This window comes from Streptomyces sp. NPDC048254 (assembly GCF_043201895.1).
Lineage (GTDB): Bacteria > Actinomycetota > Actinomycetes > Streptomycetales > Streptomycetaceae > Streptomyces.
The window spans coordinates 54,426-145,563 of sequence record NZ_JBICZJ010000008.1; the positions used below are offsets into that span (position 1 = coordinate 54,426).

Genomic DNA, 91,138 nt, shown 5'->3' on the forward strand with positions numbered 1-91,138 from the left:
CGTGAGGTCGAGGTGCTCCGGCTGGTCGCGGAGGGCCAGTCGAACAAGGCGATCGGCGTCTCGATGGGCCTGTCCGCCCTCACCGTCAAGAGCCACCTCGCCCGCATCGCCCGCAAGCTCGGCACGGGCGACCGCGCCGGCATGGTCGCCGTCGCCCTGCGCACCGGCATCATCCACTGACCGGTCGCGAGTTCACCGACGTGAACCGGATCGGCCGCTGGTCCGCTGCCGCGTCGTCCCCCTGTCGTCCCCCGCTCGTGGACCTGATCTTTCACCGACCTGACTGGTTTACGACCCTCAGGTGCCCGTCGACGGAACGTTCCGTCGACGGGTGCCGTCCACACACAGATACCCTTGACATGTGACCGACGCCCAAGACACCGCAGCAGACAGTTCACTGCGCACCACCGGGGGCACTCCTCCGGACGACGCCGGATCTTCTGTGACGGGGGCGCCGACTCCCCTGCTGGAGCCGCGTGAGGGCATTCCGCCCGTGGTCGCGGACGAGGACGCGCTCGCCCGGGTGATCGCCGCGTTCGCCGCCGGCTCCGGTCCCGTCGCCGTCGACGCCGAGCGCGCGTCCGGCTACCGCTACGGGCAGCGCGCCTACCTCGTCCAGCTGCGCCGCGAGGGCGCCGGGACCGCGCTGATCGACCCCGTCGCCTGCCCCGATCTCTCCGGCCTCGGCGAGGCGCTGGCCGGCGTCGAGTGGGTGCTGCACGCGGCCACCCAGGATCTGCCCTGTCTGCGCGAGATAGGCATGATGCCCGGCAGCCTGTTCGACACCGAGCTGGCCGGGCGGCTGGCCGGCTTCCCGCGGGTCGGACTCGGCGCGATGGTCGAGAGCGTCCTCGGCTTCGTCCTCGAAAAGGGCCACTCCGCCGTCGACTGGTCGACCCGGCCGCTGCCCGAGCCATGGCTGCGGTACGCGGCGCTCGACGTCGAGCTGCTGGTGGATCTGCGGGACGCCCTGGAGAAGGAGCTGGACCGGCAGGGCAAGCTGGAGTGGGCACGGCAGGAGTTCGACGCGATCGCGTCCGCGCCGCCGGCCGAGCCGCGAAAGGATCCCTGGCGCCGGACGTCGGGGATGCACAAGGTGCGTCGACGCCGGCAGCTGGGCGTGGTGCGGGAGCTGTGGCAGACGCGGGACCGGATCGCACAGAAGCGGGATGTGTCGCCCGGCAAGGTGCTCAGTGACGCGGCGATCGTGGAGGTCGCGCTCGCGCTGCCGGCGAACGTGCACGCCCTCTCGGGGCTGAACGGCTTCGGACACCGGATGGGGCGGCGGCAGCTGGAGCAGTGGCAGGCGGCGGTGGACCGGGCCAAGGCGCTGCCGGACGCCGGGCTGCCGCTGCCGGGGCAGCCGGTGACGGGGCCGCCCCCGCCGCGGGCGTGGGCCGACAAGGATCCCGAGGCGGCGGCCCGGCTGTCCGCGGCGCGGGCCGCGGTGTCGGCGCTGGCCGAGCAGCTCAACATGCCGCAGGAGAACCTGATCGCGCCGGACTCGGTGCGCAGGCTCTGCTGGGAGCCGCCGAAGGTCATGGACGCCGAGACGGTGGGAGCGACTCTGGCGGGGTACGGCGCGCGGCCGTGGCAGGTGGAGCAGGTGACGACGGCACTCGTGACGGCGCTGTCCGCCTAGGCCGGTCCCCCGGGCCGTTCCCTCGCCGGCTCGCCGGGTACCGGCGCGGGAGCTCCGGACTCGGCCCTCCAGCGTGCATCAAGGCACTGCTGAAGAGCCGATGTCCGCGGTGGTCCCGCTTCTAGTCCAGGAGTTCGCCGGCGTGCTCCGAGGGCTCTTCGAGTTCTTCGGGTGCCTCGTCCTGATCCGGTAGTTCGTCCGCCGGTTCGCCCGGCGGCAGGTCCGGGTCGGATGCGCCTTCGAGGAACGCGGCGTACAGGTTCTTGCCCCGGTCCACCGAGAAGTCGATCTCCGGCAGGAGTTCCGGAACCGCGATCGCGGTCACCAGATTGCGGTACATGCGCGAGACCCGCGCCTCGACGTTCCCCATGTGCCGATCGAGGGTGTTCGAGATCAGCACCAATCCGGCCCAGGCCCCCGCGACCTGGTGTGCCTGTTCCTCCAGATCGACGAAGGGTTTCAGCTCCCCTCGTCGCCGGGCCTCGGTCAACTGCCCTGTGTTGAACACGATCCAGTCCGGCCAGGGCGTTCCGTAGGTTTCTGGTGCAGTGCCGTGGAACGACAGCATCAAGGCGGCCTGGAGAGCGCTCTCCCTGGAGATGCGATGGGCCAGGATCATGCCTATGTCGACCAGTTCCTGGAGCATGATTCGCTGCTTCTGCAGCCCGTCCATGCTCAGTGTGTCCTCCATGATGGCCGACGCCACTTCGAGCTTTCCGCCGGGGAAGTGCCGGTAGAAGGCCCCCTTGCTCGTCCGCGCGGCGGTAATCAGGTCGCTTACCGAAGTCCCTTCGTAACTGTCCGCCACGAAGAGCGCGCCGGCGCTGTCGAGGATTCGCTGCCTCGTGTCAATGGCGCGTTGCTGCCGTCGTCGCGGCCTACGCAGGTTGCTCATTCGATCTCGCCTTCGAGTCCCGTTCGCCGGTTGCCCGCCCCCGCGAGTTTTCTCGAAGCCCTGAAAAACCGCACCACATTCTCGGGCCAAGGAATTCCAGGACTTCACGACAAGCCGGAAAATACCGCGTACGCGTAAATCAGCCTCCCGATACTACCCCGAGGGGTCAGAGCCGGTGCGTGGCGCCGGAAGGGTTGGTCCGCGCCCACGGAGGACCGCCGTACGGCATCAGACGTACGTAAGGGCTCCTACCGCCTTTCGGCCATGACCTCCCCCGTTAAGCGGAATGCGGGCTCCCGCCCGCATTCGACGCCCTGGCGGCACTGCGACCGACGTTTGCTTGACGTCACAGCGTCCGAGTTCCAGACTTGGCGCCGGCACAACAGACCAGGCAGTCCCTTCTGTCACTGGCCACATCCCGGGAGCCGTCCAGACCGTCCTGCACTCCGAGGACGCGAACCGGCCTCTCCCTGCGGAGGAAGACGGTCACAGCAGAAGAGACCGACTGGTCCCAACAAGACCGGGTGGCGTCGTACGACGGGTCGAGCGGTCCAGCGGACCCGCCGTCCCGTCACACCCATCCGCACGGGGGGCACATGCATTCCGATCGCGTTCGGACGAAGTCCGCCGAGCCATCGGCGTCGCTGTACGGCCCGGCTTCGTCCGCGACGCGATCCGCATTCGGTTACAGCCCCTGTGGTCGGCATCCGTGGAGTAAAGGCGCGGATACCCGACGCAATTGCCTCGTCCTCGTCCGTCACGTGCGCGTGAGTAACCCCGGCGGCCGGTTGCCCGCCCGCACCCGCTGACCCGCTTCGGCCTCACACCCGTCCGCTTGGGAGCTCGCACCGATGACCACCCCCGCCATCCCCGCCGCCCTCGCCGCGACCGTCGTAGGGACCGACCCCGCCGCCGGCACCGCGGCGGTGATCGCCCCCTACGACGGCGGGGTCCCGTATCCACGGGCGTTCGCCCGGCACGGCTGGCGGACGGTGGCCGTCGTCCCGGAGCGCCGCCTGCGGCCACCGGCATACCAGAGCTCGCCGGTACCCGTCGGATACACCGGCACGGTCGTGCACCGCGGCGTCCGGCAGACGGTCAAGGCGCTGCGGGCGCTGGGGGTGTCGGCCGTCGTCGCGGGCAGCAGCGGGGGCATCGAGCTGGCCGAGCGGATCGCCTGGCAGCTCGGCCTTCCCGGCGCCGATCCGGCGTGCTCACCGCTGAGGTACGACCGCGGGGCGCAGGCGGACCGCCTGGCACGGGCCGGGATCCCCGCTCTGCGGGGCATCCGCACGACGAGTCCGGCCGACGCCGTGGCCTGGGCGCGGACCCGCCCCGGGCCCGGCTACCTGCTCGCCCCGGCGGCCACCGGAACCCCGGTCGACCCGGTGGAGTGCGGAGACGAGCGCCAGATCAACACTGCCTGGCCGGCCATGCGGCACGCGGCCGTGCAGCACTCCGGCAGCGCGCACCTGGTGCTGAGCGAGCGGCCCTCCCGGCTGCAGTACACGGTCAACACCGCCACCCGTCCGGGCCCGGACGGCCGCCCCGAACACGTCGTCACCGACCTGTGGGCGGACGTCCACACCGGTGACGGCCGACCGGACCGTACCGATCTGCTCCCTCCGGGCAGCCCGCCGGCACAGACCCTCGCGCTGCGCACCATCCGGGCGCTCGACGCGCTCGGCGTGGTGTGCGGCCCGGTCACCACCCGGCTCGCGTACGGCGCCGATGAGGAGTTGCTGGTGATGTGCGCGCTGGCGGCGCCCGTCGTGACGCCGGCCGACGAAGCGCTGCGGGCGGCGACCGGCCGCAACCGCGCCGCCGACGCGCTGGGCGCCTGGATACCGCCGGCCGCCGGCGCCCGGTGCACGCCCGCTCCGAGCGGACAGCACATCGTGCGGGTGCACCTGCGTCCGGCCGCCGGGATCGCCCCGTGGCTGGGAGCCGTCCTGCGCGCGCTGCCCACCGTGGTCGCGGCGAGCGAGATCCGCACGCCGGGTGCCCCCGTGTCCGCCGAGGCCGTGCTCAGCAGCAGCGAGCCGCGGGCCATCGAACGGGACTACCGCGTCATCCGCGCGCTGGAGCACCACGGATGACGCTCTCCGGGCCGTCCGTGATCCCACGGCCCTCCTCCTGCGCACACCACCACCCGAGAGGAACCCTCGTGCTCACATCCCCCCGGCCCCGGGCCGCCGCCCGCCCCGCCCACGCCCCGGACGACCGCCCCGTCCGCGCATCAGGCCCGCACGGCCCACGCCTGATGGCGCGGAACGCCCGCATCCTGGAGCTGGCCGTACGGCACTCCGACCCGCACCCGACCACGGCGCTGCGGGGCGCTCACCGCGTCGCTCGCCGCATGAAGCCGTTGTAGGTGAAGCACTGCAGGCACAGGAAGACGACCAGCGTCGGCAGGATCACCAGGATCGCTCCCGCCGAGATGATCTCCCAGTGGGCTCCGTAGGGGCCGCGGAAGCGGAACAGGGACGTCGAGATCACGCCAAGATTCTGGGACGGCATGTAGAGGAAGGGGATGTAGAAGTCGTTGCAGACGGCTATGCCCTTCACGATGACGACGGTCGCCGTCGCCGGTTACAGCAGGGGCAGGATGATCCGGCGGTAGATGGTGAACGCGTTCGCGCGGTCCAGCCGGGCCGACTCGTCCAGGGAGATCGGGATCGAGCGGACGAACTGCAGGAAGATGTAGATCGAGACGATGTCCGTGCCCATGGAGAGGGCGACCGGCGCCCAGCGGGTGTCCAAGAGGCCGAAGCTGTTGACGATCTGGAAGGTGGCCACCTGGGTGGTCACCCCGGGGACCAGCGCGGAGGCGACACGGGACCGGATCTTCGCGGCGGCCCGGAAGCTGGGCCGGGTGCCGAACACTACGGCGCGATCGCCGGCCGGAGCGCGGGTGGACGTAGTAGGGCTCGCGATCTGCCGGCCCGCGCCGATACCGGGCTACCGGGCTCGACCCCTTCTACACGGGGTTCATCTCGGGCGTGGAGAATGTGCTGACCGAGCGCTCCTGCTCGCTGCTGCTGCGGCCGGCAGGTCGCGCCCACGCGGCGGAGCCGCATATCGATACAGCCCCGCACCCCTGAAGGGGCGCTGCAGCACATGTGACCTTCGCCGCTCCGACCGTCAGGGGTGGGCAGTCACGTTACTCATAAGTAGCATGGGCCCTGAGCGCGCGCTCAGCGCATGCAGCAGTGCCATCCCGCACCCTGGAGGAGAGCCAATCGTGCCTCGTACCGTCAGGGATGTCGTCTTCGTCGACGGCGTCCGTACCCCGTTCGGCAAGGCGGGCCCGAAGGGCATCTACCACGAGACCCGTGCCGACGACCTCGTCGTGAAGGCGATCCGGGAGCTGCTGCGCCGCAACCCCGGGCTGGACACCAAGAAGATCGACGAGGTCGCCATCGCCGCGACCACCCAGATCGGTGACCAGGGTCTGACCATCGGCCGTACCGCGGGCATTCTCGCGGGCCTGCCGACCTCCGTGCCCGGCTACTCCATCGACCGGATGTGCGCCGGCGCGCTGACCGCCGTCACCACGGTCGCCGGTTCCGTCGCCTTCGGCGCGTACGACATCGCCATCGCCGGCGGTGTCGAGCACATGGGCCGCCACCCGATGGGCGAGGGCGTCGACCCGAACCCGCGGTTCGTCAGCGAGAAGCTGGTCGACGAGTCGGCGCTGTTCATGGGCATGACCGCCGAGAACCTGCACGACCGCTACCCGGGGATCACCAAGCTGCGTGCCGACGAATACGCGGTGCGTTCGCAGGAGAAGGCCGCCAAGGCGTACGCCAACGGCAAGATCCAGGCCGACCTGGTCCCGATCTCGGTGCGCCGGACCAGCCCCGAGGGCGGCGAGACCGGCTGGGGTCTGGTCACCGCCGACGAGCCGATGCGGCCGGGGACCACCCTGGAGAACCTGTCGGGTCTGAAGACGCCGTTCCGTGTGCACGGCCGGGTCACCGCCGGTAACGCGGCCGGTCTGAACGACGGCGCCACCGCCTCGCTGATCGCCGGCGAGGACTTCGCCCGCGAGAACAACCTGCCGGTCAAGATGCGGCTCGTGTCGTACTCCTTCGCCGGTGTCGAGCCCGAGGTCATGGGCTACGGCCCGATCCCGGCCACCGAGAAGGCGCTCGCCCAGGCCGGGCTGAGCATCTCCGACATCGGTCTGTTCGAGATCAACGAGGCCTTCGCCGTGCAGGTGCTGGCCTTCCTCGACCACTACGGCATCGCGGACGACGACGAGCGCGTCAACCAGTACGGCGGCGCCATCGCCTTCGGTCACCCGCTGGCCTCCTCCGGCGTGCGTCTGATGACGCAGCTGGCCCGCCAGTTCGAGGAGCACCCGAACGTCCGCTACGGCCTGAACACCATGTGCGTCGGCTTCGGCATGGGCGCGACGGTCATCTGGGAGAACCCGCACTTCGAGGGGGACAAGTGAGCACCACCGCCGAGCTTCTGAAGCAGGCCTCGGACCTGTTCCCCGACGAGGTCGTGACGTCGGCGCACGTACGCCACTTCGACCTGCCGTCCACAGCATCTGATAGCGGCTCCGCCACGGGCGGCCGCTTCGCGCTGATCACCCTGGACAACGGCCTGGACCACACCAAGCCGACCACCTTCGGCCCGGCCTCGCTGGCGAACCTGAACACCGCCATCGACCAGGTCGAGAAGGAGGCGGCCGACGGCGCGATCGTCGGTGTCGGTATCACCGGCAAGCCGTTCATCTTCGCCGTCGGCGCGGACCTGAAGGGCGTCGAGCTCCTCAAGGAGCACGAGCACGCGCTCGCCATCGGCAAGGGCGGCCACGAGGTCTTCAAGCGGCTGTCGGGCCTCGCGGTGCCGACCTTCGCGTACTACAACGGTGCCGCCATGGGCGGTGGCGTCGAGGTCGGTCTGCACTGCAAGTACCGGACCGTCTCCAAGGCCATCCCGGCGTTCTCGCTGCCCGAGGTGTTCCTCGGTCTGGTCCCGGGCTGGGGCGGCTGCGCGCTGCTGCCGAACCTGATCGGTGCCGACAAGGCCGTCTCGGTCATCATCGAGAACAGCCTCAACCAGAACAAGCAGCTCAAGGGCCAGCAGGTCTTCGACCTCGGGATCGCCGACGCGATCTTCGAGGGCGCCGACTTCCTGGAGCAGTCGCTGATCTGGACCGCCCAGGTACTGAAGGGCGACATCGAGGTCGAGCGCCCGGTGATCGACCGTGGTGAGGCCTGGGACCAGGCCGTCGCCAAGGGCCGCTTCATCGCGGACTCCAAGGTGCACGGCGCCGCCCCGGCCGCCTACCGCGCCCTGGACATCATCGCCGCCGCCAAGAACGGCGACCTCCAGCAGGGGTACGACGCCGAGGACCTGGCGCTCGCCGACCTGATCATGGGCGGTGAACTGCGCGCCGGCATCTACGCGTTCAACCTGGTGCAGAAGCGCGGCAAGCGGCCCGCCGGTGCGCCGGACAAGAACCTGGCGCGTCCGGTCACCAAGGTCGGTGTCGTCGGCGCCGGTCTGATGGCCTCGCAGCTCGCCCTGCTCTTCCTGCGCCGCCTGGAGGTGCCGGTCGTGCTGACCGACATCGACCAGGAGCGCGTCGACAAGGGTGTGGGCTACGTCCACGCCGAGATCGAGAAGCTGCTCGGCAAGGGCCGGATCAACCAGGACAAGGCCAACCGCCTCAAGGCCCTGGTCACCGGTGTGCTGGACAAGGCCGAGGGCTTCGCGGACGCGGACTTCATCATCGAGGCCGTGTTCGAGGAGATCGGCGTCAAGCAGCAGGTGTTCGCGGAGGTCGAGGCGGTCGCCCCGGCGCACGCGATCCTCGCCACCAACACCTCCTCGCTGTCGGTGACGGAGATGGCGTCGAAGCTCAAGAACCCCGAGCGGGTCGTGGGCTTCCACTTCTTCAACCCGGTCGCGATCCTCCCGCTCCTGGAGATCGTGCGCGGCGAGCAGACCGACGACGCGTCGCTGGCCACCGCGTTCGCCGTCGCCAAGAAGCTGAAGAAGACCGCGGTGCTGGTGAAGGACGCCCCGGCGTTCGTCGTCAACCGCATCCTCACCCGCTTCATGGGCGAGATCCAGAACGTCATCGACGAGGGCACCCCGGTCGAGGTCGCGGAGAAGGCGGTCGAGCCGCTCGGTCTGCCGATGTCCCCGCTGGTGCTCCTGGAGCTGGTCGGTCCCGCCATCGGCCTGCACGTCTCGGAGACCCTCAACCGGGCCTTCCCGGACCGCTTCACGGTCTCCCCGAACCTCGCGGCCGTCGTCAAGGCGGGCAAGCGCGGCTTCTACGTGTACGACAGCGGGAAGCCGGAGCTGGACCCCGAGGTCGCCGCGCTGCTCAAGCAGGGCGATGTGGTCCTCACCGAGGAGCAGGTCCGTGACCGCGTCCTGGACGCCGTCGCCCAGGAGATCGGGCTGATGCTCGACGAGGGTGTCGTCGCCGAGGCGCAGGACATCGACCTCTGCCTGATCACGGGCGCCGGCTGGCCCTTCCACCTGGGCGGCATCACGCCGTACCTGGACCGCGAGGGTGTCTCCGAGCGCGTGAACGGCAAGAAGTTCCTGGCGCCGGGTGTGGCGTCGGTCCCGGCGTAACGGCCGGCGGCAGAAGGGGGCCTCCGCGATCCGCGGAGGCCCCCTTTCGCATGCCGTGGAACGGGTCAGGCCGCGTCGATCCACTCGGCGAGGGTGGGCAGCGGGGCCGGGAGGGCGCCGACCGGGCGTCCGGGGGCCAGTGCGGCGGCGGAGTCGGTGCCCAGGGCGTCGATGGCGTCGAAGACGCGTTCGCAGTTGCCGCCGCCGCGGTGCACGAAGAACTCCTCGACCCGGGCCCGGTGTTCGGGCTGGACGGTGAAGTCGCGGGCGATGGCGGCGATGATCTCGTCGACGGCCTGGTCGACGGTCCGGCAGACCGGGCCGAAGCCGTCCTCGGCGAGGTTGAAGTAGCCGCGCTTGTAGTGCCGGCCGTAGAAGTCCTCCTCGTCGAAGGGGACGTAGACCAGCGGGATGCCCATGTAGGCCACGTCGAAGAACACCGACGAGTAGTCGGTGACCATCAGCGAGCACTCCTTCATCGCCTGCTGCACGTTGCGGGTGTGCGGGTCGGCGACCTGGATGGACGGCGAGGAGAACTGGAAGGTGTGCAGGTAGGGGCGGATCTCGTAGTGCGGGAAGAATTCGAGGTCCACGCCGAAGTGGTCCAGGGCCCGGCCGAGGCGGGGGTCGGAGAGCAGCGTCTTGTAGAAGCGGTAGTACTCGGACTGGGTGAAGCTGGTCCTCGCCGGTCCGGTGGACTTCTTGTAGGACGCGGTGACGATCCACTGCCGCCAGGTGGGCATCAGCAGGATGCGCGGCTTGTCGCGGCGTTCGCGCTGGAGGGCGTCGAAGCGCGGGAAGCCGACCGGCTGGGCGCGGTCGCCGTAACCGGCCTCCTGGGCCATGAAGTCGCGCTCCTGGCGGCCGGCGGTGACCAGTAGGTCGTAGCTCGCGATGCGCTGGTCGGCGCCCGAGGTCACGTCGTTGTAGGTGACGCCGTGCTGGAGGAACACCCGCTGGTATCTGACCAGTTCGCCGAAGCGGTGCAGGAAGAGCGCCTTCTTGTAGCCCTCGGGGACGAGGTAGGACTCGGAGTCGTAGGAGCCGATGAGCTTGGTCGCATGGAGCAGGTACATGCGGTGCTTGAAGGAGCCCAGCTTCAGGACGTTCCCGTACGGGGCGACCTTGGCGTGGTCGGCCGAGGCCGCGTCGATGACGTAGTACACGTTGCGGCGCTTGCGGTGGATCCGGGCCCACTTGAAGAAGTGGTACGAGTTGTCCTGCGCGGTGTCGGAGCGCTCGCCGACCAGCCAGATCTCCTTGCCGTTGAGGAAGGGATAGGTCAGCCAGTAGGCGAGGCGCATCCGCCAGCCGGGGTTGCGGGTGCGCAGGATGCGCAGTTCGCGGCCGGCCCGCCACATCGCGTGCCTGAGGCGGGCGGTGCGGCCGGGGGCGACCAGCCGCAGATGCAGGGCGTCCTGGGCGCCGATGGTCAGCATGTAGGGGTACCGGCCGACCTTGCCCGGGCCCTTGAGGCGGTGCAGGGCGAGGCGGGCCTTCATGACGACGTTGCGGTGCCGGGTGCCGTCCGGGCGGTGCACCCGCAGCCGGAAGTCGCCGACCCCGAAGCCGGTCTCGGCGAGCCGGGCGGCGGGGAGCTCCGCGTACCAGCCGGCGTACAGGTCCCGGCCGCCCCGCGCGTTGCTCAGGTCGCGGCGGTAGACCTGGGTCAGCGGGACGGTGACCTTGGTGTCGCGGACCTGGTGGACGAGTTCGAGGCGGTTGCCCATCGGGCCGCCGAGGTCCAGGCCCGGGAAGGCCATGCAGCCCTCCAGGACCAGCACGTCACCCCGGGTGCGGACGCTCTCCACCACCACGTTGGGGTCCTTGACCCGGGCCGCGCCGCTGTGCAGCCGGCCACCGGGGAAGGTGCGGTAGAAGCCGTCGTCGTCGATCTCCACGACCGGCGGGGCCGCGGCGAGGGCCGGTTCGGGGTCGGCGAACAGCTCGAAGTTGCCGGTGCGGGCCGCGTAGTGGTCGAGCTGCTGGGCGGGGCTGGTGACGAACTCGGTGATGACGTCGTCGGGGATCTGCGCGTAGTGCCGGTGGAGGTCCGGGAACATCTCGGCGAGCTGCGAACGGCCCATCACGTTCCGGGCGTTGCACAGGAAGCCCTTGTAGGTGCGGGTGGCGTAGCGCTGGAACATCCGGCGGATCTCCGGGCCTTCCTCGGCGCTGTAGTGCAGCAGGAAGTGGTTGAGCCGCAGGTGGTCGCGGTAGTTGGCGGGCTTGCTCCACAGCGAGTCCATGATGGACGAGCCGTCGGGGCGGCCCCGGTACCAGTAGACGGGCCGGTCCACGATGCTCAGCGAGCCGGCGCGGAGCATGGCGGGCAGGGTCAGCCAGGCGTCCTCGAAGTGCACGCCCTCGCCGAAGCGCAGGCCGAGCCGGCGCAGCAGGGCGGTACCGAAGAGCTTGTTGCAGGCCGAGCCGCTGAAGATCATGTCGGGGATCTCGGCGAAGTCGGTGACCAGCCGGTCGCCCTGCCCGAAGTAGTCCTTCCAGGGGCCGTAGGGCCGGTCGGGGAAGTTGACGAGGTCGCCCATGACGACCTCGGAGCCGTCGCGGTGGGCGGCTTCGAGCAGCGCGGCGAGGGCGTCCTCGCCGAGGATGTCGTCGGAGTCGAGGAAGGTGACGTACGGCGCGACGACCCGGTCCAGGCCGGTGTTGCGGGCGTTGCCAAGGCCGCCGTTGGGCTGGTGGACGACGGTGACGTTGGCGTAGTGGGCGGCGAACCGCTCCAGCATCCGGGGCGTCTCGTCGGTGGCGCCGTCGTCGACCAGGATCACCTGGGTCTCGGCGAAGCCGCGCTGGGCGGCGAGGGAGCCGAGGCAGTCGTCGAGGTACTTGGCCACGTTGTAGCAGGGGACGACGACGGCGAGCTGGAAGGGGCCGGTGAGCTGCCCGATCGGCGGGTGGACGCGGTCGCGCCACCACATCCAGGGGGCGTTCGGGTCGTTCTGCTCGGTCTCGAAGGTGTGCCGGCCCGCGGTGGCGGAGCGCAGGGCGAGGTTGCCGCTGACGGTGCGGTAGCCCTCGTACTCCTCGCCGTCCCGGTCGAAGGAGAGGCCGTCCAGGGTGATGTCGCGGACGTTGAGCGCGGAGCGGGAGCGGCTGCGCTTCCACTCGACGATCACCGAGACGTTCCACACCGTGCTGTCGGCGAGGTCGTCGCCGAGCAGCTTCACCAGGTCGGCGCTGCCCTCGAAGGTCAGCAGGCGCTCGCCGACCGCGACCTTGCCGACCGGGACGACCACGTCCTTCTTGGTGTGCCGGTTGCGGACCGCCAGGGAGAGGGAGACCGGGTCGCCGGGGGCGATCCGGCCGAAGCGGTTGACCAGTTCACCGGTGTACGACAGCTCGGTGCGCGCCACCCGCCAGCCGGTGAGCTGGGCGAACAGCGGGAGCTGGGTGACCGGGGCGGCGGCCAGGCCCAGTTCGGTGACGTCCAGCATGCGGCGGGCGTCGGGCAGGTGCAGATGGTCGGCGGACCAGTAGACCCGGCCGTCCTCCTCGACGAGGTGGGAGGAGAAGACGCTCTTGCGCTGGGTGTAGTCCAGCGTGGTGAGGGCGGCCTCGATCTCCTCGTACATCAGGAAGTAGGCGCGCACCCGGTCGACCGGGCCGCACAGCCCGAAGGCCTCCTCGCTGAGCGAGAACAGGTAGGAGCTGACGATGTCGGCGAAGCGCTGCTGGAACCCGGCGTCGCCCTCGGCGAGGGCGCGCATGTACAGGCGCAGGTCGTGGGTGAGGAACTTGGCGTCCTTGCGCACCTTCAGCTGCCACAGCCCGCGCTCCAGCAGGAACCGGTCGGTGGCCCGGTGCACCGCGATCCGGTCGGTGATGCTGCGCAGTTCGCCGGTGCGGCCGGTGATGGAGGTGCCGTCCGGCTCCCACATCCAGCGGTAGACGGGCTCGGTGATCACCGTGATGCCCCGGGCGAGGCAGCCGGCGACGGTGGAGAAGTAGGTGTCCTCGTAGAACACGCCCTCGGGGAACCAGACGCCGCAGGAGCGCAGGAACTCCACGCTGTAGAGCTTGGCGGCGGCGATCGGGTCGGAGAGCAGGAGCGGGAACTCCTCCAGACCGGAGACGGTACGGCCCATCGCGTAGACCTCGGGCGCCCAGGGCTCGGTGTCGCCGGTGGCCCGGTTGACCCGGACGGCCTGGCCGGCGGTGATGTCACTGCCGGTCTCCAGGGCGCTCGCGACCAGCCGTTCGCAGGCGCGGGGCGGGAGTTCGTCGTCCGCGTCCAGGAACGTCACCCAGCGGCCCTCGGCCTGGGCGATGCCCCAGTTGCGCGGGGCGCCGACGCCGCCGCTGTTCTCCTTGCGGCGCAGCACCCGGACCCGGGGGTCGGTGCCCGCGAAGCTCGCGACGACCTCGATGGTGCCGTCGGTGGAGGCGTCGTCGACGACGATCACCTCGACCGGCTCGTAGGTCTGGTTCAGGGCCGACTGGAGCGCCTTGCCGATCGTGGTGGCCGCGTTGTGGGCGGGGATGACGACGGTGACCCGGAAGTTGCCGCCGTCGTACTCGGCATGGGTGGTCTCTGCTCCGGGTCTCATCGGTACTCCTCCCGGCCCGCCGGGATCCTGCGGGCCGCACCCCTTCCGATCTGGGTGAGGGGCATGGTGTCGCCGTGCGGTGCGGGGATGTGCGGGAGCCCGTCGAGCACGGTGTTGGGCTTCGGGTACGGCTGGAAGAAGGGGTCGTCCTCCGGCGCCGGGGCCCGGTAACGCTCGTCGGCGAGCAGGGCGTCGGCCGCGGCGCGGCGGTGGCGGCCCCGGTGCAGCTGCGGGGCGATGGTGCCGGTGGCGCCGGAGGCGGGGCTGAGCTCCTCCATGACCTTGGTGAAGTCACGGGTGGAGAGCCAGAACTTGTACATGATGACGAGTTCGAAGAGCAGCAGCAGGGCGGCCGAGACGGCGGTGGTCCACAGGATCTGGCCGATCAGCGGGCCGATGATGAAGACGAACATCTGGAACTCGATGCCGCTGATGAGGTGCGGGCGGATCCGGGTGCGCAGCATGGCCCGGCGGATCCGGGTGTACCAGGGGAACTGGCCGCGGAACTGCTCGTGCAGGTCGACGACGTTGCCGGTGCCGGCCTCGGCGCGGAGGGTCTCGGCGGGGGTGTGGGGGTTGTCGCGGAGCAGGTCCTCCATGAAGACGACCGGTGGGCCGCCGGGGGTCTCCCGCTCATTGGCGGAACGTTTCTGCACAGCCTCGGCCTCAGCGACGGCCTCAGCTTCGGCAACGGCCTCGGCCTCGGCGCGGGTCCTGGTGACCTTCTCGATCCTGGTCCGCATCGACATGCGCATCTTGTAGATCTGGAGCGCGTCGACGTAGCGGAGCATGTCGAGGAAGACCACGACGAGGGCGGCCACCAGGTAGCGCTCGTCGTCGTGCGGCAGGAACTGGCCGCCCATCAGGGCGAGAGCGCAGAACAGCACCCGGATGCGGTCGAAGACGTAGTCGAGCCAGCCGCCGAAGACGGTGCCGTTGCCCTTGAGGCGGGCCAGCTTGCCGTCGATGCAGTCGAGGATGAAGCTCAGGTGGTAGAGCAGCGCCCCGATGATCAGGGACTGCCGGTCGCCCTCCAGGAAGAAGCCGCCCGCGGCCAGGCCGATGAACAGCGCCGCCCAGGTGACCCGGTTCGGGGTGATGAACCGGAAGCGGGCGACGACGAGCAGCAGTCGGGTGGCGACGGGGTCGACGAGGAAGACCGTCCACCAGGCGTCTCGTTTCTTGCAGGTCAGTTTTTGGACAGCCCGCAGCGAAAGCCTGGCCATAACCCCCCAGTCACCCCTTAAACAGGACACATCGGCCTGCTGATTTCACAGGCCAATCACATAAGCGACCCGAACTTTAACAATCCTTCACTTACGTGTCGACGCGCATTGACCTGCCATTGACCGCGACGTTGATCACAGGCAACCCGTACAACTATTTGCGATCTTCACATCGGGGAACCGTGGGCCGCTCTTGGGACAGACTTGGCCCAGAGCTTGCGAACGGTTCGGGCAGGGGTCGGAAAAGGTGGGAATCCAGCCATCCGGTTGGCAGTTCGACAGGCCGGGCTCAGTCCCCCACCGGGCGCCAGCCGTCCAGTACCAGCCCGTCCCGGCTCTCGTCCCGGCGGGCCACCAGCAGCCGCCCGCCGGGCATCCGGGTCGCCACGGCGAGCTGTCCGGCACGGCTGACGGCCGCGGCCGGAGCGCCGTACGAGGGTGCGCCGGCGTCCTGCCACCACACCCCCGTGTCCGGCCGGCCCGCGGGATGCGCGCCGAGCGAGCAGGTCCCGTCGGCACCCCGGCCGACCAGCACGGAGTAGCCCCAGCCCGCGAGTTCGGCGCCCCGGGCCGCGGACGGCGCGCCGGAGCCGCTCCCCGGGTCGTCGAGCGGGTAGGGGCCGGGGGCGCCCGGCCGCCAGAAGCAGGTGCGGCCGGTGGCGGCGTCGCGGAAGAGGACCGCGCCCGGCTCGGCCGCCGGGGCCAGGCTGCCCGGCCGTGCGGCGAACGGCAGGGTGCGGTCCTCGCTCCAGGTGCCGTCCGCCGCCGGGCACCAGCGGAGCACGGCCGAGGTGTCCCGGGCCCGGGCGAACAGCTCGACCCCGCCGTGCTCGGCGGTCACCGCGACCAGGTCGTCGGCGACGCGCAGCCCGCTCAGGTGCCGCCACGGCGTCCACTCGCCGTCGGCCGACCGGCGACGGTGACTGACGCTGTGCCCGAAGTTGCGCACGAAGACCAGGAGGTCCCCGGCGGCGTCGAACGCGGCCGCGGGAAAGCCGACTTCGCGTCCCTTGCGCCAGGCGGCGGCGTTCGGCCCGCCGAGCGAGTGCCAGGGGGTGAGCGGTCGCCCGGTGCGGTACTGGGCGGCGTGCACCACCTCGACGTCCACCCCGCCGTCGCCGCGCGCGGTCCTGCGCAGCCCGAGCAGATGGGGCAGCCCGTGCGGATCGCGGACCACCAGCAGACCGGGCAGCAGCTCCGGTCCCTCCAGCAGCTCCGGGCCGCGCCACCGGCCGCCGGGCAGCTCCTCGTACCAGCGCACCACGCCGGCGGCCGTCGGCCAGAAGGCGGTGAGCCGGCCGTCGAAGCCGGCCGAGAGCCAGTTCACCGGCGCCGGGTGGCGCGGGGCGCCGTCACCGCCCGGGCCCTGCTCGGCGCGCAGGCAGTCGACGTACAACGGCCGTCCCGTCCCGGCCTGGTGGGCCCGGGCCGCGGCGAGCGCGACGGCCGCGGTCTCGGCGTGCGCGTCCGGCACCCCGTGGGAGGGCATCCCGCTCGCCTCGTCCAGGCCGGTGTGCACGGGGTCGGGGTCGAGGGTGTGCAGCCGTTCCGGATCGAGTGCGCGCAGTTCCTCCCGCAGGGCCGGCAGCGCCTGCCGGGGGTCGGTGTCCAGCACCCGGGGGCCGCCGCGCACCCGGCAGCCCCGGCTCTCGGCGGCGGCGAGCGCCCGGTCCAGGGCCGCCCGGCCGTCCTTGCCGCCGGCCCGCAGGCAGACCACGGCGATCTCGCTGCCGGGCGCCTCCCGTTCGACCACGGCCACCGCGTCCCGGGGTTCCGGTACGACGACGGCGACCAGGTGCCCGCGGCCGTCCGGGGTATGGCCCGCGGGTCCGGGCCCGGTCCGGCCGGACCTGCGCGTCATGCCTTCACGTCCTTCTCGTGTCCGTCGCCGCGCGCGCTCACAGCAGGCTCCAGTCGCCCAGGCTCAGCCCCGGGCCGTCGTCCTGGCGGGCCAGCGCGAGCCCGCCGTCCTCGGTCAGCGCCAGCAGCACGACCCGTCCGAGGCCGTCGCGGGCCAGTACGGGATCGCCCTGGCAGACGGTGCCGGTGTCGGTCCACCAGACGCCGTGGTGCTCCTCCTCGGCACCGCACGCGCCCAGCACGAGCCGGCCCTCGGTGTCGCGGTGGGCCAGCACCGTGCAGGGGTGGCCGTCGAGGGTGGTGGCGAGCGCGGCGTGCCGTCCGTCGCCCGGGTTCCCGCCGAGCGGCACCGGCCAGGAGCCGGGGCGTACGGCGACGGCACCGCCGCCCACCGCGTCGGTGAGGTAGTAGGTGATCCGGCCCGGCGAGGTCTCCAGACCGCAGGCCGACCCGGGCAGCGGTACGACGGCGAGGTCGGCGCCCCGCTCCGGTACGGCGCCCGGCCCGGGCTGACACCAGGTCAGGGCACCGGTGCGGGTCGGGGCGAGGACATGCACCTGCCCGGTGGCGGTGGCCACCGCGGCCGGGGTGTCGAGGACGGCCGCGACCCTGAGGTCCAGCCAGGGCTCCCAGCGGCCCCGGGCGTCCTCGCGCCGCAGGGCCAGCCGCCCCTCCGCCGTGGCCACGAGGATGTGCAGGGCGCCCGAGGTGTCGACGACGGCGGCGGGGGTGCCCATCTGGGCGGTGCGTTCCCGCTTGGCGTGCGGGTTGCCGGCGGACCGCCACTCGCTCAGCGGGCGGCCCGCCTGGTACTGGATCGCGTAGACCAGGTCCACGGCCGGCGGCGCGTCCCCGGTGGAGCGGGCCCGGCGGCCGACGAGGTGGGCGTAGCGGTTGCGGCCCTGGGCGACGGTGAGTTCGGTCACGCTCTTGACCGGCAGCACGTCCGGGCCCAGCCAGTCGGGGCCGCCCGGGCGGGACTCCGTCCAGCGCAGCACGGCGCCGTCGACCTGCGCGTAGGCGATGAGCCTGCCGTCGTGCCCGGTGAGCAGCCAGGGTCCCGACCGCACCGTGCGGGCCGCCGGGGTTCCGCCGGCCGCCCGCACCCCGGCGACCCGGTCGCGCACGGAACCGGCCATCAGCGGCGGGCCTCCGGATGGCGCCGGCACCAGCCGGCCCAGGCCGAGGCGACCATGGTGCGGGCGTCGTGGCGGGCCGTCCAGCCCAGTTCGGCGCGGATGCGGTCGGCCGAGGCGACGACCCGCGCCGGGTCCCCGGCGCGGCGCGGCGCGTGGACCGGGTCGGCCGCCGGGCCGTAGCCGGTGACCTCGCCGATCAGCGTGATCATCTCGCGTACGGAAACCCCCTCCCCGCGCCCGATGTTGACCGTCAGGTCGCTGCCGGGCTCCCGGCCGGGCAGCGCGCGGGCGGCGGCGAGATGGGCGGCGGCGATGTCCTCGACGTGGATGAAGTCCCGTACGCAGGTGCCGTCCGGGGTGTCGTAGTCGTCGCCGAAGATCACGGGGGCGCTGCCTGCGGTGAGCTTCTCGAAGACCATCGGGACGAGGTTGGAGACGCCCGTGTCCGCGAGGTGCGCGTCGGCCGCCCCGGCGACGTTGAAGTACCGCAGGCAGGCGGTGGTCATCCCGTGCGCCCGGCCCGCGGCGCGCACCAGCCACTCCCCCGCCAGCTTGGTCTCGCCGTACGGGTTGAGCGGGGCGCAGGGGGTGTTCTCGGTCACCAGGTCCACGTCGGGCATGCCGTACACGGCGGCGGAGGACGAGAACAGGAAGTGCCGTACGCCGGTCCCGGCGGCGGCCTCCAGCAGGGTCTCCAGGCCGTGCACGTTCTCGCGGTAGTAGTGCAGCGGCCGTTCGACCGACTCCCCGACCTGCTTCTTGGCCGCGAGGTGGACCACGCCGTCGATCCCGAGGTCGGACAGGGTGCGCCGCAGGAGGGTGCCGTCGAGCACCGAGCCCTTGACGAAGGTCGTACCGTCGGGGACGCGGGCGGGGTCGCCCGTCGAGAGGTCGTCGTACACCGCGACGCGCTCACCGGCGGTGAGCATCGCGCGGACGACATGGGCGCCGATGAAGCCGGCACCGCCTGTTATCAGCCACGTCATGGCGCGCATACTAATTCTTTGGCTGCTGTTTACAAATACATCACGGGTTGTGCATGATCGTGCGGTCGTCCGCCCCTTGTGCGGTTTCGACCGGGCAGCACCACCGGACCGGCCTCCCCCCACCCGAGTCCTCACGCCACAGCACCGCCCCGCCGGGGCACGAACTTTGAGGATTCGAAGCAGGATGAGTCATGTCCCGACGCCCCAGCTCAGCGACTCCGACGCGGCCCCCGGGCGCGGCGGCGGGCGAGGCCGCAAGCGCGAGCGCACCGGCGGGCGCCGCAGGGGCCGCTGGATCCTGGCCTCACTGGCCGTCCTGGTCGCCGCCGGAGGGGGCACCGCCTACTGGCTCTACAGCGGCATCGACGGCAACATCAAGGGCGTCGACATCGACAGGGCGATCGGCGACGACCGCCCGGAGAAACTGCCCACTTCGGGACAGAACATACTGATCCTCGGCTCGGACTCACGGGCCGGCGCCAACGCGAAGCTGAACACCGGAACGGTCTCCGGGGCCCGTTCGGACACCGCGCTGGTGATGCACATACCCGAGGGCCGCAAGCAGGCCGTCGCGGTCAGCATCCCCCGCGACACCCTGGTGACCCGCCCGAAGTGCACCAGTCCGCACGGTTCCACGGTCGCCTCCGCACAGCGTGTGATGTTCAACTCCATCTACTCCCAGGTCGGTCCCGCCTGCGTGGTCAAGACGGTGGAGCAGATGTCCGGGGTCCGCATGGACCACTACGTCGAGGTCGACTTCGCCGGCTTCAAGGACCTGGTGGACGCGATAGGCGGGGTGACCGTCACCGTCGACCAGGACATCCACGACTCCTCCAGCGGCCTCGACCTCACCGAGGGCACCCACCGGCTGGACGGCACCGAGTCCCTGCAGTTCGTCCGCACCCGGCACGGCATCGGCGACGGCAGCGACCTCGGCCGCATCGGCCTCCAGCAGCAGTTCATGATCGCCCTGCTCGCGGAGATCCAGAAGCAGGACCTGCTGGGCAGCCCGGTCAAGGCGTACAAGATCGCCGACAAGCTGACCGCCGCGCTCACCACCGACTCCGAACTCGCCTCGCTCACCAAGCTCGCGGAGTTCGGCCGCAGCCTGAACGGCGTCAACCCCTCCACCATGGAGACGATCATGCTCCCGGTGGCGTACGACAAGGTCGACCCGAACCGCGTGGTGGCCGCCGAGCCGCAGGCCTCGACCCTCTGGAAGGCGATCCGCGCCGACGCCACGGTCCCCGAGTCGACCAAGAAGTCCCCGGCCACCGGCGGCAGTTGACGGTTCGTCAGGCCTCGCGCCAGGCCTCGAGCGCGAGCCCCGGTTCGTCCTTGCGGCGGGTGAGCAGGAGCTGCCCGGTGGACGGGGACAGGGCCGCCGCGGTGACCCGGTCGTCCTCGTCCGTGGTCAGGGCGACCGTCGCGTCGGCCGGGAGCTGCGGCCCCGACTCGGTCCACCAGGCACCGGCCCGCTCGTCCTCCGTGGGGTACGCGGCGAAGGCCACCCGGCCGCTCGCCGAGCGCTGGGCGAGCAGGGTGCAGTCGTACCCGTCGAGTTCGCAGCGGACCGCGGCGACCGGGCCGGGCCCGGCGGAGGTCAGCAGGGTGTACGGTTTGCCGCCGGGACGCCAGGCGCACAGGTCGCCGGCCTCGTCGCTGTAGTAGAGGGTCGTGCTCCCGGGGGAGGTCGCGAGGGCGGTGAGGGTGCCCGGACGGACCGGGGTCTCCAGTGCCTCCAGCAGCACGGGCGGCTTCCCCGCCTCCTCCTGCCGCCAGTACACGATCCCGCCCGGTACCGCCGCGTACACCTCCACCCGCCCCGACTCACCGGTCACCGCCGCCAGCCCGTCCTCGACCAGCCGGCCCTTCAGATCGCGCCAGGGCTCCCAGCCGCCCTTCTCCTTCTGGGCGACCATGCTCACCCCGCGCCCCCGGTTGCGGACGAAGACATGGGCACGGCCCTGCGCGTCCACGGCGACGGCCGGGGCGCCGGTGACGTCGCCCTTCTTGCTCGGGTGGCCGATCGGCTGCCAGTCCAGGGCGGCCAGGCGCGGACGGTAGTGGGTGGAGTGGACCAGCCCCGACTCGCCCTTCACCGTGGGCCGCCAGGCGACCAGGTGGGCGTATCCGTTGACGCCCTGACCCACCGAGAAACCGGGGTGCAGCCGCTGGTCGCCGCCCATCGTCCGGGGGGTGCCCCAGGGACCGCCGGGGCCGCGTTCCGCCCGGCACAGCACGGCGTCGCCCGACGGCAGATAGACACTGAGCCGGCCGTCACGGCCGCGGAGGAGCCAGTCGCCGTTCACCGCTTCACTCTAAGCGGGGCCCTTCGGGGCAGTGGCCCGGGCCCCCGGCGTGCGAGGCTGGGGGCATGGAAGACGAAGCTCCCCTGCTGGTGATCGTCGACGGCGCGAACGTCGTCGGGTCGCGGCCGGACGGCTGGTGGCGGGACCGCAAGGGGGCCGCCGAGCGGCTGCGCGACCGGCTGGCCGAGCGGGGCCTGCCCGGCCACCCGACCCCGGTGGAACTGGTGCTCGTCGTCGAGGGCGCGGCCCGCGGGGTGGAGTCGGTGCCCGGGGTACGGGTGGAGCCGGCGTCCGGCAGCGGCGACGACCGGATCGTCGAACTGACCGCCGAGGACCCCGGCCGCCCCCGCCTCGTCATCACCGCCGACCGCGAACTCCGGCGCAGAGTAACGGAGTTGGGCGCCGAGGTAATCGGCCCGAGCGCACTGCTCCACTGAACCGACACCGCGCCGAGACCACGTCCGCCGCACCGTGGAACCGGTCACCCACACCCGCCACTCCGTCAAGTCGGACTCGGCCACACCCACCGCACCGCGGAACCGGGCCCGCTTGCGCCTGCCACTCCGCCAAGCCGGGCCCAGCCACACCCACCGCACCGCGGAACCGGACTCGCCCACACCTGCCACTCCGTCAAGTCGGCCCCGTCCACAGCCACCGCACCGCGGAACCGGACCCGCCGCACCGCGGAACCGGACTCGCCCACACCTGCCACTCCGTCGAGCCGAGCCGGGTCCAGCCACACCCCCCGCACCGCAGAACCGGCCCCCGCGCCTTTCGTTCCCCGGTCCTACTCCGCCGGCATCCGTGCGTACAGCACCGCCCCGTCCACCTCGTCCACCTGTTCGTAGCCGGCCGCGAGCAGGCGGCGCAGGGTGGGGACTCGGTCGGGGCCGTACGGCTTGCCCCGGGAGTCGTCGATCACCAGGGCCGGTGCCCGGTCGGCCAGCTCGGCGCGGAAGACCGGCCAGGTGCCCTGGACCGCGTACTTCTCGCCGACCTGCGGACCGTCGCGGCCGCCGCTGAAGTTGGTGAGGAGGCCGGCGGTGAGATAGCGGGTGGCGGGGGTGCGGTCGGCGAGCCAGTACGTCTCCGGGTGTATCCCCCAGACCAGCACCCGGTCGCCGGGGTCGGTGCGGTGGGCGAGAGCCAGCGCGAGCCGCTGGGCGTGCGCGAGTTCGGGCCGCGGGGCCAGGAGTCCCCAGGTCAGGAACAGGACGCAGACACAGGCCGAGGTACGGATCGCGGCCGAGGCGCGCTCCCTGGGCAGGATCTGCAGCGCGGCCGTGGCCAGCAGGGCGAGCGGCGGGGTGAGTTGCAGGAAGTAGTGGCCGAAGAAGTGGAAGCCGAGGGTGACGGCGGCCGCCGACGAGGCCAGCCACAGCCACAGGTCGGCGGCGCCGGTCCGGGCGATGCGCAGGGCGCGGGCGACCGGCGGCAGCAGCCCGGCGCAGGCCGCGGCGAGAATCGCGGTGTTGGTCAACGCCCGTGCGAGGACGTGGAGTTCGGAGCCGGTGAAGGAGGCGTAGGCGCCGGAGCCGGTGACCGTCCAGAAGGCGAAGCCGGCGGGGTCGGTGAGCAGGGCCACGCCCAGTACGGGCAGGGCGACGCCGGCCGCCAGCCGGAGCAGACCGGCGCGCGGGCCGCCGTACCGGTTGAGGAGATAGACCACCGGCAGCAGGACCGCGCCGCCGGTCTGCTTGGTGAGTAAGGCGCAGGCGACGGCGGCTCCGGCGGCGCCCCAGCGGCGGCGGTCGGCGCACCACATCGCGGCGGCCGTGGCGGGCAGCATGAACACCTCGAAGGTGGCCGCCTGCGCGTCCTCGGGGTTGAGCCCCACGGAGACCAGCAGATACAGCGCCCCGGCGGTACGGCCCGCACGGTCGCCCCACCGCCGTCGGGCGATCGACGCGAGCAGTACGGCGGTGGCCAGCTGCGCGAGCACGGCGAGCACCCGGACCGGGGTGAGCGACCCGGATCCGAAGACCGCGAACGCCCCTTCGTACAGCCAGGGCAGCAGCGGCGGCTTGCGGTCCACGACCGTCTCGTACAGCTGGCCGCCGCGCGCCAGTATGCGCGCCTGTACGGCGAGAAAGCCCTCGTCCGGGTTCCACAGCGGCCGGCGGAAGGACGGCATCCGGGTGACGCAGGCCAGCACGGCGAGCAGCGGCAGCAGCCGCGGCCAGTACCCCTTTCGTACGACCACGGACCGTGACGGGACAAGAGGGGCGACAAGCATGGGGAGCACGCTATCCGGCCCCGCAGTCCCACCTGGACGGGACATACGGGGCCGGAGTGGCGAGCCTGATGATTACGGAGCGTCGGTGGGGGTCCGCTGCTGTCCGGCGAGGCGGCTGTGCGAGCGGCCGTAGAGGAAGTAGACGACGAAGCCGATGACCATCCAGATGGCGAACCGCAGCCAGGTCTCGGCCGGCAGGTTGAGCATCAGCCACAGCGAGGCCAGCACGGAGACGATCGGCAGCGCCGGTACCCACGGGGTGCGGAAGGAGCGCTCCAGGTCGGGCCGGGAGTTGCGCAGGATGATCACGCTGATCGCGACGATGATGAAGGCGAAGAGGGTGCCGATGTTCACCAGCTCGGCGAGTTCGCTGAGGCTGGTGAAGCCGGCGACGATCGCGATGACGACGCCCAGCAGGATGGTCGGCCGGTACGGGGTGCGGAACCTCGGGTGGGTGTGCGAGAAGAACCGGGGCAGCAGCCCGTCCCGGCTCATCGCGAAGAACACCCGGGACTGGCCGAGCAGCAGGATCATGCACACGGTGGTCAGGCCCACGGCCGCGCCGAAGCTGATCAGGCCCGCGAACCAGGGGTGCCCGGTGGCCTTGAACGCGTCGGCCAGCGGGGCGTCCACGGAGAGCTCGCTGTACTTCTGCATGCCGGTCACCACGATCGCCACGGCGACGTACAGCGCGGTGCAGATGATCAGGGAGCCGATGATGCCGCGCGGCACGTCCCGCTGGGGGTTGCGGGTCTCCTCGGCGGCGGTGGCGACGACGTCGAAGCCGATGAAGGCGAAGAAGACGACGGACGCGGCGGTGAAGATGCCCATCACACCGAAGTTGGAGGGCGCCCAGCCGAACATCAGCTGGATCAGCGGGGCCTTGAGGTTGCCGCCCGCCGGGACCGGTTGCTCCTTCGGGATGAACGGCTCGTAGTTGCCGCTGTGGATGAAGAAGGCGCCCGCGATGATGACGACCAGGACGACGGCCACCTTGATGGCGACGACGACCGAGGTGACCCGGGCGGAGAGCTTCATGCCGACGACCAGGATTGCGGTGAGGACGAGGACCAGGGCGGCGGCGAGGATGTCGAAGCCGAAGCCGTGGGCGCCGTCCCGGCCGCTGAGGTACTCGGGCAGCTGCCAGCCCGCGTTGTCGAGGAGCGAGTGGATGTACCCCGACCAGCCGACGGCGACCACCGCCGTGCCCAGCGCCAGCTCCAGCACCAGGTCCCAGCCGATGATCCACGCGGGGAACTCGCCGAGCGAGGCGTACGAGAAGGTGTACGCGGAGCCGGCCACCGGGACGGTGGAGGCGAACTCGGCGTAGCAGAGCGCGGCGAGCCCGCAGACGACGCCGGCGACGACGAAGGACAGGGCGACGGCGGGGCCGGCGGTGTTCTTGGCGGCCGTGCCGGTCAGGACGAAGATGCCGGTGCCGATGATGACACCCACGCCGAAGACCGTGAGGTCCAGGGCCGACAGGGACTTCCTGAGCGCGTGCTCCGGTTCTTCGGTGTCCTTGAGGGACTGTTCGACGTTCTTGGTCCTGAAGAGCGTACTGGCCACTGCCTACCTCCCACGTTTGTCGTCCTCGACATGATCGAGAGGGCCGGGGGTGCGTATGCCCCGGCAAGGGCAGGTTCACGCAGATGGGTCGGTCTCGCCACTTGGAGGTGTGGGGAGACCGACCCGTTGGGGTGGTTTGGGTTTCGTCGGGGGCTGCCGGCCCGGTGGGGCCTGGTCGCGCCCACGCGGCGGAGCCGCACATCGATACAGCCCCGCGCCCCTGAAGGGGCGCGCCTCGGCCAGGACGTCTTAGTCCCTGGCGGGCTCCACCGAGTCGACCTCCGTCGTCGTACCGTCCAGCTTCGCGACCAAACCGGTGACCTGGCGGGCGATGTCCGGGGCCGTCAGGCCGATCTCCGTCATGACCTCGGCCCTCGACGCGTGGTCGAGGAAGCGGGGCGGGATGCCGAAGTCGCGGAGGGGGACGTCGACGCCCGCGTCGCGCAGGGCCTGGGCGATCGTCGCGCCCACGCCGCCGACGCGGATGTTGTCCTCGACGGTGACGACCACCCGGTGCCGCTCGGCCAGCGGGGCCATCGCCTCGTCCACCGGCTTCACCCAGCGCGGGTCGACGACGGTGGTGGAGATGCCCTGCTTGTCGAGGAGGCCGGCGATCTCCAGGCACATCGGGCCGAGCGCGCCCACGGAGACGAGCAGCACGTCGGGGGTGTCGGTGCCCGGCTCGCGCAGCACGTCCATGCCGCCCACCGTGCCGACGGCGGGTACGGCGGGGCCGACGGCGCCCTTGGAGAAGCGGACCACGGTCGGCGCGTCGTCGACCTCGACGGCCTCGCGGAGCTGGGCGCGGACCTGGTCGGCGTCGCGCGGCGCGGCGAGCCGCAGGCCGGGGACGACCTGGAGGATCGACATGTCCCACATACCGTTGTGGGAGGCGCCGTCGGTGCCGGTGACGCCGGCCCGGTCCAGGACGAAGGTCACCCCGCACCTGTGCAGGGCCACGTCCATCAGCACCTGGTCGAAGGCGCGGTTGAGGAAGGTGGCGTACACGGCGAAGACCGGGTGCAGCCCGGCCGTGGCCAGGCCCGCCGCGGAGGTGGCGCCGTGCTGCTCGGCGATGCCGACGTCGTAGATCCGCTCCGGGAAGGTGTCGGCGAACTTCTTCAGGCCGACCGGCTGGAGCATGGCCGCCGTGATCGCGACGATGTCCTCGCGCTCCTTGCCGAGCCTGACCATCTCGTCGCCGAAGACGGAGGTCCAGTCGGGGCCGGAGGCCTTGATCGGCAGGCCGGTGTCGGGGTGGATGGGGCTGATGCCGTGGAAGCGGTCGGCCTCGTCCTGGAGGGCGGGCTGGTAGCCGCGGCCCTTCTCGGTGAGGCAGTGCACGATCACCGGGCCGCCGAACCGTTTGGCCCGGGCCAGCGCCGACTCCAGGGCCTCCATGTCGTGGCCGTCGATCGGGCCGACGTACTTCAGGCCCAGGTCCTCGAACATGCCCTGCGGGGCGATGAAGTCCTTCAGCCCCTTCTTGGCGCCGTGCAGGGTGTCGTAGAGCGGCCTGCCGACGACCGGCGTGCGCTCCAGCAGGTCCTTGCCCCGGGCCAGGAACCGCTCGTACCCGTCCGTCGTACGCAGGGTCGCCAGGTGATTGGCGAGGCCGCCGATGGTCGGGGCGTACGACCGCTCGTTGTCGTTGACGACGATGACCAGCGGGCGGTCCTTGGCGTCGGCGATGTTGTTCAGCGCCTCCCAGGCCATGCCGCCGGTGAGGGCGCCGTCACCGATCACGGCGACGACGTGGCTGTCGTTTTCGAGCAGCTGGTTGCCCTTGGCGATGCCGTCGGCCCAGCCGAGGACCGTGGAGGCGTGGCTGTTCTCGATGACGTCGTGCTCGGACTCGGCCTGCGAGGGGTAGCCGGACAGGCCGCCCTTCTGCTTCAGCCGGGAGAAGTCCTGCCGGCCGGTGAGCAGCTTGTGCACATAGGACTGGTGGCCGGTGTCCCACAGCACCTTGTCCTTCGGCGAGTCGAAGACGCGGTGCAGGGCGATGGTGAGCTCGACCACGCCCAGGTTGGGACCCAGGTGTCCGCCGGTCTTGGAGACCGCCTCCACGAGGAAGCTCCGGATCTCCTCTGCCAGCTGGACCAGCTCCTCGGGGCTGAGCCCGTCCAGATCGCGCGGTCCCCTGATACGGGTCAGCAGCGGCACCCGTGCCTCCTTGCAGTAGAGCTGATCGAGCTGTTGCCGGGCTCGTCGAGTCTAATGTTCCGCCCGGGCGGCCGACGCGCGGGCTGTGGGTCATACGTCACGCGAACGGCAGTACCCAAGGAAAGGGTTCCTGAGACACAGCTGTGCCCGGTGCCTTTCCAGGCACCGGGCACAGTCACGCCCCTGAAAGGGGCGCGGGGCTGTATTCATTTGCGGCTACCGCCGCGTGGGCGCGACCAGCCACAACGGACCGGCACCCGCAGTCCCACCGCACCCCCAGCGGCGATGGGCGCTATCCGCGCCCCGCCGCCTTCTGGCTCTTACGGGAGACGGAGTCGATGACAACCGCACCCAGCAGAACACCACCGGTGATCATGTACTGGATCGACGTGTTCATGTTCAGCAGGTCGAGGCCGGTCTGGATGGACTGGATGACCAGCATGCCCAGGAGGGCGGACCAGACGTTGCCGCGCCCGCCGAACAACGACGTACCACCGATGACCGCGGCCGCGATGGCCAGCATCAGCGTGTTGCCACCACCGGCGTTCAGCGTCGCGCTCGCCGTCTGACCGGCGAAGAACATACCGCCGATGGCCGCGAAGCCACCGGAGATCGCGAACACGGTGATCCGGACCATCGGCACGCTGATACCCGCACGGCGGGCCGCCTCGATGCCGCCACCGACCGCGAAGACCTTACGGCCGTAGGTCGTACGACGGAGCACGAAGTCCACGACCACCAGGGACGCGAGGAAGATCACCAGCGCGTTGGAGACACCGGACGCGTTGTTCAGCACGGCCGCCGCGACGAAGGACGCGATCGCGAGCAGAGCGACGCGGACCAGGATCTCGCTGGTGGGCCGGAACGGCACACCGGCCGCGCGGCGCCGGCGCTGCTCGTTGAACTGGCCGATGGCCGAGAGCACGACACCGAGACCGGCCAGCAGGTACGCACCGATGATGGCCTGGTCCATGAAGAAGGAGCTCTGGCCGAGGACGTGCACCGGACCGCTGTCGGCCGGGATGTTGATCGTGCCGCTGTCGCCCAGCAGCCACAGCATCAGACCGTTCCAGCCGAGGAAGCCGGCCAGGGTGACCACGAACGCGGGTACGCCGATCTTCGCGAAGAACCAGCCGTGCAGCGCGCCGATACCGATGCCGGTGATGATCGTGAGGATCAGCGCCAGCCACTGGTTCATTCCGTGGTTGACCACGAATACGGCGAACACCGTGGACGCGAGTCCGCTCACCGAGCCGACGGACAGGTCGATCTCTCCGAGCAGCAGCACGAACACCAGGCCGATGGCGAGCATGCCGGTGGCCGCGAGGAAGTAGCTGATGTTGGAGAGGTTGTCCGCGCTGAGGAACAGGCTGTTCTTCAGCTGGAAGATGGTCCAGATGATGATCAGGCCGATGACCACCGGCAGCGAACCCAGCTCGCCGCCCCTCACCCGGCGCTTGAACTCGGTGAGGTAGCCCTTGAAGCCCTCTTCACGGACCAGCAGGCGCGGGTCGACGACCGTGACCGGCGCGGCCGTGGGGTCGTCGGCGGGGGCCACCGTGGTCGGGGCCTCGGCCGCCTCGGCCTTCTCGATCTTGGGCGACTCGTCGCCCGCTACGGTCTTGTTCGACGTCTCGCTCACTTTGCCGCCTCCGGGGTGCGACGCTCCGAACGACGGGTCACGGCGTTGTCCGTGGCACCCGTGATCGCCGCGATGATCTCTTCCTGGCTGGTGCTCTTCACGGGGAAGAAACCATTGTTCTTGCCCAGCCGCAGCACGGCGACGGTGTCCGCGACCGCCTTCACGTCGGCCATGTTGTGGCTGATGAGGATGACGGCGAGGTTGCGCTCGCGCAGCCGCTCGACCAGGTCGAGGACCTGCGCGGTCTGCTCGACGCCGAGGGCCGCGGTGGGCTCGTCGAGGATGACGACCTTGGGGTCGCCGATCAGGGCGCGGGCGATGGCCACGACCTGACGCTGACCGCCGGAGAGGCTGGCGATCGGGATGCGCACGCTCGGGATGCGGATGGAGAGCGTGCTCAGCAGCTCGCGGGCCTGCTTCTCCATCGTCACCTCGTCGATGACGCCGCGGTGCAGCAGCTCACGGCCGAGGAAGAGGTTGCCGACCACGTCGAGGTTGTCGCAGAGGGCGAGGTCCTGGTAGACCGTCGCGACGCCGAGTCCCTGGGCGTCGTGCGGCTTGTTGATGCTGACGGAGTTGCCCTCCCATTCGATGACGCCCTCATCGATGGGGTGGACACCCGCGATCGTCTTGACCAGGGTCGACTTTCCTGCGCCGTTGTCGCCCACCAGGGCGACCACTTCTCCGGCGTGGACCTCCAGATCGACATCGGTGAGGGCCTGGACCGCACCGAATCGCTTGGAGACTCCGCGCAACGCCAGCACGGGCGTAGCGGACACGTGAACCATCTCCTTCGCCGCCTGACCGGCGGGGATGCCGCGCCTGGTGGCCAGGCGCGGAGGGCCGTGCGGTACCTCAGGTTGGTCGGTGTACGCACGTGGTTTACAAGATGAACATGCGCGAATCCGCTGCGCTTGGCAACGGGTCCGTCCGACGCCCGCTCCGGCAGCGGGGTATGAAGGCCGGAGCGGGCGTCGGAGGGGTTTCGCGAGACCGCCGGACGGACGGGGCCCTTGCGGAAGGACCGGGTGCGTCGGGCGGCCGGGGCCCGGGTGTCGTACTGCGACCACCCGGGCGCTGGCGGCCGGAGCCGGACGGCTCCGGGGCGCGACTACTGCAGGCCGGCGGCCTTGCAGGCCTTGGCGAACTCGGCGGTGCAGATGTCCGCGACGGTGTACAGCTTGTCCTTGATCACGGTGTCCGTGATGTTGGCCTTGGTGACCGACACCGGGGTCAGCAGCTGCGAGGGCACCTTGTCGCCGGAGCCGCTGGTCTGCGTGCTGGTGGCGAGCGAGTCGATGCTCTTGCCCTGGAGCAGGTCCACCGCGATCGTGGCGGCGGCCTCGGCCTCCGGCTTGAACGCCTTGTAGACGGTGGAGGACTGGGTGCCGGCGACGATGCGCTGGATGCCCGCGAGCTCCGCGTCCTGACCGGTCAGCGGGATGCCGCTGATGCCGGCGCCCTTGAGGGTGGTGGCGATACCACCGGCCATGCCGTCGTTGGCGGCGTAGACGCCCGCGATGTTCTTGGCGCCGAGCTGCGTGATGGCCGCCTTGACCTTCTGCGCGGCGACGGTGTCCTTCCACAGGCCGGACTGCTCGTAGGCGATGTCGACCTTGCCGTCCAGCGCCTTGTGGGCGCCTTCCTTGAACTGCGCGGCGTTCGGGTCGGCGTCGTCACCGTTGATCATGACGACCTTCGACTTCTTGGTCGCCTTGGAGCCGAGGGAGTCCAGCAGGGCCTGGCCCTGCAGCTCGCCGACCTTGACGTTGTCGAAGGAGACGAAGGCCGAGACCGGGCCCTGGGCGAGGCGGTCGTACGCGACGACCTTGATGCCCTTGTCGACAGCGGCCTGCACGGAGGACTTGATGGCGGCAGCGTCCTGGGACGAGATCACGATGACCTTGACGCCCTTGGTGATCATGCTGCTGACCTGCTGGGCCTGCTTGGCGGCGTCACCGGCGGCGTTCGCGTACTCGACCTTGCAGTCGGCACACAGCGAGCTGACCTTCGCCTCGAAGTACGGCTTGTCGAACTTCTCGTAGCGCGCGGTCACGCTGTCGGGGAGCAGCAGGCCGATGGTCTTGCTGCCACCGGAAGAGCTGCTGCTCGACGAGTCGCTCTTCTTGTCATCGCCGGCCTTGCCACAGGCGGCGAGCGACAGCGCCATGGAAACCGCGGCGGTGCCGATCACGACTCTACGCATCGTTGCGTTCATTGGGGGTGCCTCCCTGACAGGGCCGCAACGCTGCGGCCGAGGTGGCTGGAAGTCAACTCGGCCGTGACTGCGGCGTCAAGAAGTAAATACTTAACGAGATGGCAACGGCGCCATTCGTTCTCTAAGTGAAGGCAGGTGCAACGGCAGGCAACGTGCCGTCCAAAAGGGTCGAATCGCCCATCTCGCTGAGCGCGAGAGCGAGCGCGCCGAGCACCTCCGCGCGGCCGCCGAGCGCCCCCGGAAGCACCGAGAGCTGCCGGGCGGCGCTGGGGATCGCGTAGCGCCCCACGGACTCCCTGATCGGCGCCAGGACCAGCTCTCCGGCCTCGGCGAGGTCGCCGCCGAGGACCACCCGGCTCGGGTTCAGCAGGTTGCAGAGATTGGCGACCCCGCTGCCGATGTGCCGGCCGACGTCGGCGATCACCCGGCGGCATCCGGGGTCGCCGTCCCGGGCCAGCCGCACGACACCCTCCATGGTCAGGTCGGAGCCGTGACTGGGCTGGAGCAGCGGCAGCACGTAGCGGGCCGACGCGAAGGTCTCCAGGCAGCCGCGGTTGCCGCAACGGCAGACCGGGCCGGACTCGTCAAGTGTAATATGCCCTATTTCGCCTGCCGTGCCGCCGGGGCCCCGGTAGATCTTCCCGTTGATCACCAGACCGGCGCCGACACCGCTCGCGACCTTGATGTACGCGAGATCACGGACACCCTTGCCACTGCCCCAGACCAGCTCGCCGAGAGCGCCGAGGTTGGCGTCGTTGTCCACGTGCACGGGGACGCCGAGACGGAGTCTGAGCTCCTCGGCGGGTCTCGCGCCGATCCAGCCGGGCAGGATGGCGCTGGAGCCGAGGGTGCCGGACTCGACGTCGATCGGACCGGGGACGCCGACGCCCACGCCGGCGATCTTCGAGCGGTCCACGCCGGTCGCCGCGATCAGGCGGTTGACCAGCTCTTCCGCCCGGTCGAAGCCCTGGCTGGACGACGAGTCCACGTCGAGCGGCTCGGACTCCTCGGCCAGCACCTGGTGGGCGAGGTTCCCGATCGCGACGCGCAGGTGGGTATGGCCGAAGTCGACCCCTATGACGATGCCGGCGTCACCGCTCAGACTCACGCTGCGGGCCCTGCGGCCACCCGCCGACGTGGGCGTGACCTCGACGGTTCCGCCGTCCTTGAGCTCGCGCACGATGTTGGAGACCGTCGCCGCCGACAGGCCGGTCGTGCGCGCGATCTCCGCCTGCGTGAGCGATCCGGCCAGACGTACGGCCCGTACGACACGTTCCAGGTTGGCTCGGTGCAGCGACGACTGCGACCCCGGAGTCTCCATCGACCCATCCACTCCCGCCATCGGAGGCGGCCACGGTGCCGCCAACGTGACCCAGATCACGTCACTGAGATCGGGTCACTTACAAGTTATGAACTCCAAGCTCTGCTGAACGGGTTACCGACGTCAAGTCCTTGACAGAAATCGTTGGCGGTTCGGGGGTCGCCTGACGGACATGCTTTCGACATGTCTAGGCCACTGGTCAGCGGGTTGGAGGGCGCGCGTGGAGTGTGGGTGCGGCGCCGTCGTGGCTGGTCGCGCAGTTCCCCGCGCCCCTTTCGGGGCGCAAACGTTCCGTTACTTCAAAGCTCCCGCGGTCAGACCCGCCACCACCTGGCGCTGGAAGATGATGTACGCCGCCAGGACCGGGAGCATCGCCATCACCAGGCCGGCGAAGAGGCCCGACCAGTCGCCCTTGTAGCCCTGGCTGACCGCCAGCTGGACCAGGCCCTGGGTGAGGACGCGCTTGTCGGGGTCCGTGTTGAGGACCGTCGGGAGCATGTACTGGTTCCACTGGCCCAGGAAGTTGAAGATCCCCACGCTGATGAGGCCGGGCTTGGCCATCGGCAGCATGATCTGGAAGAACGTGCGGGTGTGGGAGGCGCCGTCGACGAAGGCCGCTTCGGCCACCGAGGTGGGCAGGGTGCGGAAGAACGCCGTGAGGAAGAAGACCGTGAACGGCAGCGAGTACGCGATGTAGACCAGGATCAGGCCGTGGATGGTGTTCAGCAGGCCCATGTTGTTCACGACGTAGAACAGCGGGACCAGCGCGAGCATGATCGGGAAGCTCATGCCGCCGACGAACAGGAAGTAGATGAAGCGGTTGCCCGGGAAGTCGAAGCGGGCCAGGACGTAGGCCGCCATCGAACCGAGCACCAGCGTGCCGATCAGCGAACCGCCCACCACCAGGATGGTGTTCAGGAAGTAGTCGCTCATGTTGGCCTGGGTCCACGCCCGCGACCAGTTGTCGAAGTGGAGCTTGTCGGGGAGCGCCCAGGGCGAGCTGAAGATGGACCGGTCGTCCTTGAAGGACGTCATCACCGCCCACAGCAGGGGCGTGACCACCATGAACGCCCAGATGACCAGGACGCCGTGGGAGAAGACGTTGAGGACCCCGCCCTCGCGCTTGCGCCGGGGCGGCTTCGGTGCGGGAACGTCGATCTTGGTGACGGTGGTGTCGGTCTCGGTCGTCGTCATCGCTTCAGTACTCCAGCCGCTCGCGACGGCCCAGCCGCATCACGATCCCCGCGAAGGCGAGCGTGACGACCAGCAGAGCGACGCCGATGGTGGTGGCGTAGGCGGCCTGACCGTCCCGGAACGCCTTCTGGTACACGTACAGGACCATCACGGTCGTCGAGTAGTCGGGGCCGCCCGGTCCGGTCGTCATGATCTGTACGACTGCGAACGACTCGGCGCCGAGCGCGAGGATGCCCATGTAGACCCAGCCGGACTGCACGGTGTCCCAGAGCAGCGGCAGGGTGAGGCGGAAGAAGGTCGTCGCGCGGCCGGCGCCGTCGAGGAGGGCGGCCTCGTAGAGATCCGTGGGGATGGACGCCATGCCCGCCGAGAAGAGGACCACGAAGAAGCCGACCGTGGACCAGACCAGTACGGCCATCACACACCACAGCGCCAGGCTCGGGTCGCCGAGCCAGAGCGGCTGGATATTGTCCAGACCAATTCCCCGCAGCAGTGAATTGATCGCGCCGCTGTCCGGGTTGTACGCGAAGGCGAACAGCAGCGAGACGATCGCGATCGACAGCACCTGCGGGAAGAAATAGACGATCTTGTAGAAGGAGGAGCCCCGGACACCGGTGACGACCGGGCCGCCCTTCCTTCTGCGACCGCCCACATTGATCATGAAGGCGAAGAACAACGCCAGGCTGATCGTCACCAGCGGCAGCACGACCGCGAACATCAAGCTGTGCTGCAAGGACTTCCAGAAGATGTCGTCGTGGAGCATCCTCTGGTAATTGTCCAGGCCGACCATCTTGAATTCGGGGCTCAGGCCGGTCCAGTCCGTGAACGAGTAGTAGATGGACTGGATGAACGGCCACACCACGAAGAGCGCGTACAGTCCGAGGGGCAACGCCAGAAACCCCACAATGAACCGGTACTTGCCGTGCTGCATCGCCACTCCGGTGCGGTCAGGGGTTTCTGGTTACTGGTGCTTGTAGTGCTTGATCGAGTCGTCCTTGGCGGCCTCGTCGGCAAAGCCCTGGATCTTCTTGATGGCCTCCGCCGGGGTCAGCCGGCCCGCCATCATCTCGCCGAGACCGGACACGCCGATCTTCTCCTTCTGGAGCTGCACGTACCAGTCCTGGAGCCGCGGGTTGACCACGTTCGACCCGGCCAGCTTCAGTGCGGCCACACCGGAGGTGAGGCCCGGGGTGAGGGTGATGCCGTCGGTGCCGCCGTTGTAGGCGGTCAGCGACTTCACCTTCGACGTGAAGTTCTTGGAGGACGCCTCGCTGAGCATGATGCGCAGCTGCTCCATGCCGCCCTCGCCGTTCGCGGCCTTGGCCGGGACGATGAACGGCTCGCCGCCGGAGGCCCAGATGGTGCCGAACGGCATCTTGTCGTTCTTGTCGATGCCGGTGGGCGCGGAGACGGCGAGGTTGAAGTCGGAGGGGATGACGTTCGCCGACTCGTTCTCCACCCAGGAGCCGTTCGGGATGAACAGCGCCTTGCCCTGGGCCCAGGCGGTCTGCGACTGGATGTGGTCCAGGCCGGGGGTGCCCCGGAGGATGTAGCCCTTCTTGTAGAGCTCGTAGTAGGCCTCGAAACACGCCTTGACGGCCGGGTGCTTCCAGGCGTTGGGCTCCAGGTTGTCGATCGCGTTCAGGACCTCGACGCCGCCGACCTTGCCGATCATCGGGTACAGCGAGAAGGGGATGTAGTACGGGTACTTGCCCGCGTACGTCCAGCCGGCCATGCCCTTCTTCTTGGCCTTCTCGCAGACGGCGATCATCTGGTCCCAGGTCTGCGGGTACTCCGCGTCGAGCGAGTCCAGGGCCTTCTGCGAGTACCAGACGCCGTACACCGTGTAGGCGTAGTACATGATCCAGACCGGGTCGCCGTCGAACTGGCCCATTTCGACGATGCCGGGGCGCAGCGTGTCGCGCACCTTCTTGTTCGGGTCGTCGTACGACGGCGCGTCGAGGAGCGGGGTGAGATCGGCCAGCTGCTTCTTGCCGACGAGTACGCCCATGTCCATCTGCTCGGCGCCGGAGTTGTCGATGAGGTCCGGCGGGGTGCCCTGGTTGAAGCGGGGCTGCAGGGTGGACTGGATCTTCTGGGTGGCGGAGAACTTGACCTTGGCCTTCGGGAAGTCCTTCTGGTAGATCTTCACCGCGTCCTCGGCGTACTCCTTGCCGAAACCGCCGTCGAAGAGGACGAATTCCATCTGGGCGGTGTCGTTGACGCCGAGCGGGTTCTTGGCCGTCTTCTTGCCGGCCTTGTCCTTGGACTGGCCGCCTCCGCCACTGCTGGCGCAGGCGGAGAGAAAACCGACGGTGGGGACCGAAATCAGGCCCAGTGCGGCTGACCGCTTGATCAGATCGCGGCGGCCGACGCCTTCGGAACCATGACTGGCTGCGGATGTGGATCCCATGCTCAAGTCCTCGCCCTCTCCAGGACTCAGGCGGTGAACCGGATCCTCCCGGCACCGCGGTCGGGTAGTGCTGGGCCGTGCAGGAAGTCACTCAGGAAACGCCGACAGGTATAGTCCACTTCACGCCAGCGGGGCAAGATCGAATGCAAGGTTGGCCATGGGTCTTTTCCTAGTTGAGACCTGTCGGAAATCTGAGCGACCTGGGTACGCCTTACCGGAAAAAGAGCCGACATAGACCCCTGAATGCCGCAGCCAACACCCTTGACATCACGGACCACTTGACCACCTACTGGTTCCTGCGCCACGCATCTGACAACGTTGTCTCATGTGGCAGGGAGGGTACCCGTTGTGACGCAGCGGAGAACGCAGCGAAGAACTGGACACAGATCTGGTACGGCGGTCGTGATCACGGCCGCCGTCGTCATGAGCCTGGGCTCCCAGGGGGCCGCGGTCGCCCTGCCGGCCAAGGCACCGGCCGCCGCGACGCAGTTCGCATCCTCGTTCGAGTCTGGCGATCCGTCACCGGACTGGACCGACACGGTCGACACGGATCCCGGCGGCGCACCGCGCGCCTCGGGGGTCGACGGCGGCTACAGCACCGGCATCCCCGGCAATGTCACCGACCATGTGACCGACATGCGGGCCAGCGGCGAGAACACCGGTGCGGGCGAGGTCAAGGAGAACCTCGTCGACGGCGAGCCGGGCACCAAGTGGCTCACCTTCGAGCCCACCGGCTGGGCGGAGTTCGACTTCGACAAGCCCATCAAGCTGGTGACGTACGCCGTCACGTCCGCGAACGACTACGCCGAGCGCGACCCCGCGGACTGGACCCTCCAGGGTTCCGCGGACGGCAAGGACTGGAAGACCGTCGACACCCGCACGGGCGAAGGCTTCACCGAGCGGTTCCAGACCAGGTCGTACGACCTCGCGGCACCCGCCGAGTACCGGCACTTCCGGCTCGACGTCACGAAGAACAACGGCGCGCCGGACATCCTGCAGATCGCCGACGTCCAGTTCTCCACGGGCGGCAGCGGCGGGCCGGTCCCCCAGGACATGCTCTCGCTGGTGGACAAGGGACCGAGCGGCTCGCCGACCGCGAAGGCACGGGCCGGCTTCACCGGGACCCATGCGCTGCGCTACGCGGGCCGGCACACGGCGAGCGGGCGGGCGTACTCGTACAACAAGGTCTTCGACGTGAACGTGAAGGTCCGGCGGGACACGCAGCTGTCCTACCGGATCTTCCCCTCGATGGCCGACGGCGACCTCGACTACGACGCCACCAACGTCTCCGTGGACCTGGCCTTCACCGACGGCACCTATCTGAGCGGCCTCGGGGCGGTGGACCAGCACGGGTTCGCGCTGTCCCCGCGCGGACAGGGCGCGTCGAAGGGGCTGTACGTCAACCAGTGGAACAACATCTCGTCGGTGATCGGTTCGGTCGCGGCCGGCAAGACCGTCGACCGGATCCTGGTGGGCTACGACTCGCCCGCCGGCCCGGCCAGGTTCCGGGGCTGGATCGACGACGTGAACATCGGGCGCGTCGCCCCCGAGAAGCCCAAGGCGCATCTGTCCGACTACGCGCTGACCACCCGCGGCACCAACTCCAGCGGCAGCTTCTCGCGCGGCAACAACTTCCCGGCGACGGCCGTGCCGCACGGCTTCAACTTCTGGACGCCGGTGACCAACGCGTCCTCGGAGAGCTGGCTGTACGAATACGCACGGGCCAACAACGACGACAACCTGCCGACGATCCAGGCGTTCAGCGCCAGCCATGAGCCCAGCCCCTGGATGGGCGACCGGCAGACCTTCCAGATGATGCCGTCCGTCGCCGCCGGCACCCCGGACACCGGCCGGGAGGCACGGGAACTGGCCTTCCGGCACGAGAACGAGACCGCGCGGCCGTACTACTACGGGGTCACGTTCGAGAACGGCCTCAAGGCCGAGATAACGCCGACCGACCACGCGGCCGCGCTGCGCTTCACCTACCCGGGCGACGACGCGAGCGTGATCTTCGACAACGTCACCGAGCAGGCGGGCCTGACCCTCGACAAGGAGCACGGGATCGTCACCGGCTACTCCGACGTCAAGTCCGGCCTGTCGACCGGCGCCACCCGCCTGTTCGTCTACGGCGTCTTCGACAAGCCGGTGACCGGCGGCGACTCCAGCGGGGTCAAGGGCTACCTCCGCTTCGACGCCGGCTCCGACCACACCGTCACCCTGCGCCTGGCCACCTCCCTGATCAGCGTCGACCAGGCCGAGGACAACCTGCGCCAGGAGATCCCGGACGGCACCTCCTTCGCCACGGTGAAGGCGCGCGCCCAGAAGGTCTGGGACCGGCTGCTCGGCAAGGTCGAGGTGGAGGGCGCCACGGCGGACCAGCTGACCACCCTCTACTCCAGCATGTACCGGCTGTACCTGTACCCCAACTCCGGCTTCGAGAAAGTCGGTTCGAAGGACCAGTACGCCTCCCCCTTCTCGCCGATGACCAGCCAGGACACCCCGACGCACACCGGCGCGAAGATCGTGGACGGCAAGGTGTACGTCAACAACGGCTTCTGGGACACGTATCGCACGACCTGGCCCGCGTACTCGCTGCTGACGCCGAGTCAGGCGGGCGAGATGGTGGACGGGTTCGTGCAGCAGTACAAGGACGGCGGCTGGACCTCGCGCTGGTCCTCCCCCGGTTACGCCGACCTGATGACCGGCACCTCCTCGGACGTGGCGTTCGCCGACGCGTACGTCAAGGGCGTGAACTTCGACGCGAAGGCGGCCTACGACGCGGCCGTGAAGAACGCGACGGTCGTCCCGCCCTCCTCCGGCGTGGGCCGCAAGGGCATGTCGACCTCCCCCTTCCTCGGCTACACCAGCGACGACACCCGCGAGGGCCTGTCCTGGGCGATGGAGGGGTACGTCAACGACTACGGCATCGCCGAGATGGGCCTGGCCCTGTACAAGAAGACCGGCGAGAAGCGCTACAAGGAGGAGTCGGACTACTTCCTCAACCGCGCCCAGGACTACGTGAACCTCTTCGACTCCAAGGCCGGCTTCTTCCAGGGCAAGGACGCCCAGGGCCGGTGGCGGGTGGACTCGTCGTCGTACGACCCGCGGGTGTGGGGCTACGACTACACCGAGACCAACGGCTGGGGCTACGCCTTCACGGCCCCGCAGGACAGCCGGGGCCTGGCCAGCCTGTACGGCGGCCGGTCCGGACTCGCCGACAAGCTGGACGAGTACTTCGCGACGCCCGAGACGGCCTCCACCGACTTCGTCGGCTCCTACGGCGGGGTCATCCACGAGATGACCGAGGCCCGGGACGTCCGGATGGGCATGTACGGCCACTCCAACCAGGTCGCCCACCACGTCATCTACATGTACGACGCGGCCGGCGAGCCCTGGAAGACGCAGGCGTACGTCCGCGAGGCGGTCTCCCGGCTCTACCTGGGCAGCGAGATCGGCCAGGGGTACCACGGCGACGAGGACAACGGCGAGCAGTCGGCCTGGTACCTCTTCTCGGCCCTCGGCTTCTACCCGCTGGTGATGGGCAGCGGCGACTACTCGATCGGCTCCCCCCTGTTCAAGAAGGCGACGGTCCACCTGGAGAACGGCCGGGACCTGGTGATCCGGGCGCCGCGCAACAGCGCGACCAACGTCTACGTGCAGGGCGTGCGGGTCAACGGCCGGATCTGGACGTCGACCTCGCTCCCCCACTCGCTCATCTCCAAGGGCGGGATCATCGACTTCACGATGGGCCCGAAGCCGTCGACGTGGGGCACGGGCAAGAACGCGGGACCGGTCTCGATCGCCAAGGACGACAAGGTCCCGACCCCGCGCGCGGACGTCCTGAAGGGCGACGGCTCCCTGTTCGACAACACGTCGGCGACGGAGCAGGCGGTGACGTCGGTGGACCTGCCGGTGTCCGGGTCGGTCAAGGGGATCCAGTACACGCTCACCTCACCGGCGGACCACACCAGGGCCCCGACGGGCTGGACCCTCCAGGCCTCGACGGACGGCACCACCTGGCGCACCGTGGACCGGCGTTCGGGTGAGTCCTTCGCCTGGAACCTGCAGACCCGGGCGTTCACGGTCCGCACGCCCGGGACGTACGCGCACTACCGGCTCGTCCTGGACGGCGCGTCGACGCTGGCGGAGGTGGAGTTGCTGGCCTGAGGCACGGCACGGAGAAGCCCAAAAAAAGGGGGCGGGCCCGTTCGGGTCCGCCCCCTCTTGTTGTTCCTCTTTCGTTCCTCCGTCTCAGCCGGTGGCGAGGGTGAACACGTGCAGGTCGGTGGTGTTCTCGGGAAGCCGGACGCTCCTGATGCTCTTGCCCGCCGGCGCCTCGAACGGCCTGGTCGCGAAGACGTAGGTGGCCACGGGGTCCTTGTCGGCGCCCGCGACATTGCGGTACGGGGTCCTCGCCACGGTCTCGTTGCCGTACTGGACGGTGCCGCCTCCGCCGCCGACGGTCCAGTCGGTGAAGGAGAGGTCGACCGTGCCGGTGCTGCCGTCGGTGTAGGTGACGGTCGCCCGGGCGGACTGGTTGCCGTTGGTGGCGCTGCCGAGGAAGGACAACTTGCTCGCGGGAGTGGCGAGTTCGATGGTCTGGCCCGCTGCCGTCGCGTTGTCGGGACGGCCCGCGGGGGCGTTCGGCCAGGTGTAGGCCAGACCGTCGACCGCGCCCTGGGCGCCCGCGGTGAGGCCGGCCGCCGCGAGGGCCTGCCGGGAGTAGCTCCAGCCGCCGCCGTCGAAGTCGCCCTCGTCGTGGTCCCCGACGTCGTCCGAGACGCCGGTGTTGTCGTAGGCGGCGAGAAGGGTGCCCGGGGCGGCGACGGTCAGGGCGACCGGCTGGGCGTAGGAGGTGCCGATGGAGGTCACCGTGACCTGGACGTCGTAGTAGCCCTGGGGGGTGCCGGAGGTGGTGGAGAGGGTGATCTGCCGGGAGCCGTCGGTCACCGTGCCCTCGGCCGGGGTGGCCGTGACGCCCTCCGGGGTCTCCACCCGGAAGCGGACCTCCGGGCCGGTACCGCCGGTGAGGGACAGCGCACGGATGCCGACCTGGGTGCTGTCACCGGGGGCGAGCCGCGCGGTGGTCGGTCCGACGCCGATCTGGTAGGGCTGCTCGCCCTGGCGGAAGGACGGCGGTGCGGAGGCGGTCCCCCAGGTGCGGTTCGGGGTGGTGGACAGGGTGTAGTCGAGGCGGCCGCCGTCCCGGACGAAGGAGCTGTCGAGCCAAGGGCGGTCGCTGGTACGGCCGTTGACCTTCAGGGACTGGACGTACGGGGCGTCCGCGGCCGCACCCTGGGCACGGATCGAGATGTCGTTGCCGCCCGGGCGGTCGATCTCCACACGCTGGAACAGGGGTGAGGCGAGGACGAGTTCGGCTCGGGAGGGGACCTGGGGGTACATGCCGAGCGCCGAGAAGACGTACCAGGACGACATCGCGCCGAGGTCGTCGTTGCCGGGGATACCGCCCGGACCGGTGGACCAGAGCGTGGTCATGGCCGCGCGGACCGTCTCCTGCGCCTTGTACGGGGCGCCCGCGTAGTCGTACAGGTAGGGCACGTTGATCGAGGGCTCGTTGTCAAGTTCGGACTTGTCGCCACCGTTGCCGGTGAGGGCCCAGCTGCCGTCGCTGTTGTGGAAGAAGGCGTCGAGGCGGGCGAGGGCCTGGTCCGTGCCGCCCATCGCGGCGAACAGCCCGGCCGGGTTGTGCTGGACCATCCAGGTGTACTGGGCGGCCGTGCCCTCCACGAACCCGTTGCCGGTGGCCGGGGTGAAACCGGTGACCCAACTGCCGTCGGCCTTGCGGTTGGCGATGTAGCCGCCGCTGGGATCGGCGGCGATGTTGAAGTTGTTCTGCCACCACTGGGAGCGGTCGGCGAAGGTGGCCGCCGTGTTCTTCTCCCCTGCGGCCGAGGCGAGTTGGGAGAGGGCGAAGTCGGCCGTGGACATCTCCAGCGTCTCGGCCGCGCCGCCCCAGGCGTTGGACACGGACGGCATGTAGTGCTGGTCCAGGTACTTGTCGAGGGACGGGCGTTGGCCCACCGACAGCACGGGCTTGCCCGCCGAGGAGAGGTCCTGTGCGGTCGGTTCCGTGGCCGCCTTCACCAGGGAGTGCAGCGCGCCCTTCAGGTCGAAGTCGGTGCCGCCGAAGGCGCGGATGCCGGCGAGGGCGGTGGGCGAGGGGTCGCCGTTCATGACGTGGGTGCCGCTCGCGCCGTGCAGCCAGCGGTCCCAGACACCGCCGTTCTGCCGGGCGAGTTCGTAGAGCGACTGGGCGATGTCCGAGCCGGTCCGGGGGTCCAGCAGGGTGAGCAGCTGAACCTGGTCGCGGTAGACGTCCCAGCCGGAGAAGGTGCCGTACTGCGCCCGGTGGCCGCGCCCGACGCGGTGCACCTGGTCGTCGCTGCCCCGGTAGCGGCCGTCGGCGTCGCTGATGACGTTCGGGTGGAAGAGCGAGTGGTACAGGGCGGTGTAGAAGGTGGTGCGGTCGGTCTCCGTGCCGCCTCCGACGCGGATGGCACCGAGCCGGTCGCGCCAGGCGCGGTGGGCCGCGTCACGGACGGCGTCGAAGGAGCGGCCGGGCGGGTTCTCCGCCCTGAGGTTGGCCTGGGCGGCGGCCTGACTGACGTACGAGATACCCACCTTGACGTTCACCGGGCCGGTGCCGGGCGCGAACTCGACGTAGCCGCCGGCGCCGTTGCCCGCGACCGGCCGCCCGCCGGTCGCGAAGCCGCCGGTGCCGCCGGAGGCGGTCGTCGTCCCCGGGCTGAGCCTGTCGTCCTGCCAGGTGCCGACGGTGGTGAAGGCGCGGTCGAAGTGGGCGGTGAAGTACAGGGTGTAGTAGGCGCGTTGGCCCTCGGGGTCGAGGTAGCCGCAGAAGTCGCCGGAGGTGACCGAGCCGGAGACGGTACGGGTGGCCGGGTCGATGGTGACCGTCGAATCGGCCGAGCCCACCTCGGAGTTGGCGGTGCGGACCAGCAACGAGGCGGGCTTGTCGGCCGGGTAGCTGAACCGGGCCGAGCCGGTGCGGGTGGTCGCGGTGAGGTCGGCGGTGACGCCGGAGGCGAGGCCGACCTTGTAGTGGCCGGGTTCGGCGGTCTCGTCGGTGTGGCTGAAGTCCGAGGCGTAGACGGCGTCCTTGGTGTCGCTCGCCGGGGACGAGGTGACCTCACCGGCGTACGGGAAGAACGGGATGTCGCCGCTGCCGCCCGCGCAGCCGGTGCCGGACATATGGGTGAGGCTGAAGCCGCGGATGCGGGTGGCGTCGTACTGGTAACCGCCGGGCGCGGCCGTTCTGGTCGCGTCGCCTCTGGTGTTCTCCGGGCTCCAGGAGAGCATGCCGAACGGCACGACGGCACCCGGGAAGGTGTCGCCGCCGTTCTTGGTGCCGATCAGCGGATCCACGTACGCCGTGGGGTCCTTGACCAGTTCGGGTGGCCCGCTCGCGGTCGCCGCGAGGGCGGGGGTGGCACCGCCGGTCGCGAGCACCGCGGCCAGCAGCAGGGACATGGGACGGAAACGCATGACGCGGCCCCTCCTCCTCCGGACGGGTCGCGCACCACAGGTCGCACAAGCCGCAGGGACAGTAACGTGCGCCACCCGTAGCACGGAAGACCGCCTGCACCCCGACAGCCACCGCCCTGATTCACCCGGCCGGGCTACCCGAAGCGGGTTGACATCGTTGTCGGTTGAGGCGGTAGAGTCATGTACAGACCATCAGACAACGTTGTCGTGCTCCAAAGCGTCACACAAGCCGAACAGCACAGCGCGCAAGAGGCAGTTCGAGCCACTTCCCCCCGGGCAGGCACCCCACCCCCCTCCCTGCCCGGCTCGCGGACCCGGTGTGCACCGACACCGGGTCCGCCCAGAGCGGATCGCCCGGGGACGGATGGAAACGAGTGTTCCGCGAGTCCTTGCCGCAGGCGACGTACGGCATGGGTCAATGCGGCGAAGCGGGCTCGTACTGCCCTGTCTTCGCCGCGCGATGCCCCGTGCACGGCGTACAGTTTTCTCATGGCCCGGCCTCGGCAGTTCGACGACGAGGATGTCGTGCGGGCTGCTCGCGACCAGTTCTGGTCCCACGGTTACGACCGGACCTCCATCGACGATCTGAGCGCCGTCACAGGCTTGGGACGCGGAAGCCTGTACGGGGCCTTCGGAGACAAACACGCCCTGTTCCTACAGGCTCTGGACAGCTACAACAGTGACGCGATCGGAGCCTGGCGTTCGGCCCTGCGCGGTCCTGGACCGGCCCTCCCGCAACTGGAACGCCTTGTATGCGGCATCTCCGAAGAGATCAGCAGGGACGTGGAGCGGCGCGGCTGCATGATGGCCAGGAGCGCCACGGAACTCGCCGCCGTCGACAAGACCGTCGCCGAGCGGACCGCTGCCACGGTCCGCGCCATGCACAGCGAGCTGTCGGACTGCCTCGCCCGGGCCCAGGAGGAGGGCTCGCTGGACGCCGAGGCGGACACGGACCGGCTCGCCGGCCTTCTCCTCGCCGTGCTGCGGGGACTGGAGGCCCTGGGCAGGGCGGGAGCCGCGGCGGAGGTTGTCATCGGGGCTGCCAAGGAGGCCTTGGCCCTTCTTCCCCGCGTGCCCACGAACGAGCCGGCGCCGGACCGGCTGGACGACCGCTCAGCGCCGTGACGTGTTCCAGGGGCGGCTACCAGGGACGGATGAGGACGGTGCCGACCTTGCCGGGCCGTTGCGCGTGGTCCACCGCCTCCGCCAGGTCACCCAGACCATAAGTGGCGGCTACGTCGAACTGGTCCTTGGCCGTTGTCGCGATCATCTTCGCGGCGGCGACATCGGACACCTGCCTGTCGAGGGGGGTGTCCGACATCCAGTGGCCGATGCTCCGGCCGCGCAGCGTCAGCGACTTGTGCAGCAGAGTCGACGCGGGCAGCGAGATCGGCTCCGCGGCCATCTGCCCGTAGCAGACGAGTGTTCCGCCCGGCGTCAGCAGGTCCACGAGGCTCTCGGCGAGTTTCCCGCCGATCGGATCGAGTGCCACGCTCAGCGGGCGGTCGCCGACCGCGCTGCGGACGTCATCGGCCCACCCCGCATGCTCCGTCGCCACCACCGGCACGTCCGGAAAGCGGTGACGCAGTTCCGTGGCGCCGCGTTCACTGCGGACGACGTTGACGAGCGAGATGTCGTGGGCCTGACTCACGGCCGTCAGCAGCCGTCCGACCGACGAGCCGGCGGCGGTCTGCAGCAGCACCCCGTCGTACCCGATGGACGCGTGCGCCTCCGCCTCGCGGCGCAGCATCACGGCGGTGATCGGGTTCACCAGCATCTGCGCGGCGACCTCGTCCGGCACCCCTGCCGGTACGGCGACCACCGCCCTGGCGGCCGCCATGATCCACTGGGACCAGGCGCCCGGGTGCGGGAAGACCGTCACCCGCGCGCCGGGTGCGACTCCCGGTGCCACCGGGGTGCCCGGGCCGATGGCCTCCACCACGCCGGTGGCCTCGACACCGGCCGGGACCGGTTGTCCGCTGTTCCCCGGATATGCCTCGACGGCTTGGAGATCCCCGGGGTGCACGGGGAACGCGGTGGCGCGGACGAGTACTTGACCGGTCCCCGGCGCTGCCGGCTCCGGCTCCTCGATGACGGTCAGGACGTCGGCGGGCGCCCCACCGCGGGTATAGACGACACGGCGGCTCATGACGCTCCTCCTGTGTGTGCTCGGCGTGCGTGCCCGGGGGTGAGCGAGGTCTGGTTCGTCAGCCGGCGTCCTGAAGCAGGAAGTGCCGTGCGCTGAGCGGGCCGTCGAGTTGCATCAGGCGCCCGCCCTCCCGCAGACCGCCTAGGTCCAGGGCGGCGAACCCGAACTGGTCGAGCAAGCCGGCCACGGCCGCCTTCGCGTCGGCGTCGTCGCCCGCGTAGAAGACCACCTGACGGCCTTCCTCGTGCTGGGGGTCCGCGGCGATGAACGCGGCGAACAGGGTGTTGAACGCCTTCACGATCCGCGCTCCGGGCAGGCGCTCGGCGACCCACTCGCTGCCCGTGAGGTCACCGACGTCGTACCGGCCCCGCAAGGGGTTGGCCGCCGCGAACTGATTCGTCGTGTCGACGACGGTCTTCCCGGACCAGTCGGTGAGGCCGGTCAGGTCCGGCACTGCGGAGAACGGCACCGCGAGGAAGACGAGGTCCGGCCGCGCCGCCTCTTCCGCTGTCACGGCGTGGGCCTTCGGCCCCAACCGCTCCACGACTGCCTTGAGTGTCTCCGGGCCCCGGCTGTTGCCGATGAGTACCTCATGTCCGTGACGGACGGCCTTGCCGGCGACGGCCCGGCCGATCTCTCCCGCGCCGAGAATGCCGATAGTGCTCTGTGCGGCCATGCCGCCCCTCCTTGATGGTGGGTCGGGGGCCGTACCGGCGCCCCGACAGCGGCTGTGTGGTCGGCTCCGGCCGCTGTCGGGATGGTCCCGGCCTCAGCGGCAGGTGCGGCGGCGCCTACGCACGATGCGGGTCGAAGTCCAGGAGGACCTTGCCGTTCTCCCGGAAGTGGGCGAGCGCCTCGGGAAAGTCCGCGGCCTTGTAGACGGGCGCGGAGGGCAGGACGAGTCTTCCCTCGGAGACCAGCCGTGCGGACTCCGCGTTCAGAGCCGGAAGCCGGGGAAGAAACTCGTCCTGGTACATCCAGAACTCCGTCGTGGTGATGTTCTTCGTCCTCAGCACGTCGGGATCGGGCGTGAACGGCCGGCCGCTCACATACCCGTAGATCGCCAGCAGGGCGCCGTCGGTCAGTACGTCCAGCAACAGTGCGGTCGCCGCACCGCTGACACCGTCGAGGCCGAGCAGCACCGGATCGGAGCCGATGGCTTCCCGTACGCGCGCGCCGGCGTCCGCCGAGTCGACAACCACGATGTCGGCGCCGAGATCACGGAGTTCGCTCACGAGTTCCGCGCGGCGCACGATGTTGATCGTGCGCAGCCCTCGTTCCTTGGCGAACACGATGACAGACCGGCCCACCCCGCTGTTGGCCGCGTTCTGCACCACCCAGGAACCGGCCGGAAGGTCACGCAGGCCGACCAGGAGCCCCGCGCTGACGGGATTGATGGTGAGCATCGCTGCCTGTTCAAGACCGATGGACTTGTCCACGACGGTCAGGTCCCCTGCCTCGGCCACCACCCGCTCGGACCAGGAGAAGACGCCGAAGGGGAGCAGGACCCTCTCGCCGGGGCCGACCTCCATGACGCCGGGCCCTACGGACACGACGGTCCCCACCCCCTCGTTTCCGATGGCTGTCGGCAGCTCAGGGCGTACGGGGTAGACACCTTGCGCCAGGAGAAGGTCGTGGTGGTCGAGCGGGGCGTACTCGACCTGGACGAGCGCCTGTCCGGCGGTGGGAGCCGGGGGCTCGGGCACGTCCACCACCTTCAGGCTCTTCTCCGGCTCCCCGAACTGAGTGAGGTGAATGGGGAGCATGGGACACGGCTCCTTGCTTCGTCGCTTCGTCGGATTTCGAGACATCGCTTCGGATGCCGACGGCCCGGTCCCCGAAACACTCCGCCACGCCACCTCATGGACCGCACGATTCAGCGAGATTTGTACCTACTAGTAAAGAACCCGAACCGGGGCACCGCAACCGGAGAGGCACCCGCCCTGCCCGGTCTCGCAACCGACTGAGATCGCCTGTCGGCCGCGGCCACCGGCTGTCCGCGTACGAGTTCGAGAAACATCGAGAAAGATCGAGAAAGGTCGAGAAGTCCGTGAACGACTTCCTGGCGCGACTCAGGCGGTGGACAGGACGGAGAGCCCCCACCGTTCGGCAGGGGCTCCGTCGTGTGCGGTGGATCAGACCGCGGTGGCCCACTTCAGCCGGTCGGTCACCGGGGCGCGCTGCCGGTGCACGTCGGCTGCCTGCCACCACGCCACCAGGTCGGCCTCGGGGTCGGCCGGGAGGAGGCCGGCGAGCGGAGCGCGCGTAGCGAACGTGGGCGGCCTGGCCTCCAGCGCGGCGATGACCTGCTCCAGCGGCCCGTCCGTGCCGTGGGTCAACCGACCTGACAGGGCAGGCTGGTCGCGCTGTCCCCGCCGTCGCCCTGGACGACGTAGCCGAAGGTGGTGCTCTGCCCGGGACTGAGCGAGCCGTTCCAGTCGACGTTGTGGACCATCACGTCCTGTCCGCTGTAGGTGGCGTTGCCGTTCCAGAGGCTGGCCACCGACTGGCCGCCGGGGAGCGTCCAGTCGACCATCCAGCCGAGCATCGGGACGTCACCGCTGTTGGTGACGGTGACCTGGGACTGGTAGCCGCCGGGCCAGCTGTTGGTCGTGGCCCGGGTGGCCGTGCAGGTGCCGGGCGGGGGTTCGGTGGGGTTGCCCGGGTCGTGGATGCCGGTGACCTCGCCGTTGCCGCCGTCGAAGACGACGTCCGAGCAGGAGTAGAAGGTCTCCGTGCTGTCCGAGCGCTGCCACACCATGTAGATGATGTGCCGTCCGGTCTTGTTCGCCGGAAGCCGCCCGGTCCAGGAGTAGTTGGCCTCGACCGTGCCCGGGGTGCCGTTGAGCGGCGGGTGGTCGACGGTCAGGAACGGCGTGTCCTCCATGTCGTCCCAGGTGAGCGGCTGGGTGGGGGCGTAGCTGTCCTTGGTGACGTAGACGTAGAACCAACCCGGGTGCGCCGCCCAGGCGTTGTACGAGAAGTCGACGGTCGCGCCGGAGGTGAGGTGGGTGACCGGCCAGTCGTCGCGGGGCAGGTTGAAGCCGGTGAAGTTGGTGTTGCCGCCGCTGCACAGCTCGCCGTCGGGCACGAAACCGCGGGTGCGGCCGGCGCCGTCCGAGCGCAGCACGGAGAACCAGTTGTAGAACGGCGTGGTTCCGCTGACCTGCTGGGCCGCCTTGCACGCCGGGTTGACGGGCTTGATCTCACCGGTGTCGGTGAGCGCGTCCTGCCAGCACAGGAAGGTACGGCTGGCGGGCTTCATGGGGGTGCCGTGGGCCTGCGCCGGGGCACCGGCGGCCAGGATCAGGGCGAGAGCGGGGACCGTGGTGAGCAGGGCGAGGAGGGTGAGGAAGAGCGCCCGGCCTCGGGTGGGGAGGGGTAATCGGGGCAGACGCACCCCGGAGTTTGTCATATTCATGACAGATCAGCCTCCGTGTGGGGTGAACGGTCGTGCGCGGGTCACGGTGATGAGCACAGTGGGGTGGGAGCGAGCCCGGCGCCGACGGGTTCCGGTCCGCCGGCACGGGATGGGAGCGCTCCCACCCCACTCCTCTGTGAAACTAGCGCGGACGGGGGCCGGTGTAAACGCCCGGCGCGGTCGCGGGGCACCGGTTCGGGCGACAGTGCGCCCGCACGTAGGGCAGGGGCGGGCCCCGACGGCCACACTCCGGGCCATGGCAACGGTGACCGCCTCGCAGCTGCGGCAGGCCCACGCGAAGAACGGGAGATGCGCGAGCTCCTGGTCCGGCGGGCGGATCTGCCGCGCCCGCCGGAGATGCCGCCGTTGCCGCCGAGTTGTGCGTGCACGGGCGGGACTTCACTGAACCGGAGCGCGAACAGGCGCGTTTGCTCGGCGGCGCCACAGTGGACCCACAGACTTGACTCACTTTTGGCCAAGCGCGCTATGTGGTGACTGGCGTTCGGTCATGTTCACTTGTCGCGTCCATAGGGTTGGTTCTTGACGTTTTCTGAGACAGGCGGGTGGTCGTGCGGACGTCCGCGTGCCAGGACGGTGCGAGACCGACCGTTTCATCACGCGAACCAGGGCTGCCGGCCCGGCCGAATCTCGACCTTCCGATACCGACCGTCGCGCTGTCAGGGCGCTGCGATGGAGGAAGAACTCATGAGAAGACAGATCCGCGGTGTGCTGGCCGCGTTCACCGGAGCGCTGCTGCTCGCCACCGGAGTCACCGTGACCGGCGGCCAGCCCGCGCAGGCCGATGACAACGGTGTCGGACTCAAGCCCCTGCTGGGGTGGAGCAGTTGGAGCTTCGTCCGCCGCAATCCGACCGCGGAGACCATCGAGGCGCAGGCGAAGGCGCTCAAGACCAGCGGCCTGGCGAAGAATGGTTTCATCTACGCCAACATCGACGACTTCTGGTACCAGTGCCCGGGCAGCCAGGGGCCGGACGTCGACCAGTACGGCCGCTGGGTCACCGACCCCGCCAAGTTCCCGCCCCGCGGCGGTGAGAACGGCATCCAGGTCGTGGCCGACTACGTCCACTCCCTCGGGCTGAAGTTCGGCCTGTACGTCACTCCCGGCATCTCCCAGCAGGCGGTCGCCAAGAACACCGAGATCCAGGGAACCCCGTACCACGCCCGGGACATCGCCACCACGACGACGGAGAACAACTACAACTGCGGCGGCATGGTGGGCATCGACTACACCAAGCCCGGCGCGCAGACCTTCATCGACTCGTGGGCCGGTCAGTTCGCCGGCTGGGGCATCGACTACCTCAAGATCGACGGTGTCGGCACACCCGACCAACAGGACGTCCAGGCCTGGTCGGACGCGCTGCGGCACACCGGGCGGCCGATCCACCTGGAGCTGTCCAACAACCTCGACATCAACAACGCCGCCACCTGGAAGAAGCTCTCCAACGGCTGGCGCACCGGCGGCGACGTCGAGTGCTACTGCGGTCCGGACGGCAGCAGTTACCCCCTGACCACCTGGGCCTCCGTCGCCTCCCGGTTCGACCAGGTCGCCGCCTGGGCACCCTACGGCGGTCCCGGCGGCTACAACGACTACGACTCCCTCGAGATCGGGAACGGCACCAACAACGGCCTCACCCCCGACGAGCGCAGGACCCAGATGAGCCTGTGGTCGCTGGCCGCCTCCCCGCTCATCCTCGGCACCGACCTCACCCACCTCGACCCCGCCGACCTCGCCCTGCTGAAGAACACCGACGTCCTCGCGGTCGACCAGGACGGCATCGACGCCAAGCGGATCTCCTCGGACGCGAACTCCCAGGTGTTCGCCAAGACCGAGCCCGACGGCGATGCCGTGGTCGGTCTGTTCAACACCGGGTCGGCGCCCCGGGAGGTCGCGACGACCGCGTCCGCGCTGGGTCTGGCCAAGGCGCGCGACTACTCCCTGCGGGATCTGTGGAGCAAGCGGCTGACCGAGTCCGCGGGCCGGATCGCCGCCAACGTGCCGCCGCACGGCGTGGTCCTGTACCGGGTCCACGGCACCCACCACACGGTGACCGGCGCGGCGCCGGACGTCTCGTTCGGGCTCAACTGGGCGCCGGCGGCGAGCGACAGCACCACGCGTACCGTGACCGCGGTCCTGTCCGACAACGGGTCGCGGTCGATCACCGACGCCGCCCTGACCCTCACCGGACCGTCCGGCACGAAGATCACCACGCGTGACGTGACCCGGGTCCGTACGGTCCGTGGCGGCCACACGCTGCAGGCCACCTACTCCGTGTCCATCCCGCCCTCGGCGAAGCTCTTCGCCTCCAGCGACTTCCAGGGGAGCGCGAGCTACCGCTTCCGGTCGGACGGGAAGACCCGGCTCACCGCCGGTGACACGATCACCGTCAACCACCAAGTGACGGCCCCGTACAAGACGTTCGCCTCCACCACGGCGAGCTTCAGCCAGTCCGGCACCCAGCTCGGCATCCGGGCCCAGGGCGCGGACCTCTACAACGGCACCAACGAATACGGCACGGTCTATCTGCCCGGAGCCGAGCACGACGGTTCGGTGACCACCGTGAAGCTCGGCTCCCAGTCGGACACGGACGTCTGGGCGAAGGCCGGGATCATGGTCCGCAACGACATCACCCAGCCCAACACCTCCCCCGGCTACCTGGCCCTGGTCGCGACCCCGGGCAACGGCTACCTGCTCGACTGGGACAGCGACGGCGACGGAAAGCTGGACTCCCAGGACTCCACCGGCACCGCCACCTACCCCTCGTGGCTGAAGCTGGTCCGCAACGGCACCACCTACAGCGGCTACTACTCCACCGACGACGCCACCTGGAACCTGGTCGGCACCATCGACGTCCCCACCGCCGCGGCCACCCAGGACGTCGGCCTGACCCAGACCTCGCACGCCTCGGGCACCACCGGCGAGGCCGACTTCGACACGTTCACCACCACTCCCTGACCGTCCCCCTCTTCGGCGATGCCGTCCGCACGGCGCGCGGTGCTCTCCTAGGCCCTGTCGTCAAATTCCCGTCTGCCCCGCGACGCCATGCACGCACTCTCGCCGCACCGGGCCCTGACCCAAGTACGTCCAGTACGAGGCTCAGGGCCCGGCACGCCAAGAGCACGCACCTGACGCCGCGGGGCCCGCCCTCCGGGCGGACGACGGGAATTTGACGACAGGGCCTAGACCGGCGCCGTGCGGGCGCGTATCGCCGTTCCGGTGGGCGGGAGTTCGGCCACCGGGAGTTCCAGCGTGAACTCCGTGCGGCCCGGCACGCTCTCCACGCCGAGATGGCCGCCGTGGGCCGTGGTGATGGCCGCGGCGATGGCCAGGCCCAGGCCCGAACCGCCTTCCAGGACGCCGGCGCGGGTGCGGGAGGTGTCGGCCCGGGTGAAGCGTTCGAAGACGGTCGGGAGGAGGCCGGGCGGGATGCCGGGACCATCGTCGCGGACGCGGACCACGCAGGTGGCGGGGGTGGACTCGACCGTCGCGGTCACCGTCGTCCCGGCGGGGGTGTGCACCCGTGCGTTGGCCAGCAGGTTGGCCACCACCTGGTGCAGGCGGGCCTCGTCGCCCCTCACGAACGCCAGGCCGTCCAGGTTGAGTTCGAGCTGCCAGACATGACCGGCCCCGGCCGCCCTGGCGTCCCACACCGCCTCCGCGACCAGCGCGGCCATGTCCACCTCGGCGGACTGCAGGGGGCGGCCCTCGTCCAGACGGGCCAGGAGCAGGAGATCCTCCACCAGGCTGCGCATCCGCACGGACTCGGCGTTGACCCTGCGCCAGGCCAGGTCCGGCTCGATGCGGTCCGTACCGCGGTTCATCAGCTCCGCGTACCCGGCGATGGACGCGAGCGGGGTGCGCAGTTCGTGGCTGGCGTCGGCCAGGAAGCGGCGCATGCGCTCCTCGCTGCGGCGCACCTGTTCCTCGCTGCGCTGACGTTCCGCCAGTGAGGCCTCGACATGGTCGATCATGCGGTTGAAGGCGGCACCGACCTGGCCGGCCTCGCTGCCGGGGTCGGTGTCCCGCTCGGGCACCCGGGTCAGTCCGGTCACCTGGCCCCGGCCGAGGGGCGCGTGGGAGACCTCGACGGCGGTGGCGGCGACCCGGCCGAGCGGGCGCAACTGTCGTCGTATCACCACCGCGCACACGCAGCCCGCGGCGGTGAGGCCGACCGCCGCGACCCCGATCTCGACCTCCACCAGGCCGCTGATGGTGTCCAGTACGTCGTCCATGGGGAGCCCGGCCAGGACGCGGATGCCGCCGGCGTTCAGGGCGGTGACGCGGTAGGTGCCCAGGCCGGGGACCGCGCGGGTGTGCGTCGAGCCGTCCGGCGCGATGCCCTTGAGGGCGGTGGTCTGGGCGGTGCTGAGGGAGCGCGGGGGCGCGTCCCGGCTCACGACGGCCGCGGTGATGATGTTCCCCCCGGCGTCGAGGCGGGCGGCGAGCAGGCCGGCCGGCTGGCCGGTCTCGTTGAGGAAGGTCAGGTCGCGGGTGAGCTCCGGGTGCAGGGCGGCGCCGCCCACGCCCCGCTCGGCCGCGTCGCTCACCCGGTCGTCCAGGTTGCCCATCAGATAGGCGCGTTGGGCGAAGACGGTGGTCAGGGCCATCACGGCGCAGACGCAGACCAGGACGGCGGTGATGAAGACGAGCAGGCGCGTGCGCAGCGACCGGCTGCGCGGCCGGGCGGTCATCTGCCGTCCTCCACGGGCCGTACGACGTAACCCATGCCGCGGACGGTGTGGATCATCGGCGTCCGGCCCCGGTCGATCTTGCGGCGCAGGCTGGAGATGTAGACCTCGACGAGGTTGCCGCCGCCGTCGAAGGAGGTGCTCCAGACGTGGTCGAGGATCTGGGCCTTGCTCAGCACCTGGCGTGGGTGGTCCAGGAACAGGCTGAGCAGGTCGAACTCCTTGGCGGTGAGCCTGATCGGGGTGCCGGCCCGCTGCACCTCGCGGGACTCGCCGGTCAGCACCAGGTCGCCGAGGACGCGTACGGAGTCGTCGACGGTGGGCTGTTCGGTGCCGGCCCGGCGCAGCAGTCCGCGCAGCCGGAGCACGACCTCCTCCAGGGAGAAGGGCTTGGTGACGTAGTCGTCGGCCCCCGCCGCCAGGCCGTCGATACGGTGTTCGACGGCGTCGCGGGCGGTGAGCATCAGGACGGGCAGCCTCGGCATCTCGTAGCGCAGTCTGCGCAGCACCTGGAGGCCGTCGAGGTCGGGCAGCATCCCGTCGAGCACCACCGCGTGCGGGGCGCAGCCCCGGGCCAGTCGCAGGGCGCTCTGCCCGTCGAGCGCGGGGTAGGGCCGCCAGCCCGCCTCCGCGACGGCGACGGAGAGCAGCTCGGTGAGACCGGGCTCGTCGTCGACGATCAGGACGCGGACGCGGCCGGTTCGGGACCCTGCGGTGGCAGACATGTATCAAGTCTGTGCCGGTCTCCTGGGGGAATGCTGTGTTCCCGCTGAGCCGAAGCCGTGGGACAGGGCGGACGCGGGGGCCGGAATGCGGACGCCCGAACCGGGGGCGACCGGCGGCGATCGGGTCCGCCGAGGGGGTTGTTTGCGCCAACTCCCTTGGCCGAAGCGGGCATTGGCACGCTCCGGCCACCGTGTTCCCTTGAGCCGCCGTCGCCCCGGCGCCCACTCTGATCTCTGGCTTCCGCTTACCCGGCGGAAGCGTTTCCGCGTTCAGGGGAGGACGTCCACCCATGCGAAGACTCCACGCCCTGTGGGCCCTGGCAGGAGCGGCCGGACTGCTCGCGGGGGCGATCACGCCCGCGACAGCCGCTCCGGGGTCCCCGGTCACCACACCGGTCACGCCCCTTACCGGTCCGAGCACCACCACCGCACCCCAGACCGCCACCCCACCAGCGACCGTCACCCTCATCACCGGCGACACCGTGACGCTCACCGTCGGACCGGACGGCAAGAACGCCGTCGACGTCCGGCGCGGCAAGGGCCGCGAGGCCGCCACCTTCCTGTCGAGCGAGAAGGACGGCGAGATCAGCGTCCTGCCGGCGGACGCCATTCCGTTGATCAAGGCGGGCCGCCTCGACCCGGCCCTGTTCAACGTCTCCCAGCTGGTCGAGCAGGGGTACACGGACGCGAAGACCGGCAGCACCCCGGTCATCGCGACGTACGGCAAGGGCGCCGAGACCCCCGAGGGCGCGCGCCGGACGCTGGCGCTGCCCGGGATCGACGGCGCGGCGCTCAGCGCGCGGAAGTCGACCGCGTTCTGGTCGGACATCGCCCCACCGCTCGGCACCAGCCCACCGCGAAAGCCGCGCAGCAGCTCGGCGACGGCATCGACAAGATCTGGCTGGACGCCAAGGTGAAGGCGTCCCTCGACGTGAGCGTGCCGCAGATCGGCGCGCCCGAGGTGTGGCAGGCGGGCTACGACGGCACCGGCGTCGAGGGCGCGGTCCTGGACACGGGCGTGGACACCGGGCACCCGGACCTGGCCGGGAGGATCGCCGGGTCGGAGAGCTTCGTACCGGACGAGACGGTGCAGGGCGGCTTCGGCCACGGCACCCATGTGGCGTCCACGATCGTCGGCTCGGGCGCGGCCTCGAACGGCAGGTTCAAGGGCGTGGCGCCGGGCGCGCGGCTGCTGGTCGGCAGGGTGCTGGACAACACCGGCCACGGCCAGGCCTCCTGGATCATCGCGGGCATGGAGTGGGCGGCGCACTCCGGCGCGAAGATCGTCTCGATGTCCCTGGGCGGTACCGCGTACGGCCCCTCACGTTGACACGGCTGCTGGCGGCCGGGATGAAGGACGAGGCGGTGGCCCGTCAACTGGGGGTGAGTCTGCGAACGCTGCGGCGGCGGGTGAGCGACCTGCAGGAACGGCTCGGGGCTGCGAGCCGCTTCCAGCTCGGGCTGCGGGCCGCTCAGCGCGGCTGGCTGTAGCGGAGTAGCGAAACAGTGCGGGGCCGCGCTCCCTCCACCAGGAGCGCGGCCCCGACTGCCGTACCGGATCCGCTACTTGCGGAGCAGGCTGCGCAGCACGTACTGCATGATGCCGCCGTTGCGGTAGTAGTCGGCCTCACCGGGGGTGTCGATGCGGACGACCGCGTCGAACTCGACGCCCGTGTCGGTGGTGACCTTGACCGTGCGCGGGGTGGTGCCGTTGTTCAGCTCCTCGACGCCGGTGAAGGAGAAGGTCTCCTCGCCGGTCAGGCCGAGGGACTCGGCGGTGGCACCCTCCGGGAACTGCAGCGGGAGGACGCCCATGCCGATCAGGTTCGAGCGGTGGATGCGCTCGTACGACTCGGCGATGACGGCCTTGACGCCGAGCAGCGCGGTGCCCTTGGCGGCCCAGTCGCGGGACGAGCCGGAGCCGTACTCCTTGCCGGCCAGGACGACCAGCGGGATGCCCTGCTCGATGTAGTTGCGGGAGGCGTCGTAGATGAACGCCACCGGCGCGTCCGCCTGGGTGAAGTCGCGGGTGTAGCCGCCTTCCGTCCCCGGCGCGATCTGGTTGCGCAGGCGGATGTTGGCGAACGTACCGCGGATCATGACCTCGTGGTTGCCTCGGCGGGAGCCGTAGGAGTTGAAGTCACGACGCTCCACACCGTGCTCGGTGAGGTACTTGCCGGCCGGGGTGTCGGCCTTGATGGCGCCGGCCGGGGAGATGTGGTCGGTGGTGACCGAGTCGCCCAGCTTGGCCAGGACGCGGGCACCGGCGATGTCGGTGACCGGGGACGGCTCGTGCGCCATGCCCTCGAAGTACGGGGGCTTGCGGACGTAGGTCGACTGCGGGTCCCACTCGAAGGTGTTGCCGGTCGGGATCGGCAGCGACTGCCACTGGGCGTCGCCGGCGAAGACGTCGGCGTAGGACTTGTTGAACATGTCCTCGCCGATGGCGCTCGCCACGACCTCGTTGACCTCGGCCTCGGTGGGCCAGATGTCCTGGAGGTACACCGGCTTGCCGTCGGTGTCGGTGCCGAGGGCGTCCTTGGTGATGTCGACCTTCATCGAGCCGGCGAGGGCGTAGGCGACGACCAGCGGCGGGGAGGCCAGGTAGTTCATCTTGACGTCGGGGTTGATACGGCCCTCGAAGTTCCGGTTGCCGGAGAGGACCGAGGTGACCGCGAGGTCGTGGTCGTTGACGGCCTTGGAGACCTCCTCCGGCAGCGGGCCGGAGTTGCCGATGCAGGTGGTGCAGCCGTAGCCGACCAGGTTGAAGCCGACCTTGTCGAGGTAGGGGGTGAGCCCCGCCTTGTCGAAGTAGTCGGTGACGACCTTGGAACCCGGGGCGAGGGTGGTCTTGACCCAGGGCTTGCGGGTCAGGCCCTTCTCGACCGCCTTCTTGGCCACCAGCGCGGCGGCGACCATGACGTACGGGTTGGAGGTGTTGGTGCAGGAGGTGATGGCCGCGACGGTGACCGCGCCGTGGTCGATCTCGTAGGTCGAGCCGTCGGGGGCGGTGACGGTGACCGGGTTGGTCGGGACGCCGTTGGCGGTGGCCGGGGAGTCGGAGGCCGGGAAGGACTCCTTGCCCGCCTCGTCGTCGTCGGCGACGTAGTTGCGGACGTCGCTCTTGAACTGCTCGGCGGCGTTGGCGAGGACGATACGGTCCTGCGGGCGCTTCGGGCCGGCGATGGAGGGGACGACGGTGGCGAGGTCCAGCTCCAGCTTCTCGGAGAAGTCGGGCTCGGCCTTCGGGTCCAGCCAGAGGCCCTGCTCCTTGGCGTACGCCTCGACGAGCGCGACCTGCTGGTCGGAGCGGCCGGTCAGGCGCAGGTAGTTCAGGGTCTCGCCGTCGATCGGGAAGATCGCGGCGGTGGAGCCGAACTCCGGCGACATGTTGCCGATGGTGGCGCGGTTGGCAAGGCTCGTCGCCGCCACACCCTCGCCGTAGAACTCGACGAACTTGCCGACCACACCGTGCTTGCGGAGCATCTCGGTGATGGTGAGCACCAGGTCGGTGGCGGTGGTGCCGGGCTTGAGCTCACCGGTCAGCTTGAAGCCGACGACGCGCGGGATGAGCATGGAGACCGGCTGGCCGAGCATGGCGGCCTCGGCCTCGATGCCGCCGACGCCCCAGCCGAGTACGCCGAGGCCGTTGACCATGGTGGTGTGCGAGTCGGTGCCGACCAGGGTGTCGGGGTAGGCCTGGCCGCCCCGCACCATGACCGTACGAGCGAGGTGCTCGATGTTCACCTGGTGGACGATGCCGGTGCCCGGCGGGACGACCTTGAACTCGTCGAACGCGGTCTGGCCCCAGCGCAGGAACTGGTAGCGCTCGCGGTTGCGGCCGTACTCCAGCTCGACGTTCTGCGCGAAGGCCTCGTGGGTGCCGAACTTGTCGGCGATGACGGAGTGGTCGATGACCAGCTCGGCCGGGGCCAGCGGGTTGATCTTCGCCGGGTCGCCGCCGAGCTCCTTGACGGCCTCACGCATGGTGGCGAGGTCCACGACACAGGGAACGCCGGTGAAGTCCTGCATGATCACGCGGGCCGGCGTGAACTGGATCTCCTGGCTGGGCTGGGCCTGCGAGTCCCAGCCGCCGAGGGCGCGGATGTGGTCGGCGGTGATGTTCGCGCCGTCCTCAGTGCGGAGCAGGTTCTCCAGCAGCACCTTCAGGCTGTACGGAAGGCGAGCCGAGCCTTCCACCTTGTCCAGCCGGAAGATCTCGTACGACTCGTCGCCCACCTGCAGCGTGCTGCGGGCGTCGAAGCTGTTCGCCGACACGACAGTCTCCTTCATTGATGTGCGCGTACCACCGTCAATCGTGCCGCCACGCCGACTTGGCCGATCCAGTAAGGCCAGGCTAAGTTAGGCATGCCTTACTGGAGGTGGCGGCTACGGTGCGCCTAGGCAGATATCTCGATGTCGAGATAACTCTAGTACACGGGCGCGGGATGGTCATGCCCGGACCCGCTCCCAGCTGTCCCCGTGGCGTGTCCGGGGTCGGCTCCCGGGGTGAATCACCGCGTCCCGAAGGGGCGCCCGTGAGTCAATCCGGGTCTCGCACCCATCAGTTCGCGGAGCGGGGGTAGCCGACGAGGGGAGCGAAAGGAGTCGCAGCCATGCCGCTCACCTTCCGGAAGAGCTTCCGGATCCTGCCCGGAGTGCGCCTCAACATCAATCGGCACTCCTGGTCCATCACCACCGGGGGCAAGCACGGACCCCGGCACACGCACAGCAGCACAGGACGCCGGACGACCTCCATGGATCTGCCAGGACCATTCGGGTGGCGGCGCAACTCCAGAGAGCGCCGCCGGTGACGTCCGCGGGGCGGGCCGGAGACCGGGCGGTCCGCCCCGCGGCACCGTCCGACGACCTCGGGCCCCAGGAGGCCGCCGCCGGGAGGGCCGCCCTGTTCACGCGGGCGGCGGTGAAGGCCGTGTCATCGATCACCTGGACGCCGTCGTCCGACTCCGGACGGCGGAGCGGGGAACCCACAAGGCGGATCGTCGGCGTGTCGGAAAACGTGTCAAAGCGTGTCAAGTCGGTCCTCCCGCGAGATGAAGTCGACGTGCATGCCGGTCAGGCCGTCGCCCACCCCCGGACGGACGCCCGCCGCACCCTCGTCGAGCAGGCAGTTCAGGCTCCCGTGCACCCGGTCGGCGGACAGCACGCCGGCGCCGACGGCGACCTCGGTGGCCGTACCCCTCCGCCCCGCCTCCGCGAATTCGGCGGCGGCCTTGAATCGGTCCGCGCGGGCGCCCCGCAGTTCCCGGTGTTCGGCGACGCGCACGGAATCCATTCGCGGTGTTCCGGAAACCGTGAGGCCGACGTCGACGCGGCCGGCCAGAACGGTCGGCCACAAGGCGAGCTCGAAATGCTTTCCGATGGCGGAGTGTTCGTCCGGGAGAAGTTCCGGGCGGGTACGGACGAAGATCTGGAGTCGTCCCGGAAGACGGATGACGAGACCCGTTCCGGGGCGGTCACGCGCCCTTCTGCGCGGGCCGGGAGAAGCGGGGAGATGATCCGGCGGTGCGCCGCGACACAGCCCGGGATGCCGATCCCGGAAAACCTTTCCGGACCGTATCCGGCGACCTGCGGACGGGCGGAGAAAGAAGCCGGCGGAACGATTACCGGCTCTTCCCGAGTTCCGAGGAACAGGGCTGTCCCGATAGCCGCCCGCCGAATTTCCCGCACCTCCGACGGAATTCATGTCCAAACATGGGGAACCACCTCTGCGTTCCCCCACCCCGCCCTTGCGCGCATCGGAACAACGGTCGACGGGCCGAACAGTCAGGCCCCCTGACAGCGCATCACCCGAACGGACCCCCCAACGGGCACCATCTCATATCTGAGATAGCCTCAACCTCATGGCAGACGACTACCTCGTACGCATCGGCAGGCTCATCCGTGACGCCCGGCAACACCGCGGCTGGACACAGGCACAGCTCGCGGAGGCGCTCGGCACCAGTCAGAGCGCTGTCAACCGCATCGAGCGCGGCAACCAAAACATCAGCCTTGAGATGATCGCTCGAATCGGCGAAGCCCTGGACAGTGAGATCGTCTCGCTGGGCTATGCGGGCCCGATGCATCTGCGAGTGGTGGGCGGCCGCCGGCTGTCCGGCGCGATCGACGTGAAGACCAGCAAGAACGCGTGCGTGGCCCTGCTGTGCGCCTCGCTGCTCAACAAGGGGCGCACGGTACTGCGCCGGGTGGCCCGGATCGAGGAGGTGTACCGCCTCCTGGAGGTGCTCAACTCCATCGGCGTGCGCACCCGCTGGATCAACGAGGGCGTCGACCTGGAGCTGGTACCGCCGGCCGACCTCGACATGGCGTCGATCGACGCCGAGGCCGCCGTACGCACCCGCTCGATCATCATGTTCTTCGGCCCGCTGCTGCACCGCATGGACCACTTCAAGCTGCCGTACGCCGGCGGCTGCGACCTGGGCACGCGGACCATCGAGCCGCACATGATCGCGCTGCGCCGGTTCGGGCTGGACATCGCGGCGACCGAGGGCCAGTACCACGCCCAGGTCGACCGTTCCATCCGGCCGGACCGCCCGATCGTGCTGACCGAGCGCGGGGACACGGTCACCGAGAACGCGCTGCTGGCCGCCGCCCGGCACGACGGTGTCACCGTCATCCGCAACGCGTCCTCCAACTACATGGTCCAGGACCTCTGCTTCTTCCTGGAGGCGCTGGGCGTCAGGGTCGAGGGCATCGGCACCACGACCCTGACCGTGCACGGCGTCCCGAACATCGACGTGGACGTGGACTACTCCCCCTCCGAGGACCCGGTCGAGGCGATGAGCCTGCTGGCCGCGGCGGTGGTGACGGAGTCGGAGCTGACCGTGCGCCGGGTGCCGATCGAGTTCCTCGAAATCGAACTCGCCGTCCTGGAGGAGATGGGCCTCGACCACGACCGCACGCCCGAGTACGTCGCCGACAACGGCCGTACCCGCCTGGTCGACCTCACGGTCCGTCCCTCCAAGCTGGAGGCGCCGATCGACAAGATCCACCCGATGCCGTTCCCGGGCCTGAACATCGACAACGTGCCGTTCTTCGCGGCCATCGCGGCGGTCGCGCAGGGCAAGACCCTGATCCACGACTGGGTCTACGACAACCGTGCGATCTATCTGACCGACCTGAACCGCCTCGGCGGCCGCCTCCAGCTCCTGGACCCGCACCGGGTGCTGGTGGAGGGCCCGACCCGCTGGCGGGCGGCCGAGATGATGTGCCCGCCGGCACTGCGCCCCGCCGTGGTCGTCCTGCTGGCCATGATGGCGGCCGAGGGCACGTCCGTGCTGCGCAACGTCTACGTCATCAACCGCGGCTACGAGGACCTCGCCGAACGCCTCAACACGATCGGGGCCCAGATCGAGATCTTCCGGGACATCTAGGCCGGCGATGCCGCCGCGCCTTGGGTGACCTGCGCAAATGCCGGTTGAGAGGGTGCGGCGGCAGCATCGATGGCGGCACTGCCTGCACCCCGAGTCCGGCGATCCGGCCGCCCGACTGGTCCCGGCAACGGCATGGATGCCCGCCCCTCGTTGTCGCTGTTCGGCGTGGAGCCGAAAGCGACGGTGTCGGCTGGACGTGTGGAGCAAGTTCCGGCAGCTTGGGACCTGGTCTGTGGGTAGGGAGAGGGGAAACATCGTGCGGGACCTGGTGTCGACGCTGGACCATGTCCGGACGGCGGACGGTAGGCGACTGCGGGTCGAGTGTTCAGGGGACCCGAGTGGGCGGCCCGTGTTCCTGCTCCACGGCACGCCGGGCAGCCGGGTCGGCCCCAGACCGCGCCCCATGTACCTGTATCAGCGCGGAGTACTGCTGATCAGTTACGACCGCCCTGGTTACGGGGGATCCGACCGCCAGCCCGGCCGCCGCGTCGTGGACGTCGCACAGGACGTGGCCGCGGTGGCCGACGCCCTGGGCATGGACCGCTTCGCGGTCGTCGGCCGCTCCGGTGGCGCCCCGCACGCGCTGGCCTGTGCAGCCCGACTGCCGCACCGGGTGACCCGCGCGGCTTCCCTCGTCACCCTCGCGCCGCGCGACGCCGAAGGCCTTGACTGGTTCGCCGGGATGGCGCCCTCCAACATCGACGAGTTCAGCACGGCGGTCGCCGACCCCGAGGAGTTCGAGGCCCGGCTCATCCCACGGACCGACTCCATTCGCTCGGACCCCGCTCGGCTGCTGGAGGAACTACGCAAGGAGATGACCGAGGACGACCGGAAGATCGTCTCGGACAACGGCGTCCGCTCGATGCTGCTGCGCAACTACCTTGAGGCGCTGCGCAGTTCGCCATACGGCTGGATCGACGACTCGTTCGCCCTGACTGAGCCCTGGGGGTTCGACCCGGCCTGCATCCAGGTGCCCGTGCTGCTGTGGCACGGCGCCCGCGACGCCTTCTCTCCGGTGGCTCACTCGTCCTGGCTCGCCAAGCGCATTCCGCGAGCCACGTCCGTGATCGAGCCGTCCGCGGCTCACTTCGGAGCCCTACGTGTGCTGCCCGAAGTGCTGAGATGGTCGCTCATCGACGCTTCTCCCGGTGAGGCGGTCCCGTTCCAGGAGAACCCGTCCACCGGGTTGCCTCACACCGCCAGTGGTTCCAGGTCGCGATAGATCCGTCGTTCCTGCCGCGCGGTCCGCGTGATCGTGCTGTCGTCGCCGAGCAACCGCCCCAGTTCACGCAGTGTCTCCTCTCGCAGAAGGTCGGCCTCCTGGCTGCCCAGTGAACGCAGCGTCAGTGCCGAGTTGGCGACTGCGGTCAAGGAGTCCGGGTGGTGCCGTCCCAGAACCGCGCGGAGTCCGGTGGCGGCTCTCTTCTCCAGGTCGTACGCCTCCTCGAAGCGGCCCTGGTCGGCCAGCACATTGGCGAAGTTGAGACCCGAGATCAACGTGTGCGGGTGGTCCTTGCCCAGCATCTCCCTCATGCGCGGCAGAACCTTCTGAAACACCCTCTCGGCCTCCTCGACATCCCCACAGCCCCAGTGGAAGATGCCGAGGTTGTTGAGTGCGCCCTGGGTGTACGGGTGGGCCTCGCCGGGAACCTTCATGTACCCGGCCAGCGCCTCACGGGCGACCTCCCGAGCCTGTTCCTTCTCGTCGGCGGCGTACAGGTCCGACGCGAGATTCAGGTTGCAGGCCAGCCAGTCGGGGTCCGGTGAACTGTACTGGTCGCGGTACGTCGCAAGGGTCGTGGTCGTCAGCCGGAGCGCGTCCTCCACCTGCCCCACTCTCCGCAGCGACACAGCGAGCGACTTGGCACAGCTGAGAGTGGGTGGGAAGTGCTTGCCCATGATGCGCTTGTGCTTCTCGTACACGCTGGCCAGGAGTGTCACGGAGTCCTGGTAGCGGCCGACCTCCCGCAGGTCGCGGCCGAGGCTGGAGGCCGAGCCGAGTGTGTGAGGATGCTCGGGGCCGAGGACTTCCATGCGGCGGTCGTGGACCTCTTCGTCCACGGCCCGGGCCTCCTCATAGCGCCCCACCATACGCAGAGCTAGCGCGAGATTGTTGGCCGCGCTGAGAGTCCGCTGGTGCGACTCGGGGAAGATCTCGCGGAATCCTCGGTGCGCGGCACTGGCCAGTTCCACCGCCGACCGGTACTCGCCGAGTGCGGCGAGGTCACTCGAGAGGCCGGACACGGTGATGTAGGTGTGCGGATGGTTGGGGCCCAGGACCTCACGCTGGCGTTCCAGCAGTTTCTCGTCGATCTCGCGGGCCTCCTTGTAGTGCCCCTGGGAGCGAAGCACGTTGGCGAGCTGACAGCGCAGGTAGAGATACTGCACGTCGTCCTTGCCGAGGCTCTCCCGCCAGCGTCCCAGGACCTCCTCGGCCAGTTGCCGGGCGCCTGAGAGGTCCCCCCGCTTCCACAGGTACCGCACCCGGTCGATCAGGAGCCGGCGGGGTTCCTGTTCCGAGCAGTCCTGGATTCCGGAGGCGAGCAGGTGTGGCCAGACGGCATCGAACAGCGGCCAGGTCGCCGGGTTGTCCGTGGGCTCGTCCTCGCTGGGCCGGGTGCTGGCGAGAACGGTGTGGACGACGTGCCGGGCCTCTTCCTGTTCCGCCTCGGAGAGCTGGGAGCGGATCACGGCCTGGACCAGTCGGTGGATCTGGATGCTGTTGCTGCTCTGATCGACCTTCGCCAGGGCGAAGCGCCCGATCTCGCGGATGACCCGCCCCATGAGCAGACTGTCCTGGAGTGTCGGGTCGTGCTCCCGCAAGGCCTCCAGCATCTTCTTGTTGTACAGCACGTACAGGGAGGAAATGGGTTCCGGCGCCATGAAGGCGCACAGCTGGAGGAGCCGTACCGAGGCCGGCGAGCGTTCGCTGAGGCGGGCGATGGAGATGTTCCAGGTGGCGACCACTGGCTGCGGGTAGTCCTTGGGGTGGTTGAGCCCCAGCACGGCGGTGGTCTGCTCATCCAGTTCCCGCAGGTACTCGTCGGTGGGCATGGCCGTCTCCGCGAGCCAGGCCGCGGCCTGTTCGACGGCCAACGGCAGATCGCCCACGGCTTCCGCCACGCGGTCCGCCTCGTCGACACTCAGGCCGGAGGCCAGCCTGGTGAGGTGCTCGACGCTCTCCTGGCGCGGGAACACGTCGATGGGCAGGGAGGTACCCCGCTGCGCCCACTCCTGGTTCCGGGAGGTGATCAGGATGTGCCCGCCGCCGCCCGCCGGAAAGTACCGCTTGAGCGTTTCGGGGTCGTCCGCGTTGTCGAAGACGAGCAGCCAGCGTGTGGTCGGAACGCCCGACGCCAGCATCTGGACAACCTCCGCGCTGGCCATTGCCATGTCGTCGCCACCGGACGCGCCGATCCGCGAACCGAGTTCGGCGAGGGAAGCGAGGATGGCGTCCTTGTGCTCCGCGGAGATCCACCACACCAAGTCGTAGTCGGCGATGAAGCGGTGAACGTACTCCAGGACGATCTGTGTCTTGCCCACGCCGCCGAGTCCGAAGAGCGTCCGGGGCTGGGGCAGCACGATGGAGATTCCTTCGCCGAGCTGCGCGCGCAGCTGTTCGAGGACGGCGGCCCGGCCCGTGAAGACGGTGTTGCGGCTGGGAGCGTTGAAGATCTTCGGCGTGTTTCCGGGGAAGCGCGGGCTCGTCGCGCCCGCGGGAACCAGCTCGGCCGTCAGCTTCAGCGCCTTGAACACCCTTCTGAGACACTCGGTCTCGTCCATGGGGTTCAGGTCGACAGAGGCGTACTCCTGCTCGGAGCCGGGCATCTGCACGCGGTCGACCCTGAGTCGAGTCACGTCGGCGGGCGGCAAGCCGGGAGCTGAGTCGGTGAGTGCCCGCCACGCGGTCCGTCCGTACCTGGCCCTCAGGAACGCGTCCGAGGTCAGGACCAGGGTGCGCGTGGCCGGGTCCGGGCGCTCCGGAACACGGATGGCTACGTCGTGCAGGGTCACCTGCGAGCAGTACGGCTTGAGGATCCCCTCCAGCCACTCCGCCCACATGCGGTCCTCGCCCGTGTACACGACGAAGACGTCCGTGGACAGGGGCGTCGGCCTGCGCCGGGTGTAGGCGTCCACACAGCGCTGCCGCACCGGCTCGGGAACCGGCGGCAGCCGGGTCACGGCTCCGTCGGAGACGACCTCCGTGAGGCGCTCGAACGCGGACAGCAACGAGTTCGAGACCCCGCTCCGGTCACCGAAGGCCGCGAGCAGCTCCTCGTACGCGTAGTACGGGCGGTACGGGATCTCGACCGCGCCCCAATACTCGTTCAGCTTCGCCGGGGCGAGCGGCTCGCCGTCCTTCCCTCTGGGCAGCCCGTCGAATTTCAGCCGGGCCAGCGCGCGGCCCGCGTCGGCCTTCTCCTTCTCGCCCTCGTCGACCCGCATCGGCACGGGAAGCACCCGGATCCGCCGGTCGCGGTAGCCCGCCTCGACGGTGCGGGCCACGTGGGCGCCGCCGTCCAGTGCTTGGTCGCTGAGCGTGAAACAGTCGACGAGGACGTCGGGCATTTGAATGGTGCAGATGTCCGCACTGTCCGACAGGCCGGTGCGGCTGTCGATGAGGGTGTAGTCGTACGACGCCTTCATGTCGTCGCGCAACGCGTCCAGAAAGATCCCCCCGCCGAGGCGGTCGTAGAAGTTGTCCCATTCGAAGGAGGACACGGTGGCCGAGTACGCGCGGTTCTGCTGTCCGGCAGAAAGGAAGTCGAGCGAGCCCTCGCCGGGGAACAACAGTCCGAGGGGTTCCGGATTGAGGGAGACCGCGTGCAGGCCGACGCGCGCGTACTGCCGGTGCCAGGAACCGGAGCGATGGACCGCGTTGGTCGCCGCCCAGGAGTACTCGGTGATCATGTCGATCACTCCGGGGGTGGCCGCGAGCGTGCCGGGATCGAGAAAGGGATGGAAGAAGCGGTTGAGTCCGGGGGCTTCGAGGTCCCAGTCGACGGCCAGCACGCGTGCGCCGTTGGCTGCGAGAATCCACGCCGTGTTGGCCAGGGCCATCGTGCGGCCCGTGCCGCCCTTGTAAGAGTAGAACGTGACAATACGTCCACTCCGGCGCGCCGTCATGCTTCTCCTCCGTTGTCGACCCCTGACATGTGATGCAGGGAGTTGGCGGGCGGGGGGCACCGGTCCGTGCGGCCCGGGTACGGCGAGTTGACGCAGCTCGGGCGGCGGCAGGGGGCGTATGCACTGCCCCGATCCTGTGTCTCCACACACCCCCCTGCCGGTTGATGCCCTCGGGTGTCACCGACGACGTCATGTGGCCGGAATCAACACTGTGCCCCAGCCGACTCCTTGACGGGTCGTTCGTTTTACGCCGTTCTCCGCCTGTATCCGGACATCTGACGCTGGGCGGCGTCCACAGTGTCCCGCATCTCGAGGAGAGTAACCGCCTTTCCGGCGAATTCCCCCCTGGCCAGGGCGACACGTGGCAGCAGTACCCCGATCACGGCGAAGTCGCTGTCGTCCAGCACGGCGTCCTCGTACGAGATCCAGTCGCCGCCGACCGCCACGCAGCGGTACGTCCGCGTCGGCGGCGGCGGTGTCATGCGGTACTCGGCGAGATGGAGCGCGCTGCATACCTCGAACCCCACTCGGAAGAGCAGGATCTGCGCGTTCACCGCGTACAGCCGAGCCAAAGGGGACCGTTCCCCGAGATGGCAGTACGGATCGTGACCGGCGAGCAGGTCGCGGGCTCGGGGACCGAGCGCGGCGAACGAGGTCTGCGGGTGCGCACTGCGGAATGCGCCGGGCGTCACCCGTACACAGTCGGCCAACGCGCCGACCGCCGGGCAGGGGGAGACGGCCGGATCGAACGCCGGCATAGCCGCCCGGTAGACCTCCCTCTCCTGTTCGGTCAACCCGGCCGTGAGCGCGCGGTGACGGTCGGAAGTATCGGAGTTCTCAGGGGTGAAGGCCGGCGTGACGAGCGTGCCCTCCGGGCCGAGGGCCTCCAGCAGAGCGTCACGTACCACGGCGGGAGCCAGGCCGGTACCGCTCAGAGAAGCGTGTACCAGCAGCACACCGCCGGGCCGGACGCCCAACTCCCGCAGGAACCGGACGAGCCGGGTGCCGTCAGTCATGGAGAGTTGCCCATTCCGTTTTGAGTTCGTCGGCCAGGTAAGCGCCGTTTTCCGTTAGTTCGCGCTCGGGCAGCTCGTACAGCGCGGACAGGACCCGGCCAGCCAGGACGCGTGCCCGTCCGGCTTCCGGAGACGGGCCGGCGGCTGTTCCGACGTACTCGCTGGCCAGGTCGAGCAGTCGCCCTGCCGGGCTGCCCGGCAGGTTCAGGTCAACGACCTCGCGCAGAGCGGCGAGCCTCGCCCTGCGTCCCAGGCGGGGCAGCTCACGGACGAACTCCTCCGGCTCGAAGTCGATCGCCACCCCCAACGCGCCGCTGCCACAGGCGCCCAGACGCAGTCCGGCGCCGGCGGTGAGCGGGGTGATCGTTGTCGTGGCGAGCGCGTTGACGCCCTCCCGCCACCCGGGCTCACGCTCGTCCAGGAGGCCGAACGCCGCTTCCAGCCGACTGCGGAATTCGTCCAGCGGGCCGGGATCGAGGGGTGGGGTGACAGGCGTGGGAAAGCAGTCGCGGGATGGATCGGCGTCATCGATCAGCAGCAGGCCGTGCCCAAGACGCAACGACACCAACGGCCGCCATCGTCTCAGGGCGAGAGAGGAGTCGCCGGGGCCGTCCGCTTCCGGGTCCCCGTCGCGCACCCGGAAGCCGCCTGCCCCGACCCGGAACTCCACCCGCCCCGGCCGTGACATCCGTACGGTGCCCAGGGTCGGGAGGTGTACAAGGAGACCAGGCTCGTCCCAGCGCAGAGTCGCCTGGACGCCTGCCCGCAGCGCCGCGGCCGTGCCGACTGCCATGAAGCGCGGCAGATCCACCGTGCCGTCCCAGGAACTGATCAGCGCGGGCCGGAGATAAGGATGGGAGATGACCGCGTCGAGGTGCGGGGCTCTGGTCCCGTCGCCGTCCAGGCGGACCAGGAGTCTCCAGACCTCGTCCCAGTCGGCACTGCCGGCGAGCTTCGTGTTCACCCCTGCGAGCAGGGTGCGGTCCAGCCGCAGCCGGGCGCGTCCGAGTTCGCCGACGCTCGTCACCGCCGGAGCCAGCTTTCGCTCGGTGATCCGTTCGGCGACGCCCTCGATCAGGGCGCGCAGGTCCGTGCAGTACACCGACGGGTTGTCGAAGCCCCGCCCGGCGTCGTAGCGATGTGCGTACAGTCCTCCGCCGCATGAGGCGACGACGCGGCAGCGTCGACAGGCCTCACTGACTCCACTCCGCAGGACCCGGCCCCCGGCGCGCTCGGTGAATTCCCGGAAGCCGTGCCGGAAGACGTCGTACCCGGTGGCGGGCGCGCCATCGTAAGCGATCTTGAGTGAGTCGGCCTGCTCGATCGTGCCGTCGGTCTCGACGACTGCGATACCGCCGGAGGCGAGTCCCAGGGCCTCGGTCAGGGCGGGGCCACCGCGCAGCGTGCTGAGGACCGAGTCGAAGGTCCGCACCGGCACGGAACGCCCCTGCTCGTCCCACCGGTCGAAGACCCTGAGAAGCCAGTCGGCGTAGGGCGTGGCCGCTCCCGGGCGCCCTGGAGGTGGTGGTGCGTCCCAGGTGGCGTGGGGCAGGAGGTAGTCGATCCGCGGTGGCTGCAGGCCGGTCAGCGCGTCGTGCACCAGGACCGGATCGTTGGCCACGTCGACTGTGCACAGTAGCCCCTGGAAGAGGTGCCGGTATTCAGGTAGGCGGAGCAGTTCGAGCCCTCGCAGCACCCTTTCGTAACTGCTGCGGCCCCGGTGGTCGAGCCGGTGCCGGTCGTTCGCGACCCGGTTGCCGTCCAGGGAGACGCCCACCTTGACGTCGAACTCCTTGAACACCTCCAAGTGGGCGCGGTTCAGCCGAACACCGTTGGTGTGAATGTGCAGGTCCAGGTCGGTCGTCGAGGCCAGGGCACGGGTGAGTTCCGCGCAGATCGACCGCAGCCGGGCCGGACCGGCGAGCAGCGGCTCGCCGCCGTGCAGGATGACCGCGATCGACGCGAGCCGTTGCTCGTACGCGTACTCGGCGAGCCGACGGGCGACCTGACGGAGCGTCTCCTCGGAGAGCAGCGGAGGCATCCTCCGCCAGCTCTGGTCCGCGTGTCGGTAGACGTAACAGTGGTCACACGCCAGATCGCATCTGCTGTGTACTTTCAGGACCAGTTCCCGGATGGCCACGTCCGTCACTCCTCGCCGACAGCGCCACGCGACCGCATGACCGGGCTAGAGGGCGGAGTTGAAGGTATGCGTCCTGGCGGCATCCTCTTCCCGAACCGGGACCACTCGCCTCACGGCTGTGGTGGCCCCGATCCCGCGAGTGCCGATCTCCACGAGCGGTGTTCTCTCGAGAGTCGAGGCTTCCGTAAGGGGCTGGTCTGCGGGTTTTATGACCGGAATCTTCATCTGCGTCGGCTTCACCTTGGTTCGGGGCCGCCCTCCCACACACCGGGGACGGCGAGAGTCCGGGGCTGGAGTGGACACGGTGCGCGTAGATGTTCCGCCAAGCATGCCTCTGCCATCTTCGCAGCCCCTGCGCGAGGTGGGCAATGCGTACCGCAATGCCCTGTGCGCCAGCGGTGATTTCTCGTCACCGCTTGCCCCGTGCGCTCGCTGGGACAGCGAACAGCGGACCGAGCCGGCACGCTTCAGGCGGGCAGCAGGAACTCCAGGTCTCGGTCGACGCGCTGCCAGCCCCGGCCTGCCGCCGTCCAGGGATGTGCGGCGCCGAGTCGCTTGTCCAACGCGGTCACCGCCCGGTCCCGCAACCGGCCGGCCTCCGCCGTATGGCCCATCGACCGCAGGGTGACCGCCAGGCACAGGTCGGCGATCAGCGTGTCCGGGTGGCCGTCCCCGAGGCGGGCACGCAGCGCCGCCGCACAGGACCGTGCCATGTTCTCGGCCGCGGTGAACTGCTCGAGCTCGCCTAGGACGTTGGCCATCGTCAGCCGTCCGCACAGGGTGTAGGGGTGGGCGTCGCCGAGGTGTTTGGTGAAGGACTGGACGGTCCGGGTGGCCGCCGCCAGTGCTTCATTGGTCTCCCCCGCGGTGCGCAGCGACGCAGCGAGGTTGTGGTCACAGACGGCGTTGTCCGGGTGCTCGGGACCACGCAGTTGGGTAACACGTGGCTGGAGACGGCTGATCGCGCTCCGCGCGGCGGCCAGGTCACCCGCCCCGGCGGTCAGGGCCGCCAGGTTGACGCCGCACGACAGCCAGTCGGGATCGTCCCTGTCTCCTCCTGCCGTGTAGCCCTCCTCGGCTTCCGCGGCAAGCGCTTCGGCCTCTTCGCGCTGTCCGACGCGGCGTAGGGCGACCGACAGGCTGACGGTCGCCCGCAGCGCGCCACGGGTGTCATGGCCCCGCAGTCTCTCCAGGGCGGCTCGCAGGACGCGTACGGAACCGGTGTAGTCGCCCAGCTCGCGCAGGTCACGGGCGAGGCTCAGCGCCGACGCCAACGCCGACGGATGACCGTCTCCGAGTACCTGGCACTGCCGTTGCCAGGTGACCTGGCTCCGCTCGCGCGCGGCCGAGTAGTCGCCCACCAGACGCAGCGACCGAGCGAGAGCCTCGGCGGCGCTCAGCGCCTGCGGGTGCTCCTCGCCGAACAGTTTGTGGAAGCCGGCGGACACCTCGCGCGCCAGCTCCAGGGCCTCGGTGAACCGGCCGAGCGCTCGCAGATCCTCCGCCGTGCCCGCCGCGGTAATCAGAGTGTGCGCGTGTCCGGCCGGCAACAGCCCACGCTGCCGGGTGAGAGTACGGGAGTCCAGGCCGTACGCCTCGTCGTAGGCTCCCAGACTCCGCAACGCTGCCGCCTGATGGTTACGCAGTTGGAGCACCTGCTGGTCGTCGCCTCCCCCGTCGGCGGCGGCCCAGCTCTGGTCGAGCCGACGGGCCAGTTCAAGAGCCCGGGCCGGCATGCCGTACTGCGCGGTACGGCGCACTCGGTCCAGCAGTACGGCACGGGTGTCGCTGTCGAGGCACACCTCGGCACCGGCATGGTCGAGGTGGGGCCACAGCCGCTCGAACGCCGAGTCGTCCGTCTCGGCGGCCGAGTCGTCGCGCCGGGGAGTCGCAGCGGTGAGGAGCCGGTGTGCCTCATGGCGGACCTCGTCCACCTCGTTCGCGGGCAGGGAAGCCAGCACCAGGCGCTGCACGACCCGGTGCACCTTCAGTGTCTGACCGGCCTGGTCGACCTCCGCCAGGCCCAGCCGACTGAGTTCCTGCACCTCTCGGTCGACCAGCATCGGCTCGTGCAGAGCGGCATCGTGCGGACGCAGCAGGCGCAACGCGGTGTCGGTGTACACCACGGTCAACGGCATTGGCACCGGTGCGAGATGGCTGCACAGGGCGAGCAGCCGCAACGCCGCGGGAGCGCGCTCGGCGAGCATGTCAAGGGCCACCCCGGTACTGGCGGCAACCGCCGGGGGGGCCGGATCGTCTCCGCGCGCCGCGGCCCGGTCGTGGCTCCAGGCGGCCAGCCGACGCAGATACTGGTCTGCCGACGGGAACTTCGCGAGCCATGAACCGGCCTGCGCGACGGCCAGCGGCCGGTCCCTCACCGCGGCCGCGATCCGGTCCGCGTCCGCGGCCGAGAGTGCCGGAGCCCTCCGCCGCAGCAGTTCGATGCTCTGCTCCCGGGTGAACACGTCGACCCACACGGGATCCATGGCCTCGCTCCACATCCGGTCCCGGGAGGTCACCAGCACATGCCCGTGCGGTCCGGTGGGCAGCAGCCCCGACAGAGCCGGAAGTCCGCCGGCGTTGTCGTACACCAGGAGCCACCGGCCGCTCGGTGACCCCGCGTCCAGCGCGTCCAGAGCCCGGCGCGCGGCTGTGGGCGCGCCGTCGCCGTTGCGCAGGCCCAGCCGCTCCGCCAGCCGCGCCAGCGACAGCAGGGCCAACTCCCGGCTCTGTGCGCGGACCCACCACACCAGGTCGTATGCCGCCTGGAAGCGGTGGGCGTACTCCGCCGCAAGCTGGGTGCGCCCGGTGGCTGTGAGCCCGTCGTGGGGAAGTATCACAGCCCGTTGACGGCTGACCTTCAGCGTGGCGTCGAGCTGGTCCAGGAGCCGGTCGCGGCCCACGAAGAAGGGGTTGCGGGCGGGCGCCTCCCACACGCTGGGCGTCCGGCGCGGGAACCGCGGCCGGGCCGGCCCCAGTGCCCGCTCGGCCGCCTCACCGGACAACCCCACGCCGCGCAGCAGAGCCTCAGCGGTGCGGAGCTCGTCGAGGGACGTCAGGTCGACGGGATCGAAGTCGCTGAACGGGGGTGTAAGGGTGACGGGCTCGACACGCAGGGGGACCAGCCGCCCCGAGGAGCCGGAACCAGGCTCGCTCACGCTCTCCCACACTGTCCGGGACTGCGGCGAACGCAGGAAGGACGACGACAACAGGGCCAGGGTGCGCGGGGCTCCGCCCCGAGCGCTCGGTTCACCACCGCTGCCAGGGGCGAGCACCTCGAAGCCGGAGCGGGTGAGCAGCCAGTCGACCCAGTCGGCCCACATCCGGTCCTGCGGGACGTACCACAGCCGCAGCGGCGTGGCGATGGGGGACAACGGCCTGACGTAGGACGCGAGATGACGTCTGCGCAGTTCGTCGTCGAGGGGCGGGAAACGCCGCACGCGGCCTTCGGTGATCCGCTCCGTCAGCCGTTCGAAGGCGGCCAGCAGACTGTCCGGTTCGCCCGCAGGGTCACCGAACGTGGCAAGCGTCTCCTCGTAGGCGTACTCCAGCCGGTGCGGGACCTCCATGCCGGTCCAGTAGCCGGCCGGCAGTTCCTGGAAATTGACGCGGACAAGTTCACGAGCCGCTGCCAGGGGGACGTCCCGGCCATCGGCGACCCGCATCGCTACGGGCAGCATGCGCAGGGGACGGGGATGGACGTCCCGGAGTATGGAGCGGGCCATGCGCGCCGCTCCCTCGATGCTCTGCGAGCTCAAGGTGAAGCAGTTGACCAGTATGTCCGGCATGTCGATGGTGCACAGGCCGACCAGGTCGCTCACGCCGCAGCGGCTGTCGATGAGCGTGAAGTCGTAGTGACTCTTCATGTCGTGGCGCAGTGCCTCCAGGAACCGCGCGCCGCCGAACCGCTCGGCGAACTCACGCCAGCTGAAGTCCATCAGGTGCGTCAAGTACTCGCCGTCCTGCCGTCCCGCCGGCATGTAGTCCAGACTCCCGCCGCCGGGGAAGGTCCAGTCGACGGAGACCGCGTGCGGCAGGACCCGGGCAAGACGGTGTCTCAGGTCCGCCGCGGACTCGGTCCCCGGCCTCGTACGCCATTCCGTCACGTAGCCCGAGAACAGGTTGAGCACGCCCGTGGTCGCGGCCGAGGTCGCGGCGTCGAGGAACGGGTGAAAGTAGCGGTGCAGCCCCGGCGCTTCCACATCCCAGTCGGCAGCCAGCACGTGGTACCCGTTGGAGGCCAGGATCCAGGCGACGTTGGCCACGGCCATGGTCCGCCCGGTGCCACCCTTCTGGGAGTAGAAGGTGACGATCTGCCCGTCAGAGCCGGGGGTCATCGCGCGTCTCCTGGACGGACTCCGGCTCGGAGACGGGGCCGAGCAGCCTCGGCCGGGGGAAGTGGGGGCCGGCGGGCGGGTACACCGGAGCCACGTACCGCAGGAACTGGGCCGCCGCCCACTGGATCACCGTCGGAAGGATGTCGGCGAACTCGGCCAGCGAGGGCACCCCACCCGTCGCGGCCCGGGAGACACTGCGGCCCCGCTGCAGCATGCGCGGCAGGGTCTTCTCCAGGGCGGTCTGCAACTCCGCCCCGGAGGAGACGTTGTCCGGGTCGGAGCGGTCCCAGGGCACGATGACCACGACCCATGGCTGAGCTGCCGCGTCCACCATGCCGAGCAACTCCCGCTGTTCCGGGTCGGCCACCGCCCACCGGTCGAGCAGCAGCACCGTCGGTGCCGACGGGCGTTCCTCGGCGAGCAGACTGCCGACCGCCTTGTCGAGCGGCTCGACCGTGGTGAGGTAGTCGAGCCCACGTACCTGCTCCGCGGCGAAGTCCGCGAGCGGCCGGGCGGCATCCGCGTCACTCTCGCGGTAGGGGTTCCAGTCGACCGGGGAGGGGCCGTAGCAACGTTCCGAGCGCCCCGGTGGCAGTTCGCGTCTGCTCGGCGCTGCCACCACGATGCGCAGCCGACGCAGAACGGGGGGAGACCCGAAGGCGTTGGGCAGGTCTGCGAAGTCCAGGGGTTCTCCGCTGGGCACCGGGTTCTCATGGGCCGTGGTGACGATCGCGCGGGCCAGCAGCAGGACGGCGTCCTCGTAGTCGGTCCGGTATCGGCGCAACTTCATCAGGGAGTACAGACCCTCGGAGGCGTAGTGCGGACCGAACCGCGCGTGGTCCTGGTGCAGGCTCTTCGCGGCCGAGGGCAGGCGCTCGGCAGGCACCGGCACCCACAGCGCCGGCACGATCGCCGGTGAGGCGGTGTCCTGAGACGTCCGACCCCGCGTCTGGCGCAAGGCGAAGGCCCGCCACTCGCGGCCGCAGTGGTCGCTGACGAAGTAGCGCGGTGAGTACAGCGGTACGAACACCCGGCAGGTGGCCAGCGCGGCAGACAGCCGCGAACTCCAGTCCTCGCCGGTCCACATGGCGCCGTCCATGAACCCGACCGACTCGCCCACCGGAAGGTCCGTCAGCATCAGAACGTGCTCACAAAGATCTTGGTAGAGCCGACGCACCCACATGTCCGGGTCCGGGCCGTCGGTCGCGCGGCGTGGTGTGTGCGCGTAGCTGAGGAAGAAGTAGGGGACGTGCGGGTCCGTCCGCTCCGGTTCCTGGTTCACACCAAGCCCTCCCCCCACACGTCCGACGGTCACAGTGTCCGCAGGAACGTGGCCAACTCGAGCATGTCGACCCGCACATAATCCTCTGGAAGGACCACGATCGTCAGTTCTTTGCATATGACCGACCGTCGGGAACTCGTCACGAAGGACAGCAGGATCAGCTTGATCAGACTTGTGTGATCCATACTGTCGATACGGGCCAGGCCCGACCCGATCACCGGCATGGCCACCGCCTCGCGGCGGGCGTACAGATGTATCGCATGCCACAGCTCCCCCAAGCTGCTCCAGATCTGGTCAGGCCCCGAATCAACCGTCAGGTCGTTGCGCATTGTGCCGTAGGCACTGAGAAAATAGCGCCTTTCGGGCGAGCCGAGAACGGCGACCGTGCCGAGCGGGTAGCGGGCGAGTTTCCCGGCCCGCTTCGCCGCCCGGTCCTCCACCCGAACCGGCAACGCCCCCGCAAGCGCGGCATCGATTTCGTCATCGAGCCGGGTCGTCTCGCTCGCGTACACACGACGCAGGAACTGGCCTTGCACGCTGCGGTGGACGATGAGCAGATCGTCTTGGGTATCGGTGTCGAAGACGTCATTGCTGCCGATGACGAGATGGCCCGGCTGCTCGAAAAGGTCGCCGACCTCGATGCTCACCTTGAATCCCGGGTGCAGGAACTCGTGGCTCACCTCGGTCCGCGGCCAGGATCGCAGGATGCCGCCGGCCAGTGAGAGGCCGACGACGGTGAGCAGAGCTGTGGCTCGCGGCAGGGAGCTGTCCGGCCAGAACGTCAGGTACAGCTCGACGGCTCCCGCGAGCAGACCGAACTGGACGGCGCAGGCCCGGCCCGCCGTGGACACGCCGAGGCGGGTGCCGAAGATCGTCCGCAGCTGATGCCTGATCACCCGGCTCATATCGACTCCTCGGCACCCGTGCTCGCCGCAGGGTCAGACCGTGGGGCTTCTTCGTAGACCCCGGTGAATCTGGTCCTTTTCCTGGGCGAACTGGCCTGTTCGTCGCGCAGTGCCTCCACCGCGTGTTCCAGATCGGTGATCCTGCTGATCTGCTCGCGCACGAGCGAGGTGAGATCCTCCAGGATCTCCTCCGTGGACCGGCGCGGCGTTGCCTGCTCGGCGGCGCCCGCCGTGAGGTCGATCGCGGCGAGGGCGTCACGCAGCTCGGGCCACACCTTGCGGAAGAGGCTGTCGACCCGGGTGTTGTCGGGGGGACGGTTGGCCGACTCGCGCAGGACGGTGTTGATGGTCCTGACCATGTTCAGCACATCCTCCTCGTCCTGCGCCCGGGTCGACTGGAACTGGCGCAGAGGACTGCTCGCGGCCTCCAGGTCGTCGTGACTGCCCTCCAGCAGGAAGGGCACCAGCTGACCCTTGCGCTCGTCGACCTCTTTGGACAGGGCTCCCGACTCGAAGGTGATCCACGGGGCGTCGATGTTCGCCCGAGTGACGCAGGCGATCCCGAAGGAACTCTCGTCGAGTTGCTTCTTGATCTCGTCCAGCCCTCGCGCGCCCTTCCTGATGCTCTCCGAAGACACGAACGGCTCGATCTCGTCACTGAAGTAACGAAGCCACGAGGCCAGCCGTTCGGCGCATCTCCGGGACGGCGATCCGGACCAGCTCAGAAAGATCTTCATATGGCGACCCCCGATTCGCACCCCGCCCTACGAACGGCCTCGACACAAGCCAATTGCCCTCGAAACGGGGGGCACATAGCCATCCGACCGCTGCGGACTTCCCGGAGACGGGCTGGGCGGACTCGGGGCGCCCAGCCCTGAGGCGCCCCGCGTACCCCGGCGGGCTCCTCCGCCGGGGCCATCAGGTGCTGATCAGCCGCCAGGCGCTGTGGCCTCGCACGATCCGCGCACTCACCCCCTGCGTCACTTCGTAGCGGCCATGAACGCAGTATTTGGCGCAAATCGCGCGGTGTGCGCCCACCCCGGCGGCACCGTGCAGGTCAGCCCGCGACACTTTCCTGACACAGCCGACCCCGTCGCACATGACGCCGCTGCGCGTCATCGACTGCCACGGCAAGGAGAGCGAGTCAGCTCCCCCAGGGACGTTTCGGGGACATCGGAACGGCACATGCCGCCGCTCCCCTCCCCGACAGGGGTGCGGCGGCGTCTGCGGGGCTTCTCCGGGCTCAGGTGCTGAAGACCACCGGCATGCTGGTCCAGCCGTTGCGGATGTGGTTCATGACCGGTGTGGGGTCGCCGGCGAGTGTCACGGCCGAGAAGCGGTCGAGGAGTGCGTCGAGCACGATCGGTGCCTCGGCGCGGACAAGGCGGGCTCCCATGCAGTGATGGATGCCGGCGCCGAACGCCAGGTGCTTGACGCTCTCGACCCGGGTGACGTCGTAGCGTTGGGCGTCGGGGAATACCGACTCGTCCCGGTTGGCCGCCATGTACATCAGGTACACATGCTGCCCGGCGCGGATCGGGCGGCCGTCGATCTCGACGTCCTCCGTGGCGGTCCGCAGCATCGCACGCGCCGGTGTGACATAGCGCAGGGTCTCCTCGACCGCCGCCGGGACCAGCGAGCGGTCCCGGCGGAGCAGCTCCCACTGGTCGGGGTGGAGGGCCAGTTGGTGGACCAGGCCGGCGAGCAGGGACCGGGTCGTGTCGTTGCCGGCGGCGAGCATGGTCATGGCGAACATGACGACGTTGGCCTCGGAGACGTTCGTCCTGTCGAGTTCCGCGGTCAGCAGGACGGTCAGGAGATCGCCGTCGCCGGGGTCGCGGCGCTTGGCCTCCAGGTTCTCCACGATGAACCGTTGCAGGCTCTGGAACTCGGCGGCCGCGGCCCGCAGTTCCTCGAACGTCACGTCGCCGGCGAGTTTCTCCAGTTCGTCGCTCCAGAACCGGACGCGGTCGATCTCCGTGTGGGGCAGCCCGATCATCCGGATCGCGGCGTTGATCGGCACCAGGCCGGCGTAGGACACCCAGTCGACCACGGCGTCCGGGGCTATCCCGGCGACGAGTTCACGGACGTCCGGCGTCAGCGCCTCCCGCAGCCGCCGTATCGCCTCCGCCGAGAACGCCGGGGCCATCACGCGGCGGAGCTCCGCGTGGCGCGGCGGGTCCGTCGTACCGACCTGCTCGCCGCCCTTGGGGAAGAAGCTGTCCGTGATCAGCTCGTCCCCGGCCTGCGCCTGGTACTTGACGTCGTTGAGGAAGAGGCCCTGGGAGCTGACGAAGATCTCCGGCAGGCCGGCGATGGCCCGGATGTCGGCGTGCCGGGTCACCACGAAGGTGTCGAGGGGCTCGTGGTAGTAGAAGGACGGGTCCTCCTGCATCCGGGCGAAGGCCGGCCAGGGATCGTCCACGTAGAAGCCGGGGTCCTCGATCGGGACGGTACCGGGCGAGCTGTCGGTCATCGTCGCACTCCAATTCCGGTCAGCGGTGTCGCGGGGCCACAACGGGTCCGGGGGCACCCGGGTCAGGGGTTCAGGAACGTCCTCAGGTGTTCCAGCGACTCGGGAACGGGATCGGCGTTCACGAGGAGGTTCACCAGGAACTCGGGGACGGTGAGGTCGGGGAGCCGGAGCGCGCTCGTGAGTGAGTTCCACTCGCCGCGGTGCAGGCCGTCGTCGGTCTCCCCGCGTACGCCCACCTTGCGCACGACGTAGCCACGGGCGGCGTACTGGTGTGCGTCGACGACCGCGCAACGCAGCAGGGTGCGGTGGGACGTGACGGGGAGGGAGATCACTCCGTAGCCGGCGTCGGCGAGGACGTCCAGCGCCTTCGGAGTGGCGACCAGGCGTGCGGCGACCACGGCGACCCGGCCGCCTCGGCCGTCCGGAGCGGTGCCGTGCGCGATGCCGGGCGACGCGCTCATCCGGCCAACCCGCTCTCCAGGTCGCGCCGCAGCGAGTCCGGTGTCGCGCCGGGCAGGTCCATCCCGACGCCGATCACGCGCGGTGGCCGCAGTCCGCGGGAGCGGATCTCGGCCTCCAGCTCCTCGATCCACACTCCACGGCCGGGGACCACCGTCCACGCGTCGGACCGCCCCGGCTCGCCGCGCCAGCCGGGGGCGCTCGTGACCAGGTCGATCCCGCTGGAGGGGCTGCCGTCGATTCCGATCACGACCACCTCGGTGCCGGCGGCCGACGGGTCCGCGGCCAGCTCGTCCACGACCGCCCGTGCGAGCTCGCGGCAGTGTTCCCGGTAGGTCGGGGTGTCGTACTGCTCCTTCGACTGCCACCAGCGATCCGGCCCGGCACCAGGGTCGGCTGCCGCAACAGCCGGCCGACCGTCGCGTGATCGCAGACGACGGGACCGTACATGCTGTCCAGGAGCCGGCCCTCGGTGCGCGCCAGACGCAGACGGTGGTCGTCGAAACGGAAGGAGGGGGAGTCGACTTCGATGAACGAGCAGGGAGTTTCGTCTCTCTCTGCCACTTGCGACGTCATCTTGTGGCCTCACTCGTGCGGTGCCCGCATACGCGAGCCATTGTGCGCACGGCGTCCGGCCGTCATCGACGTCCCCGAACGGGCGTCCCTCACCCCCGCGAGAGAGGGAACCGCCAGTCGCTCTCGGCGCTCTCGGCCTGGGCCCGGGCCGGCTCCGCGCGCACCGTGCCGATGGCCTCCGCGAGGCCGATCGGTGCCGGATCCCCCATGGCGACTCACCGCCGGCTTCCGTTGATCGACCGATCCAACCTGGTCACAAGTCTAGGGACGGGCGAGGCCCCGCGCGTAGTGTGGGACAGCATGGGGGAACTGCGTGCGGACTGGAGACTCAGGCTGCGACGCGAGGACGCGCACGGTCCCGTCTGCGGGGCCGGTGTACTCGTCGACCAGCACACGGCGCTGACCTGCGCGCACGTGGTGCGCCGCCCGGATGCCGTGATGTGGCTGGAGTTCGCCGAGAACAGCGCGCTGGAGCCGGTGGCCGCCCGGGTCATGGCAGGTGGCTGGCTCCCGGAGGGCGAACACGGCGAGGACGTCGCCGTGTTACGGCTGGACAGCCCGCGTCCCCGGGCGCGTCCGGCTCCGCTGGAAGCGGGGCTCAGGGCCGGCATGGAGGTGTACGCGACCGGGTACGCGGAGGGCTTCGACGACGGCATGAGCCTGTGGGGCCGCATCGGCGGCGCCAGCGGCGAGCGGGTGCAGCTCGACGCCGTCACCAAGGCGGATGTGGTGCGCGCCGGGTTCAGCGGCGCCGCCGTGTGCACCCAGCCGCGTCAGGGCCGTCCGGCCCGGGTGGTCGGCCTGGTCGTCAGCTGGCGCGGGGACATGGGAGAACTGCTGCCCGAGCAGAACCGGCTCGCCTTCTCGTATCTGATCCCGGTCGACCGCATCGCCGAACTCACGCCCATCGTCAAGGAGTTGAGCAGTCCGGACGCCTGGGACCACTCCTTCGAGGAGCGGCTGGGCCGGTGGTACGACGATCCGGACGAGGACCCGGTGAAGATCACCGTGGTGCCCCCGGGCAGCGGCAAGGACCGCTCGCTGCGCCATCTGCTGCACCGCGCCGACCTCGTCCATCGCGGCGGCGACAGCAGACCGCACCTCGCCGACCACGCGCTGGGCCGCAGCTCCTTCCCGGTCGGCGAGTACCTCGCGTACTGGGACTGGCTGCTCGGCACCGCGCGCCGGCCCACGGGCGCGGCCCCCACACCCGCCCGGCCCGTGACGGTCGTGGTCGACGGCCTCGACGAGGAACCCCGGCCCGGTCCTCTGCTCGAACTCCTGGGCCGGTTACGGGAATGGGGCTTCCGGCTGCTGCTGGTCTTCCGCCACGAGGGCGGCACCGGCTGGAACACGGCCCGCGACGACCTGCTACGGCCCGCGCTCCTCGGCCACGCGGACACGCTGCTCGGACGGCTGCAGCTCGCCGAGTTCGGCAACGCGATCCGCCGCGACGTCGTCGACAGCGCCTCCCTCGACTCCGTCACCGAGACCGCCGACCTGCGCCGGACCGAACTCCGCCGGATCGCCGCGTTACAGGACCCGCAGCAGCAGCTCACCCGGCTGCGCGTACTGCTCAGAACCCTGCGCGCCGACCTGGACCGCCAGGGAGGCCGGTGATGCGGGGCGCCGCCCGGACCGAGCCGCGAGGGAGGGCGACGGAAGGATGACCGGCTGCCCGCACCGGAACTTCGACGGATCCCGCTGCCAGGGCTCCGTACTGCCCACCGGCTGGTGCGACCAGTGCGGCCGCGCGGAGCAGGGCCCCGGACTGCCCGCCCTGCCCGGGGACCCGCGGGACCTCGGCCCCCGCGACCTCCTCACGCTCCCCGACCGCGCACCCCGCCCCGCCCAGGCACGCCTGCTCCGTGCGAAGACGCCGCTGCGCGTCCGCATGGGCTGCTCGGCCGCTGACTGCGGCATCACCTTCGCCCCGCCCTACACGCAGGGCCCGGTGCCCATCACGGGGTACTGCCCGGCGTGCGGCGAGCGGTACTCGTACGAACCGGAGCTCACCGAGGGCGAGTTGCTGCGTGACCAGTACCGGATCATGGGGCCCATCGCACACGGCGGCCAGGGCTGGGTCTACCTCGCCGAGGACACCCATCTCGGGGACGTCGTCGCCGTCAAGGGCCTGCTCAACCGGTACGAGCACGACGGGGCCCGGCTCGCCGACGTGGAGCGCCGCAACCTGGTCGCCATGCGCCACCCGCGCATCGTCCAGATCCGCGACTTCGTCGCCCGCGGCGACGGCACCGGGGAGATCACCGGCGGCTACATCGTCATGGACGACGTCGGAGACGGCACCCTGGAGGGCGTCGCCGAGGAGACCCGGCGCGGCGAGTCGGTCCTCGACATCGAACACGTGGCGGCGTACGGCTGCCAGATCCTCGAAGCCCTGGTGCATCTGCACGCCGGCGGCGAACGGGTCTTCGTCTACGGGGACATGAAGCCCTCGAACGTCGTGCACCACGGGAACGGCGTCAAGGTCATCGACCTCGGCGGGATGCGCGAGGAGGGCCAGAGCCGGCCGCCCGCCCATGTCACCGGCGAGTACATGGCGCCCGAGACCGCGTTCTCCGGAATGCCCACCGTCGCCCACGACCTGCACACCGTCGGCGTCACCCTGCGGGAACTCGCGCACTGGGCCGTCGACGAGGTGCCCGGCCTCGGCACCGGCTCCTTCTGGCAGGTCGTCGACCGCGCCGTGCGGACCGACCCCGGCCTGCGCTTCGCCGACGCCCGCGAGATGGCCGGCCAGCTGCGGGGCGCGCTGCGGGAGATCCGGGCCCTGCGCGGCAAGAGCGACCCGCCCGAGCCCTCCGACTACTTCCGCCCGTCCCCGCAGCTGCTCGGCGCCCGGCTCGGCACGGTGCCGGGCATCGAACACTGGCTGGAGCGGCCCCGTCGCGACCGGTACGAGCCGCCCGTGGCCCCCGCCCTCGACCTCGGCGCCCCCACGCCGACCGAGATCGCCGGCTGTCTGCCGGTGCCGCGGCGCTATCCGGGCGACCCGCAGACCGCGCGGTTCGAGGTGAGCAGCGGTTACGACCCCGGACTGCTCCTGGACCAGGAGGACGAGAAGCCGGCCTCGGTGGAGATCTGCCTGCACAACGTGCGTGTCCTGCTGGGCCGGAACACCACGGAGGACCTGGAGCTGGCCCAGGTGGAGCTCGACACCGCCGACTCCATCCCCGGGCCGTCCGCGGTGCGCCGGTGGCGGCTGGAGTGGCACCGCGCACTGCTCGCCCTGCGCCACGCCGGTCTCCACGACACCCCCCAGCAGGTCGCCGATGCCCAGGCCCACTTCCTGCGGTGCCACCTCGAACTGCCCGGCGAGTACGCCCCCAAGCTGGCCCTCGCCTACTGCGGGGAGCGGCTCGGCGACCAAGGCACCGGGCCCACCGCCAGGGAGCTGTACGAGGCGGTGTTCGCCCGCAACCCCGCGCACGGCGGCGCCGCGCTGGGGCTGGCCCGGCTGGCGCTGCGCGCGGGCGACCGGCGTGCCGCCCTCGACGTGCTCGGCCGGGTGGGGCCCGGCACCCTGGACCACACCGTCGCCCGGATCGCCTCGCTCCGGATCCGCGCGGCGCGGCTGCCCGGGGACGTCGGTCCCTCGCCGAAGAACTTCGATGTGCTGCCGGCGCCCGCCGAGGTCGACGCGGCGCTGGCCGAACTGCCCGGCCTGGTGGGCCGCGGCCCGGGCGCCGGCGAGCCGAGCCTGTCCGAGGACGAGGCGCTGCGGCTCAGGACCGAGCTGCACGAATGGAAACTGGACGCGCTGCACCACCAGAGCGACCGGGCCGCCGCTCCGGGCGCGGGCGCCGGCCGGCTCGACGCCCGCCGGCTGAGACGCCTGACCCCGCCGGAGCGCGAGCAGCGCAGGCGGATGGAGTCGCTCTACCGGCAACTCGCCGCCCGGCACCGGGAGTCGGCCACCACCCACGAACACCTCGTGGACCTCCTGCACGCGGTACGGCCACAGACCCGGATCTGACCGAACGACAGGACGCAGAGGCACGGCACGGCACGGCACGGCACGGCACGGCACGGCGGAAACGCCCAGCACGACCCAACCGCACGGCACGACGCACCCGCACAGCACCGGCCACGCGGTGCCCGCGGCGACGAAGGGAAGGAGCGGTGACGTAGGACATGAGCAGCCACACCCGGCCGTCGCAGCCGGGCATCCGGCTCCACGTCGATCTCGACGGCGAGCTGCGCCCGCACCGCAGCGCGAAGATCGAGGCCCATCTGCGGGTCGACGTGGACGCCGACGGCGCCCCCACCGACCTGCCCGCGGTCGAACTCGCCGTGATCATCGCGGTGGACGTCGCCGAGCCCAACCGGGCGGCCGTACGGCACGCCCTGCCGGCGGCACTGCGCGCCCTGCCCGACCGGATCTCCTTCGCCGTGCTCGGCGGCGGCCCCGAGCCGGTCCGGTGCTATCCGCTCGGCGACGACGAGTGGGCCGTCGCCGACCAGAACCAGCGGCGCCGGGCCGCGTTCGCCACCGGCTCGCTGCCGCTGCACCGGGACGGGCCGCGCCCGGCCGGGTACGCCTCCTGGGCGGCCGGGGCCCGGGCCCTGCTCGCCGGCCGCCCGCTGTCCGTACGGCATCTGGTGCTGATCACCGACGGCAGCAGCGCCGCGGGCGAGACCCGTCTGGAGGAGGAACTGGACGCCTGCGCCGGGCAGTTCACCTGCGACGTGTTCGCGGTGGGCGCCGACTGGACCCCCGATCCGCTGCTGACGCTCGCCGAACGGCTGCACGGCACCGCCCAGTTCGTGGACGAGGGTCTCGGCCGGGCGGTCACCGACGCCATCGCGCGGCTGCGCCGGGTGCGCACGTCCCAGCTGCCGATCGAGGTGACCCTGCGGCCCTCGGTGCGCCAGGTCTCGCTCAGCGAGAAGGCGCCCCGGCCGCACCGCCTCGTCGGGCTGCCCCGGTCCGGGCGGCCGCACTGCTGGAGCTTCCCCACCCACCAGTGGGAGCAGGGCAGCCGCGACTATCTGCTCACCCTGGTCGCCAACGCCGACGACGACCCGCTGGAGACCGAGTTGCAGTTCGCCATGGTCTCCGTGAACGGCGTGCACGCGCCGGTGGTCGCCCGCTGGCACCTCCCCGGGCAGTCCGAGCCGCCCACCCCGACGGCGGGCGGCGGCAGCGTGCGCAGCCTGAACGCCACCGCCCGGATGCGCGGCGCGCTGCGCGAGGGGCTCACCGCGCTCCAGGAGCACCGGCCCGAAACCGCCCAGGAGTGCCTGGCGCAGGCGGCCCAGCTGGCCGCGCGGTTCGGCACGGACTGGGTGCTGGACGAGATCCGTACGGTCGCCGACATCGAGGACGCGGACTCGGGGCGGATCCGGCTGCGCGCCGTCGACGCCGGCGCCCTCGGCCCGATGATCCTGCGGGCCGGCTCCCATCCGGGCGCGCCGATGGCCGGCGCCGTCGACGCACCGCCCGGCCCGCGCTGCGGCACCTGCGGCAACCGCGCCGGGAGCGAGGCCCGTTACTGCATCGTCTGCGGGGAGAAGCTGCTGTGACGACCGTACGGACGGCCTTCCTGCGGGGGTACTCCCCCGCCGCGTTCTGGCGCGGGCGGCTGAGCAGCCGGCGGACCCGCCGGCTGCTGGAGACGCATCTGCTGGTGCTGTTCCTGTGTGCCGCCGTGGCCGCGACGGCCCTGTTCTTCTCCTACCGGGGGACCCAGCGCGGCGCCGCGGCCCTCGCCGCCCGTGAGGCGCCCGCCGTGCAGGGGCTCGCCGCCGCCCGGCTGGCGGCGCTGCGGGCCGACCAGGAGGCCCACGCCCTGGTGACGACGCACCTCGTCGACGTGGCGGGCTCGGGCGAGGCCTACCGGTCCCAGCTCTCCGCCGCCGACCAGGGCCTGTCCCGGATCGCCGACCGCACGGACCAGGACCTCGGCACGGTCAACGGTCTGCTCGCCACCTACGGCAACTCGCTCAACCTCGGTACGTCCATGTACCGCGACCAGCCGCTGATGCGGGAGCAGAAACTCGACGAGGCGGACTCGCTGCTCACCCGCAGCACGGTCGGGCTCGCCCCCCGGCTCGACGCACTGCAAAAGGTCCAGCTGCGGCACGCCGAGGCCACGGCCACCATGGGGCAGTGGCAGCGGGCCGGCTGGTGGTTCGCCGAACTCGCGCTGGCCGCGATGGCGTTGACCCTGCTCTCGGCGCTGTTCGTGCTGCGCGACCGGTGCGGCCGCGACTGGAACCCTTATCTGCTCGCGGCCTTCGTCCTCACCGCGCTGCTCGCGGTGTTCCCGCTGCTGACGACCACCGCCACCGAGGACCGCCTGGACAGGGCGCTCGGCGACCTCGGGCAGATCACCGACGTGTCCCGGGCCCGGCACACCGGCCCGGGGCTGGCCGAGGCGCAGCAGAGCGTCGCGCAGAAGTCGGAGGAGGTCCGGCAGGAACTCACCGACGGCGGCTGGACCGACCGGATGTACCGGGGCACGGTCGTCGGCGGCCTGCTGGTCCTCGTCCTGCCCGCGCTGGGCCTCGGGCTCCGGCTCGACAGCGACTACTGGAGGCGGCGGTGACCCGGCGGTTCAAGGTGCTGGTCGTGCTCGTGGTCCTGCTGCTGATCGCGGCCGGCGGGCTGGTGGTGGTCTGGGCACGGCACGACGACAGGGAGCCGGTGACCATCCTGGGGACCTGGACCGGGGAGCAGGCGGAGCAGTTCGAGGCCGTGTTACGGGACTTCGGCATCCCCTTCCGCTACCAGGGCACCGCCGCCCAGCGCGAGGTGCTGCTCTCCAAGGTGCAGTCGGGTGAGCCCCCGGACATCGTGATCATGCCGGGCATCGGCGAACTCGCCGAGTACGCCGACCAGAACCGCCTCAAACCGCTGAACGGGCTCTACGACCCGCGGCAGTACGGTGCGCCGTGGAACGCGACGGGCACCGTCTCCTCGTCCGTGTACTGGGTCCCGGTCAAGGCGGACCTGAAGAGCATCGTCTGGTACCGCCAGGGCGAGAAGCCCGCCGACTCGCCCGCGCCGCTGCGGAGTTGGTGCATCGGCATGGGGGACGACGGCGCCTCCGGCTGGCCCGGCACCGACTGGATCGAGGACCTCGTGCTGCAACGGGCGGGTCCGGCCGTCTACGAGAAGTGGGCGCTGGGCACCGGCGACACGCAGTGGTGGCGGAGCACCGCGGTGCGCTCCGCCTGGCAGGCCTGGGCCGGTCTGCTCGGGCAGGACCGGACGAGGGCCCGGCACGCCCTGCTCACCGACCACCGCGGCGCTCCGGACAGCGACGGGCTGCTGTTCGACGGCTGGGGCGGATGCGGTCTGGAGCACCAGGGGTCGTTCGCGCGCTCGTTCTACAAGGGCGAGGCGCCGCACGCGGACCTGTCGGACTCCGCTCCGCTGCTGCCCGGCGGCGGCCAGGTCCGGGCCCACGAGGTCACCGGGGACTTCGCGGCACTGTTCAGCGGCCGTTCCGAGGCCCGTGAGCTGGTCCGGCGGCTGGCTTCCAAGGAGGGCCAGCAGGAGTGGGCCCGCTCGGCGGACTTCTTCTCGGCGAACCGGCAGGTGACTCCGCGGAACCACGAGGTGGAACACAAGATCGCCACGCGGCTCCGCCAGGGCCCGCGCTGCCTGGACGCCTCGGACGTCATGGCACCCGCCGTACGGGACGCCTTCTACGAGGCCGTCCTGCAGACCATCGCCAGGGTCGCGGCCGGCCAGGACCCCGCCGTCCCGGGCCTCCTGCGGGACGTCCAGCGCGTGCAGGACGCCCAGGGCACCCCCAGCAGAGCCGCGCCGCGGACGGTGTGCAGTCCACGGTGAACAACCGGCGGGCCGCCTAGCGCAGCGCTTCCTGGATCGCCGTCAGCCAGGCGTCGACCGGTCCGGCCGTCAGCAACCCGCTGCCCGCGCCGGCGAGTTGGCCGGCGGCCGGGCGCAGCCGGTCCTGGCAGCGGCGCAGGGCCCGGCGGTCGCCGAGTTCCAGGGCGACGGCCGCCACGACACACCACAGCGCCTCCTGCACCAGGTCGGCAGGAGGCTCGGGCAGCGCGCGCAGCGCTTCGCGGGCCGTCTTCTCGTCGCCGGCGGCGAGGGCGAACCCTGGGCGGATCCAGGGGAGATACGGCCCCCAGTCGGCGGCCGGGTCCAGGGCCGCGCGGATGCCGTACGGCCGCCCGGCCAACCGGAGACAGAGGAGCGCGAGCGGGAGCAGCCCGGCGCGCACTCCGGGCATGCCGGGCCCGTCCAGCAGCCGGTCGACCTCCCGGTAGGCGGCCTCGGCGCGCTGCGGCTGCCCGGTCGCGGCCAGCCGCAGCGCCCGGTAGCCGTCCGTGAACACGCCGACCAGCGGGAGTTCATGGCGGTGGGCCAGCCGGTCGGCCGCCTCGGCGTGTGCGTCGGCGGTGGTGAGGTCGGCGAGAGCCGCGCGGGCCTGCACCCGGATCAGATGGCCGAGCACCTCGTAGGTGACCAGGCCGTGCCGGGTGGCCAGGGCGACCAGTTCGGTGCCGAGGGCGTCGCGGCGCGGGGCGAGGCCGGCCCGGGTGCAGGACTGCATGAAGACGCCGTTGAGGGCGAAGGCGAGCAGCGCCGGATCGTCCAGGCGGCGGGCCAGGCGCTCCGCCCCGGCGGCGGCCTCGGCGGCACGGGCCGATCGGGTGCCGCGTGACTCCAGGGCGACCGTGGCCAGCAGCCGGCACCGGGCGGTGTCCTGGGCCGGGGTCGCGGGCAGCCGGGCCAGCGCGCGTTCGGCGGCCTCGACCACGCGGCGGGCGTCCGCCGGGTCGTCGGAGCGGGTCCAGATCGCCGGGACGTCGTAGGTGCCGATGACCCGTGCGGTCAGTTCCGGGTCGCCGGACTCCTCGGCCGCGGTGATCGCCGCGAGACGGTGTTCGCGGGCGGCGGCCAGCCCGCCGGATCCGGTCACCGCGAGGGTGCGCAGCAGGCCGACGGTCGATTCGAGCCGGGCCCGGGCACTCGCGGCGACGGTACGGTCGTACGCCTCGGCCGCCCGGGACCACACCCGGGCCGCCGCGGCCTCCCGCTCCTCGTCCAGGGCGGGGTCCTGCGCGAGGATGCCGGCCTCCAGCCGCCGCAGCGCCGGGCCGGGGTCGAGGCCCAGCTGGTCGGCGAGGGTCGCGCGGGCCCGGCGCAGCACCGCGAGGGCGTCGCCCTGGCGGCCGGTCCGGTAGAGGGCGAGCGCCAGCAGCCGCCAGCCCTCCTCGCGCCACGGGTGGCCGGTGAGGTGGGCGTCCAGATCGGGCACCGCCTCGGCCGCCCGGCCCCCGGCCAGCAGCGCCTCGGCCCGCTGCTCGACCGCCCGCAGCCGCAGCTCGGCCAGCCGGGCCCGCTCGCCCCCGCACCACTCCTCGTCGGCGAACTCGGCGTAGGCCGGGCCCCGCCACAGCTCCAGCGCCTCCCGGAGTCGCCGAGCGGCCTGGGCGGGCTCCTCCTGTACGGCGGTTTCCACGGCCGTCTCGAACCGCCAGGCGTCCACGGCTTCCGCGCGCAGCGCGTAGCCGGGGCCGTCGGTGACGAGCAGCCGGGCCGGGGTGCGGGGCGGACGGTCGGGTTCGAGGGCGCGGCGCAGGTCGTTGACGAAGGTGCGGACGGAGCCGACGGCGGTGGGCGGCGGCTCGTCCCAGAGGTCGGCGACCAGGCGGGCCACCGGCACGACCCTTCTGCGGGCCACGATCAGCCGGGCCAGTACGGCACGGTGCCGGGGGCCCTTCAGGGCGAGCGGGCCACCGGCACGCTCGGCCGTCACGGTCCCGAGCACCCCGAAGTCGACCTGCTCCGTCCTCACCCGCCCAACGGTAGATCCCGCCCCACGGCAGATGCTGATCGGCTGCTGATTCGCGCGCGGGAGTGTCGGCTCATGAACATCCCCGGTTTCACAGCACACCGTGTCCCGGTCGCCGACGGCGTCTCCCTGCACGTGGCCGTCGGCGGTGCCGGCCGCCCGGTCGTCCTGCTGCACGGCTTTCCGCAGACCCATCTGATGTGGCGGCAGGTGGCCGCCGGCCTCGCCTCCGATCACACCGTGATCTGTCCCGACCTGCGCGGCTACGGCGCCAGCGACAAGCCGGCCGACCCGGACGGGCTGTCGTACGCGAAGCGGACCATGGCGGCCGACGTCGTGGCGCTGGCGCGGGCCCTCGGCCACGAGAGCTTCGCGCTGGCCGGGCACGACCGGGGCGCGCTGGTGGCGTTCCGGGCCGGCCTGGACCACCCGGACGCCGTCACGCACCTGGCCCTCCTCGACGTACTGCCCACCCTGGACATGTGGGAGGTACTGCACGGCAGCTCCGCCGCCGTCGCCTTCCACCTCTACCTGATGGCCCAGCCCCCGGGCCTGCCCGAGCAGTTGATCGGCGCGGCCCCTGACCTCTTCTTCGGTCACTTCCTCGACCTGTGGACCCGCGACCCCTCGGCGATCCCCGCCGATGTCCGCGCCGCCTATCTCGCGGCCTGCCGGGCGGCGGTGCCCTCGATCGTGGCCGACTACCGGGCCTCGGCCGGTGTCGACACCGAGCACGACCTGGCCGACCGGGCCGCCGGGAACGTGCTGGGCATGCCGGTGACCGTGCTCCAGCAGGACTGGGGCGCCGCTCTCGGCTACGACGCGGCCGCGTTGTGGCGGGCCTGGGCACCGGACCTGGAGCACCGCACGGTGGACTGCGGGCACTTCATGGCGGAGGAGGCACCGGACGAGATCACGTCCGCGCTGCGGAAGCTGCTGACCCGGTGATCCGTGTCCCGCACCACCCGGCGGGGGGGGGGGGGGGGGGGGGGGGGGGGGGGGGGCGGGGGGGGGGCCGGGGGCCGCCCGGCGCGGGGGGGGGGGGGGCGGGGGGGGGGGGGGGGGGGGGGGGCGGGGGGGGGCGGGCGGGGCGGGG

General features: G+C 70.5%; 59 protein-coding genes and 4 pseudogenes (1 of these 63 running past the window's edge). 24 read left to right on the plus strand and 39 right to left on the minus strand.

The window, feature by feature from the left end; genetic code table 11:
- Both ACGFZQ_RS23020 and ACGFZQ_RS23025 read left to right on the plus strand, forming a co-directional pair.
- Nucleotides 1-180 carry the end of a response regulator transcription factor gene (locus ACGFZQ_RS23020; protein ID WP_351710385.1) on the plus strand. 483 nt of this gene lie to the left of the window's left edge, so 180 of the gene's 663 nt are visible here — the last part of the coding sequence; its start codon lies beyond the left edge, outside the window; the stop codon is at nt 178-180.
- Between the two features lie 181 nt (nt 181-361).
- On the plus strand, nt 362-1,642 hold the full coding sequence (locus tag ACGFZQ_RS23025; protein WP_393841864.1) for an HRDC domain-containing protein: 1,281 nt from the start codon (nt 362-364) through the stop codon (nt 1,640-1,642).
- Nucleotides 1,643-1,763: 121 nt separating this feature from the next.
- On the opposite strand, the gene ACGFZQ_RS23030 is transcribed toward ACGFZQ_RS23025, so the two are convergent.
- Nucleotides 1,764-2,537 carry a TetR family transcriptional regulator gene (locus ACGFZQ_RS23030; protein ID WP_393841865.1) on the minus strand — a complete coding sequence of 258 codons (774 nt, stop codon included), beginning with the start codon at nt 2,535-2,537 and terminating at the stop codon, nt 1,764-1,766.
- An 851-nt stretch (nt 2,538-3,388) separates the two neighbouring features.
- Between ACGFZQ_RS23030 and ACGFZQ_RS23035 the strand changes: the two genes are divergently transcribed.
- Both ACGFZQ_RS23035 and ACGFZQ_RS23040 read left to right on the plus strand, forming a co-directional pair.
- A complete protein-coding gene (locus ACGFZQ_RS23035; RefSeq protein ID WP_393841866.1) occupies nt 3,389-4,636 on the plus strand; it encodes a hypothetical protein in 1,248 nt (415 codons plus the stop codon).
- Nucleotides 4,637-4,704: 68 nt separating this feature from the next.
- Entirely contained in the window at nt 4,705-4,911 is a 207-nt protein-coding gene (locus ACGFZQ_RS23040) for a hypothetical protein (protein ID WP_393841867.1), read from the plus strand.
- Here ACGFZQ_RS23040 and ACGFZQ_RS23045 read toward each other — a convergent pair.
- Nucleotides 4,878-5,372: pseudogene (locus ACGFZQ_RS23045) on the minus strand (carbohydrate ABC transporter permease); the annotation flags it as partial. The gene ACGFZQ_RS23040 and the pseudogene ACGFZQ_RS23045 sit on opposite strands and share 34 nt — an antisense overlap.
- Here ACGFZQ_RS23045 and ACGFZQ_RS23050 point away from each other — a divergent pair.
- From ACGFZQ_RS23050 to ACGFZQ_RS23060, 3 genes and pseudogenes are all read left to right on the plus strand, one after another.
- Nucleotides 5,350-5,584: pseudogene (locus ACGFZQ_RS23050) on the plus strand (LacI family transcriptional regulator); the annotation flags it as partial. The pseudogenes ACGFZQ_RS23045 and ACGFZQ_RS23050 overlap by 23 nt on opposite strands.
- A gap of 197 nt (nt 5,585-5,781) precedes the next feature.
- Nucleotides 5,782-6,999 carry a thiolase family protein gene (locus ACGFZQ_RS23055; RefSeq protein WP_393841868.1) on the plus strand — a complete coding sequence of 406 codons (1,218 nt, stop codon included), beginning with the start codon at nt 5,782-5,784 and terminating at the stop codon, nt 6,997-6,999.
- On the plus strand, nt 6,996-9,149 hold the full coding sequence (locus ACGFZQ_RS23060; protein ID WP_393841869.1) for a 3-hydroxyacyl-CoA dehydrogenase NAD-binding domain-containing protein: 2,154 nt from the start codon (nt 6,996-6,998) through the stop codon (nt 9,147-9,149). Before ACGFZQ_RS23055 ends, ACGFZQ_RS23060 begins: the two co-directional genes overlap by 4 nt.
- 65 nt (nt 9,150-9,214) lie before the next feature.
- On the opposite strand, the gene ACGFZQ_RS23065 is transcribed toward ACGFZQ_RS23060, so the two are convergent.
- The 5 genes from ACGFZQ_RS23065 to galE all read right to left on the minus strand — a co-directional run bounded on the left by ACGFZQ_RS23065 (nt 9,215) and on the right by galE (nt 18,928).
- Nucleotides 9,215-13,717: a glycosyltransferase gene (locus ACGFZQ_RS23065; protein WP_393841870.1), complete on the minus strand. Its 4,503-nt coding sequence runs from the start codon at nt 13,715-13,717 to the stop codon at nt 9,215-9,217.
- Nucleotides 13,714-14,943 (minus strand): CDP-alcohol phosphatidyltransferase family protein, encoded by a 1,230-nt coding sequence (locus tag ACGFZQ_RS23070; RefSeq protein ID WP_393841871.1) that lies wholly within the window; start codon nt 14,941-14,943, stop codon nt 13,714-13,716. Before ACGFZQ_RS23070 ends, ACGFZQ_RS23065 begins: the two co-directional genes overlap by 4 nt.
- Before the next feature lie 289 nt (nt 14,944-15,232).
- Nucleotides 15,233-16,804, minus strand: a complete 1,572-nt coding sequence (locus ACGFZQ_RS23075) for a hypothetical protein (RefSeq protein WP_393841872.1) — start codon at nt 16,802-16,804, stop codon at nt 15,233-15,235.
- A gap of 37 nt (nt 16,805-16,841) precedes the next feature.
- A complete protein-coding gene (locus tag ACGFZQ_RS23080) occupies nt 16,842-17,942 on the minus strand; it encodes a hypothetical protein (protein WP_393841873.1) in 1,101 nt (366 codons plus the stop codon).
- On the minus strand, nt 17,942-18,928 hold the full coding sequence (gene galE / locus ACGFZQ_RS23085) for a UDP-glucose 4-epimerase GalE (RefSeq protein ID WP_382538247.1): 987 nt from the start codon (nt 18,926-18,928) through the stop codon (nt 17,942-17,944). Before galE ends, ACGFZQ_RS23080 begins: the two co-directional genes overlap by 1 nt.
- Nucleotides 18,929-19,112: 184 nt before the next feature.
- On the opposite strand from galE, the gene ACGFZQ_RS23090 reads away from it, so the two are divergent.
- A complete protein-coding gene (locus ACGFZQ_RS23090; protein ID WP_393841874.1) occupies nt 19,113-20,216 on the plus strand; it encodes an LCP family protein in 1,104 nt (367 codons plus the stop codon).
- A gap of 7 nt (nt 20,217-20,223) precedes the next feature.
- On the opposite strand, the gene ACGFZQ_RS23095 is transcribed toward ACGFZQ_RS23090, so the two are convergent.
- Nucleotides 20,224-21,240, minus strand: coding sequence for a hypothetical protein (locus ACGFZQ_RS23095; RefSeq protein ID WP_393841875.1), 1,017 nt, complete (start codon nt 21,238-21,240; stop codon nt 20,224-20,226).
- A 65-nt stretch (nt 21,241-21,305) separates the two neighbouring features.
- Here ACGFZQ_RS23095 and ACGFZQ_RS23100 point away from each other — a divergent pair, with 65 nt between their 5' ends.
- Nucleotides 21,306-21,677, plus strand: coding sequence for an NTP pyrophosphohydrolase (locus ACGFZQ_RS23100; protein ID WP_351728978.1), 372 nt, complete (start codon nt 21,306-21,308; stop codon nt 21,675-21,677).
- Nucleotides 21,678-22,027: 350 nt separating this feature from the next.
- On the opposite strand, the gene ACGFZQ_RS23105 is transcribed toward ACGFZQ_RS23100, so the two are convergent.
- From ACGFZQ_RS23105 to ngcE, 10 genes are all read right to left on the minus strand, one after another.
- Nucleotides 22,028-23,476 carry an ArnT family glycosyltransferase gene (locus ACGFZQ_RS23105; protein ID WP_393841876.1) on the minus strand — a complete coding sequence of 483 codons (1,449 nt, stop codon included), beginning with the start codon at nt 23,474-23,476 and terminating at the stop codon, nt 22,028-22,030.
- A gap of 72 nt (nt 23,477-23,548) precedes the next feature.
- Complete coding sequence (locus tag ACGFZQ_RS23110) at nt 23,549-25,045, minus strand: amino acid permease (RefSeq protein WP_393841877.1); 1,497 nt, start codon at nt 25,043-25,045, stop codon at nt 23,549-23,551.
- Between the two features lie 249 nt (nt 25,046-25,294).
- The gene (gene dxs, locus ACGFZQ_RS23115) at nt 25,295-27,211 is read right to left on the minus strand and encodes a 1-deoxy-D-xylulose-5-phosphate synthase (RefSeq protein WP_393841878.1); all 1,917 of its coding nucleotides are present in this window, start codon (nt 27,209-27,211) and stop codon (nt 25,295-25,297) included.
- A 292-nt stretch (nt 27,212-27,503) separates the two neighbouring features.
- Entirely contained in the window at nt 27,504-28,805 is a 1,302-nt protein-coding gene (locus ACGFZQ_RS23120) for a sugar ABC transporter permease (RefSeq protein WP_351730893.1), read from the minus strand.
- A 44-nt stretch (nt 28,806-28,849) separates the two neighbouring features.
- Nucleotides 28,850-29,641, minus strand: a complete 792-nt coding sequence (locus ACGFZQ_RS23125) for an ATP-binding cassette domain-containing protein (protein ID WP_365792175.1) — start codon at nt 29,639-29,641, stop codon at nt 28,850-28,852.
- 323 nt (nt 29,642-29,964) lie between these two features.
- Entirely contained in the window at nt 29,965-31,059 is a 1,095-nt protein-coding gene (locus tag ACGFZQ_RS23130) for a substrate-binding domain-containing protein (RefSeq protein ID WP_351728966.1), read from the minus strand.
- A 133-nt stretch (nt 31,060-31,192) separates the two neighbouring features.
- Nucleotides 31,193-32,392, minus strand: a complete 1,200-nt coding sequence (locus ACGFZQ_RS23135) for an ROK family transcriptional regulator (protein WP_351728963.1) — start codon at nt 32,390-32,392, stop codon at nt 31,193-31,195.
- A gap of 294 nt (nt 32,393-32,686) precedes the next feature.
- The gene (locus ACGFZQ_RS23140) at nt 32,687-33,586 is read right to left on the minus strand and encodes a carbohydrate ABC transporter permease (protein ID WP_351728961.1); all 900 of its coding nucleotides are present in this window, start codon (nt 33,584-33,586) and stop codon (nt 32,687-32,689) included.
- Between the two features lie 4 nt (nt 33,587-33,590).
- Nucleotides 33,591-34,517 carry a sugar ABC transporter permease gene (locus tag ACGFZQ_RS23145; RefSeq protein ID WP_351710427.1) on the minus strand — a complete coding sequence of 309 codons (927 nt, stop codon included), beginning with the start codon at nt 34,515-34,517 and terminating at the stop codon, nt 33,591-33,593.
- Nucleotides 34,518-34,547: 30 nt separating this feature from the next.
- Nucleotides 34,548-35,999: an N-acetylglucosamine/diacetylchitobiose ABC transporter substrate-binding protein gene (ngcE, locus tag ACGFZQ_RS23150; RefSeq protein ID WP_393841879.1), complete on the minus strand. Its 1,452-nt coding sequence runs from the start codon at nt 35,997-35,999 to the stop codon at nt 34,548-34,550.
- 423 nt (nt 36,000-36,422) lie between these two features.
- On the opposite strand from ngcE, the gene ACGFZQ_RS23155 reads away from it, so the two are divergent.
- The gene (locus ACGFZQ_RS23155; protein ID WP_393842095.1) at nt 36,423-40,166 is read left to right on the plus strand and encodes a GH92 family glycosyl hydrolase; all 3,744 of its coding nucleotides are present in this window, start codon (nt 36,423-36,425) and stop codon (nt 40,164-40,166) included.
- A gap of 84 nt (nt 40,167-40,250) precedes the next feature.
- On the opposite strand, the gene ACGFZQ_RS23160 is transcribed toward ACGFZQ_RS23155, so the two are convergent.
- Nucleotides 40,251-43,523: a GH92 family glycosyl hydrolase gene (locus tag ACGFZQ_RS23160; protein ID WP_393841880.1), complete on the minus strand. Its 3,273-nt coding sequence runs from the start codon at nt 43,521-43,523 to the stop codon at nt 40,251-40,253.
- A gap of 489 nt (nt 43,524-44,012) precedes the next feature.
- Between ACGFZQ_RS23160 and ACGFZQ_RS23165 the strand changes: the two genes are divergently transcribed.
- Entirely contained in the window at nt 44,013-44,648 is a 636-nt protein-coding gene (locus ACGFZQ_RS23165) for a TetR/AcrR family transcriptional regulator (RefSeq protein WP_393841881.1), read from the plus strand.
- A 16-nt stretch (nt 44,649-44,664) separates the two neighbouring features.
- Here ACGFZQ_RS23165 and ACGFZQ_RS23170 read toward each other — a convergent pair whose 3' ends face one another.
- The 5 genes and pseudogenes from ACGFZQ_RS23170 to ACGFZQ_RS23190 all read right to left on the minus strand — a co-directional run bounded on the left by ACGFZQ_RS23170 (nt 44,665) and on the right by ACGFZQ_RS23190 (nt 49,093).
- Nucleotides 44,665-45,672: a zinc-binding dehydrogenase gene (locus ACGFZQ_RS23170; RefSeq protein WP_393841882.1), complete on the minus strand. Its 1,008-nt coding sequence runs from the start codon at nt 45,670-45,672 to the stop codon at nt 44,665-44,667.
- 58 nt (nt 45,673-45,730) lie between these two features.
- Nucleotides 45,731-46,351: pseudogene (locus ACGFZQ_RS23175) on the minus strand (NADPH-dependent F420 reductase); the annotation flags it as partial.
- Between the two features lie 112 nt (nt 46,352-46,463).
- Nucleotides 46,464-47,438: a zinc-dependent alcohol dehydrogenase family protein gene (locus ACGFZQ_RS23180; protein WP_393841883.1), complete on the minus strand. Its 975-nt coding sequence runs from the start codon at nt 47,436-47,438 to the stop codon at nt 46,464-46,466.
- Between the two features lie 369 nt (nt 47,439-47,807).
- Nucleotides 47,808-48,011: a hypothetical protein gene (locus ACGFZQ_RS23185; protein ID WP_393841884.1), complete on the minus strand. Its 204-nt coding sequence runs from the start codon at nt 48,009-48,011 to the stop codon at nt 47,808-47,810.
- Nucleotides 48,008-49,093 (minus strand): lytic polysaccharide monooxygenase, encoded by a 1,086-nt coding sequence (locus ACGFZQ_RS23190; RefSeq protein WP_393841885.1) that lies wholly within the window; start codon nt 49,091-49,093, stop codon nt 48,008-48,010. The genes ACGFZQ_RS23185 and ACGFZQ_RS23190 overlap by 4 nt, the downstream gene beginning before the upstream one ends.
- Nucleotides 49,094-49,798: 705 nt before the next feature.
- Between ACGFZQ_RS23190 and ACGFZQ_RS23195 the strand changes: the two genes are divergently transcribed.
- Entirely contained in the window at nt 49,799-52,066 is a 2,268-nt protein-coding gene (locus tag ACGFZQ_RS23195) for an NEW3 domain-containing protein (protein WP_393841886.1), read from the plus strand.
- A 224-nt stretch (nt 52,067-52,290) separates the two neighbouring features.
- Here ACGFZQ_RS23195 and ACGFZQ_RS23200 read toward each other — a convergent pair whose 3' ends face one another.
- Together ACGFZQ_RS23200 and ACGFZQ_RS23205 are read right to left on the minus strand one after the other, a co-directional pair.
- On the minus strand, nt 52,291-53,802 hold the full coding sequence (locus ACGFZQ_RS23200) for an ATP-binding protein (protein WP_393841887.1): 1,512 nt from the start codon (nt 53,800-53,802) through the stop codon (nt 52,291-52,293).
- The gene (locus ACGFZQ_RS23205) at nt 53,799-54,524 is read right to left on the minus strand and encodes a response regulator transcription factor (protein ID WP_393841888.1); all 726 of its coding nucleotides are present in this window, start codon (nt 54,522-54,524) and stop codon (nt 53,799-53,801) included. The genes ACGFZQ_RS23200 and ACGFZQ_RS23205 overlap by 4 nt, the downstream gene beginning before the upstream one ends.
- 290 nt (nt 54,525-54,814) lie before the next feature.
- On the opposite strand from ACGFZQ_RS23205, the gene ACGFZQ_RS23210 reads away from it, so the two are divergent.
- From ACGFZQ_RS23210 to ACGFZQ_RS23220, 3 genes and pseudogenes are all read left to right on the plus strand, one after another.
- Nucleotides 54,815-55,441, plus strand: a complete 627-nt coding sequence (locus tag ACGFZQ_RS23210; protein ID WP_393841889.1) for a hypothetical protein — start codon at nt 54,815-54,817, stop codon at nt 55,439-55,441.
- A 101-nt stretch (nt 55,442-55,542) separates the two neighbouring features.
- Nucleotides 55,543-55,854 (plus strand): S8 family serine peptidase, encoded by a 312-nt coding sequence (locus ACGFZQ_RS23215; protein WP_393842096.1) that lies wholly within the window; start codon nt 55,543-55,545, stop codon nt 55,852-55,854.
- A pseudogene (locus ACGFZQ_RS23220) lies at nt 55,851-56,015 on the plus strand (helix-turn-helix domain-containing protein); the annotation flags it as partial. The gene ACGFZQ_RS23215 and the pseudogene ACGFZQ_RS23220, both read left to right, overlap by 4 nt.
- 72 nt (nt 56,016-56,087) lie before the next feature.
- On the opposite strand, the gene acnA reads toward ACGFZQ_RS23220, so the two are convergent.
- A complete protein-coding gene (gene acnA, locus ACGFZQ_RS23225) occupies nt 56,088-58,802 on the minus strand; it encodes an aconitate hydratase AcnA (RefSeq protein ID WP_384483016.1) in 2,715 nt (904 codons plus the stop codon).
- 338 nt (nt 58,803-59,140) lie between these two features.
- Here acnA and ACGFZQ_RS23230 point away from each other — a divergent pair, with 338 nt between their 5' ends.
- Nucleotides 59,141-59,338 (plus strand): DUF4236 domain-containing protein, encoded by a 198-nt coding sequence (locus ACGFZQ_RS23230; protein ID WP_393841890.1) that lies wholly within the window; start codon nt 59,141-59,143, stop codon nt 59,336-59,338.
- A gap of 209 nt (nt 59,339-59,547) precedes the next feature.
- Here the strand turns inward: ACGFZQ_RS23230 and ACGFZQ_RS23235 are convergent, their stop codons facing one another.
- Nucleotides 59,548-59,820, minus strand: a complete 273-nt coding sequence (locus tag ACGFZQ_RS23235) for a hypothetical protein (protein ID WP_393841891.1) — start codon at nt 59,818-59,820, stop codon at nt 59,548-59,550.
- A 568-nt stretch (nt 59,821-60,388) separates the two neighbouring features.
- On the opposite strand from ACGFZQ_RS23235, the gene ACGFZQ_RS23240 reads away from it, so the two are divergent.
- Both ACGFZQ_RS23240 and ACGFZQ_RS23245 read left to right on the plus strand, forming a co-directional pair.
- Complete coding sequence (locus ACGFZQ_RS23240; RefSeq protein WP_351728919.1) at nt 60,389-61,918, plus strand: UDP-N-acetylglucosamine 1-carboxyvinyltransferase; 1,530 nt, start codon at nt 60,389-60,391, stop codon at nt 61,916-61,918.
- A gap of 256 nt (nt 61,919-62,174) precedes the next feature.
- The gene (locus tag ACGFZQ_RS23245) at nt 62,175-63,140 is read left to right on the plus strand and encodes an alpha/beta fold hydrolase (RefSeq protein ID WP_393841892.1); all 966 of its coding nucleotides are present in this window, start codon (nt 62,175-62,177) and stop codon (nt 63,138-63,140) included.
- Here the strand turns inward: ACGFZQ_RS23245 and fxsT (ACGFZQ_RS23250) are convergent.
- From fxsT (ACGFZQ_RS23250) to ACGFZQ_RS23295, 10 genes are all read right to left on the minus strand, one after another.
- Nucleotides 63,110-67,045: an FxSxx-COOH system tetratricopeptide repeat protein gene (fxsT, locus tag ACGFZQ_RS23250; protein ID WP_393841893.1), complete on the minus strand. Its 3,936-nt coding sequence runs from the start codon at nt 67,043-67,045 to the stop codon at nt 63,110-63,112. The genes ACGFZQ_RS23245 and fxsT (ACGFZQ_RS23250) overlap by 31 nt on opposite strands.
- Nucleotides 67,046-67,290: 245 nt before the next feature.
- The gene (locus ACGFZQ_RS23255) at nt 67,291-68,061 is read right to left on the minus strand and encodes an aminoglycoside N(3)-acetyltransferase (protein ID WP_393841894.1); all 771 of its coding nucleotides are present in this window, start codon (nt 68,059-68,061) and stop codon (nt 67,291-67,293) included.
- Nucleotides 68,054-70,210: a radical SAM/SPASM protein FxsBH, inactivated beta-hydroxylase extension form gene (gene fxsBH, locus ACGFZQ_RS23260; protein ID WP_393841895.1), complete on the minus strand. Its 2,157-nt coding sequence runs from the start codon at nt 70,208-70,210 to the stop codon at nt 68,054-68,056. Before fxsBH ends, ACGFZQ_RS23255 begins: the two co-directional genes overlap by 8 nt.
- Before the next feature lie 458 nt (nt 70,211-70,668).
- On the minus strand, nt 70,669-74,538 hold the full coding sequence (gene fxsT / locus ACGFZQ_RS23265) for an FxSxx-COOH system tetratricopeptide repeat protein (protein WP_393841896.1): 3,870 nt from the start codon (nt 74,536-74,538) through the stop codon (nt 70,669-70,671).
- Nucleotides 74,522-75,820 carry a TIR-like protein FxsC gene (locus tag ACGFZQ_RS23270; protein ID WP_393841897.1) on the minus strand — a complete coding sequence of 433 codons (1,299 nt, stop codon included), beginning with the start codon at nt 75,818-75,820 and terminating at the stop codon, nt 74,522-74,524. Before ACGFZQ_RS23270 ends, fxsT (ACGFZQ_RS23265) begins: the two co-directional genes overlap by 17 nt.
- Before the next feature lie 29 nt (nt 75,821-75,849).
- Nucleotides 75,850-76,725, minus strand: coding sequence for a macro domain-containing protein (locus tag ACGFZQ_RS23275; RefSeq protein WP_393841898.1), 876 nt, complete (start codon nt 76,723-76,725; stop codon nt 75,850-75,852).
- Nucleotides 76,722-77,462, minus strand: a complete 741-nt coding sequence (locus ACGFZQ_RS23280) for a TIR domain-containing protein (RefSeq protein ID WP_393841899.1) — start codon at nt 77,460-77,462, stop codon at nt 76,722-76,724. Before ACGFZQ_RS23280 ends, ACGFZQ_RS23275 begins: the two co-directional genes overlap by 4 nt.
- A gap of 506 nt (nt 77,463-77,968) precedes the next feature.
- Nucleotides 77,969-79,201 (minus strand): cytochrome P450, encoded by a 1,233-nt coding sequence (locus ACGFZQ_RS23285; RefSeq protein ID WP_393841900.1) that lies wholly within the window; start codon nt 79,199-79,201, stop codon nt 77,969-77,971.
- A gap of 62 nt (nt 79,202-79,263) precedes the next feature.
- Nucleotides 79,264-79,662, minus strand: a complete 399-nt coding sequence (locus ACGFZQ_RS23290) for a hypothetical protein (RefSeq protein WP_393841901.1) — start codon at nt 79,660-79,662, stop codon at nt 79,264-79,266.
- Nucleotides 79,659-79,958, minus strand: coding sequence for a hypothetical protein (locus ACGFZQ_RS23295; RefSeq protein ID WP_393841902.1), 300 nt, complete (start codon nt 79,956-79,958; stop codon nt 79,659-79,661). The genes ACGFZQ_RS23290 and ACGFZQ_RS23295 overlap by 4 nt, the downstream gene beginning before the upstream one ends.
- A gap of 578 nt (nt 79,959-80,536) precedes the next feature.
- On the opposite strand from ACGFZQ_RS23295, the gene ACGFZQ_RS23300 reads away from it, so the two are divergent.
- The 5 genes from ACGFZQ_RS23300 (at nt 80,537) to ACGFZQ_RS23320 (ending at nt 88,061) form a co-directional block, all read left to right on the plus strand.
- Nucleotides 80,537-81,856 (plus strand): serine protease, encoded by a 1,320-nt coding sequence (locus ACGFZQ_RS23300; RefSeq protein WP_393841903.1) that lies wholly within the window; start codon nt 80,537-80,539, stop codon nt 81,854-81,856.
- Between the two features lie 46 nt (nt 81,857-81,902).
- Nucleotides 81,903-84,233, plus strand: a complete 2,331-nt coding sequence (locus ACGFZQ_RS23305) for a tetratricopeptide repeat protein (protein WP_393841904.1) — start codon at nt 81,903-81,905, stop codon at nt 84,231-84,233.
- 158 nt (nt 84,234-84,391) lie between these two features.
- On the plus strand, nt 84,392-85,783 hold the full coding sequence (locus ACGFZQ_RS23310; protein ID WP_393841905.1) for a vWA domain-containing protein: 1,392 nt from the start codon (nt 84,392-84,394) through the stop codon (nt 85,781-85,783).
- Complete coding sequence (locus tag ACGFZQ_RS23315; RefSeq protein WP_393841906.1) at nt 85,780-86,808, plus strand: hypothetical protein; 1,029 nt, start codon at nt 85,780-85,782, stop codon at nt 86,806-86,808. Before ACGFZQ_RS23310 ends, ACGFZQ_RS23315 begins: the two co-directional genes overlap by 4 nt.
- Nucleotides 86,805-88,061, plus strand: coding sequence for an extracellular solute-binding protein (locus ACGFZQ_RS23320; RefSeq protein ID WP_393841907.1), 1,257 nt, complete (start codon nt 86,805-86,807; stop codon nt 88,059-88,061). Before ACGFZQ_RS23315 ends, ACGFZQ_RS23320 begins: the two co-directional genes overlap by 4 nt.
- Nucleotides 88,062-88,077: 16 nt before the next feature.
- Here ACGFZQ_RS23320 and ACGFZQ_RS23325 read toward each other — a convergent pair whose 3' ends face one another.
- Nucleotides 88,078-90,045: a BTAD domain-containing putative transcriptional regulator gene (locus ACGFZQ_RS23325; protein ID WP_393841908.1), complete on the minus strand. Its 1,968-nt coding sequence runs from the start codon at nt 90,043-90,045 to the stop codon at nt 88,078-88,080.
- Nucleotides 90,046-90,117: 72 nt separating this feature from the next.
- Here ACGFZQ_RS23325 and ACGFZQ_RS23330 point away from each other — a divergent pair, with 72 nt between their 5' ends.
- The gene (locus tag ACGFZQ_RS23330; protein WP_351728888.1) at nt 90,118-90,990 is read left to right on the plus strand and encodes an alpha/beta hydrolase; all 873 of its coding nucleotides are present in this window, start codon (nt 90,118-90,120) and stop codon (nt 90,988-90,990) included.
- Nucleotides 90,991-91,138: the final 148 nt, after the last annotated feature.

Coding starts and splice junctions, on each gene's coding strand:
- ACGFZQ_RS23030 (WP_393841865.1), bottom strand. CDS start 2,537: ATGAGCAACCTGCGTAGGCCGCGACGACGGCAGCAACGCGCCATTGAC.
- ACGFZQ_RS23035 (WP_393841866.1), top strand. CDS start 3,389: ATGACCACCCCCGCCATCCCCGCCGCCCTCGCCGCGACCGTCGTAGGG.
- ACGFZQ_RS23065 (WP_393841870.1), bottom strand. CDS start 13,717: ATGAGACCCGGAGCAGAGACCACCCATGCCGAGTACGACGGCGGCAAC.
- ACGFZQ_RS23070 (WP_393841871.1), bottom strand. CDS start 14,943: ATGGCCAGGCTTTCGCTGCGGGCTGTCCAAAAACTGACCTGCAAGAAA.
- ACGFZQ_RS23075 (WP_393841872.1), bottom strand. CDS start 16,804: ATGACGCGCAGGTCCGGCCGGACCGGGCCCGGACCCGCGGGCCATACC.
- ACGFZQ_RS23080 (WP_393841873.1), bottom strand. CDS start 17,942: ATGGCCGGTTCCGTGCGCGACCGGGTCGCCGGGGTGCGGGCGGCCGGC.
- galE (WP_382538247.1), bottom strand. CDS start 18,928: ATGACGTGGCTGATAACAGGCGGTGCCGGCTTCATCGGCGCCCATGTC.
- ACGFZQ_RS23090 (WP_393841874.1), top strand. CDS start 19,113: ATGAGTCATGTCCCGACGCCCCAGCTCAGCGACTCCGACGCGGCCCCC.
- ACGFZQ_RS23100 (WP_351728978.1), top strand. CDS start 21,306: ATGGAAGACGAAGCTCCCCTGCTGGTGATCGTCGACGGCGCGAACGTC.
- ACGFZQ_RS23105 (WP_393841876.1), bottom strand. CDS start 23,476: ATGCTTGTCGCCCCTCTTGTCCCGTCACGGTCCGTGGTCGTACGAAAG.
- ACGFZQ_RS23125 (WP_365792175.1), bottom strand. CDS start 29,641: ATGGTTCACGTGTCCGCTACGCCCGTGCTGGCGTTGCGCGGAGTCTCC.
- ACGFZQ_RS23130 (WP_351728966.1), bottom strand. CDS start 31,059: ATGCGTAGAGTCGTGATCGGCACCGCCGCGGTTTCCATGGCGCTGTCG.
- ACGFZQ_RS23135 (WP_351728963.1), bottom strand. CDS start 32,392: ATGGAGACTCCGGGGTCGCAGTCGTCGCTGCACCGAGCCAACCTGGAA.
- ACGFZQ_RS23140 (WP_351728961.1), bottom strand. CDS start 33,586: ATGACGACGACCGAGACCGACACCACCGTCACCAAGATCGACGTTCCC.
- ACGFZQ_RS23145 (WP_351710427.1), bottom strand. CDS start 34,517: ATGCAGCACGGCAAGTACCGGTTCATTGTGGGGTTTCTGGCGTTGCCC.
- ngcE (WP_393841879.1), bottom strand. CDS start 35,999: ATGGGATCCACATCCGCAGCCAGTCATGGTTCCGAAGGCGTCGGCCGC.
- ACGFZQ_RS23155 (WP_393842095.1), top strand. CDS start 36,423: ATGAGCCTGGGCTCCCAGGGGGCCGCGGTCGCCCTGCCGGCCAAGGCA.
- ACGFZQ_RS23160 (WP_393841880.1), bottom strand. CDS start 43,523: ATGCGTTTCCGTCCCATGTCCCTGCTGCTGGCCGCGGTGCTCGCGACC.
- ACGFZQ_RS23165 (WP_393841881.1), top strand. CDS start 44,013: ATGGCCCGGCCTCGGCAGTTCGACGACGAGGATGTCGTGCGGGCTGCT.
- ACGFZQ_RS23170 (WP_393841882.1), bottom strand. CDS start 45,672: ATGAGCCGCCGTGTCGTCTATACCCGCGGTGGGGCGCCCGCCGACGTC.
- ACGFZQ_RS23180 (WP_393841883.1), bottom strand. CDS start 47,438: ATGCTCCCCATTCACCTCACTCAGTTCGGGGAGCCGGAGAAGAGCCTG.
- ACGFZQ_RS23190 (WP_393841885.1), bottom strand. CDS start 49,093: ATGAATATGACAAACTCCGGGGTGCGTCTGCCCCGATTACCCCTCCCC.
- ACGFZQ_RS23195 (WP_393841886.1), top strand. CDS start 49,799: ATGAGAAGACAGATCCGCGGTGTGCTGGCCGCGTTCACCGGAGCGCTG.
- ACGFZQ_RS23200 (WP_393841887.1), bottom strand. CDS start 53,802: ATGACCGCCCGGCCGCGCAGCCGGTCGCTGCGCACGCGCCTGCTCGTC.
- ACGFZQ_RS23205 (WP_393841888.1), bottom strand. CDS start 54,524: ATGTCTGCCACCGCAGGGTCCCGAACCGGCCGCGTCCGCGTCCTGATC.
- ACGFZQ_RS23210 (WP_393841889.1), top strand. CDS start 54,815: ATGCGAAGACTCCACGCCCTGTGGGCCCTGGCAGGAGCGGCCGGACTG.
- ACGFZQ_RS23230 (WP_393841890.1), top strand. CDS start 59,141: ATGCCGCTCACCTTCCGGAAGAGCTTCCGGATCCTGCCCGGAGTGCGC.
- ACGFZQ_RS23235 (WP_393841891.1), bottom strand. CDS start 59,820: ATGGATTCCGTGCGCGTCGCCGAACACCGGGAACTGCGGGGCGCCCGC.
- ACGFZQ_RS23240 (WP_351728919.1), top strand. CDS start 60,389: ATGGCAGACGACTACCTCGTACGCATCGGCAGGCTCATCCGTGACGCC.
- fxsT (WP_393841893.1), bottom strand. CDS start 67,045: ATGACGGCGCGCCGGAGTGGACGTATTGTCACGTTCTACTCTTACAAG.
- ACGFZQ_RS23255 (WP_393841894.1), bottom strand. CDS start 68,061: ATGACTGACGGCACCCGGCTCGTCCGGTTCCTGCGGGAGTTGGGCGTC.
- fxsT (WP_393841896.1), bottom strand. CDS start 74,538: ATGACCCCCGGCTCTGACGGGCAGATCGTCACCTTCTACTCCCAGAAG.
- ACGFZQ_RS23275 (WP_393841898.1), bottom strand. CDS start 76,725: ATGAGCCGGGTGATCAGGCATCAGCTGCGGACGATCTTCGGCACCCGC.
- ACGFZQ_RS23280 (WP_393841899.1), bottom strand. CDS start 77,462: ATGAAGATCTTTCTGAGCTGGTCCGGATCGCCGTCCCGGAGATGCGCC.
- ACGFZQ_RS23285 (WP_393841900.1), bottom strand. CDS start 79,201: ATGACCGACAGCTCGCCCGGTACCGTCCCGATCGAGGACCCCGGCTTC.
- ACGFZQ_RS23290 (WP_393841901.1), bottom strand. CDS start 79,662: ATGAGCGCGTCGCCCGGCATCGCGCACGGCACCGCTCCGGACGGCCGA.
- ACGFZQ_RS23300 (WP_393841903.1), top strand. CDS start 80,537: ATGGGGGAACTGCGTGCGGACTGGAGACTCAGGCTGCGACGCGAGGAC.
- ACGFZQ_RS23305 (WP_393841904.1), top strand. CDS start 81,903: ATGACCGGCTGCCCGCACCGGAACTTCGACGGATCCCGCTGCCAGGGC.
- ACGFZQ_RS23310 (WP_393841905.1), top strand. CDS start 84,392: ATGAGCAGCCACACCCGGCCGTCGCAGCCGGGCATCCGGCTCCACGTC.
- ACGFZQ_RS23330 (WP_351728888.1), top strand. CDS start 90,118: ATGAACATCCCCGGTTTCACAGCACACCGTGTCCCGGTCGCCGACGGC.